Source organism: Novosphingobium sp. ST904 (assembly GCF_001298105.1).
Taxonomy (GTDB): domain Bacteria; phylum Pseudomonadota; class Alphaproteobacteria; order Sphingomonadales; family Sphingomonadaceae; genus Novosphingobium.
Map to the genome: position 1 here is coordinate 110,838 of NZ_LGJH01000166.1, position 113,924 is coordinate 224,761.

General features: G+C 65.0%; 103 protein-coding genes, 2 tRNA genes and 8 pseudogenes (2 of these 113 cut by a window edge). 62 read left to right on the plus strand and 51 right to left on the minus strand.

Going from position 1 to position 113,924, the window contains the following annotated elements:
- From ADT71_RS28530 to ADT71_RS28560, 7 genes and pseudogenes are all read left to right on the plus strand, one after another.
- On the plus strand, positions 1–338 hold the 3' portion of the coding sequence (locus ADT71_RS28530; protein ID WP_054442090.1) for a bifunctional sulfur carrier protein/thiazole synthase protein. Its footprint begins 460 nt before the window's first position; the window shows 338 of its 798 coding nt (coding positions 461–798); the start codon falls outside the window, past its left edge; it ends in the stop codon at positions 336–338.
- Positions 339–563: 225 nt separating this feature from the next.
- A complete protein-coding gene (locus tag ADT71_RS28535) occupies positions 564–1,091 on the plus strand; it encodes a hypothetical protein (RefSeq protein WP_054442265.1) in 528 nt (175 codons plus the stop codon).
- A gap of 99 nt (positions 1,092–1,190) precedes the next feature.
- Positions 1,191–2,438, plus strand: coding sequence for a murein hydrolase activator EnvC (locus tag ADT71_RS28540; RefSeq protein ID WP_231636290.1), 1,248 nt, complete (start codon positions 1,191–1,193; stop codon positions 2,436–2,438).
- A gap of 161 nt (positions 2,439–2,599) precedes the next feature.
- Complete coding sequence (locus ADT71_RS28545) at positions 2,600–3,994, plus strand: S41 family peptidase (RefSeq protein WP_054442091.1); 1,395 nt, start codon at positions 2,600–2,602, stop codon at positions 3,992–3,994.
- Positions 3,995–4,004: 10 nt separating this feature from the next.
- Entirely contained in the window at positions 4,005–4,493 is a 489-nt protein-coding gene (locus ADT71_RS28550) for a disulfide bond formation protein B (protein ID WP_054442092.1), read from the plus strand.
- Complete coding sequence (locus ADT71_RS28555; protein WP_054442093.1) at positions 4,490–5,005, plus strand: demethoxyubiquinone hydroxylase family protein; 516 nt, start codon at positions 4,490–4,492, stop codon at positions 5,003–5,005. The genes ADT71_RS28550 and ADT71_RS28555 overlap by 4 nt, the downstream gene beginning before the upstream one ends.
- Positions 5,006–5,121: 116 nt before the next feature.
- Positions 5,122–5,723, plus strand: a pseudogene (locus ADT71_RS28560) (hypothetical protein).
- 78 nt (positions 5,724–5,801) lie between these two features.
- Here the strand turns inward: ADT71_RS28560 and fabI are convergent.
- From fabI to ADT71_RS28575, 3 genes and pseudogenes are all read right to left on the minus strand, one after another.
- Positions 5,802–6,604: pseudogene (gene fabI / locus ADT71_RS28565) on the minus strand (enoyl-ACP reductase FabI).
- Positions 6,601–7,620 (minus strand): YihY/virulence factor BrkB family protein, encoded by a 1,020-nt coding sequence (locus tag ADT71_RS28570; protein ID WP_054442094.1) that lies wholly within the window; start codon positions 7,618–7,620, stop codon positions 6,601–6,603. Before ADT71_RS28570 ends, fabI begins: the two are co-directional and overlap by 4 nt.
- A gap of 111 nt (positions 7,621–7,731) precedes the next feature.
- A complete protein-coding gene (locus ADT71_RS28575) occupies positions 7,732–8,700 on the minus strand; it encodes a DnaJ C-terminal domain-containing protein (protein WP_054442095.1) in 969 nt (322 codons plus the stop codon).
- Positions 8,701–8,919: 219 nt separating this feature from the next.
- Between ADT71_RS28575 and pdxH the strand changes: the two genes are divergently transcribed.
- Together pdxH and ADT71_RS28585 are read left to right on the plus strand one after the other, a co-directional pair.
- A complete protein-coding gene (pdxH, locus tag ADT71_RS28580; RefSeq protein ID WP_054442267.1) occupies positions 8,920–9,531 on the plus strand; it encodes a pyridoxamine 5'-phosphate oxidase in 612 nt (203 codons plus the stop codon).
- A gap of 19 nt (positions 9,532–9,550) precedes the next feature.
- Positions 9,551–10,489 carry a cation diffusion facilitator family transporter gene (locus ADT71_RS28585; RefSeq protein WP_132468633.1) on the plus strand — a complete coding sequence of 313 codons (939 nt, stop codon included), beginning with the start codon at positions 9,551–9,553 and terminating at the stop codon, positions 10,487–10,489.
- Positions 10,490–10,505: 16 nt separating this feature from the next.
- Here ADT71_RS28585 and ADT71_RS28590 read toward each other — a convergent pair whose 3' ends face one another.
- Positions 10,506–11,687, minus strand: coding sequence for a serine hydrolase (locus tag ADT71_RS28590; RefSeq protein ID WP_054442097.1), 1,182 nt, complete (start codon positions 11,685–11,687; stop codon positions 10,506–10,508).
- A gap of 56 nt (positions 11,688–11,743) precedes the next feature.
- Between ADT71_RS28590 and ADT71_RS28595 the strand changes: the two genes are divergently transcribed.
- Positions 11,744–12,106 carry a hypothetical protein gene (locus ADT71_RS28595; RefSeq protein ID WP_132468634.1) on the plus strand — a complete coding sequence of 121 codons (363 nt, stop codon included), beginning with the start codon at positions 11,744–11,746 and terminating at the stop codon, positions 12,104–12,106.
- A gap of 1 nt (position 12,107) precedes the next feature.
- Here ADT71_RS28595 and mnmA read toward each other — a convergent pair.
- Positions 12,108–13,281, minus strand: a pseudogene (gene mnmA, locus ADT71_RS28600) (tRNA 2-thiouridine(34) synthase MnmA).
- A gap of 174 nt (positions 13,282–13,455) precedes the next feature.
- On the opposite strand from mnmA, the gene ADT71_RS31760 reads away from it, so the two are divergent.
- The 6 genes and pseudogenes from ADT71_RS31760 (at position 13,456) to ADT71_RS28625 (ending at position 20,993) form a co-directional block, all read left to right on the plus strand.
- Positions 13,456–13,800 carry a hypothetical protein gene (locus ADT71_RS31760; RefSeq protein WP_132468636.1) on the plus strand — a complete coding sequence of 115 codons (345 nt, stop codon included), beginning with the start codon at positions 13,456–13,458 and terminating at the stop codon, positions 13,798–13,800.
- Between the two features lie 2 nt (positions 13,801–13,802).
- Complete coding sequence (locus ADT71_RS28605) at positions 13,803–14,102, plus strand: DUF1153 domain-containing protein (protein ID WP_054442268.1); 300 nt, start codon at positions 13,803–13,805, stop codon at positions 14,100–14,102.
- Positions 14,103–14,467: 365 nt separating this feature from the next.
- Positions 14,468–15,668: pseudogene (locus tag ADT71_RS28610) on the plus strand (efflux RND transporter periplasmic adaptor subunit).
- A 14-nt stretch (positions 15,669–15,682) separates the two neighbouring features.
- Positions 15,683–19,125: pseudogene (locus tag ADT71_RS28615) on the plus strand (efflux RND transporter permease subunit).
- 101 nt (positions 19,126–19,226) lie between these two features.
- A pseudogene (locus tag ADT71_RS28620) lies at positions 19,227–20,445 on the plus strand (DUF445 domain-containing protein).
- On the plus strand, positions 20,442–20,993 hold the full coding sequence (locus ADT71_RS28625) for a GNAT family N-acetyltransferase (RefSeq protein WP_231636291.1): 552 nt from the start codon (positions 20,442–20,444) through the stop codon (positions 20,991–20,993). The pseudogene ADT71_RS28620 and the gene ADT71_RS28625 overlap by 4 nt, the downstream one beginning before the upstream one ends.
- A gap of 24 nt (positions 20,994–21,017) precedes the next feature.
- Here ADT71_RS28625 and ADT71_RS28630 read toward each other — a convergent pair whose 3' ends face one another.
- The 4 genes and pseudogenes from ADT71_RS28630 to sucC form a co-directional block, all read right to left on the minus strand.
- Positions 21,018–21,851, minus strand: a complete 834-nt coding sequence (locus ADT71_RS28630; RefSeq protein ID WP_132468639.1) for an energy transducer TonB — start codon at positions 21,849–21,851, stop codon at positions 21,018–21,020.
- 111 nt (positions 21,852–21,962) lie between these two features.
- A pseudogene (locus ADT71_RS28635) lies at positions 21,963–22,891 on the minus strand (electron transfer flavoprotein subunit alpha/FixB family protein).
- 28 nt (positions 22,892–22,919) lie between these two features.
- Entirely contained in the window at positions 22,920–23,666 is a 747-nt protein-coding gene (locus tag ADT71_RS28640; RefSeq protein WP_054442101.1) for an electron transfer flavoprotein subunit beta/FixA family protein, read from the minus strand.
- Between the two features lie 312 nt (positions 23,667–23,978).
- Positions 23,979–25,178, minus strand: coding sequence for an ADP-forming succinate--CoA ligase subunit beta (gene sucC / locus ADT71_RS28645; protein WP_054442102.1), 1,200 nt, complete (start codon positions 25,176–25,178; stop codon positions 23,979–23,981).
- 165 nt (positions 25,179–25,343) lie between these two features.
- On the opposite strand from sucC, the gene ADT71_RS28650 reads away from it, so the two are divergent.
- The 10 genes from ADT71_RS28650 to ADT71_RS28695 all read left to right on the plus strand — a co-directional run bounded on the left by ADT71_RS28650 (position 25,344) and on the right by ADT71_RS28695 (position 36,324).
- Positions 25,344–26,138: a 3'(2'),5'-bisphosphate nucleotidase CysQ gene (locus tag ADT71_RS28650; RefSeq protein WP_054442103.1), complete on the plus strand. Its 795-nt coding sequence runs from the start codon at positions 25,344–25,346 to the stop codon at positions 26,136–26,138.
- Positions 26,139–26,412: 274 nt separating this feature from the next.
- Positions 26,413–27,912, plus strand: a complete 1,500-nt coding sequence (locus tag ADT71_RS28655) for a DEAD/DEAH box helicase (protein ID WP_054442104.1) — start codon at positions 26,413–26,415, stop codon at positions 27,910–27,912.
- A gap of 121 nt (positions 27,913–28,033) precedes the next feature.
- Positions 28,034–28,768 carry a sterol desaturase family protein gene (locus ADT71_RS28660; protein ID WP_054442105.1) on the plus strand — a complete coding sequence of 245 codons (735 nt, stop codon included), beginning with the start codon at positions 28,034–28,036 and terminating at the stop codon, positions 28,766–28,768.
- Positions 28,735–29,184: a DUF2141 domain-containing protein gene (locus ADT71_RS28665; RefSeq protein WP_369818363.1), complete on the plus strand. Its 450-nt coding sequence runs from the start codon at positions 28,735–28,737 to the stop codon at positions 29,182–29,184. Before ADT71_RS28660 ends, ADT71_RS28665 begins: the two co-directional genes overlap by 34 nt.
- A gap of 81 nt (positions 29,185–29,265) precedes the next feature.
- Positions 29,266–30,555, plus strand: a complete 1,290-nt coding sequence (locus ADT71_RS28670) for an MFS transporter (protein ID WP_082370620.1) — start codon at positions 29,266–29,268, stop codon at positions 30,553–30,555.
- 86 nt (positions 30,556–30,641) lie between these two features.
- A complete protein-coding gene (locus ADT71_RS28675) occupies positions 30,642–32,045 on the plus strand; it encodes a hypothetical protein (RefSeq protein WP_054442106.1) in 1,404 nt (467 codons plus the stop codon).
- A 109-nt stretch (positions 32,046–32,154) separates the two neighbouring features.
- Entirely contained in the window at positions 32,155–33,516 is a 1,362-nt protein-coding gene (locus ADT71_RS28680; RefSeq protein ID WP_054442107.1) for a M48 family metalloprotease, read from the plus strand.
- A 37-nt stretch (positions 33,517–33,553) separates the two neighbouring features.
- Positions 33,554–34,252, plus strand: coding sequence for a DsbA family protein (locus tag ADT71_RS28685; RefSeq protein ID WP_054442108.1), 699 nt, complete (start codon positions 33,554–33,556; stop codon positions 34,250–34,252).
- 64 nt (positions 34,253–34,316) lie between these two features.
- Positions 34,317–35,480, plus strand: a complete 1,164-nt coding sequence (locus tag ADT71_RS28690; RefSeq protein WP_054442109.1) for a sensor histidine kinase — start codon at positions 34,317–34,319, stop codon at positions 35,478–35,480.
- Positions 35,481–35,526: 46 nt separating this feature from the next.
- Complete coding sequence (locus ADT71_RS28695) at positions 35,527–36,324, plus strand: LytTR family DNA-binding domain-containing protein (RefSeq protein ID WP_054442110.1); 798 nt, start codon at positions 35,527–35,529, stop codon at positions 36,322–36,324.
- Between the two features lie 55 nt (positions 36,325–36,379).
- Here the strand turns inward: ADT71_RS28695 and ADT71_RS28700 are convergent, their stop codons facing one another.
- Entirely contained in the window at positions 36,380–36,880 is a 501-nt protein-coding gene (locus ADT71_RS28700) for an MmcB family DNA repair protein (protein WP_054442111.1), read from the minus strand.
- Positions 36,881–37,038: 158 nt separating this feature from the next.
- Here ADT71_RS28700 and ADT71_RS28705 point away from each other — a divergent pair.
- Positions 37,039–37,115, plus strand: a tRNA-Arg gene (locus tag ADT71_RS28705).
- 466 nt (positions 37,116–37,581) lie between these two features.
- Positions 37,582–38,139: a hypothetical protein gene (locus ADT71_RS28710; RefSeq protein ID WP_054442112.1), complete on the plus strand. Its 558-nt coding sequence runs from the start codon at positions 37,582–37,584 to the stop codon at positions 38,137–38,139.
- A 131-nt stretch (positions 38,140–38,270) separates the two neighbouring features.
- Here the strand turns inward: ADT71_RS28710 and ADT71_RS28715 are convergent, their stop codons facing one another.
- The 9 genes from ADT71_RS28715 to ADT71_RS28755 all read right to left on the minus strand — a co-directional run bounded on the left by ADT71_RS28715 (position 38,271) and on the right by ADT71_RS28755 (position 47,176).
- Positions 38,271–38,786: a hypothetical protein gene (locus ADT71_RS28715; RefSeq protein WP_054442113.1), complete on the minus strand. Its 516-nt coding sequence runs from the start codon at positions 38,784–38,786 to the stop codon at positions 38,271–38,273.
- Between the two features lie 84 nt (positions 38,787–38,870).
- Positions 38,871–39,266 (minus strand): hypothetical protein, encoded by a 396-nt coding sequence (locus ADT71_RS28720; protein ID WP_082370621.1) that lies wholly within the window; start codon positions 39,264–39,266, stop codon positions 38,871–38,873.
- Complete coding sequence (locus ADT71_RS28725; protein ID WP_054442114.1) at positions 39,259–39,450, minus strand: helix-turn-helix domain-containing protein; 192 nt, start codon at positions 39,448–39,450, stop codon at positions 39,259–39,261. The genes ADT71_RS28720 and ADT71_RS28725 overlap by 8 nt, the downstream gene beginning before the upstream one ends.
- Positions 39,451–39,581: 131 nt before the next feature.
- Positions 39,582–40,172: a hypothetical protein gene (locus ADT71_RS31765; protein WP_132468641.1), complete on the minus strand. Its 591-nt coding sequence runs from the start codon at positions 40,170–40,172 to the stop codon at positions 39,582–39,584.
- A 271-nt stretch (positions 40,173–40,443) separates the two neighbouring features.
- On the minus strand, positions 40,444–41,604 hold the full coding sequence (locus ADT71_RS28735; RefSeq protein ID WP_054442116.1) for a tyrosine-type recombinase/integrase: 1,161 nt from the start codon (positions 41,602–41,604) through the stop codon (positions 40,444–40,446).
- A gap of 203 nt (positions 41,605–41,807) precedes the next feature.
- Positions 41,808–45,065, minus strand: a complete 3,258-nt coding sequence (locus tag ADT71_RS28740; protein WP_054442117.1) for an error-prone DNA polymerase — start codon at positions 45,063–45,065, stop codon at positions 41,808–41,810.
- Positions 45,062–46,066: a DUF6504 family protein gene (locus ADT71_RS31770; protein ID WP_369818364.1), complete on the minus strand. Its 1,005-nt coding sequence runs from the start codon at positions 46,064–46,066 to the stop codon at positions 45,062–45,064. The genes ADT71_RS28740 and ADT71_RS31770 overlap by 4 nt, the downstream gene beginning before the upstream one ends.
- Positions 46,063–46,563, minus strand: a complete 501-nt coding sequence (locus ADT71_RS36135) for a hypothetical protein (RefSeq protein WP_369818365.1) — start codon at positions 46,561–46,563, stop codon at positions 46,063–46,065. Before ADT71_RS36135 ends, ADT71_RS31770 begins: the two co-directional genes overlap by 4 nt.
- Complete coding sequence (locus ADT71_RS28755) at positions 46,481–47,176, minus strand: ImuA family protein (protein WP_054442120.1); 696 nt, start codon at positions 47,174–47,176, stop codon at positions 46,481–46,483. Before ADT71_RS28755 ends, ADT71_RS36135 begins: the two co-directional genes overlap by 83 nt.
- Before the next feature lie 236 nt (positions 47,177–47,412).
- On the opposite strand from ADT71_RS28755, the gene ADT71_RS28760 reads away from it, so the two are divergent.
- Positions 47,413–48,507 (plus strand): TauD/TfdA family dioxygenase, encoded by a 1,095-nt coding sequence (locus tag ADT71_RS28760; RefSeq protein WP_054442121.1) that lies wholly within the window; start codon positions 47,413–47,415, stop codon positions 48,505–48,507.
- Between the two features lie 40 nt (positions 48,508–48,547).
- Here the strand turns inward: ADT71_RS28760 and ADT71_RS28765 are convergent, their stop codons facing one another.
- Both ADT71_RS28765 and ADT71_RS28770 read right to left on the minus strand, forming a co-directional pair.
- Complete coding sequence (locus ADT71_RS28765) at positions 48,548–49,264, minus strand: cysteine hydrolase (protein WP_231636292.1); 717 nt, start codon at positions 49,262–49,264, stop codon at positions 48,548–48,550.
- Entirely contained in the window at positions 49,222–50,052 is an 831-nt protein-coding gene (locus ADT71_RS28770; protein WP_054442123.1) for an oxidoreductase, read from the minus strand. Before ADT71_RS28770 ends, ADT71_RS28765 begins: the two co-directional genes overlap by 43 nt.
- A 232-nt stretch (positions 50,053–50,284) precedes the next feature.
- On the opposite strand from ADT71_RS28770, the gene ADT71_RS28775 reads away from it, so the two are divergent.
- The 7 genes from ADT71_RS28775 (at position 50,285) to ADT71_RS34735 (ending at position 58,271) form a co-directional block, all read left to right on the plus strand.
- Positions 50,285–51,241 (plus strand): ribokinase, encoded by a 957-nt coding sequence (locus ADT71_RS28775; protein WP_231636293.1) that lies wholly within the window; start codon positions 50,285–50,287, stop codon positions 51,239–51,241.
- A 66-nt stretch (positions 51,242–51,307) separates the two neighbouring features.
- Complete coding sequence (locus ADT71_RS28780; RefSeq protein WP_054442125.1) at positions 51,308–52,432, plus strand: LLM class flavin-dependent oxidoreductase; 1,125 nt, start codon at positions 51,308–51,310, stop codon at positions 52,430–52,432.
- A 4-nt stretch (positions 52,433–52,436) separates the two neighbouring features.
- Entirely contained in the window at positions 52,437–53,105 is a 669-nt protein-coding gene (locus ADT71_RS28785; RefSeq protein WP_054442126.1) for a cysteine hydrolase family protein, read from the plus strand.
- Positions 53,106–53,143: 38 nt separating this feature from the next.
- Positions 53,144–54,385, plus strand: a complete 1,242-nt coding sequence (locus ADT71_RS28790) for an MFS transporter (protein WP_082370623.1) — start codon at positions 53,144–53,146, stop codon at positions 54,383–54,385.
- Positions 54,386–54,414: 29 nt separating this feature from the next.
- Positions 54,415–55,800 carry a peptidase M20 gene (locus ADT71_RS28795; RefSeq protein WP_054442273.1) on the plus strand — a complete coding sequence of 462 codons (1,386 nt, stop codon included), beginning with the start codon at positions 54,415–54,417 and terminating at the stop codon, positions 55,798–55,800.
- Between the two features lie 123 nt (positions 55,801–55,923).
- Positions 55,924–57,474, plus strand: coding sequence for a helix-turn-helix domain-containing protein (locus ADT71_RS28800; protein WP_231636294.1), 1,551 nt, complete (start codon positions 55,924–55,926; stop codon positions 57,472–57,474).
- Positions 57,475–57,485: 11 nt separating this feature from the next.
- Positions 57,486–58,271: an acetamidase/formamidase family protein gene (locus ADT71_RS34735; RefSeq protein ID WP_231636295.1), complete on the plus strand. Its 786-nt coding sequence runs from the start codon at positions 57,486–57,488 to the stop codon at positions 58,269–58,271.
- A 10-nt stretch (positions 58,272–58,281) separates the two neighbouring features.
- Here the strand turns inward: ADT71_RS34735 and ADT71_RS28805 are convergent, their stop codons facing one another.
- The 4 genes from ADT71_RS28805 to ADT71_RS28820 form a co-directional block, all read right to left on the minus strand.
- Entirely contained in the window at positions 58,282–58,707 is a 426-nt protein-coding gene (locus ADT71_RS28805) for a 23S rRNA (pseudouridine(1915)-N(3))-methyltransferase RlmH (protein ID WP_054442127.1), read from the minus strand.
- A 160-nt stretch (positions 58,708–58,867) separates the two neighbouring features.
- A complete protein-coding gene (gene rsfS / locus ADT71_RS28810) occupies positions 58,868–59,215 on the minus strand; it encodes a ribosome silencing factor (protein ID WP_054442128.1) in 348 nt (115 codons plus the stop codon).
- A gap of 165 nt (positions 59,216–59,380) precedes the next feature.
- A complete protein-coding gene (locus tag ADT71_RS28815) occupies positions 59,381–60,130 on the minus strand; it encodes a nicotinate-nucleotide adenylyltransferase (RefSeq protein ID WP_054442129.1) in 750 nt (249 codons plus the stop codon).
- Positions 60,094–61,395 carry a glutamate-5-semialdehyde dehydrogenase gene (locus ADT71_RS28820; RefSeq protein WP_054442130.1) on the minus strand — a complete coding sequence of 434 codons (1,302 nt, stop codon included), beginning with the start codon at positions 61,393–61,395 and terminating at the stop codon, positions 60,094–60,096. Before ADT71_RS28820 ends, ADT71_RS28815 begins: the two co-directional genes overlap by 37 nt.
- Before the next feature lie 359 nt (positions 61,396–61,754).
- Between ADT71_RS28820 and ADT71_RS28825 the strand changes: the two genes are divergently transcribed.
- On the plus strand, positions 61,755–62,828 hold the full coding sequence (locus ADT71_RS28825; protein WP_082370635.1) for a M23 family metallopeptidase: 1,074 nt from the start codon (positions 61,755–61,757) through the stop codon (positions 62,826–62,828).
- 4 nt (positions 62,829–62,832) lie between these two features.
- On the plus strand, positions 62,833–63,252 hold the full coding sequence (locus tag ADT71_RS28830; RefSeq protein WP_054442274.1) for a polymer-forming cytoskeletal protein: 420 nt from the start codon (positions 62,833–62,835) through the stop codon (positions 63,250–63,252).
- A gap of 100 nt (positions 63,253–63,352) precedes the next feature.
- Here ADT71_RS28830 and ADT71_RS28835 read toward each other — a convergent pair whose 3' ends face one another.
- The 9 genes from ADT71_RS28835 to ADT71_RS28875 are packed head-to-tail and all read right to left on the minus strand — an operon-like array spanning position 63,353 to position 69,916.
- Positions 63,353–63,739: an iron-sulfur cluster assembly accessory protein gene (locus ADT71_RS28835; RefSeq protein WP_054442132.1), complete on the minus strand. Its 387-nt coding sequence runs from the start codon at positions 63,737–63,739 to the stop codon at positions 63,353–63,355.
- Positions 63,736–64,236 (minus strand): GNAT family N-acetyltransferase, encoded by a 501-nt coding sequence (locus ADT71_RS28840; protein WP_054442133.1) that lies wholly within the window; start codon positions 64,234–64,236, stop codon positions 63,736–63,738. The genes ADT71_RS28835 and ADT71_RS28840 overlap by 4 nt, the downstream gene beginning before the upstream one ends.
- Positions 64,236–64,709 (minus strand): SUF system Fe-S cluster assembly protein, encoded by a 474-nt coding sequence (locus ADT71_RS28845; RefSeq protein WP_054442134.1) that lies wholly within the window; start codon positions 64,707–64,709, stop codon positions 64,236–64,238. The genes ADT71_RS28840 and ADT71_RS28845 overlap by 1 nt, the downstream gene beginning before the upstream one ends.
- On the minus strand, positions 64,706–65,905 hold the full coding sequence (locus ADT71_RS28850) for an aminotransferase class V-fold PLP-dependent enzyme (RefSeq protein WP_054442135.1): 1,200 nt from the start codon (positions 65,903–65,905) through the stop codon (positions 64,706–64,708). Before ADT71_RS28850 ends, ADT71_RS28845 begins: the two co-directional genes overlap by 4 nt.
- A complete protein-coding gene (locus tag ADT71_RS28855) occupies positions 65,902–66,639 on the minus strand; it encodes a SufD family Fe-S cluster assembly protein (RefSeq protein WP_054442136.1) in 738 nt (245 codons plus the stop codon). Before ADT71_RS28855 ends, ADT71_RS28850 begins: the two co-directional genes overlap by 4 nt.
- Positions 66,636–67,391, minus strand: coding sequence for a Fe-S cluster assembly ATPase SufC (gene sufC, locus ADT71_RS28860; protein ID WP_054442275.1), 756 nt, complete (start codon positions 67,389–67,391; stop codon positions 66,636–66,638). The genes ADT71_RS28855 and sufC overlap by 4 nt, the downstream gene beginning before the upstream one ends.
- Before the next feature lie 2 nt (positions 67,392–67,393).
- Entirely contained in the window at positions 67,394–67,888 is a 495-nt protein-coding gene (locus ADT71_RS28865; protein ID WP_054442137.1) for an endonuclease domain-containing protein, read from the minus strand.
- A gap of 52 nt (positions 67,889–67,940) precedes the next feature.
- On the minus strand, positions 67,941–69,443 hold the full coding sequence (sufB, locus tag ADT71_RS28870) for a Fe-S cluster assembly protein SufB (protein WP_054442138.1): 1,503 nt from the start codon (positions 69,441–69,443) through the stop codon (positions 67,941–67,943).
- Positions 69,444–69,478: 35 nt separating this feature from the next.
- A complete protein-coding gene (locus ADT71_RS28875) occupies positions 69,479–69,916 on the minus strand; it encodes an SUF system Fe-S cluster assembly regulator (protein ID WP_054442139.1) in 438 nt (145 codons plus the stop codon).
- 414 nt (positions 69,917–70,330) lie between these two features.
- On the opposite strand from ADT71_RS28875, the gene ADT71_RS28880 reads away from it, so the two are divergent.
- Both ADT71_RS28880 and ADT71_RS28885 read left to right on the plus strand, forming a co-directional pair.
- Positions 70,331–71,374 (plus strand): quinone-dependent dihydroorotate dehydrogenase, encoded by a 1,044-nt coding sequence (locus ADT71_RS28880; RefSeq protein WP_054442140.1) that lies wholly within the window; start codon positions 70,331–70,333, stop codon positions 71,372–71,374.
- 148 nt (positions 71,375–71,522) lie between these two features.
- A complete protein-coding gene (locus ADT71_RS28885) occupies positions 71,523–73,328 on the plus strand; it encodes a long-chain fatty acid--CoA ligase (RefSeq protein ID WP_054442141.1) in 1,806 nt (601 codons plus the stop codon).
- Positions 73,329–73,337: 9 nt separating this feature from the next.
- On the opposite strand, the gene ADT71_RS28890 is transcribed toward ADT71_RS28885, so the two are convergent.
- Positions 73,338–74,447, minus strand: a complete 1,110-nt coding sequence (locus tag ADT71_RS28890; protein WP_054442142.1) for a calcium:proton antiporter — start codon at positions 74,445–74,447, stop codon at positions 73,338–73,340.
- A 181-nt stretch (positions 74,448–74,628) separates the two neighbouring features.
- Entirely contained in the window at positions 74,629–75,387 is a 759-nt protein-coding gene (locus ADT71_RS28895) for a sugar phosphate nucleotidyltransferase (protein WP_054442143.1), read from the minus strand.
- 178 nt (positions 75,388–75,565) lie between these two features.
- Here ADT71_RS28895 and ADT71_RS28900 point away from each other — a divergent pair, with 178 nt between their 5' ends.
- The 5 genes from ADT71_RS28900 to ADT71_RS28920 all read left to right on the plus strand — a co-directional run bounded on the left by ADT71_RS28900 (position 75,566) and on the right by ADT71_RS28920 (position 83,583).
- The gene (locus tag ADT71_RS28900; protein ID WP_054442144.1) at positions 75,566–76,945 is read left to right on the plus strand and encodes a lipopolysaccharide biosynthesis protein; all 1,380 of its coding nucleotides are present in this window, start codon (positions 75,566–75,568) and stop codon (positions 76,943–76,945) included.
- 53 nt (positions 76,946–76,998) lie between these two features.
- The gene (locus ADT71_RS28905) at positions 76,999–78,216 is read left to right on the plus strand and encodes a M20 family metallopeptidase (protein ID WP_054442145.1); all 1,218 of its coding nucleotides are present in this window, start codon (positions 76,999–77,001) and stop codon (positions 78,214–78,216) included.
- Between the two features lie 94 nt (positions 78,217–78,310).
- Complete coding sequence (locus tag ADT71_RS28910; RefSeq protein WP_231636296.1) at positions 78,311–79,252, plus strand: hypothetical protein; 942 nt, start codon at positions 78,311–78,313, stop codon at positions 79,250–79,252.
- Positions 79,249–79,935, plus strand: a complete 687-nt coding sequence (locus ADT71_RS28915) for an AAA family ATPase (RefSeq protein ID WP_054442147.1) — start codon at positions 79,249–79,251, stop codon at positions 79,933–79,935. Before ADT71_RS28910 ends, ADT71_RS28915 begins: the two co-directional genes overlap by 4 nt.
- A 51-nt stretch (positions 79,936–79,986) precedes the next feature.
- Entirely contained in the window at positions 79,987–83,583 is a 3,597-nt protein-coding gene (locus tag ADT71_RS28920) for a hydantoinase B/oxoprolinase family protein (RefSeq protein WP_054442276.1), read from the plus strand.
- Positions 83,584–83,621: 38 nt separating this feature from the next.
- Here ADT71_RS28920 and ADT71_RS28925 read toward each other — a convergent pair whose 3' ends face one another.
- Positions 83,622–83,918 (minus strand): GNAT family N-acetyltransferase, encoded by a 297-nt coding sequence (locus ADT71_RS28925; RefSeq protein WP_369818366.1) that lies wholly within the window; start codon positions 83,916–83,918, stop codon positions 83,622–83,624.
- Between the two features lie 56 nt (positions 83,919–83,974).
- Here ADT71_RS28925 and ADT71_RS28930 point away from each other — a divergent pair, with 56 nt between their 5' ends.
- A complete protein-coding gene (locus tag ADT71_RS28930) occupies positions 83,975–84,970 on the plus strand; it encodes a low specificity L-threonine aldolase (RefSeq protein ID WP_054442278.1) in 996 nt (331 codons plus the stop codon).
- A complete protein-coding gene (locus ADT71_RS28935; RefSeq protein WP_347812922.1) occupies positions 84,967–85,887 on the plus strand; it encodes a DMT family transporter in 921 nt (306 codons plus the stop codon). Before ADT71_RS28930 ends, ADT71_RS28935 begins: the two co-directional genes overlap by 4 nt.
- Here the strand turns inward: ADT71_RS28935 and ADT71_RS28940 are convergent.
- Complete coding sequence (locus tag ADT71_RS28940) at positions 85,797–86,645, minus strand: epimerase (RefSeq protein ID WP_054442280.1); 849 nt, start codon at positions 86,643–86,645, stop codon at positions 85,797–85,799. The genes ADT71_RS28935 and ADT71_RS28940 overlap by 91 nt on opposite strands.
- A gap of 89 nt (positions 86,646–86,734) precedes the next feature.
- On the opposite strand from ADT71_RS28940, the gene pepN reads away from it, so the two are divergent.
- The 9 genes and pseudogenes from pepN (at position 86,735) to ADT71_RS28985 (ending at position 95,454) form a co-directional block, all read left to right on the plus strand.
- A complete protein-coding gene (gene pepN / locus ADT71_RS28945) occupies positions 86,735–89,389 on the plus strand; it encodes an aminopeptidase N (protein ID WP_054442148.1) in 2,655 nt (884 codons plus the stop codon).
- Positions 89,382–90,161, plus strand: coding sequence for a peptidoglycan editing factor PgeF (pgeF, locus tag ADT71_RS28950; RefSeq protein ID WP_054442149.1), 780 nt, complete (start codon positions 89,382–89,384; stop codon positions 90,159–90,161). The genes pepN and pgeF overlap by 8 nt, the downstream gene beginning before the upstream one ends.
- Positions 90,162–90,420: 259 nt before the next feature.
- On the plus strand, positions 90,421–90,954 hold the full coding sequence (petA, locus tag ADT71_RS28955) for a ubiquinol-cytochrome c reductase iron-sulfur subunit (RefSeq protein WP_054442150.1): 534 nt from the start codon (positions 90,421–90,423) through the stop codon (positions 90,952–90,954).
- A 23-nt stretch (positions 90,955–90,977) separates the two neighbouring features.
- A pseudogene (locus ADT71_RS28960) lies at positions 90,978–92,281 on the plus strand (cytochrome bc complex cytochrome b subunit).
- Between the two features lie 27 nt (positions 92,282–92,308).
- On the plus strand, positions 92,309–93,121 hold the full coding sequence (locus tag ADT71_RS28965) for a cytochrome c1 (protein WP_054442151.1): 813 nt from the start codon (positions 92,309–92,311) through the stop codon (positions 93,119–93,121).
- Positions 93,122–93,213: 92 nt separating this feature from the next.
- Positions 93,214–93,750 (plus strand): adenine phosphoribosyltransferase, encoded by a 537-nt coding sequence (locus ADT71_RS28970; RefSeq protein ID WP_054442152.1) that lies wholly within the window; start codon positions 93,214–93,216, stop codon positions 93,748–93,750.
- A 105-nt stretch (positions 93,751–93,855) separates the two neighbouring features.
- Positions 93,856–93,929, plus strand: a tRNA-Gly gene (locus ADT71_RS28975).
- Between the two features lie 510 nt (positions 93,930–94,439).
- The gene (locus ADT71_RS28980) at positions 94,440–95,081 is read left to right on the plus strand and encodes a peroxiredoxin (RefSeq protein WP_082370636.1); all 642 of its coding nucleotides are present in this window, start codon (positions 94,440–94,442) and stop codon (positions 95,079–95,081) included.
- Between the two features lies 1 nt (position 95,082).
- A complete protein-coding gene (locus tag ADT71_RS28985; RefSeq protein WP_054442154.1) occupies positions 95,083–95,454 on the plus strand; it encodes a helix-turn-helix transcriptional regulator in 372 nt (123 codons plus the stop codon).
- Positions 95,455–95,458: 4 nt separating this feature from the next.
- On the opposite strand, the gene ADT71_RS28990 is transcribed toward ADT71_RS28985, so the two are convergent.
- Both ADT71_RS28990 and ADT71_RS28995 read right to left on the minus strand, forming a co-directional pair.
- Entirely contained in the window at positions 95,459–97,063 is a 1,605-nt protein-coding gene (locus ADT71_RS28990) for an amino acid ABC transporter ATP-binding/permease protein (RefSeq protein WP_231636297.1), read from the minus strand.
- A complete protein-coding gene (locus ADT71_RS28995; RefSeq protein ID WP_231636298.1) occupies positions 97,060–98,607 on the minus strand; it encodes an ABC transporter ATP-binding protein/permease in 1,548 nt (515 codons plus the stop codon). The genes ADT71_RS28990 and ADT71_RS28995 overlap by 4 nt, the downstream gene beginning before the upstream one ends.
- A gap of 130 nt (positions 98,608–98,737) precedes the next feature.
- On the opposite strand from ADT71_RS28995, the gene ADT71_RS29000 reads away from it, so the two are divergent.
- From ADT71_RS29000 to cydX, 3 genes are read left to right on the plus strand one after another with little or no spacing between them, the layout of a single operon-like run.
- Entirely contained in the window at positions 98,738–100,321 is a 1,584-nt protein-coding gene (locus ADT71_RS29000; RefSeq protein ID WP_197283161.1) for a cytochrome ubiquinol oxidase subunit I, read from the plus strand.
- A gap of 13 nt (positions 100,322–100,334) precedes the next feature.
- Positions 100,335–101,483 (plus strand): cytochrome d ubiquinol oxidase subunit II, encoded by a 1,149-nt coding sequence (gene cydB, locus ADT71_RS29005; protein ID WP_054442156.1) that lies wholly within the window; start codon positions 100,335–100,337, stop codon positions 101,481–101,483.
- 10 nt (positions 101,484–101,493) lie between these two features.
- Positions 101,494–101,610: a cytochrome bd-I oxidase subunit CydX gene (gene cydX / locus ADT71_RS30845; protein WP_082370625.1), complete on the plus strand. Its 117-nt coding sequence runs from the start codon at positions 101,494–101,496 to the stop codon at positions 101,608–101,610.
- A 47-nt stretch (positions 101,611–101,657) separates the two neighbouring features.
- Here cydX and ADT71_RS29010 read toward each other — a convergent pair whose 3' ends face one another.
- From ADT71_RS29010 to panC, 9 genes are all read right to left on the minus strand, one after another.
- Complete coding sequence (locus ADT71_RS29010) at positions 101,658–103,037, minus strand: PepSY domain-containing protein (RefSeq protein WP_054442283.1); 1,380 nt, start codon at positions 103,035–103,037, stop codon at positions 101,658–101,660.
- Positions 103,034–105,325: a TonB-dependent receptor gene (locus ADT71_RS29015; protein WP_054442157.1), complete on the minus strand. Its 2,292-nt coding sequence runs from the start codon at positions 105,323–105,325 to the stop codon at positions 103,034–103,036. Before ADT71_RS29015 ends, ADT71_RS29010 begins: the two co-directional genes overlap by 4 nt.
- 133 nt (positions 105,326–105,458) lie before the next feature.
- Positions 105,459–105,830 carry a hypothetical protein gene (locus tag ADT71_RS29020; RefSeq protein WP_231636299.1) on the minus strand — a complete coding sequence of 124 codons (372 nt, stop codon included), beginning with the start codon at positions 105,828–105,830 and terminating at the stop codon, positions 105,459–105,461.
- 127 nt (positions 105,831–105,957) lie between these two features.
- Complete coding sequence (locus tag ADT71_RS29025) at positions 105,958–106,551, minus strand: hypothetical protein (protein ID WP_132468645.1); 594 nt, start codon at positions 106,549–106,551, stop codon at positions 105,958–105,960.
- Positions 106,552–106,561: 10 nt separating this feature from the next.
- The gene (locus ADT71_RS29030) at positions 106,562–107,557 is read right to left on the minus strand and encodes a sensor histidine kinase KdpD (RefSeq protein WP_231636300.1); all 996 of its coding nucleotides are present in this window, start codon (positions 107,555–107,557) and stop codon (positions 106,562–106,564) included.
- Between the two features lie 62 nt (positions 107,558–107,619).
- Positions 107,620–107,928: a hypothetical protein gene (locus ADT71_RS34740; RefSeq protein ID WP_231636301.1), complete on the minus strand. Its 309-nt coding sequence runs from the start codon at positions 107,926–107,928 to the stop codon at positions 107,620–107,622.
- Positions 107,929–107,935: 7 nt separating this feature from the next.
- Positions 107,936–108,622, minus strand: a complete 687-nt coding sequence (locus ADT71_RS29035) for a response regulator transcription factor (protein ID WP_054442285.1) — start codon at positions 108,620–108,622, stop codon at positions 107,936–107,938.
- An 80-nt stretch (positions 108,623–108,702) separates the two neighbouring features.
- On the minus strand, positions 108,703–109,473 hold the full coding sequence (locus tag ADT71_RS29040) for a CsgG/HfaB family protein (protein WP_054442159.1): 771 nt from the start codon (positions 109,471–109,473) through the stop codon (positions 108,703–108,705).
- 145 nt (positions 109,474–109,618) lie between these two features.
- Positions 109,619–110,500 carry a pantoate--beta-alanine ligase gene (gene panC / locus ADT71_RS29045; protein WP_054442160.1) on the minus strand — a complete coding sequence of 294 codons (882 nt, stop codon included), beginning with the start codon at positions 110,498–110,500 and terminating at the stop codon, positions 109,619–109,621.
- Positions 110,501–110,664: 164 nt separating this feature from the next.
- Between panC and ADT71_RS29050 the strand changes: the two genes are divergently transcribed.
- Genes ADT71_RS29050 through pgmG form a run of 3 tightly spaced genes read left to right on the plus strand, consistent with a single transcriptional unit; the run spans position 110,665 to position 113,170 of the window.
- The gene (locus ADT71_RS29050; protein ID WP_082370626.1) at positions 110,665–111,477 is read left to right on the plus strand and encodes a division plane positioning ATPase MipZ; all 813 of its coding nucleotides are present in this window, start codon (positions 110,665–110,667) and stop codon (positions 111,475–111,477) included.
- The gene (locus ADT71_RS29055) at positions 111,474–111,770 is read left to right on the plus strand and encodes a J domain-containing protein (protein ID WP_054442162.1); all 297 of its coding nucleotides are present in this window, start codon (positions 111,474–111,476) and stop codon (positions 111,768–111,770) included. Before ADT71_RS29050 ends, ADT71_RS29055 begins: the two co-directional genes overlap by 4 nt.
- A 2-nt stretch (positions 111,771–111,772) precedes the next feature.
- Complete coding sequence (pgmG, locus tag ADT71_RS29060) at positions 111,773–113,170, plus strand: phosphoglucomutase/phosphomannomutase PgmG (RefSeq protein ID WP_054442163.1); 1,398 nt, start codon at positions 111,773–111,775, stop codon at positions 113,168–113,170.
- On the opposite strand, the gene ADT71_RS34745 is transcribed toward pgmG, so the two are convergent.
- Together ADT71_RS34745 and ADT71_RS29065 are read right to left on the minus strand one after the other, a co-directional pair.
- Complete coding sequence (locus ADT71_RS34745) at positions 113,167–113,490, minus strand: DUF4010 domain-containing protein (RefSeq protein ID WP_231636302.1); 324 nt, start codon at positions 113,488–113,490, stop codon at positions 113,167–113,169. The two genes, pgmG and ADT71_RS34745, sit on opposite strands and share 4 nt — an antisense overlap.
- Positions 113,484–113,924: the 3' end of a DUF4010 domain-containing protein gene (locus ADT71_RS29065; protein ID WP_231636303.1), read on the minus strand. Its footprint extends 513 nt past the window's final position; the window shows 441 of its 954 coding nt (coding positions 514–954); the start codon falls outside the window, past its right edge — the gene reads right to left on this strand; the stop codon is at positions 113,484–113,486. The genes ADT71_RS34745 and ADT71_RS29065 overlap by 7 nt, the downstream gene beginning before the upstream one ends.

Here is a 113,924-nt window from a genome sequence, read left to right on the forward strand (position 1 = left end):
AGGACTGCGGCGCGGTGGCGGTGATGCCTCTCGGTGCGCCGATCGGATCGGGTCTGGGCATCCAGAACAAGGTCACGGTCCGCCTGATCGTGGAAGGGGCCAAAGTGCCGGTGCTCGTCGATGCGGGCGTGGGCACGGCCTCGGAAGCCGCCGTGGCGATGGAACTGGGCTGCGACGGCGTGCTGATGAACACCGCCATCGCCGAAGCGCGCGATCCGATCCGCATGGCCCGCGCGATGAAGCTGGCGGTCGAGGCGGGGCGTGATGCCTATCTCGCCGGCCGCATGGCGCAGCGCCGATATGCCGATCCGTCGAGCCCGCTCGCCGGGCTGATCTGAACGGCCTTTTCTCGTGTCCGGCAGTTCCGCGAAGGAAGGCCGGACACGAACTGAAAAATACCCGAGAGGGCATCTTTCAAACTGTCCCGAATTGAATCTTGCACGAATCTTACTGCAAATATCGTGTACAAACCTTTGCGCGGTTAAGGCTGTAGCAACCGAAGAGGCCGAAATTGGTTTTTGTGACAGGAAGGATTGTCCTTCCGTGGCACGAGGATCACGATCATGACTCACACGGGCAAGGCCACCATCACGATCGGCGAACTCCGGGAGTTTGCAAGCTTCACGTCCTGCGAGCAGCGCTACATCCGGCGCAGCCTCGACGTGGGCCTCGGTCGGCAGGATGCCCTCGGGCTCTGGGCGCGCGATGCCGCCGAAGCTTCCTCGATCCGCAAGCAGTATGAGGCTTATGCCGATCTCGCATCGTTGCGCGAAATGCGTCCGGACGAGTTCGGTTTCGACGATATCGAGACTTTCGTGGGCCGGATGGTGCGGATCGCCGCCTTCGACCTGGCGCAGGAACGCATCGAATCCTTCCCGGCCTTCCGCTTCCTCTATGAGCGGCTGCTGGGCGCCTGGGTTCGCCCCTGGCTTCCGGGCGCGTTCTGCGGGGCCGCCGCGCTTCCCCAGATCAGGCCGGATCGCCGCCGCACGCTGCTCCATTCGATCAGCGAAGCCGCTGCAACCGCGCACGGGTGGTCGGAACGCGAACCCAGCTTCTATCCCGAATGGATCGAGAAGGAAGCCGCCTGAGCCGAACCACCGCACGAAACTCCAGTGGGGCGTCTCCGTTGCGGGACGCCCGCTTTTCTCCTCTTCCCGCCGGACTCGTGCTGCCCTAATCACGGCGGCGTGAAGCTCTTCCCACGCCCCCTGCCCGTCGTCACCGTCATTGCGCTGGGACTTGGCGTCGCTGTCGTCGCAGGGAATGGCCTTACCCAGACGGGTGCGCTCGCGGTGCTGGACCCGGCGGCAGACGCGACCCAGGCACAGCAGGAAATGCTCGCGGCGCGCCGTGAAAGCGATGCCGCCCGCAAGCGCGCCGAAAAGCTTGAGGGCAAGGCCCGCGAAGTCACCGAACAGGCCGAGAAGACCGCGAGAGAGACTGCGGCCGTTGCCGCGCGCATCCAGGAAACGGAGGCCGGGATCGCCGCACAGCAGGCCAAGGTCCGGCTGATCGCCTTGCAGCGCGTAGGGCTGCGGGAGCGGTTGGCGGAGCGGCAGGCCCCCCTCTCGCGCCTGACCGGATCGTTGCAGCGCCTGTCGCGAAGACCGCCGCTTCTCGCGCTCCTGCGGCCGGGATCGGTGCGGGATGCGGTCTATCTCCGGGCGATGCTGGACACGATGCTTCCCCAGGTCGAGCGGCGCACCGCAGGCCTGCGGGCGGAAATCGAGCGCGGCCGCGCGCTGGAACAGCAGGCGCTCGCCGCCGGACATGAACTCACCGAAATGGAAGGCGAGATGCGGCAGCGGCGCAAGGCGCTCGCCGTGCTGGAATCGAATCAGCGCCTTGCCGGCAGGCAGGCAAGCGGCATCGCGGCCCGGGAAGGCGAGCGGGCACTGGCGCTCGCCGAAAAGGCGCGGGATCTTGGCGATCTTGTTGACCGGATGGGCGAACAGGGCGTTCTGCGCGAACAGCTCGCAGCCCTGCCCGGACCGATCATGCGCCCGCCCCGTCCCGAAGAGTCACGCGTGATCGAGGCATCGCAGTTCGTGGCCACGCCCGAGGGTCTGGCCAGCTACATGCTGCCGGTCACGGGACGGCTGGTCACGGGATATGGCGAGGTCCTGCCGGGGCAGGCCCCTTCGCGCGGGCTTTCGCTGGCTCCGCGCGCGAATGCGCAAGTCGTCGCCCCCGCAGCCGGGCGCGTCGCTTTCGCCGGACCCTATCCCGGCTACGGACGCATCGTCATCATCGAACATGCCGGCGGCTGGACCTCGCTGGTGACGGGTCTGGCCCGGCTCGACGCACAAGTCGGCAGGCAGGTCGTGGCAGGGGCGCCGATCGGCATGACCGGGCCGCGCGATCCACGCGTGATGGTTGAACTGAGGCGGGGCGGAGAGACCGTGAATCCCCTGCAATATATTCGTTCGCTCTGAGAGGCGCTCACCCGTTTGCGCTCCGTTCATCTTCGAAACCCTAAATCCTTCGGAACATGTGCCGCACTGCTGGCAATTGTGCCCGCGCCCCGGTAGGATTACAGTCAGAAATCCCCGCCGGTCCCGGCCGGACGTGACGTACGAAAAGGCATTCCAGCCAGATGAAATTCGCTCCCCTGATGCGCGCTGCCCTGCTGGTGTCGGCCGTGGCCGTCCTTCCCGTGGCGACGTCCGGTCTTGCCGCGGTGGACAGCCGCGTGAATCCCGAATTCAGCAAGCTCTTCACCATCTACGAACTGGTGAAGGCGAACTATGTCGACCAGGTGGACGACGACAAGCTGATCAAGGGCGCGATCGACGGGATGCTGGCCAGCCTCGATCCGCATTCCAACTATCTCGACGGCCCCTCGCTCCAGCGGCTGGAGACCATGATCGACGGCAATTACACCGGCCTCGGTCTCTCGGTGGTCGAGGATGACGGCGCCGTGAAGGTCGTTTCTCCGTTCAAGGGCAGCCCCGCGGAAAAGGCGGGCATCAAGGCGGGCGACTACATCACGCATCTCGACGGCGTGCTCTATTACGAGCGCGACCTGGACGAGGCGGTCTCCAAGATGCGCGGCCAGGCCGGCACCTCGATCCGCCTGACGATCTATCGCCCCGGCCGTGACGAGCCTTTCGACGTGACGGTAACGCGCGGCGTGATCGAACTGGAACCGGTGACCTGGGAACTGAAGAACGACGTGGGCGTGATCTCGGTGAACGAGTTTTCGCGCGATGTCGGCAACTTCGTGAACAAGGGCATCGCCGACCTGAAGAAACAGGCCGCCACCAAGGGCGTGAAGCTGGACGGGCTCGTGCTTGACCTGCGCTCCAACCCGGGCGGTTCGCTTGACGAGGCGGTGGCGCTGTCCGACCTGTTCCTCGACAAGGGCGTGATCGTTTCCCAGCGCGGCCGCATCGCCAGCGAGAACCAGTATTACCGCGCAGAATCGATGTTCAAGGGCGATACCGTGAAAGGCATGCCGATCGTCGTGCTGGTCGATGCCGGTTCGGCTTCGGCTTCCGAAATCGTGGCGGGCGCGCTTCAGGACCAGCACCGCGCCGTCATCATGGGCGAACGCACTTTCGGCAAGGGCTCGGTCCAGTCGTTCATCCAGCTCGACAAGAACAGCGCGGTGAAGCTCACCACGGCCCGTTACTTCACGCCTTCGGGTCACTCGGTGCAGGAGGGCGGCATCGTCCCCGACATCAAGGTGCCGCAGCTTTCCGATCCCGACGCGCGGGTTCGTGCCGAACGCGCGGTGCGCGAATCCGATCTGCGCGGCCACCTCATCAACGAGGCGGCGATGGGCGACAAGGATCTGGAAACCGACAAGATGGACGATCCGCGTTTCAAGATCTCCGCCGATGAGCTGAAGAAGCAGGGAATCGACGATTTCCAGCTCACGTATGCGATCGACACGCTGCGTCGCACCGCCGGAAAGCCTGCGCTGGCACGCTATACGGCGCCCGCCGCAAGCGGGCAGGTCGCGCCCAAGACCGCGCAGAAGGACTGAGGCCGTCGCGATGACCGTTGCCGTTGCCGCACCCTTGCGCGCCGCCCGCGCGCTGGCTTTCGCCATTCCCGTGGCCCTGCTCGGCGGGGCCTATGTCAGCCAGTATGCCTTCGGCCTGCATCCTTGCGAAATGTGCTGGTGGCAGCGCTATCCGCACATGTTCGCGATCGTCTTTGCCGCGCTCGCCTTTTTCTGGCGTCCGGTCCGCCCGCTGGTGGCGGTGGCGGCGCTGGGCGTGCTGGTTTCGGGCCTCATCGGCGGTTTCCATGCTGGAGTCGAATACGGCTGGTGGGAAGGCATGACCGCCTGCACGTCCAGCCCGTTCGCGGCGGGTGTCGACCCGATGGATGCGATCATGAACGCGCCGGTGATCCGGTGCGACGTTGCGCCCTGGACGCTCGGGGGCATTTCGCTTGCCGGATTCAACTTCCTCATCTCCACCCTGGGCGCGCTGGCCGTGTTCGGCCTCGTCGCCCGCAGTCTGAAGGTCCAGCCATGACGTCACCCAAGGCCGCGCGGATGCTGCGCGTCGACCAGGCCGGCGAATATGGGGCGACGCGGATCTATGCGGGCCAGCTTGCGGTGATGGGCGCGCGCGCGCCGCACTCCACCGAGATCGCCGGTATGGCCGAGCAGGAGGCCGAGCATAAGGCGCGCTTCGATGCGATGATCGCGGAACGCGGCGTGCGCCCGACATTGCTTCAGCCGGTATGGTCGGTGGCGGGCTATGCGCTCGGCGCGGCAACGGCGCTGATCGGCCCGAAAGCGGCAATGGCGTGCACCGCCGCGATCGAGACCGAGATCGACCGCCACTACACCGAGCAGCTTGAGGACCTTGGCGACGAGGATCCGGAACTGGGCGAGGCCATCCTCAAGTTCCGGGACGAGGAGCGCGAACACCGCGACGCTGCCCTGGCGGCCGGGGCCGAAGAGGCGCCTGCCTATCCGCTCCTGTTCAATGCGATCCGACTCGGATGCCGCGTAGCGATCAAGCTCTCGGAAAGAATCTGAAATCCGGGCGTTATATTGGCGCCCAAGAGGGGTGCCATGTTACCTTAAGGTACCGTTCAAGGCCGTCAGACCCTATATCGGATCACGCGACGTTCTCGACCAAGCTGGAGTTTCCCATGACGCGCCTCCTGACCACAGCAGCAGCCATCGCCACGTTCGGGCTTGGGCTGACCCTCGGCGCGCTTCCGGCTGCGGCGCAGGAAGACAGCCTCGGGGCCGGTGACGAGAAGGTCAACCAGCTCATCATCTATGGCGACGATCCTTGCCCGGCCTCGGCCAGCGGCGAAATCACCGTCTGCGCCCGCAAGGCGGAAGCCGAGCGCTACCGTATTCCCGAACGCTGCGCGGTATCGATTCGCCCAAGTCCGATGCCTGGACCAACAAGGTCCAGGCTTATGAAACAGTGGGTGCTTTCGGCAACATGAGCTGTTCGCCGGTCGGTGCGGGCGGTGCTTCAGGGTGCACCCAGAAGCTGATCGACCGTGCCTATGCCGAAAAGAAGAACGGTTCGGACGTTAAGTTCAGCGAACTGATCCAGGCCGAACGCGAGAAGCGCCTGTCCACCATCGATGCGGATGCCGCCGAGCAGCAGAAGCGGGTCGAGGAAGCCGAGAAAGCCTATTTCGACCAGCGCCAGCGCCAGGAAGCGGAAGAGGATGCCAAGGCCGCCGCCGCCGCTGGGCAGCCCGCTGCTCCGCTGCCCAAGCCCAAGCCGTAAGTTCTTGCCGATACCTCGCGAAAAGGGGCCGGGAATCGCTTCCCGGCCCCTTTTTCGTTTGCCTGGCAAAAGCGCCGATCAGCTCAGCGCGATATCCGGTGCGTCTTCCTGCTTCATGCCCACCACGTGGTAGCCCGCGTCGCGTGATGCGTTTCGCCGGTCACGCCCGAGGACAGGTCGGAAAGGAAGTAGAGGCCCGAACCGCCTACATCGTCGATGGTGACGTTGCGGCGCAGCGGCGAGTTCAGTTCGTTCCACTTGAGGATGTAGCGGAAATCGCCGATGCCGCTGGCGGCCAGGGTCTTGATCGGACCGGCCGAGATCGCGTTCACGCGGATGTTCTGCGGGCCGAGATCGTTGGCAAGGTACATGACCGAGGCTTCGAGCGCCGCCTTGGCCACGCCCATCACGTTGTAGTGCGGCACGACCTTTTCGGCGCCGTAATAAGTCAGCGTGAGGATCGAACCGCCTTCGGGCATCATCGGCGCTGCGCGCTTGGTGACGGCGACGAGGCTGTAGGCCGAGATGTTCATCGTCATCAGGAAGTTGTCGAGGCTGGTGTCGACGTACTTGCCGCGCAGCTCGTTCTTGTCCGAGAAGCCGATGGCGTGGACGATGAAGTCGATCGTGGGCCAGCGTTCGGCCAGCGTTTCGAAGGCGGTATCGAGGGCTGCCATGTCCGAAACGTCGCAATCGATGAGGAAATCGCTGCCCAGGCTTTCCGCCAGCGGCTTCACGCGCTTGGCCAGCGCTTCGCCCTGATAGGAGAAGGCCAGTTCCGCGCCCTGTTCGTGCAGCTTCTTCGCGATGCCCCAGGCCAGGGACTTGTCGTTGGCAAGGCCCATGATCAGGCCGCGTTTACCCTGCATCAGACCGGTCATTCGTGTTCTTCCTGTACTTCGTTGTTCTGTGCAGTCGTGCTGCTTCTCCCGCCTGCGCCGCCGGCGAGCATCTCCTGCTCCTCGGGACTGACGGTGAGGGCGGCATTGAGTTCCGCGCCTGCGACCATCCCTAGTCCGACAAGCCAGAAAAAGAAAAGCGCGATCATCACTCCGGCGAGACTTCCGTAAGTCAAATCGTAAGCGATGAAATTGCGCAACACTCTGGGAAGGAGCCAGGCCGTGCCGAACCACCAGCTGGCGACGAGCAGGGCACCGGGCCATTTCGGGTAACGCCGGGCTTGATATCGCGTGGGAGTCAGCAGGAAAAACAGGACGTAGAGCGATCCGAACAGCGTGATCGCAGTGATCCCGCGCGAAATCGTGATCTGGTAATCGAAGCGTCCGAGCCCCGGAAACAGCGTCAGCAGTACTTCCTCGATCACGGAAATCATCACTTGCGAGGACAGCGAAAGCAGCAGCATCAGCACCGAGCCGAAGATCAGCCCGCTCGACGCCAGGCGGTTTCTCCAGAATTTCAGCCCCTTGGTCATGCCGTAGGCACGGTGGAGGATATCGCGGATAGTCTCGATCAGGCTGGTCGTGGTCCACAGGCCCAGCGCGCCGCCGATCCACAGCAGCCAGCCGTGGCGTGCGGTTGCGGCATCGCGTGCGACCGGCGCCAGCGCTTCCTCCACGCGCGGGGGAAGGGCGGCGAGCACGGCATTGATCGAACTTTCGAGTTGTCCCTGCTCCCCCAGCGCCGCGTAGATTGCCGCCAGCGCGATGAAGAAGGGGAACAGCGCGACGATCGACATGTACGCGAAATTGCCCGCGTGAATGAAGCCATCTTCCCAGGTGCCGGCGACAACGCGCGAAATGACGGTGTAGGGCCGGTTGTTAGGCCGGGGGCGCGAAATCCGCTCCTGCATTTCCCGCCAGCGCAAGGCGGCGCGGCGACGCGCCTCGGGCGAGATCGCGGCCGTAGTCGCCAGTTCTGTCGACGGATCGCCTTTCACCCTGCCGACATAGGCGGTCGGGGCCGGATATTCAAATCCGGCAGGGGCTTGGCCAAGGGCGGGGCGGCACAGGGGTGCTCAACCGTCCCGCGCCGCGCCGCCGATGCCGGGTCAGATTCCGAGTTTAGCCCGGACGTCGCGGTTGTCCTTCCAGCCTTCCAGACGCTTGGCCAAGTCGGCGTCGTGTTCGGGAAGGACGATCTGGAGGGTGATGAGCAGATCGCCTCGGCTGCTGTCCTTGCGGGTCATGCCGCGTCCCTTGAGGCGAAGCACCTTGCCGGAACTTGCACCGACCGGAACCGAAAGCATCACCGCGCCGGAGGCAGTGGGCGCCTTGACCTTGCCGCCATTCAGCGCCTCGTCGAGGGTGATCGGCAGATCCACCCGCAAATCGTCGCCATCCTGGCGGAAGAAGGCATGCGGCTGGATGTTCAGGGTGACGATGGCGTCGCCCATGCCCCCGGGGCCGGCTTCGCCCTTCCCGGCAAGGCGCATCTGGGTGCCGTCCTCAAGTCCGGCAGGGAGCTTGAGATCGATGGTCTTGCCATCCGACAGGGTGATGCGCTGCGGTTTCAGCTCTGCTGCGTCGGGCAAAGGCACGGAAAGGCGGTAATTCACGTTGGCGCCGCGCGGTGCCGCACGGCCGCGTCCTCCGCCTCCGCCCATTCCGGCTCCCCCGAAGCCGCCGGGTCCGCGCTGGCCGGAGCCGCCGAAGATGCCGCCGAACAGGTCTTCAAGGTCGATCCCGTCATTGCCGCCGAATCCGCCGCCGAATCCGCGCTGCCCGCCCGGCCCGCCGCCAAACCCGCCGCCGCCGAATCCGCCGCCGCCGCCCATGCCGCCGAAGCCCATCGGGTTGCCGTCCGCGTCGATCTCGCCGCGATCGAACCTGGCCCGCTTGTCCTTGTCGGAAAGCAGGTCGTAAGCCGATGTCACCTCGGAGAAGCGTTCCGAAGCCTTTGGATTGTCCTTGTTGGTATCGGGATGAAGTTCTTTCGCCAGCTTGCGATAGGCGGACTTGATGTCCTTCTCGCTGGCTGTGCGCGATACGCCAAGGGTCGAATAAGGGTCTGCTGCCATGGCATCCTAGCTAGGTGGGGACGAGCCGCACGGCAAGCGGTGCTTTCCTAGATCCGGCCGTGCGTCTATTGCACCGGCCATGTTCTTGCCCATGTCCCTCTGGGCCATCAGGAATTGCCGCAATCGCCGTGCTTTTGTTAAGCCCGGGGTTCGGGCCGGAGCCGGAGGGTTATCTTGCCCGCCGGCAAAGACCGCACATAATTTCGTCAGGAAGTGAAGATGGAAGTTGAACAGGCCCGCGAAGTCATTCCCCACGGCGATCCGTTCGCCCTGTTCAAGGCCTGGTACGACGAGGCCCGCGAAGCGGAGCCGAATGATTCAAACGCCATGGCACTGGCCACGGCAACGCCGGACGGGCTGCCTTCGGTCAGGATGGTCCTGCTCAAGGGCTACGGCCCGGACGGCTTCGTGTTCTATACCAATGGACACAGCCGCAAAGGCCAGGAAATAGCCGCCAATCCGCACGTGGCGCTGCTGTTCCACTGGAAGAGCCTGCGCCGCCAGATTCGTATCGAGGGCCGGCTCGAGCCGGTCAGCACGGAAGAGGCCGATGCCTATTTCCACTCGCGCGCCCGCGATTCGCAGCTTGGCGCGGTCGCGTCGGACCAGTCGGCTTCGCTCGATAGCCGCGAAACGTTCCTGGCCCGCTACGAGGAAGTTCGCGCCCGCTTCGGCGATGGCGAGATCGAGCGCCCCGCGCATTGGGGCGGATTCCGCGTGATTCCCGCTGCGATAGAGTTCTGGCACGACCGTCCCTACCGGCTTCACGAACGCCGCCGTTTCGTGCGGAACGCCGAAGGCGGCTGGGCCAGCACGCTGCTTTATCCCTGAGCCCTGCCGGAGCGCTTCCTTGCATCAACATGCCTCCCTGAACCGCAGCGCCGCCATCGCCAGCATAGGCACGGCGGTGTTCCTGCTCGCGCTCAAGGGCTGGGCGGCATGGTCGACCGGCTCGACGGCGATGCTGGGCAGCCTGGCCGACACCGCGCTGGACCTTGTGGCCAGTATCGCCACCTTGCTCGGCGTCTGGATCGCCTCGCAACCGGCGGACGACAAGCACCGTTTCGGCCATGGCAAGGCGGAGGCGATCGCGGCGATGTTCCAGATCGTGCTGATTTCGATCTCCGCGCTCGCCATCGCCAGCCGCGCCGTCGAGGAGTTTCTGGCAGGGAGCACGGTCGAAAAGGCGGAAGGCGGCATTGCCGTATCCGCGGCCGCCATCGTGTTGACGCTGATGCTGGTGGCCTGGCAGCGCCATGTCATCAGAAAGACCGGCAGCATCGCCATCCAGACCGACAGCGTCCACTATCAGTCGGACCTGATGCTCAACCTTGCTGTGATCGTGGCGCTCGTGCTCGACCATTATGCGGGGCTGAGGGGGGCGGACCCGCTGTTCGGGATCGGCATTGCCGCATGGCTGGGCTGGGGCGCCTGGAGGGCCTCGCAGGACGTGCTGGACCAGTTGATGGACCATGAGTGGCCCGAGGAGAAGAAGGACCGTTTCCTCCAGGTACTTGCCCGCCATCCCGACATCACCGGCGTTCACGACCTGCGCACGCGCACTTCGGGAAACAAGGATTTCGTGCAGTTTCATGTCTGGGTAGACCCGAACATGACCGTTCGCGAGGCGCACCGTGTGATGGACGAACTGGAGCACCGGCTCGCCGTCGAGTTCCCCGGCACGGAAATCCTCATCCATCCCGATCCGGAAGGCCTGGTGGACGAAGCAGGGCAGGCGGGGCTGGACGTATTGCCGCCAATCCGCGTGAACCTCGATCAGTCCTCTTGAGCGCCAAAAAGGGCTTTCAGATGCCGCCGGGGAACATCGCCATCAGCTTGCCCAGCCGGTCGTGCAGGAGGCGTTCCTGCTGCGGGTCGCTCTCGCCCAGGCGGACGATGGTGAGAAGCTGGTCGGGTGATCCGATCACGTATTGGCCATGCTCGCCGACGCAGGCGAAGACATTGGCGGGGGCCATGCCGGGAAACAACACGGCCTCGTCACCGCCGCCGTTCTTGCCGCGCCCCCGGTTGAGCCAGACTCCCGCGCCGTAGCCGGGATTGCGGGGCGAAGGCTCCAGCATGAACTGCACCCAGCGTCGGGGCAGGATCTGGGCGCCCTGGATCGATCCGGTGTGGCGCAGAAATTCGCCGAGCTTGGCCCAGTCGCGGGCATCGGCGTGGATCATGGCCGAACCGATCATCGTTCCGGCGCGGTCGAACCCCGCCATGCCGGAATCCATGCCGAGCGGAAGCAGGACGCGGTTGCGCAAATAGTCGCCCACGGCTCTGCGGCGGCGGTCGGGATTGCGGTCGGGCGAAAGGACGCGCGCCGCAAGGTCGGAAAGAATCACCGGCGTCGCCGCGCTGTTCACGAAGCGCGCACCCGCAGGGGCCTCCAGCGGCTGGGCCTCGGCGTAGGCGGCCATGTCGTCGCGCCCGTCGAGATAGAGCATCCGCATACGGTCGGATTGCCGGGCGAGCCCGGCTTCCGGGTTGCCGTTGGCGGCGGGCGGGCCCGATTCCGAATGGCGCAGGCCCGAGCGCATCTGCAGGAGCTGCTTCAGCGTGATTTCGCCGCGCGGGTCGCCCGGGCGCTGCCAGGCGGGAATTGGCGCCGATTCGTTCAGGCGCAGGCGGCCGTCGCTGACGAGCTGCCCGATCATCAGCGCGGTCACGCATTGGCCCATGCCCCAGCCGTGCAGCCGGGTTTCGGGCTTGATCCCAGCACCGTAGCGTTCGGCGATGACCGAGCCGCGCTTCATCACCACCAGCGCATCGGTGCGGCCCACGTCTTCATCGCCGAACAGGCCGTCGATGGCGCGGCCGAGCGATTCGCGGGGGGCACCGCCGTCATCCTTGATCGCGGCTTGCGATTCCGCGCTGGGCGGCGGCGGGCCCTGCTGCGCGTCCTGTCCACAGCCGCTCAGGAGGCCGAGGGCTGGCAGGACGGAGAGGGCAAGGATAAGGGAAGGGCGGCGCACCGGCATGACGCGGGGTGTGATGTGCGAGGCGCGGGAAGATGGCAACAGTGGGGACACACGGGATGGGGGACAGCCGCCGCGGCGAACGACAACCGTCCCGCTGGCTCAGGAACGGCGTGCTGCTTGCCGTGGTTGTACTGGCGATCGTGCTGGGCTTCTCGTGGAACGGCCTGCGCGAACAGGCGCTGGTCAGCACCGCCTATGGCGCGCGGGTGGCCTGTGCCTGCCGCTTTGTTTCCGAACGCGAACTCAAGACCTGCAAGGGCGATATCGCGGTTGCCGGCCTTGGCCGTACCGCCGGCCTGGTGATGCTGTCCGAGGATACGGAGGCGCACGCCGTAAAGGCCAGCGTTCCGCTGCTGGCCAGCCAGACCGCGACTTTCGCGCCCGATCGCGGCTGCCAGCTCGAACCCTGGGCGAACTGACTCAGCCGTCCAGCGGAATGGCGGCTTCGGTGCCGTCGATCCAGCCGCCGCCGACGACGCGATCTCCCGCGTAGATCACTGCCGCCTGGCCCGGGGCGACGCCGTATTCGGGATTCTCGAAGCGGATTCTCGCCGTCGTCCCGTCGCCAAGCGGCCCTTCGAGCGTGATCGGCACCGGCTTTGCCAGCGAGCGCACCTTGGCGGTCAGCGGCGCGTCCGGGAGCGGGCCGATTCGGTTGGATTCGGTGATCGTGGCAGCGGCGACGCCCAGCAGGCTGCGCGGGCCGACGAGCACGCGGCGCCCCTCCGCCTCGATCCGCACGACGTAAAGCGGTTCCGGCTGGCCGCCGATCTCGAGGCCGCGGCGCTGGCCGACGGTGTAATGAATGATGCCCCGATGGGTGCCGAGCACGTCGCCGGTAAGGGCGTGAACGATATCGCCCGGCGCCTCGCCCTCGGGGCGGACGGCACGGACGATCTTCGCATAGTCGCCGTCGGGCACGAAGCAGATGTCCTGGCTGTCGGGCTTGTCGGCAACGCGCAGTCCGGCGGCTTCGGCAAGGCGGCGGGTCTCGCTCTTGGGCAGGCCGCCGAGCGGGAAGCGCAGGAAATCGAGCTGCGCTTCAGTGGTACCGTAAAGGAAGTAGCTCTGGTCGCGCGCGGGATCGAAAGCGCGGTGCAGTTCCGAACCGGCCGGGCCTTCGACGCGGCGCACGTAATGGCCGGTGGCAAGGCAATCCGCGCCAAGATCCCGCGCCATCGTCAGCAGGTCGGTGAACTTGGGCCCCATGTTGCAGCGGATGCAGGGAATGGGGGTCCGGCCTGCCATGTAATCGTCCGCGAAGCGCTCGACCACTCCTCGCGGAAGGCGCTCTCATGATCGAAGACATAATGGGCGATGCCGAGGCGATCGGCCACGGCGCGGGCATCGCGAATGTCGTCGCCGGCGCAGCAGGCGCCCTTGCGGCCGGTCGCGCGCCGTAATCGTAAAGCTGGAGCGTGACGCCGATGGTCTCGGCTCCGGTCGCGGCGGCAAGCGCGGCGACGACCGAACTGTCGACGCCGCCGGACATGGCAACGACGATACGGCGCGCGGAAAGCGGCGCGGGCAACTGGAACAGCGCGGCGGGATCGAGGCCGGCCACCAGTCCTTCAAGGTCGGAAAGGGCGGTCATGCGCCGCCCCATACAGGCGAACGCACGGAATTCCTACCTTTGTCGATAGGAGGGGGCCGTATCTAACCGCAAAGGGCGGCCAAGGCGTGCTTCGCAAGCGCGTTAACAATCGTTAAAAAAGTGTAAACATCGCCTTTACCGTCCCTTGACCAAGCGGCGCTAAAAGCCTTGTCCATGAACATCGCTTTTGATCATGAAACCTGCAAAGCAGGGCATGCGTCTGGTCGCGACAGCGAAGAGTTCATCTCGGACCCATCGCCGATCGACTGGTTTTCCCTGCGTTCCCGACTGTTTGCGGCGCACGATCTGCGTGCCGCGTGGGCAGAGCCTGATTCCATCAGGCCCGAATCCGTCAGGCTTCACCGCTTTGGCAGTTTCGCCGGCTCGGCCGCATTCGTTATTCATACGTATGAGCCAGTCTCAATACCTGTTAACCCAAATGCTTCAGCCAATCGCAAGCCAGCGGAGGCCAATGTCGCTTCTGTCGCCGGCAATCGAAGCACCGGCGTACGAGGGTGATGATGATCGAGAACCAGAAAATCCGTCCTGCCCAGGTGATCGGGCCGCTCGGCGAGCCGTTGACGCTTGATTCGTTGCCGCCGCCGAACACCACGCGCTGGGTCGTGCGCCGCAAGGCGGAAGTCGTTGCGGCCGTGAACGGCGGCCTGCTGACGATCGACGAAGTCTGCGATCGCTATCAGCTCACGCTGGAAGAATTCGCGGGATGGCAGCGCGCGGTGGACCGTTCTGGAATGCAGGGCCTGCGCGTCACGCGAATCCAGCATTACCGCGATCTTTACGAGCGCCAGCAGAAGTACTGAGCCTCGAATTTGTTGAGGGTCGAAAGACCCGGAAGACGGCGGCGAACCTCGGTTCGGCGCGTTTCCGTATTTGGCCGGCGAATCCTTGAGGACCCAAGGATTACGCCCCGCCGATTACCTGCGCTCGACGCTTGTCGATCCCCGTCGGCTACAGGCCGACTGCTGATTGCCACTCGCTTGTCGCAGGTATATGTCCGTTCGCAGGAAATTTTGCCGTTGCAGCGGCGCGGACCCGTGTGCCCGCGCCCCGACGGCAGATCGTGCTCCCCGGTGCCGGGCGGGCCCGCGGGTGGTGACGCCTCCGGGATCAGGCAATCGGTTCGGGCATCGGGATTGGGGGCAATCGCAGTTTTTGCGGTGACAAGATGAATTACGACAGCAGGATCGATGTGAGCGAGAACGAAGGTTTCACCGCGCCGGGCAACCCGCTTGAAGGGGATGTCGAACGGGATCGTGCATCCCGCCGATGGCTGTGGATCGCCATAGTGGGCGCCGTCGTGCTCGCGATCGGCATCTGGTTCGCCACGCGCGGCGGAGGTGAAGCCAGCGCCGCCGGCGAAAAACGACGTTCAGACCCCCGCCGTAACCGTGGTCGTGCCTGGCCGCGCCTCCGTTGTCGGCGAAATCAGCGCAACCGGTTCGCTGGCGGCACGCCGCCCGATGCCGGTCGGTTCGGTGGGCGAGGGCGGGCAGGTCCGCTCCGTGCTCGTCGAAGCGGGAGACTGGGTGTCGCAGGGCCAGGTGCTGGCCGTGATCGACCGCTCGGTGCAGGCCCAGCAGCAGGCAGGCCAGTCCGCGCAGATCTCCGTCGCAGAAGCAGACGCGCGCCTTGCGCAGGCCAATCTCGACCGTGCGCTCAAACTGGTGGACCGCGGCTTCATCTCCGCTGCCGACGTCGACCGGCTGAAGGCGACGCGTGACGCTGCCGTCGCCCAGGTCAGGGTGGCGCGCGCCACGCTCGGCCAGCTTCAGGCACAGACCGCCCGCCTCAACATCGTTGCTCCGGCGGCCGGCCTCGTGCTCGAACGCAATGTCGAGCTTGGCCAGGTCGTGGGCGGCGGCAGTGCCGTGCTGTTCCGCCTCGCCAAGGGCGGCGAGATGGAACTGCTCGCCCAGCTCAGCGAGGACGATCTCGCCCGGCTGAGCGTCGGCGTGGAAGCCACCGTGACGCCGACCGGCTCGAACCAGAGCTTCACCGGCCAGGTCTGGCAGATCGCCCCGATCATCGATTCCACCAACCGCCAGGGCATCGCCCGTATCGCGCTCGCCTATAATGACGCCCTGCGTCCGGGCGGGTTTGCCAGCGTGGTGATCAACAGCGGCCAGACGGTTGCTCCGGTGCTGCCGGAATCGGCCATCCAGAACGACGACAAGGGCTCGTTCGTCTACGTCGTGGACGCCAAGAACGTGGTGCATCGCCGCGCCGTCCAGACCGGTCTGGTGACGGGCAAGGGCATCGTCGTGAAGTCCGGCATCGACGGTAACGAGAAGATCGTGCTGCGTGCCGGCGGGTTCCTCAACGACGGCGACAAGGTCAAGCCCCAGCTTGCCGCCAAGGCCGATTGATCGGACATAGCGCGATGAGCCTACGCAACATCTCGGCCTGGTCGATCCGCAATCCGATCATTCCGATCGTCTTCTTCATCGGCGTGATGATCGCCGGCGTGGTCTCGTTCATGCGCATGGACGTGAACAACATGCCGGACGTGGAATTCCCGGGCGTTCACGTCATGATCTCGCAGCCGGGCGCCGCCCCGACCGAGATCGAGACGCAGATCACCCAGATCATTGAGGGCGCGGTCCGGTCCGTTCCCGGGATCGAGGAAATCCAGTCTACCGCCTCGGAAGGCACGTCGACCACGCTGGTGTTCTTCACGGTCGGCACCAATCCGGACGTTGCCACGAACCAGGTCAAGAACGCCGTCGATCAGGTGCGCGGGCAGCTGCCGGACGGCATTCTCGAACCGATGGTCACCAAGATCGAGGCCAACGGCGACAATCTGGCCTATTACGCCGTCAGTGCCGACGACATGACGATGGAGCAGCTCAGCTGGTTCGTCGACGATACGATCTCGAAGACCCTGCTCTCGATCGAAGGCCTCGCCTCGGTGGAGCGCAACGGCGGCGTGGACCGTGAAATCCGCGTCGTCGTCGATCCGCAGCGGATGATCGCGCTGGGCCTTACCGCGAACGACATCAACGGCGTGCTGCGGCAGGTCAACACCGACGCTGCCGGCGGCCAAGCGGAAATCGCCGGATCGCGCCAGTCGGTCCGCGTTCTGGGCAATGCGCAGGATGCGTATCAGCTTTCGCAGACCCGCATCAACCTTGGCGGCGGCAGGCAGGTCAAGCTTTCGGATATCGCCAAGGTCTACGACGGCTATTCCGAGCAGACCCGCATCGCCAAGCTGCGCGGCCGCGAGGTCGTGACTTTCGGCTTCACGCGGGCTCTCGGGGCTTCGGACGTGGCCGTCTATGACGGCGCCGCCAAGGCGTTGGACAAGATCCGCAAGGAAAACCCCAACATCCACATCACGCGCCTGTTCTCCGACGTGGACTACACGAAGGGACAGTACACCAGCTCGATGGAAGCGCTGGTCGAGGGTGCGGTGCTGGCCATCGTCATCGTCTACCTGTTCCTGCGTGACTGGCGCGCGACGATGATCTCGGCGATCGCGATCCCGCTTTCGGCGATCCCGACGTTCTGGTTCATGGACATGCTCGGCTTCACGCTGAACTTCCTCTCGCTGCTGGCGCTCAGCCTCGTGGCGGGGGTCCTGGTCGATGACGCCATCGTCGAGATCGAGAATATCGTGCGCCACATGCGCATGGGCAAATCGGCCTATCAGGCATCGATCGACGCGGCAGACGAAATCGGCCTCGCGGTCGTCGCCACTACGTTCTCGATCGTCGCGGTGTTCCTGCCGGTCGGGCTCATGCCGGGCATTCCGGGGCAATTCTTCAAGGCCTTCGGCCTGACGGTCGTTGCGGCGGTGCTGATGAGCCTTGCCGTGGCGCGCCTTATCACGCCGATGGTCGCGGCCTACTTCCTCAAGGCTCACGGCCATGCCGAACACGGCGGCGGCAAGGGCATGGACCTTTATCTCAAGGTTCTGGCCTGGACGCTGGATTCGCGTGAGGCGCTTCGTCTCAAGTCCCGGCTGGTCAAGGCGCCGTCGCGCTGGTGGTACTATCTCATCGCGATGGTGGCGATCCTGCTCATGCTGGGCGGGGGCATCGGTGCGGCCTACATGATCTTCCAGGGCGCGAACTTCGTGCTCGGCAAGATGGGGCTGGGCAAGGCGGCCTTCGTGCTGGCCTCGGCGATCGCACCTCTCGGCATTCCCGTGGCGATCTATGTGCTCGGCAAGGCGCTGCGGTGGCTGGCTCACTTCGCCGGACGCATGGGCACCTGGTACCGTTATTTCTCGGCGCGGATCAGCGCGCGGATGCACGACCACCGGTTCTACGCATTCTGTGCGGGCATATACGCGCTGGTCGTGACGTTCGCGTTGCTGGCGGGGCTGCCCTCGCAGTTCCAGCCCAACACCAACAACGACACCAGCACCGTCAACATCGAGATGGTGCCCGGCACCACCATCGAGCAGACCGTGGTGGTGGCCGACAAGGTCACGCACCTGCTCGAACGGCAGCCTGAAGTGCAGCACATCCTCGAGGCTTCGCGCGAGGGCAGGGGGTCGCTCTACATCGCGCTCAAGCCGGCCGACCAGCGCAAGGCCACGAGCATCGAGTTCGAACGCCGCATGGCGCCCGAACTGCAGAACATCGCTGATGCCCGCGTGACATTTGCCACGCAGTCGGGCGGATTCGGCAGTGGCCGCGATATTTCGGTGATGCTCTCGGGCAGCGATTCGGAACTGCTCAACAAGACGGCGCAGACCCTGGCTGAACAGATGCGTACGATTCCGGGCGTGATTGCACCTCGTATCGCCGCCGACCTGCAGCGACCGGAACTGGTGATCGTGCCGCGCCTCGACCTCGCGGCGCAGCTCGGCGTGACGACGGCGGCGCTCAGCCAGACCATCCGCATCGCCACGCTTGGCGAGATCGACCAGAACGCTGCCAAGTTCTCGCTGAGCGACCGGCAGGTCCCGATCCGGGTCATTCTCGCCCGCGCCTCGCGCCGGGACTATTCCACGATCGAGAATCTTCCCGTGACCACCGCAACCGGCGGCTCCGTGCCGCTCAAGCGCGTGGCCGAGATTCGCTTCGGTGCCGGTCCGACCCAGATCCAGCGCTACAACCAGTCGCGCCGCATCTTCGTCGCGCCGACCTTGGCGAAGGGCAGGTAAAGGGTCCGATCATGGAGCAGATCCAGAACCTGCCGATCATGAAGAACCTGCCGACCGGCGTGTCGAACGCCCCCGTCGGCGAGGACAAGTGGCAGGCCGAGATGGTCAACAGCTTCGTGATCGCGGTGATCAGCGGTATCTTCCTGGTCTTCGCGGTGCTGGTGCTGCTCTACAAGCGCTTCGTCTCGCCGCTGGTGAACATGGCCTCGCTGCTGCTGGCCCCGCTGGGCGGGCTCCTGGCGCTGGTGATCGTTGGCCAGCCGATCTCGATGCCGGTCTACATCGGCATCCTGATGCTGCTGGGCATCGTTGCCAAGAACTCCATCCTGCTGATCGACTTCGCGATCGAGGAAATGGAGAAGGGTGTCGACAAGCTCACGGCCATCATGGACGCCGGGCACAAGCGCGCGCAGCCGATCATCATGACCACCGTGGCCATGACGGCGGGCATGGTGCCGACCGCGATCTCGCTTTCGGGCGATGCGGCATGGCGCGCGCCAATGGGCATCACCGTGATCGGCGGCCTGCTGGTGTCCACCATGCTGACTCTGGTGATCGTGCCGGCTGCCTTCAGCCTGGCTGATGGCTTCGAAAAGCGGGTGGGTCCGTGGCTGCGCCGCAAGCTGCTCACGTTCGAGCCGCACCACGCCCATGAGGATGCCGCCACCCAGGGTGGAATCGCACTTCCCCAGCCGATCGCGGCCGAATAGCAAGAGCAGGAGGAACATTGCCGGCCCCCAAGCGTAGCATCTCCGTGGCACGGCAAGACTTTTTCCGGCTCGGCCCGGTCGTGAACGACCGGGCCCGGCACATGCGCCTGTTCGCGACGGGGCTGCTGCTGTTCATGGCGGCGGCCTTCATCGTTCTCAAACGGCTGGCGGTGCTGCACCCGGAATGGAGCGGGCCGCTCGGATACGCGATCTCCTTTACCGAAGCGGCCATGGTCGGCGGTCTGGCAGACTGGTTCGCTGTGACCGCGCTGTTCCGCCATCCGCTGGGCCTGCCGATCCCGCACACCGCGATCATTCCCGACAACAAGGACCGTATAGCCGATTCGATGGCGATGTTCCTGAGGGACAATTTCCTCACGCCACAAGTCGTCGCCCGGCGTCTGAAGGGCTTCAACCTTGCGGCCGCCACCGGGGCGTTCCTTTCCGATCCCGCGCGTGACGAGCAATCCCGCATTCGTGCCGGCGCGGCCAACCTGCTGGCCGACGTGCTCGAATCGCTGGATCCCGAGCAGATGGGCGGCATGGTCAAGACCGGCCTGCGCCGTCAGCTCGAGAAGATCGATGCGGCGCCCCTGCTCGGCCAGATGCTGACCAGTGCGATTGCCGACCGCAGGCACCTGCCGGTGCTCGAAAGCGTGCTGCGCAAGATCGGCGAGGCTATCGAGAGCAACGAGCCGCTGATCCGCGAGATGATCCATCAGCGCGCCAACAGCATCATGCGCTGGACCGGGCTGGACGAGCGGCTGGCAAACGGCGTGCTCGACGGCGCCTACCGGCTGCTGGCCGAAGTGATCGTCCAGCGACCATCCCCTGCGCGCCAGGATCGACGAGGCGCTCGCCAAGCTTGCAGAGGACTTGCGAAGCAAGCCCGAGACGCAGGCGAAGGTGGAGCGCATCAAGAACGAACTGATCGAAAACCCCGCAGTCGCCGCCTGGCTCGACGGCATGTGGGAACGCACTCGCGCGGCCTTGCTCAAGGCCGTGCGCAATCCCGACAAGGCGTTGTCCGGTGCGCTGGGGGAAAGCCTTGCGCAACTGGGTCAGGCACTGGGCGACGACGCGCGGTTGCAGTACATGGTCAATCGTTTCGCGCGCCGCACGCTCGTCGGGATCGTGTCGCGCTATGGGGGGGAAATCGTGAGGCTGGTATCCGAAACCGTCAAGCGCTGGGATGCGCGCACCGTGACGGACCGCATAGAGGGCGCCGTGGGCCGCGACCTTCAGTTCATCCGCATCAACGGCACGCTGGTCGGCGGCCTGTTCGGCGTATGCATCCACGTTGCGGACCAGTTGCTGTGAGCCTTGCCGTGCTGGATGGCCCGCTGCTCGTTACCGAGCGTTTCGAACTCTGGAAGCCGCAGGCAAGCGATCTCGACGATATGGTCCGCCTGCTGGCCGATGAGGAGACGCGGCGGTTCCTCGGCCTTACGCAAGCCGAGAAGAAGGGCGTTTTCGAGCGCCTCCAGCGCAACGGCGGGTCCTGGGCGCTGCACGGCTATGGGACCTTCCCGGTGCGCAGGCGTGGCGGGAATGGCGAGATCGTTGCCAACTGCGGTGTGTTCCATAGCTGGCGGGGCTTTGGGAAAGGCATGGACGACGTACCCGAGGCGGGCTGGATCGTCCGGTACGATCACTGGGGAATCGGCCTGGCAAAGGAGGTCATGCGCGCCGTACTGGATTGGTTCGACGTGACTCACGGACCACGCCGCATTGCCTGCATGATCGAGGAGGGCAATACAGCCTCCGAGCGGGTGGCCGGAGCACTGGGCTTCATTCCTTGCGGAAATCACGACCTCGGCGAAAACGGGGAGACGGTTATCGTTAATCTGTTCGAGCGGGTTTCCTGACCGGGCGGCGCGCTTCCCGGACCTTCAGAACAGGGCTGCTCCGGCGAAGTAAGACGCGACCGGAGCGCCCCTGGCATCGTGAGCGGGCATGAAACGACCCCGCAGGACGAACTGCCGGCAGACCTGCTCGCCGAAGCTGCCAGGTCCGATCGCGCGTTGAATATGGCAATCCGTGACGTGGCCCTCGGCATCCACACCGAGACGGAACCGCAGGAAGCCGCCGATACCTTCAGGCACCGTGAATTCCGGATGGTCGCCCTTGCGCATCCAGGCCTTGAAACCGGGCGTGGGCTCGGGGCGGGAGCGCGTACGCTGTTCCCACGGCTTGAAGCCCCATTGGAGTTCAAGATTTACCGTGCATTGCCGCATAACGCGCATCGCATCGTGAAACCCGCTGACTCCCAGCCTGTACGATATGCGCGAAGGTACAGTGAAGGTCAGAGTGGAATTCGTGCTGTTTCCACCTTCGGAGATCCACGGTTCCAGTTCGGCTTCGGTAACGAGCAGCATGGATGCCTGATGGGCGCCCGATGCGCTCAGAACTGTAACGCGCCGCGGTTGCGCGCCATTGCCAAGATCGATCCAGCCCTCGGCTTCGGGAAGGTGCCAATCCATTCCCTCACCGGCCAGCGTGATCTGGAAAGGCTTGTCCGGAGCGAATCCCGAGAAGGTGATGACGAGAGAGCGGTTGTCGGCCCCGAAAACGGCGGCCATGTCGCAGGAATCGGCGTCGTAGCGGAAAGTCCATGGACTGCTCCGCGGGAGGTCGATTGCGTGAGCGGCCTGCGCTGGCGAAACCGGCGACAACAACGCGGCGGCAGCAAGCCAGCTTGCCCGCCGTTTCGGTACCCATCTCATGCAGAATCCCCCGATGCCCGACCAGGGCGATATAGGGAAACTGTTGCACTTAAACGAAAACCCCGGCCATTATCTGGCCGGGGTTCCGTTGCTTCAGTCCTTCAGCGCCGCTCAGAGCTTGCCGGTAAGCTCCGGCACGGCGGTGAACAGGTCGGCCACCAAGCCGACATCCGCGACCTGGAAGATCGGGGCGTCCTCGTCCTTGTTGATGGCGATGATGGTCTTCGAATCCTTCATGCCCGCAAGGTGCTGGATCGCGCCCGAGATGCCGACCGCGATGTAGACTTCGGGAGCCACGATCTTGCCGGTCTGGCCGACCTGGTAGTCGTTGGGCACATAGCCCGCATCGACCGCCGCGCGCGAGGCGCCGACGGCGCGCCGAGCTTGTCGGCGAGCGGCAGGATGACCTGTTCGAAGGTTTCCGAATCCTTCAGCGCGCGGCCGCCGGAGACGATCACCTTGGCGCTGGTCAGTTCCGGGCGTTCCGACTTGGCGAGTTCGGCGCCCACGAAGCTGGAAAGACCGGCGTCACCGGCACCTGCCACGTCTTCGATGGCGGCCGAGCCGCCCTCGGCAGCAGCCTTCTCGAAGGCGGTGCCGCGCACCGTGATGACCAGCTTGGCGTCGCTCGATTCGACGGTGGCGATGGCGTTGCCGGCGTAGATCGGACGGGTGAAGGTCTTTTCGCCTTCGACCGAGAGGATGTCCGAAAGCTGCATCACGTCGAGCAGCGCGGCAACGCGCGGGGCGACGTTCTTGCCGGTGGTCGTGGCGGGCACCAGGAACGCATCGTGGTGGCCCATGAGTTCGACGATCAGCGGCGCGAGGTTTTCGGCCAGGGCGTGCTCATAGGCGGCGTTGTCGGCCAGGTGGACCTTGGCGACACCGGCGATCTTCGCGGCCTGTTCGGCAACGGCGCGGCAGCCGGAGCCGGCGACCAGCAGATGGACTTCACCGAGCTTGGCGGCAGCGGTGACGGTGTGGAGCGTCGCGTCCTTGACCGACGCGTTGTCGTGTTCGACCCAAACGAGCGTCTTCATCGTTTCAAATCCTTCCCGGGCTGTGCCCTCAGGCGACGCCCAGTTCCTTGAGCTTCGCGACCAGCGCATCGACGTCGGCGACCTTCACGCCCGCCGAGCGGACGGGCGGCTCGGAGACCTTGAGGGTCTTGAGGCGCGGGGTGATGTCGACGCCGTAATCGGCGGCGGTCTTCACATCGAGCTGCTTCTTCTTTGCCTTCATGATGTTGGGCAGCGAAGCATAGCGCGGCTCGTTCAGGCGAAGGTCGGTGGTGACGATCGCGGGAAGCGCGAGCTTGACGGTTTCAAGGCCGCCATCGACTTCGCGGGTCACGGCAACGTGATCGCCCTCGATCTCGACCTTGCTGGCGAAGGTGCCCTGCGGGCGACCCAGCAGCGCGGCGAGCATCTGGCCGGTCTGGTTCGAATCGTCGTCGATCGCCTGCTTGCCGAGGATCACGAGGCCCGGATTCTCTTCGGCGACGATCGCCTTGAGGATCTTGGCGACGGCCAGCGGTTCCACTTCGGCATCGGTTTCGATCAGGATCGCGCGGTCGGCACCCATGGCGAGTGCGGTGCGCAGCGTGTCCTGTGCCTTGGCCGGGCCGACCGAGACAGCGACGATCTCTTCAGCCTTGCCCGCTTCCTTGAGGCGGATGGCTTCCTCGACCGCGATCTCGTCGAACGGGTTCATGCTCATCTTGACGTTGGCAAGGTCAACGCCGGTGCCGTCAGCTTTCACGCGCGGCTTCACGTTATAGTCGATCACCCGCTTTACGGGCACGAGGATCTTCATCTGATCGGGTCCTCTCATTTCAGGCACGGCACTATTTAGCCGCTCGATTAAATCCACTCAAGGCACGCCTAATAGGCAATTGACGTATACGTCAAGTCCTGCCGGCGGCGAGATGAGCCCTTCGAGGGATCACAATGGGCGCCATATCGCAAATCCGCGAAAAGTGGCATCGCCCCGGCAGAAACGGCGGGCCCAGAATAACTTTGAGTTCGAAAAGGCAGGCTTGGACCCCGGCTTCAAACGCAAAACGGCGGGGGCTCGTAAACCCCCGCCGCTGCATTATCCGATATGGGATCGCGTGTGATCCAAGGATCAGGCTGCGTTCTTGACCTCGGCCACGATCTTCTTGGCGGCATCGCCCAGGTCGTTGGCGGGGACGATCGGCAGGCCGGAATTGGCCAGGATGTCCTTGCCCTGCTGGACGTTGGTGCCTTCGAGGCGAACGACGAGCGGAACCGAGAGGTTCACTTCCTTCGCCGCGGCAACGATGCCCTCGGCGATGACGTCGCACTTCATGATGCCGCCGAAGATGTTGACGAGGATGCCCTTCACGTTCGGATCACGCAGGATGATCTTGAACGCCGCGGTCACCTTTTCCTTGTTGGCGCCGCCGCCAACGTCAAGGAAGTTGGCCGGGAACGAACCGTTGAGCTTGATGATGTCCATCGTCGCCATGGCGAGGCCGGCGCCGTTGACCATGCAGCCGATGTCGCCGTCGAGCTTGATGTAGGCCAGGTCGTACTTCGAGGCTTCGACTTCCGCCGGATCTTCCTCGGTCTCGTCGCGCAGGGCCTGCACGTCGGGGTGACGGTAGAGCGCGTTCGAATCGAAGCTCATCTTGGTGTCGAGGACGAGCAGGTTGCCGTCCTTGGTTTCGACGAGCGGGTTGATCTCAAGCATGTCGCAGTCGAGCGCGACGAAGGCTTCGTAAAGCTGCTTGGCGATCTTCTGCGCCTGCTTGTTGAGGTCGCCGGTCAGCTTCAGGGCGAAGGCAACGGCGCGGCCGTGGTGCGGCTGGAAGCCGGCGGCGGTGTCGATGGTGACGGTGGTGATCTTCTCGGGGGTGTTGTGGGCAACATCCTCGATGTCCATGCCGCCTTCGGTCGACACGATCATGGCGACGCGGCTGGTGGCGCGGTCGACGACCATCGACAGGTAGTATTCGCTGGCGATGTCTACGCCGTCGGTCACGTAGAGGCGGTTCACCTGCTTGCCGGCTTCACCGGTCTGCACGGTGACGAGCGTGTTGCCGAGCATTTCCTTGGCGAAAGCTTCGACTTCCTCGACCGACTTGGCAAGGCGCACGCCGCCCTTGGCATCGGCGCCGAGTTCCTTGAACTTGCCCTTGCCGCGTCCGCCGGCGTGGATCTGGGCCTTCACGACATAGAGCGGTCCGGGGAGCTGCTTGGCAGCGGCAACCGCTTCCTCGACGGTGAGGGCGGCGATGCCGGCGGGAATGCCGACGCCGTACTTGGCAAGCAGTTCCTTCGCCTGGTATTCGTGAATGTTCATTGCTGAAATCGCTTTCTGCTGGAGTGTCAGAGGAAAGGCGCGGGAGGGCCCCGATTTTTACCGCGCCGCATAAGCACATCCCTGCGCGCTTGAAAAGTCCCGTTCCCTGCGCAATGGGATCACCTGACCCCTCCAGATCGTCCGGATAGCCAGAACGACTCGCGCATGATCGATCGCGACAGACTTGAAGCCATTGTCCGTGAAGCCGGACGTATCGCCATGGCCGGATGGCCGGGGGACGGCCATGTCCTTGAGCACTGGGAAAAAACGCCCGGAAGCCCCGTGAGCGCGGCGGATATCGAGGTCGATTCCTTTCTCAAGCGCGAACTTTCCAGCCTGCTGCCTTCGGCGGGCTGGCTTTCCGAGGAAACTGCCGATTCTCCCGCGCGGCAGGGGCACGAACTGGTCTGGCTGGTCGATCCGATCGACGGAACCCGCGATTTCATCGCCGGCAGGGATGGCTGGGCCATCTCGGTAGCGCTGGTGAACACCCGCCGCCCGTTGCTGGGCCTGCTGTATGCTCCGGCGCGTTGCCGCGATGCGGGCGGCGAATTCTGGTACGGCGAGGCGGGCAAGGGCAGCAGCCGCAACGGCGTGCCGCTGCGCGCCAGCCACCGCGAGACGCTGGCCGGTGCACGCGTTCCGGCGAAGAAGCTGGCGAGCGAGGATGCCGATCTCACGCTCGTGAGCCAGCCGAACTCGATCGCGCTGCGCATGGCGTTGATCGCGGCGAACGAGGCCGACCTGCTGGCGACCCTGCGCTGGGGTTACGAGTGGGACATCGCCGCTGCCGGATTGATCGCACGCGAGGCAGGCGCCGCCGTGACCGATGCTTTCGGCAAGCCTCTCAATTACAACAAGCACGACCCCCGCGCCTTTGGCGTTCTGGTCAGCTCGCCCGCGATTCACGAGGCCGCGGTGGAACGCCTGGCAGACCGCGCCCGCCGATTCTCGGCCTGAGCCGGCGGGGCTTGCCGGCAACGTCTCTGCCGACTTACGCAATTATCTTGCGTTTTATCGAAGCGCACACTAAATGGCCCCCGACGACCGGCGCGTAGGGTACTTCCCTGCCGCAATCCGAGAGCAGCGTGACGTCCCGATGCGGACCGGCCCGGACGAGCGGTTGTCCTTTTGAACAAGCTTCCTTCTTCACGCAGGGTCGCCCGTAACGACACCTTGCTGTGTGCGCGGGCCAAGAACCTTCCGCGTGCCCCGCACCTTGTGAAAGTGACACATGTCCTATTTCTCCGAACTTGGTCTGGCCGAGCCGATTCTCCGTGCGCTCGCGGCCAAGGGCTACACTGATCCCTCGCCGATCCAGCGCCAGTCGATTCCCGCGCTGCTCGAGGGCCGTGACATTCTCGGCATCGCGCAGACCGGTACCGGCAAGACCGCCGCGTTCTCGCTGCCTTCGCTGCACCGCCTCGCCAGCGACCCCAAGCCGCGCCAGAACGCCGGCTGCCGCATGCTGGTGCTTTCGCCGACCCGCGAACTGGCGGCGCAGATCGCCGACAACATGCGCGGCTATGCCAAGTTCCTGAACCTTTCGGTCCAGTGCATCTTCGGCGGCGTGCCGGCCGGCAAGCAGGCCCGTGCGCTTGAGCGCGGCACCGACATCCTCGTTGCCACGCCCGGCCGCCTGCTCGACCTGATCGACAGCCGCGCGCTGACCCTGCGCCATGTCGAGATCTTCGTGCTCGACGAAGCCGACCAGATGATGGACCTCGGCTTCATCGTCCCGCTCAAGCGCGTTGCCGCGCTCCTGCCCAAGCAGCGCCAGAGCCTGTTCTTCTCGGCCACCATGCCGCAGGCGATTGCCGAACTGGGCAAGCAGTTCATCAACAACCCGGTCAAGGTCGAAGTCGCCCCGCAGTCGACCACGGCCGAGCGCGTCGAACAGTACGCCACCTTCATCAACCAGGCCGAGAAGCAGGCGCTGCTTACCCTCAGCCTGCGTGACGGCCTGGCCGAAGACGCCGCCGAAAAGGCCGAGCATGGCGCGATCGACCGTGCGCTGGTCTTCACCCGCACCAAGCACGGCGCCGACCGCGTGGTCCGCCACCTTGTCGCCGCCGGCATCCCGGCTGCCGCGATCCATGGCAACAAGAGCCAGGCCCAGCGCACCGCAGCGCTCGGCGGCTTCCGCCAGGGTACGGTGCGCGTCCTCGTCGCCACCGACATCGCCGCACGCGGCATCGATGTCAGCGGCGTCAGCCACGTCTACAACTTCGAAATCCCGAACGTTGCCGAACAGTACGTCCACCGCATCGGCCGCACCGCGCGTGCCGGCGCCGATGGCGTTGCGATCAGCTACGTCGCGCCGGACGAGAAGCCCTATATCCGCGACATCGAGAAGCTGACCCGCGTCAAGCTGGCTGCCCTTGGCCTGCCCGAGGATTTCCAGAAGCAGGCGGCCCGCCTGCCCGCGCCGTCGCGCCAGGCTCCCGCCGCCCCGCAGGGTGCCGGTCGCGGTGGCAACCGCAACGAACGCGGCGGCGATCGCAACCGCAGCCAGCAGCCGCGCCGCGATCGCAGCGATCGTCCGCAGGGCGAGCGTACCGGCGAGCGCCGTGGCGACGACCGTCGCCGGGACGACCGTCCGCGCAGCGATGCCCCGCGCGGCGAACGCCGTGAGCATGGCACCGAGGATCAGGGCGAGCGCAAGCGTCGTTTCCGTCCGCGCGGCGCCAAGACCGTCGGCACGCACAAGGGCGCCGTCCGCCGCGCGAGCTGATCGCCGGCCCGGATCGCACCGGATCGTAAGGGAAGGGATGCAGGGGCTCGGGCCTTTCTGCATCCTTTTCTTTTGGGGCTGCCCTAGCCACGGGCCGGGCGCGGGCGCATAAGCCCCGGCCATGCCATCGATTTCCGGTCCCGGCCTCTGGGCGCTCTGCGTTTCAGCCGTCACGATGACGGCGATCGTGGGATTGCGCTATCTCGGGACCTCGGGTCTCTTCGCATGGATTACCGCGCGGGTGCGCCCGGGCCTCTACCGGGGCATGGACCGCCAGATCAGGGCCGAGATCGGCTGGTCTCTGGCCTCCTCGGCGATTTACGGCATTCCGGCAGGCGTGGTCGCTTGGGGCTGGCAGGCCCATGGCTGGACCCTGATCTACACCGATCCGCTGGCCCGCCCCTTGTGGTGGATGCCGCTTTCGCTGCTGCTCTATCTCTTCCTTCACGACACCTGGTTCTACTGGACCCATCGCTGGATGCACCGGCCGAAGGTGTTCCGGGCGATGCATGCCGTCCATCACGCCAGCAAGCCGCCCACCGCCTGGGCAGCGATGAGCTTCCACCCGCTGGAGGCCGTGACCGGCGCCGTGGTGGTTCCCGCGCTCGTGTTCGTCGTGCCGATCCACGTCGGCATGCTCGCCCTGGTGCTGACGATCATGACGGTGATGGGAATCGCCAATCACATGGGTTGGGAGATGTTCCCCCGCGCCCTCGTCCATTCGCGCATCGGCCACTGGCTGATAACGGCGAGCCATCATCACCGCCATCATGAGCTATACCGATGCAATTACGGCCTCTATTTTCGCTTCTGGGATCATCTGTGCGGAACCGACCGGGGCGTTTCGGCGCCCTGATCCTGCTGCTTTGCGCGCCGCTGGCCGGTGGGGCCGCAGCACCGGGAGTGGATGTGAGCGTGGCGGTCACCGCGCTGCGCTCGCAGAAGGGGCAGGTACTGGCCTGTCTCACCACCAATCCCAAGGCTTTCCCCAATTGCGAGAAGGATCCCGCCGCGCGCAAGCTTACCGTTGCCGTGACGGGGCCGGTCACGCTGGATTTCGGCAGGGTTCCCGAGGGGCGCTATGCCATCTCGCTGATTCATGACGAGAACGGCAACGGCAAGCTCGACACCGCGCTGATGATGCCGCGCGAGGGATTCGGGTTTTCCCGGGATGCGCCGGTGCGGATGGGGCCGCCCAGCTTCGAGAAGGCCGCGTTCGACGTGGGCGGGGCCGACGTCCGCCTCGCGATCAGGATGCGCTATCTCCTGTAGTCTGCATGGATAATTCGCGGCAGCCACAGCGCAGTATTTAAAGCGCTTGCCGCTCCCGATCCTGCCGCTTACCCCGGAGCGGTGAGCAGGGAAGAGGATATCGTCGAGGAGGTGGTTGAAACGGCCACCGCGGACCTGGTTCCGCCGCCCGTACACGGCACGTTCTCGCCGTTCCGGTATCCGGTGTTCCGCGCGATCTGGATCGCCAACCTGTTCTCCAACCTCGGTTCCACCCTGCAAGGCGTGGGCGCGGCCTGGCTGATGACGGAACTGACCCCTTCGCACCAGCTCGTGGCACTGGTGCAGGCCTCCGCCACGGTGCCGATCATGCTGTTCGGCGTCTTTGCCGGGGCCATCGCCGACAACTTCGATCGCCGCATCGTCATGCTGGCAGCGCAGATCGGCATGCTGGTGGTTTCGGCGGCACTGGCCATCATGGCCTATGCGGGCTGGTTGACCCCGTTCCTGCTGCTTGCCTTCACGCTCAGCGTGGGAACGGGAACCGCGCTCAATTCACCGGCCTGGCAGGCTTCGGTGCGCCAGCAGGTGGATCATGACAAGCTGCCGCAGGCGATCGCGCTGAATTCGATATCGTTCAACATTGCGCGCTCGATCGGCCCTGCGGTGGGCGGCTTGCTGATCTCCCTGTGGAACGTGTCTTTCGCCTTTGCGATCAATGCGGTCAGCTATGTCGGCCTGATCTGCGTGCTGCTCTGGTGGAAGCCGGAAGCCCGCCAGATAAACCGCCGCCCGATCCTGCCCGCAGTGGCCACCGGCCTGCGGTTCTGTTTCGGCAACCGGCCGCTGCGCCGCCTGCTCATTCGCGGCTTTGCGCTGGGCTTCAGCCTTGCCGCCTACCAGGGGCTGCTGCCCGCCGTCATCAACGATTCGATGCAGGGCACCGAGATCGACTTCGGGATCATGCTCGGCCTGTTCGGCATAGGCTCGATCGTAACCGCGCCGTTCATCGGCAAGATTCGCCGGATGCTGGGGCTGGAGGGAATTCTGGCCCTGGGATCGGCGATGTTCGTCTTCTCGTTCTCGCTCGTCGCGGTCGCGCATGAACTGATCTACGCGCTCCCGGCCGCTTTCGTGGCGGGCATGGCATGGGTGCTGATCCTGACCACGCTCAACACGGCGGTCCAGCTGCGTTCTCCCGACGATATCCTCGGCCGCTGCCTGTCGATCTACCAGGCGGTGACGTTCGGCGGCATGGCGCTCGGCGCATGGACCTGGGGCGCGCTGGCGGACTGGCGCGACCTTGCCTTCGCACTGCACGCCGCCTCGATCTTCCTCATCGTTTCTTTCGTGGTGCTGCGATTCCTGGCCCCGCTTCCCCGGCTCGGCGAAGGCGTCCTGCGTCCGACCTGATCGCGTAGGGCAACGCGGCCGGGCCTAAACCTTTAATTCACCATGTTGCGCGACAAGCGATGCCGTTGAATGTGCGGGGGCTTTCGATGGATACGTTGCGCGGCCAGTTTTCCGATCCGGACGGGGCGACGACGGGATTCTCCGGCGACGACGACGACGCGCGCGACCGGATCGTTGCGCCGGTCGGCCAGGACGAGCGCCGCATGCAGGTGCGGGCCTACAATTTCTGGGCCAGCCTGCTCGAAGACCGGCCGTTCCCCGATATCGCCCAGCTTCATCCCGAAACGCTTCCCGATTTCGGCCCCAACAGCGTCCTGCTCGATTTCTCGGCGGGGATCGAGAATCCGGCGGTGGCCTGGCTCGGCGCCGAACTCGCCGGGGAATGCGGTGCCCTGGGCGCGATCCACCGGCTGGACGACGTGCCGAGTCGGTCGCTGCTGTCGCGCATTACCGATCACTACATGCAGATCCTCGCGAATCAGGCGCCGATCGGGTTCGAGGCCGAATTCGTCAACCAGCGCGGGGCGACGATCCTCTATCGCGGCATCCTGCTGCCCTTTTCGCGCGGGCATGACGCCATCGACTGCATCTACGGCGTCATCAACTGGAAGCAGCTCGCCGACCAGTCGAGCACGGACATGCTGATGCGCGCGGTGGACGAGACGCTGGGCGAACCCGGTGCCGAACTCGGGCCGCTCGACCTGCCGCCGCGCCGGGAAGCGTTGCTGGGGGAATGGGCCGACGGGCCGGTGGAGCAGGTGCTGTCGCTGACGGATCGGCTGCCTCCGGTGGCGTTCGGCGGCGAAGGAATCCTGGAATCGCCGATCACGCTCGGCAGCGGTGTGCTCGATCTGGACCGGTTAGATGCCGATGTGCTCGAACTCACGGCGGATATGGAACTGGCGGACTGGCTGGCTTCCGCGCGCGAACTGGCGCGGGCTGCCATGGGCAGTGAGGACCGTTCGCGGCAGGCGCTTTATGCGGCGCTGGGCAGGGCCTACGATTTTGCGCTGGCCGCTGCCGATGCACCGCAGGACCTTGCCGCGCTTGTCGAGGATGCCGGTCTCAAGGTGCAGGATCGCGCGCCGCTGGTTCCGCTGGTCAAGCTCGTCTTCGGGACGGACTACGACAAGACCCGCCTGACCGAATTTGCCGCCGTGATCGCCCACGGCATGCGGCTCGGCCTCGAATGCGGCAGGCTTGCTGCGCATATCGCCGGGACGGAAGGTGGCATCAAGGCGCTGGTGCGCGACGAGCGCCGCCTTCGCCGCGCGGAGGGGGAGAAGGAGTCTCCGAGCCTTTCCCGGCACGAGCGGCTTGTTCGCGGCCTTCGCGGGCTTTCGCCGCGCGCAGAGGAGGAAATCGGCCGGTCCGGTGAATTCACCGTATTGGTCGCGCGCCGGGACGAGCATGGCGAACTGCGCTTCCTTGGCGAAGTGAGCGATGACGAGGCCCTGCTTCGCCGGGCCGCCCGCCACCTGCTCGGTTGAACGGCGCGCGATCGCGCCTTGCAACGGCGAGGCGCGCCGCTAGGCTGCGGCCAAGCGCGAGACGCGCCGCTTCAGCACCGGTTCAGGCCGCAAAGCCCCAAGAGAGAGCATGCCCTTCGCGCGAATTGCCGCACTCGTTCTGAGTTCCCTGGCGCTGCTCGGCTGGTCCGCCGCGCCGGCAAGCGCACAGTCGATCCTGCGCGACGCGGAAACAGAAGCCCTGCTCAAGGACATGTCGCGACCGCTCATCACGGCGGCGGGGCTCGACCCCAGCCATGTCGATATCGTCCTCGTCAACGATTCCTCGGTGAACGCCTTCGTGGCGGGCGGGCAGGCGGTCTACGTCAACAGCGGGCTCATCAACCAGGCCGATACCGCCGCCGAAGTGCAGGGCGTGATCGCGCACGAACTGGGCCATGTCACCGGCGGCCATGCCGTGCTGAACCAGGGCGCGCAGCCGGCCACCAATATCTCGATTCTCTCGCTCCTGCTGGGCGCGGCGGCCGCGGCCGTGGGCGGCGGCGAAGCGGCGATGGGCGTCATCATGGCGGGCCAGCAGGCGGCCATGGGCAAGTACCTCGCCTATAGCCGCTCGCAGGAAGCCTCGGCGGATGCGGCGGGCGCGCAGTACCTGTCCACGGCGGGAATCAGCGGGCGCGGTTCGGTGGAATTCTTCAAGAAGCTTCAGAACCTCGAGTTCCGCTACGGCTACCGGGCGCAGGACGGTGACGAGTTCTACTCCACGCACCCCCTCACCGGCGACCGCATCCAGACCTTGCAGGACGTCTACGAAAAGGACCCGGCCTGGTCCAAGCCGGACGATGCCAAGCTGCAACAGCGCTTCGTGCGAATGAAGGCCAAGCTGTTCGGCTATCTGGCCGAGCCGCGCGACGTGCTGCGCGTCTATCCTGAGACGGACAATTCGGTGCCCGCGCATTACGCCCGCGCCTATGCCTATCACCGCCAGTCGCAGCTCGATCGCGCCCGTGCCGAAACCGATGCCTTGCTGATGGTCGATCCCGACGATCCCTATTTCCTGGAACTGAAGGGGCAGGTGCTGCTCGAATCGGGCCAGGCGGCGGAGGCGCTGGTGCCGCTGCGCAAGGCGACCGAACTGACCGGCTACCAGCCGCTGATCGCCACGCTGTTCGGCCACGCCCTCATCGCCACCGAAGACCCGGCCCATTTCGCCGAGGCGCAGTCGGTGCTGAAGAACGCGGTGGCCCGCGACCGGGAGAATCCGTTCACATGGTACCAGCTCGGCACCATCTATGCCGCCAACGGCGATATGCCGCGCGCCCGGCTCGCCAGCGCCGAACAGCAATCGCTGACGGGCCAGATGGATGCCGCGCTGATGAATGCGCAGGCGGCCGAAACCGGCCTGCCTACAGGCTCGCCGGACTGGCTGCGCGCGCAGGATATCGAGATGCAGGCGCGCGCCGAACTGGAACGTTCCAGGAAGCGCCGCTAGGGCGGCTGGACACATTACGGGATTCTGGAAAAGACAAATGGGTAGTGGCACGAAATTCGCAGTGATCGCAGGATGCGTCGCTCTGGTCGGCGTGGGCGGTTGGTTCGGCGGCCGCCCGGCGATCGAGAAGATCGTTCACGACTATATCCTCGAACATCCCGAAATCCTGCCGCAGGCGATGGAGAACCTGCAGCGCAAGCAGGCCAGCCAGCAACTTGCCGGCGTGCGCCAGAACGTGGAGACGCCGTTCCCCGGCGCGGTGCTGGGGAATCCGCAAGGCAAGGTTACGCTGGTCGAATTCACGGACTATGCCTGCGGTTACTGCCGCCGCAGCCTGCCCGACGTGGCCCAGCTCCTGAAGAAGAACCCGGACCTGCGCATCGTCGTGCGCGAACTGCCGATCATCGGGCCGGAAAGTCCGGCCGCTGCGAAGATGGCGCTCGCCGCCGCCGAGCAAGGCAAGTATTCGCAGTTCCACGATGCCATGTTCGCCATGGGGCAGGTCGATGCGCAGAGCATCGAGGCCGCCGCCCGGCAGGCCGGACTCGACCTGGAACGCGCCCGCAAGGTCGCGGCCGGCCCGGCGGTGGAGCAGGAGCTTTCGCGCAACCTCGAAATCGCCAGCCGGCTGGGCTTCAGCGGCACGCCGAGCTGGGTCGCGGGTGAGCGGCTGATTTCCGGCGCGGTCGGCGTGGACCAGCTATCGGATGCGGTGTCCGAAGCACGTGGCGGTTGAGGAAGGAGCCTTTCCGCATTTTCGGCAGTTTCCGCCCGGCACCGATTTCGGCTAGGAAGCGTGCATGAGCGTGCTGCCGATCCAACCGATCCCCTTCTTCGCCAACAAGGACAAGGCCTTCTGGCGTCTCCAGTTCGTCGGGTGGGGTGGCGCCATGCTGCTCCGCACGATGTCCACGATCGCCAATTCCCAGCCTTTGACCTCGCTGGTGCTGGTGCTGATCGCGACGATCACCGGCTTCTCGATCTCGCTGGTGCTGTCGGTGGTCTATCGCACGCTGATAACGCGGCGCGCGCTGGTGACCTGGGGGCTGACCGCGCTGATCCTGCCGTTTGCGGTGGGCCTGCACGCCTTCATCGATGCCTGGGTGATCTCGCTCTACCGAACGGACAGCGATGCGAGCTTCACCCAGTTGTTCCTCGGGGTGTTCTACCTCGACGCGACGCTGCTGGGGGCATGGTCGGCGCTTTACTACGCGATCAATTTCTACCTTCAGGTGGAAGAGCAGAACGACCAGATGATCCGGCTGGAGAACCAGGCAACGCAGGCCCAGCTTGCGATGCTGCGTTACCAGCTCAATCCGCACTTCCTGTTCAACACGCTGAACTCGATTTCCACGCTGGTCCTGCTCAAGCAGACCGAGCCGGCCAATGCCATGCTCAGCCGCCTTTCGTCGTTCCTGCGCTATACCCTGGTGAACAAGCCCTCGGCACGTGTTACCGTGGCAACCGAGGTGGAGACGCTTGAACTCTACCTCGACATCGAACTCATGCGATTCGAGGAACGGCTGCGCACCACCTTCCATATCGATCCGGAAACCGAAACCTGCCTGCTGCCTTCGCTGCTGCTTCAGCCGTTGGTGGAAAATTCGATCAAATATGCCGTGACTCCGCAGGAATCCGGGGCTGAGATCACCATCACCACGCAACTCGTCGGGCCGATGCTTCGCATCACCGTCTCGGACACCGGGCCGGGCTTGCAAAGTCCGACGACGGACAACAGGTTGTCGGGCATGACTTACGATGGAGGGGAGCCGGTCTCCACCGGCGTTGGCCTGGCGAACATTCGCGACCGCCTTTCGCAAGCCTATGGTGAACACCACCGTTTTGAGACGATCGAACCGATCGAGGGCGGCTTCGCGGTGCTCATCGAACTTCCCGCCGAGCGCCAACCCACCCCGGAAGACATGATCGAGCAGCCGCGGCAGCCTGTTTTCGCCGCGCGATGAAACATATTTGGCCCACGTGCGTTAGCCGGGCCGGAGAAAGTAACTGATGACCATTCGCACGATCCTCGTCGACGACGAGAAACTCGCCATCCAGGGCCTTCAGCTTCGTCTGGAGAAGTATCCTGATGTCGAGATCATCGACACCTGCTCGAACGGCCGCGAGGCCATCCGCAAGATCAAGACCGAAAAGCCCGACCTCGTCTTCCTCGACATCCAGATGCCCGGTTTCGACGGTTTCTCGGTGGTGAAGGGGGTCATGGAGATCGAACCGCCGCTGTTCGTCTTCGTAACCGCCTATCAGGAACATGCCGTCCGCGCCTTCGAGGCGAACGCGGTGAACTACCTGATGAAGCCGGTGGACGAGACCAAGCTCGACGATACCCTCGCCCGCGTGCGCCAGCGCCTTGCCGAGAAGCGTTCGTCGGACGAGGCGGAAAAGCTCAAGACGGTGCTGGCCGAAGTGGCGCCCGATGCGATCGATCACATCCCCGAGGAAGCCGATCCCAACGCGGACCGCTACGAGAAGCTCATCAACATCAAGGATCGCGGCCAGATCTTCCGCATCGATGTCGATTCGATCGAGCATATCGAGGCCGCCGGCGATTACATGTGCATCCGCACCGCCGACAATTCGCTGATCCTGCGCGAAACGATGAAGGATCTCGAACGCCGCCTGGACCCGCGCGTGTTCCAGCGCGTTCACCGCTCGACCATCGTCAACCTCAACCAGGTTCGCCAGGTCAAGCCGCACACCAACGGCGAATGCTTCCTCGTGCTCGATTCGGGCGCGCAGGTGAAAGTCAGCCGTTCCTATCGCGACGTCATCGCGCGCTTCGTTCACTGAGCCGGTAGCGCCGCTTTCGAATTCGGGAAATGCGGGGCCGTGAGGCCCTGCATTTTCACGCCGTCTCGTTGCCCCATTTGAGCGTCTGCGGATCACCGAGCGTGACGAGTCGCCGGAGCGATGCGCGCGCGAGCCTTTCCGTCTCCACCTTGCGACGGGCGGCGGCAAGCTGGCGCAGCGGGGCAGGGCGCAGGATTTCCGCGTCATAACCGTCGGCCACGATCACCCCGCATTGCTCCGGCAGAAAAGCCTCGGTTTCCAGCGGCGCACGGTCGATCGAGGGCGGCAGGCCCCAGTAGAAACGGTCGCAATAGTCGAGATAGTCGGTCCACTTCCCGTCGCCGAGCAGGTCGGCGCGGGATACCTTTATCTCGACGATGATGACATGGCCCTTGGCGTCGATCCCCATGAGATCCGCCCGGCGCCCGCAGCGCAGCGGCATTTCCGACAGGCACCAGATATCGTTGCGGGCGAAAAGTCGCCCGATTCCGCGTGCGACGTCGTTGGCAACGAACGAGGTCAGCGGCGGTGCGAGGGGGGAATCAGCGTCGGCCATGCCTTCATCATAAGAACATAGAGGGAACTTTCAAGCGATCCCTGCGGGTATGCGCGGGGCGGAGGGATATCCGTCCCCATGTTTTCCCAAGCCCATGACGATATGGATTGATTTGGCGCTGGTAGTCCTCCGCAGGCTCTGCTAGTCGCCCCAGCACTGCACCCGTAGCTCAGCTGGATAGAGCGCTGCCCTCCGAAGGCAGAGGCCACAGGTTCGAATCCTGTCGGGTGCACCAGTTTTTCAATGACTTAGATCATCGTCAGTCATTCTGTATGGAATGAGTATGGAAAACGAGGGGGGACAATACCCTCACCAACCCGGTGCGACCTACCGGTTGAAGTAGCATTGCCAGATACGCGCTCCACTCGATTACCTTGGCGGAAACGGCAGGGTTTTTGACGACGCTAGGCTCTCAATCGATCCCGAATCGACTGCCTTTGAGAATCACGGTTGCCCGCCTTTGTTCGGGCGCCATTGGCGTTATCGCGTCGAGGCTCGAAGGCGGCTGGCTTTCGCAATGGGAGCGAGCCACAAAATCAAGGGTCCTACCTAGTTGGGTTCGTCGCAGACAAGCGAGTTGAGACCGCTCTTTCTCGCCGTGATGCTAGTCGGCATTATGCTGACAGTTACAAGTTCCAGTCTAGCGATGGCGGACGCGCCGAGCATTTGGAACGGATGCCAGCAGATGAGGGGGCTCGCCTGTGAAGAATGCATTGAATGTCGTTATGGCCGCCACCGTGGTTTGCATGGCTCAGCCCGTGCAGGCTGCCATTCCCGTAGGTCAACGCTGGTCGATCGGTGAGGAGCGAGAAGTAGACGAAGGGATCTACTTCAAACTTCTAAGGGTCGAAAACGGGTGGCGGCTCTGGCGGATCGAAACAAGATCAAGCGTGGAGTGCCGGGCCGTCAAGTCTGCTCGCGGAAAGGTGCACCCGTTCCCGATAGGCGCCGGGACCATGTTTGGATTTGGCGAACCCTATATCACGATTTGGAAGCATCAAGGCGGGGTGCTCTACTACTGGAAGGGCGCCGACTTCGAAAATTCTATGGTCCAAATTCGGCGTGAGGGAGCGAAATTTTGGGACATCGACAAGGGGGACGAGGCATTCAGCGACAGTGACCTTGTGGAGGTGAATGTCAGCAGTTGGGAATATCCAGCCGTCCGGTTCGGATACCACGAAACAAGGGGCGTGCTAGACTTCACGGGCTGGGCCGCCATGCGCCAAGCGGTTGATGACTGCGACGGTGCTCGGCCATAGTGCAGCCCTACCCATGGTAGCAGCTATATGTGAGTTGGAATCCGACACAATGCCAATTGGCTGATTTCCGGCGTTTTTGCTTGTCAGCATATCGGTATCCAATACCGCGATGAACGACAATTCTTTCAGTCTCAGTCCAACGTATCGGAATCCAGTACCGGCATTCTGCCTGAATCTCGGTCCTTCCGATACGCCTTCAGTGCACGCATTCCGCGTTCCATCCGCTTGTGTGCTTTGGTGCCCGGCTGCGGCTGATGTTCCATAAATGCCATCGAGGGACCCTTGCGACCAGGACCGGCCAGCCAGGTCAATCTCCAGCATCGAGCACGGGACTTCTCAGCGGCTTTGATGTGGAAAGAGGCGTCTTCGGTCATCTCGACAAAGCCGAGTTCCTGCAACTCATCAAATGCGCTGCGGACGGCAGTTAGATCGGCCATACCAAGACGTCCCGCTGCATCACGAATGCTGAGATAGAGGCTCCCGTTGTTCTCGCCGTTGTCGAGCATTGTCAGTTCGACGAGGAGGGCGCGGGCGGCAACGCTGAGCGCGCGATAGGCTGGCGAGTTCAACAGGCGGTGATCCAGCCGCGCAAAGCGCGAGGTGGGGTTGCGGCCAGTCTGGTTTGGTTTGTTCCGTCGCTTGCGCACGGCAAGTTACTCCCGGCAGCGGGGTTGATCCGGTGAAAGGAAACGGGGCGACAGTTGCCAGCCGCCCCGCCTCGTTCCCGTCTGTCAGTCTGAAATGATTGTCAGGAGCGTTACGGCTGAGCACAGGACGTATCGCCCATGCTTGCCGCCTTCGTGGGCCTCCCAGAGCATCGGGATTGCCAGCCGGTGCTTGTGGCGCAGGACCATGATGTAGTGAGACAGACGGAAGGCCCAGGAAGCGATTTCCAGTGCTGTCACGCCAGCAGCCCCGGCCTTGACCAGTGCGAGGAGCGTTCGGGCGGTCTGGCCCGTCACGGTGATTGGCTGATCCTCCGGCCCGGTGGCCTTCACGACAAGCCGCTTGAAGGGCGGCTGGGGCGCATGATAGGGCAAACCCGGTTCATTGGCTCCCGAGCCGTTGTCACTTGCCCCCAGAGCCGTTGCTGCGGCGCTGGGGGCATCTTCAAACAAGTCATCCATTGGATAACTCCCCGCCGTGCGTCGGTAGGCTGGCTGCCCACACTTCGGCATCGGCAACCGAGATGCGCGTTGCTCGGCCAATTTTCCTGATCGGGATGCGATGGGCGGCCACCTCGCGATAAAAGGAGCTGTGGCTGATTTTGTAGCGGTCCTTGAATTCCGCCACCGTCAACAGTTGGGTCATTGCTGGTTCCCATGCCGCTGTAAGGACGTCGCGGAATTGCGCAGTGCCTCAGGGCATGTCCGTTCATTCCACCGAACCGGTCGGAAATTGGATCAATGAGGGACCGAAAATTTGCGCGCTCGTTGCGGCAATCAGGGATAGCGCAGTATTCGTCCGACCTTGCCGCACAGATTTTTCACCCGCATTGCAACGTTTTCGGGATCGATTGCCACCTTTGCATCATCGGAAAATGCCGTCGCAAACTCGGCAATCGCTTTCCACGGAAGGATGGGAGACAACATCGGTGCTCTTGGGAAGTGGATTCCGCCGGCTCGATGTTCGTCCTTGCGAAATCCTGTAGCGAAGTCTGCAAGCACCAGCGCGACGGCAATCTCACGTTCGGGAAGGCGCGCAGGGAATGCATCGTAAAGTAGCGGGCCGAATCGCACCGGGAAGCGGTCAGGGCGCAATGACTGCTTTTCAAAATCTCGGAGTGCGTTCGCGACGGCGTTGCAACCGTCTTCGTACGTCATTTCGATTTGGGCCTCTGGGCACAACGCAGCCGCAATGGAGATTCCCAAGTTACGCTCTGCCTTTCTGCCCTCTGATCTGCTTATCGCCTGCCGAAATGCTCGCGTAGCCTTTGCCAGCGCTTCTCGGTGCTTCACGCCTCGCTTTCGGCTGGCAATCAGATCCACATCAGCTTGCCAGTCGTAGGCCTTCCAGCGCTTGGAAGCATCCATGAGATAGTCCCTCAGCGGAAAATAGCCCGATAAGTCATTGTCGGGCCAATTAGGGCCAGCCCAATCAGCCAGCGAAAACGACGCGGGATGAAAGTGCTCTGGGATTGGTGCTCTACCTGGGGCAACCCATAGTGGGGTTACATTCTGAAAGTAGGCCGTATTCACGGTGTCGGGGCGATTGCGAGGCTTTGCCATGGCTAAAGTAAGGCAGCGGCTCTGCCGCCTTCCGTTTCTTCCGCAGGGTCATTTTTTTGATGAGGAGGAGTGTTGCTCATAGAGCAAGTTCCCCGAGAGCCTTGACCGCTGCATCGCTGGCAAGGTGCCCATAATGCCGTTCGATCATTTCGGCGCTGGTGCCCGAAATCTGCGCGATGGTGAGCAATGGCAAGCCCGCGCTCACAAGGTCGGTGATGGTGCTGTGCCGCAAGGTGTAGGCAGTCGCATCGGCTGGCAATTCGGCAGCGGTCACGGCGGCGGCGATGGGCCTTTTCCAGCTATCCTTGTCCCATGCCTTGCCATTTGCTCGCATGAACAGCGGAGCGGCAGGCAGCTTGCCCTTGGCCTGATTGGCGAGCAGTTGGGCAGCCTCTTGCGGCAACTGGATGCGCCTCGCCTTGCCGGTCTTGTCTTTGCCGATTGTCAGTTCCGCCGTGCGCTTGTCGAAGTCGCCAGCCGTCAACGCCGCCATCGCGCCGGGGCGAAGCGGCAGGAGGCAAAGGGCACGCACGAACGGCGCCGCCTCGGCATCGGTGTTGTCGATCAGCTTCCGGCGCTGCTTGCGGTCCAGATATAGGGTGCGCCGTCCGTTGGCGTTGGGAATGGCCTTCAAGGCCTCCTGCCATGCCGCCTCGCTGTTCGGAGCGCCGGGAGAGAGAACCTTCCTCAAGGCGGCTCGCAGCACGGCCATATCCCGGTTAACGGTGGATGGTGCCCGATCCCGCTCGACTGGATCCCCCTTCCTTCGCCGGCTCACCAATGCGGGTTGCGCTTCCAGCCGGTCGCGCCATTCCCGCACATGACGACGGCGCAACTTGTCCAGCTTCACTTTGGAGATGGCGTCGCCATAGATATAGCGGTGAAACCGCCTTTCTGCCTCCGGTCTATCCTTGGCATATTCGCGGCAGGCATCGGCAACGGTTTCCATCTTGGCGCGAATTTTCCCACCCGATTCCACCAACTCCGCCAGCTTCTCGGCCTCGCGCTTCGCTGCGGCGAACATCTCGTTTCCCGGTAGCGTGCCGAAGTCGCCCAGCGACTTGACCTGATACTTGCCTGCATCCTCGTCATAGGCGCGGGCAATCCATGTGCCTTTGCCGCCGCGCTTGGATGGACGGAAGCCAAGGAAACAGCCGGCGCGGAGACGTTGCCAATGCGGTTCACGTTGCGCTTTCAGCCGGTCGCGATTGCCCACTTTGCTCAGGTCCAACGCCATCGCCTGCTACCTCACTCAATCTCGTATGGAACGAGTATGGAATACATATGGGGATGTATGGAAACAAGCGGGGATGCGAAACAGCGCTATTCCAGTGCTTTCATTGTTCCACGCGATCCGCGAATGTCCAGATTCTCTGCACTCCGAAGGCAGAGGCCACAGGTTCGAATCCTGTCGGGTGCACCATTTCCTCCATCGACGGTTCAGTGAAAGTCGCGTGATCGCGGCAGGATTCGCACATTGCGCGGATGCTGCGGGCGCACCACCTCATCGGCGCGCGAGAGTGGCGGGTCGGTTTCGTGAACTTCGGACAGCCGGGCCAGTTCCGCGGAGCGATCGTGGATGCGCTGGGCCATGAGGTGGACGACGCCTTCGGGGCTGACCTGGACGATACCCTCCACTACCATGAGCCGCGCGGCCATGACTTCGCGGCGATAGGTTTCGAACAGCCGGGCCCAGATCACCACGTTGGCGATCCCTTCTTCATCCTCCAGCGTGACGAAGATCGCATTGCCCTCTCCAGGACGCTGACGAACCAGCACGACTCCGGCGACTTTGACGTGCTTGCCCTTCTTCTGTGCCAGTTCAGTGCATCTCAGTACGCCTTCTGCCGCGAAGAACGGGCGCAGGAAGCTCATCGGATGGGCCTTCAGCGAGAGGCGCGTCGTCTGGTAGTCGGCCGCGACCTGTTCGGAAAGCGGCATGGCGGGCAGGGCCGCAGGCGGCTCCTCACCCAGTTCGCGGGCGCGGGCGGCGGCGAAAAGCGGCAACTCTCCGATAGGTGTGCGGCGCGCTTCCCACAGGCCTTCACGCCGGTCCAGACCGATCGATCGCAAGGCATCGGCATCGGCCAGAAGGTTGAGCGCACGCTGGGGCAGGCCGGCACGCCGGGCGAGGTCTTCGAGGTTGGTGTAAGGGCGGTGCGCCTTGATACCGTCGGCCCAATCCTCGCGAAATCCGCTGATCTGGCGCAGGCCCAGCCGCAGCGCGAGTTTGCCTTTCGCATTCCGCTCCAGCGTGCAATCCCATTCGCTTTGGTTCGCATCGACGGGGCGGACTTCCACGCCGTGCTCCTGTGCGCAGCGCACGATCTGGGCCGGGGCGTAGAAGCCCATGGGCTGCGAATTGAGCAAGGCTGCGGCGAAAACGGCCGGGTAGTGGTGTTTGATATAGGCCGAGACCCACACCAGCCGCGCGAAGGCGAGGGCATGGCTTTCCGGGAAGCCATAACTGCCGAAACCCTCGATCTGCCTGAAGCAGCGCTCGGCGAAGTCCTGCTGGTATCCGCGTGCGATCATCCCGCCGACCATTTTGCCGCGCAGGGAGTCGATGGTGCCGAGATTGCGGAAGGTCGCCATGGCGCGGCGGAGCTGGTTGGCTTCGGCATCGGAAAAGTTCGCGGCGGTGATGGCCAGCCTCATCGCCTGTTCCTGGAACAGGGGAACGCCCAGTGTCTTGCCTAGCACCTCGTGGAGTTCCCTGGGGTCATGCGGCGGGGCGGGAGAAGGAAATTCCACCTTCTCGATCCCTTGCCTGCGGCGCAGATAGGGATGGACCATGTCCCCCTGAATCGGGCCGGGCCGAACGATGGCGACCTGAATGACCAGATCATAGAAATTCTCCGGTTTCAGCCGGGGCAACATGTTCATCTGCGCGCGGCTCTCGACCTGGAAGACGCCGATGCTGTCGCCGCGCTGGAGCATCTCGTAGACGGCGCGGACATGGGGTGGGTTGTTCCTGTGGTCTTCCTCGTCACCCGGCACCGAGTTCAGCTGATACTGGCGGCCGATGTGAGTCTCGATCATCGCGAAAGCCTTGCCGATGCAGGTCAGCATGCCGAGCGCCAGGATATCGACCTTCATCAGGCCGAGCGTGTCGATGTCGTCCTTGTCCCATTCTATGAAGGTGCGGTCTTCCATGGCGGCGTTGTGGATCGGCACGGTCTCGTCGAGCCGGTCCTGAGTCAGGACGAAGCCGCCGACATGCTGGGAAAGGTGGCGGGGGAACTCCAGAATCGCTTCGGTGAAGCGATTGACCCGCGCGATCGTCGGGTTGTCGGGGTCGAGTCCGGCTTCGAGGCAGCGGTTCCGATCGTATTTGGCGGCGTAGCTGCCCCAGACAGTGCTGGCGAGACGGGCGGTTACGTCCTCGCTCAGGCCCAGCGCCTTGCCGGTGTCGCGGGCGGCGCTGCGCGAGCGGTAGTGGATCACCGTGGCGGCGATCCCGGCGCGGTCCCGGCCGTAGCGCTTGTAGATGTACTGCATCACCTCTTCACGTCGCTCGTGCTCGAAATCGACGTCGATATCCGGCGGTTCCTTGCGCTCGGTGGAGATGAAGCGGGAGAACAGGAGGCTGTGTTTCACGGGATCGACGGCCGTGACCCCGAGGATGAAGCAGACAGCGGAATTGGCCGCCGAGCCGCGCCCCTGGCAGAGGATGCCCTGCCCTTGCGCCCATTGGACGATATCGTGGACGGTGAGGAAGTAGGCGGCGTACTGCTGCTTCCCGATGATCTCCAGTTCCCCGGCGAGCAGCCCGGTCAGCTTGTCGGGAATGCCTTGCGGATAGAGGTCGCTTGCCCGGCTCCAGACAAGTTCGGTCAGCCAGCCTTGCGCGGTATAGCCATAGGGCACCGGCTCGTGCGGGTATTGGTAACGCAAGTCGTCGAGCTTGAACGCGATGCCGTTCATGAAGTCCTGGGTGGCGGCGATCGCTTCGGGGGCGGCGGCGAAGAGGCGTGCCATTTCGGCAGCGGGTTTCAGGTGCCGTTCGGCATTGGCGGCGAGACGGCGGCCGGCGGCCTGCACCGTGGTTTTCTCGCGGATCGCGGTCATGACGTCGTGGAGGGGGCGGTTCTCTGGCTTGTCGTATTGCGCGTCGTTGATGGCGATCAGCGGCACGCCGGTCATGGCGGCCTGTTCGCGCAGGGCCATTAAGCGGCGGGCGTCGCGGCCCTGACGCAGCATCGTCGCACCCAGCCACACCTTGCCGGGGGCTGCATCCCAGAGTCGGCGCAAGAGGTCGTCTGAGGCGGGCGTGGCGACGATCAGTTGCATGTCCTCCAGGAAGGCGAGCAGGTCGTCGAGGTGCAGTACGCAGTTGCCCTTGGTCGTGCGCAAGTTGCCGGTGGTGAGCAGGCGAGTCAGGCGGCCCCAGCCGTAGCGGGTGGTCGGATAAGCCAGGATTTCGGGCGTGTCGTCGGCAAAGACCAGCCTTGCGCCGACCATGAGGCGGAAATCGGGCAGGGTCTCGCCCTCCGCCTCGGCCTTTTCCGCGAACTTGCGCAGCGCGGCGAGGGCGCGGGCGACGCCGGACACGGTATTACGATCGGCGATGCCGATACCGGGGTGGCCGAGGGCCATGGCCCAGAGCGTCATCTCACCCGGTGTGCTGGCGCCGCGCAGGAACGAATAGGCCGTCGTCGTGGCGAATTCGACATAAGGCGGCGTGTCCGCACTCATGCGAAGACGCCGTGCAGATACCAGCGGGGATCGGTCTTCTCGCTGCCGTAAAGGCCGTGGCGGAACAGCCAGAAGCGGCGGCCGTCCTCGTCCTCTATCCGATAGTAGTCGCGGGTGGGGCCTGTGGCCTCGACCGTCTTCCACCAGGGATAGGCGAGGCGCTCCGGTCCTTCCTGCCGTACGACCCGATGTTGCCGGCCCTGCCAGCCGAACCGGCGCGGGGGGCCGTCGGGCACTTCGGCCAGGACGGTGACAGGCTGGGGCGGGTCGAACAGGAACAGCGGGCGCAGGGGCGGTTCGCCCACTTCCGGCTGGGGCCAGGATTGTGGGGCCGAGGCGGCGGGTACGAGGCGGTCTGCATATTCCGGCAAATGTTCATCGCGCGGGGCGAAGCGGTGAAGGCATTCGGCCCCGAAGCGTACCTGCAAGCGGTCCAGCAGGGGGGCGAGGTCCGGCTTGCCGGAGGTTTCTTCATCCAGCCGTACCTGTCCCTCCGATACGTCTTCATGCAGCGGAACGGAAAGGCGTAGCAGGTCGTAGCCGAATCCCGGATCGAGCGGATCGGCCAGCGATTCGATGCGTTCGCGGAACAGCCGCACGACATCGGCGGGTTCGCGCAGGGGCAAGCCGCTGTCTACCGCCAGCCGGGCGATATGACCGTCGGTGCGAAACAGGGAGACTTCGTAGCGCCGCCCCCCGCGTCCGCGCGCGACGAGCAGATCCCGCGCCTGTCCGGCCAGCCATTCGATCACGCCGAGCAGGGGTTTGACCGTTGCCATCGGTTCGGCGAAACGCTGCTCCACCCAGATCGGGGGCAGGGTGCGGTGCGGGGTGATGCGCCGATCCTGCTCCTCCAGCAGGCGGGCGAGGGCTATCGACATGGCTTTGCCGAACCGGGCGGCGAGAGGCGCGCGGGGGCGGTCCGCGAGTTGTCCGACAGTGCGCAGCCCCGCCCGTCGCAGGGCGAGGTGGGCGTCTTCTCCCAGGGCGAGCGCGCTCACCGGCAGTTCGCGCAAGCTGGTCTTGCCGAAGCGGGCGAGCGCGAGCGCGCATCCGGGGTTGCGGCTGAGGCGGCCAGTGCGCGCAGACCCAGCCGGGAGAGGCGGGTTACGAGATCGTTCCGCACGCCGGTTTCGTCCATTTCCAGACTGTCGAAGCAGCCGGTGAGGTCTAGCACCATTGCGTCCTCGCCATCGGGGGCGACCATCGGCGTGTAACGCTCGCAGGCCTCGACCACGCGCAGCAGCAGGGCATTGTCCGCTTCGGGGCGATGCTCCAGCGCGACAAGGTCGGGTTCCTGCGCGCGGGCGTCGGCCAGCATCATCCCCGCCGAAAGGCCGAGCGAGAGCGCGGCGGGGGACAGTGCCATGATGCGCTGCGCCCCGCGTTGCTTCGCGATGAGGGCGAAAGCCGCGTCAGGCGGCGCTGCGCCTTCCCGCATCGCCCGTTCGGACGGCAGGAAGGGCAGATAGATCGCCAGATAGCGGCGCTCGGCCAAGTATCGGCGCTCGGCCAGGTATCGGTGCTCGGAAGGTGCCTCGCTCACGATCCCATTCCAGTTGCAGGTTGAGTCCCTCTCGCCCGCCGCGCCGGCGCAGCAGGGTAATGTCGAACACCGGACCTCCCGGTGCATCGGCGGGCAGGGGGACCGAGGGCGCGCTGGCCACTTGCCAGCGGGTATGGGCGGCGCTGGGCGTCGGTTCGGCGCCGCTGCGCACGATCATCACCATGGTGCCGCTCTGTTCCGCCGCCAGCGCGAGACGGCGGGAAGCGGTAAGATCGAAGGTGGGCGCGCGCCCGTCCATCTCCATCACCACCGCTGCCGCGCCGCCGTGCCGCACGCAGTCCACACCCGCGCGCAGCAGGCTCTGGATATCGGGCAGGCGCATCAGCACTATCGCGGCGGGATCGATGCCGAGTTCGACAAGGCCGGGCGCATAAGGGCGCTGCCGGGATTGCTTGCCCTTTGCCAGACGCAGCCAGATCAGCGGTCCGCTTGGCCTGCATCCCTGGACCGTGCCCTGAACCACGCAAAGCAGGGCCAGGGCGAGTGCGGCGCTGCCGTCCTGAGCGCCGGCGGCGTAGAATTCGTGAACGCCGTCCTGCTGCAAAGGCGCTCGGGCCAGCCCTCAAGAGAGGGCTGCACGAGGCTCGCGGCACGTTTGAGGCGACTCGAATCGAACATATGTTCATATTATGTTCTATTTCTGTCCTGCGCAATCGAAGTCCGTTCGATCATGGGATGCGCATGGGGAAAAGGTTTCGGGCATCGCTCGCCAAGTCACATTGTGGCATTCCGCCTAGGGTCTCCGGCATAGCTACCGACCCAGAGAAGGACTCACGAAGCATGGCCAGTTCCGCTCCCGCGCCGCTGGAGGCCGTCCCGCCCGTCACCACTGCTGCCGCATGGCGCGGAGACCGACTGGCCGCTACCGACGAGTGGATCTACATGCTCTCGGACGATCAGGTTGCCGAACTGGAGCAGCTGGGTACCCGCTTCCTGGCCGAGAACCCGGACCTGCGCACCGTCACTGCCGAGGAATATCCGCTGGTCGCCTGTGCCGATGCCGTCGAATCATGGGGCGCGGACGTGGACTATGGGCGCGGTTTCGTGCTGGTCCGGGGCCTGCGCACCCAGCTCTATTCGGATGCCCTGTCTAACGCGATCTACTACGTGCTCGGCCTGCATATGGGCGATCCGATCCGCCAGAACGAGATGGGCGACCTGATCGACCACGTCTACGCCACCAGCGACAAGACCATGGACGATCCCACCGCGCTGTCCTCCAAGGTACGCGACAAGCTGGTCTATCATTCGGACAGCTCGGATATCGTCGCGCTCATGTGCCTGCGTCCGGCCAAGGAGGGCGGGCTTTCCTGCCTCGTTTCCGGTGCCGAAATCTACAACGAGATCCTGCGCCGCCGCCCCGATCTGGCGCCGCTGCTGCTCGAACCCTTCCACTGGGACTGGCGCCGTCAGGACCACAATGCCCCGGCGGATACCTATACCTCGCCGATCGTCAGCCTCGTGGACGGGGTGTTCTCGATGTATGCGGGTTCGCTCTATATCCTCACCGCGCAGGAATACGAAGGCGTGCCCAAGCTGACGCCCGAGCAGATCGAGGTGCTCGAACTCTTCGATACGATCACTTACGAAGAGGGCATGGCGATCGAGATGGATTTCCGCCCCGGCGACATCCAGTGGCTTTCCAACTACGCCGCGCTCCATGCCCGCACCACGTTCTGGGACTGGCCCGAGCCGCAGCGCAAGCGCCATCTCCTGCGCCTTTGGCTGAGCCGCGATGCCGGGCGTCCGGTGGTGGACGGTTTCGGCAAGAACGGTGTCGTCCAGCACCGCGCCGCGCCGCGTGACGGGAAGGAAGAGCATCCCGATGGGCACTTCGACGTGTTCTCCGTCTCGGTGCCGCGCCTGATGAGCTGATGAAGGGAATGCAGGGGGGCAGGCTCCCCCCCTGCACCGCTCAAGAGGGCCGGGGGGCCAGCATTTCCAGCACTTCGTCCGTCGTCTTCACATCGGCGAAGTTCAGCCGCAGATTGAGAAGTGCGGCGTTGTGTTCCTCGTCGCTCACGGCTGCGCAGGCGTCCGCAACGACGATCACTTTCCAGCCCCGCATGTTGGCCTCCCGCGCCGTCGATTCCACGCAGACGTTAGTGAGCGTGCCTGCCAGCACGACGAGTTCCACGTCGCTTACCCGAAGCACCTTCTCCAGCGCGCCCGCCGGGCAGGACATGGCGCCGTAGCGGTACTTGTCGAGCACGAGGTCGTCCTCTCGGCATTCCATGGCCTGATGGATGGCGTGCGACCGCGTGCCTGCGCGCAAGGCTTCCACCGCACGGGCGACCATGGGGTCCGACATGTCGTACTGCCATGCGGGAACCGCGAGGTGCGGTTCGTCGCTGACCGTCTGGCGGGTCCAGATGGCCTGTCCTCCCGCCCGGCGCATGGCTGCTGCCAGCCGATTGATCGGCTCGATCGCCGCGCGGGCGTAGGCGTTGCCGAAGACCTCGCCCTCGGCAACGAAGGCAGCCTGCATGTCGATCACGACCAGCGCACTGCGGGCGGGGAGGATCGTATCGAAGCTGTTGTATCCCGCCCCGCGCGCAACGGCCCATTCGGGAAGCCGCGCCCGGTGCATCAGGCGGGTTCGAACGCAGTGGAAAGCGAAAGCGATTCCCATTCGTCCATCTGCGCGCCCACGAAGGCGATCTGGTCGCGGGCGTAGTGCAGGGCGTCTTCACCAAGGAACAGGTGCAGCGGGGGTTCCGGCGCATCGAGCGCCGCGAGAATCGCTTCGGCTCCGCGCGTGGGATCGCCTTTTTCGCTGCCGGCACCCTCCGTCAGGCTGCGGCGGGCAAAGTGCGCGCCTTCCTCATAGTCCGCGATGTCCTTCGCGGCGACCTTGAGACCCGAGGCGGCGAATCCGGTACGGAAGCCGCCCGGCGCGACATTGGTGACCCGGATGCCCATCGGTGCCACTTCCTGCGCAAGGGTTTGCCCCACGCATTCGAGGGCATATTTGCTGGCGCCGTAGATGGCCGTGCCCGCCCAGGGGGCATGTCCAGAAACCGAAGTGATGTTGACTACGTGACCGGCGCGTCTCGCCCGCATGGCGGGAAGCACCGCCTGGATCATGCGGATCGCGCCGAACAGGTTGATCTCGAACAGCGCCTTGGCTTCTTCGATGGAGACTTCCTCGATCGCGCCGACCAGACCGTAACCGGCATTGTTGAGCAGGCGGTCGATTCCGCCGGTCAGTTCCTCGGCCCTGGCAACGGCGGACCGGACCGAGGCCTCGTCGGTCAGGTCTACGGTGAGGACATGCGCGCGGCCCGGTGCCAGCGCCTCGAATTCCGGGTCTCCCGCACTTCGGGTCGTGCCGACGACCACGTCCCCGCGTGCGAGCGCGGCACGCGCCACCGCGCGGCCGAGGCCGCCGCCGATGCCCGTGATGAGCCATTTCGTCATCTTCGTTTCCCTTCAGGATTGGCGTAGAACTATCGAAGCAGAAATACCGGCGCCGGTGCGGGCTCGGTCAAGGAGAGAGTAGGAGGAGGGCCGAGCCGCGCTCTTTGCGCTGGAGACCGCAATTGTTGCGGCAGCGCGCACGGCGGCGCCTCGCGCTTGACCTGCCTGTGGGGGCCATGCAGCTCATGACAAAAGCAGGGGCGCGAAACAGGTTGGGCGCCAGACAAGTTAGGTGACAGCTTTGGCAGTTCACATCTTCGGTTCGATCAATCTCGATATCATCACTTCGCTGGAGCATCTTCCCCGGCCCGGCGAGACGGTCATGGCCACGGCCACGGCCAGGCTACCGGGCGGAAAAGGCGCAAACCAGGCCGTTGCGGCGGCAAGGATGGGGGCGGAAACCTACATGGTGGGTGCGGTGGGCGAAGGCGATTCGGGAAGCTGGATGCTCTCGCGCCTCAAGGCGGACGGCATCGACGTCGGCGGCGTTGCCATGTTGCCCGGCGTGGACACCGGCACAGCTTATATCGCCGTGGATTCGGTGGGCGAGAATCAGATCATCGTCGTGCCCGGCGCCAATGCGCGGCTGAGGGACGCCAGGCCGGTGAGCGAGGGCGTGTTGCTTGCCCAGCTCGAAGTGCCGGTTTCCGCCCTGCTGCCCGTTTTCGCGAAGTCGAAGGCGGTCCGCATCCTCAACGGCGCCCCCGCCGTGCTGGAAGGACGGGCGCTGTTCGAACATGTCGATATCCTGATCGTGAACCAGCACGAGATGGCCGCTTTCCTCGGCCTCGAAAGTGCGCCTGACAATGACGACATGGCCGTGATCGCAGAAACCGCGCGCGGGCTCCTGCGGCGGGAGGATCAGACCGTCATCGTCACTCTGGGGGCGGCGGGCGCGCTGGCGGTGCGGACCGGCTGGCAGCTTCACGTTCCCGCCCTGCCGGTGATCCCGGTGGACACGATCGGCGCAGGGGACTGTTTCTGCGGAGCGCTGGCAGCGCTGCTTGACGAGGGCGTCTCCCTTGAGGAGGCGCTGCCCTATGCCACTGTCGCTGCCGCACTCTGCACGCTGGGGCAGGGAGCCGCACCGGCGATGCCGATGCGGGAGGCGGTGGAGGACCTCATCGGCAGGCCGGCAACAGAACATGCGCTGCCAATCAAGAACCGGTCGGCCGCTTCCCTAAGCTGATCGGCGCACAAGCGAGGCAGGCTTCAATGCCCGTCTGGCGGAGACACAGGCCAACAAGAGGATACGATGAACCAGTTTCCCATGACGCCCTTCGGACTTCCTTCGGACAACGGCGGCAAGGACCTCGGCCTGTTCCTGCCGGTCGCCAATGGCGGCTGGATCCTGTCGAAGAACAAGCCCGAACTTGACGGCTCCTATGCCTACAACCGCCAGTGCGCCGTGCTGGCCGAGGCGGCGGGCATGGACTTCATCATGTCGATGTCGAAGTTCCGCGGCTACGGCGGCGAAACCCATCACTGGGATTCCTCGCTCGATCCGATCGTGCTCATGGCCGCGCTCAGCGAAGTGACGAGCAAGACCCGCATCGTCACCACGCTGCATACCCTGCTCCAGAACCCGGCGGTTGCCGCCAAGATGATGGCGACGCTCCAGCAGGTGAGCGGGGGCCGTGCCGGTCTCAATGTCGTCACCGGCTCCTACAAGGGTGAGTTCGCGCAGATGGGCGCCTGGCCCGAGGACGTGAATCACGACCAGCGCTACGATCTCGCCTACGAATGGGTCCGCGCGGTCAAGGCCCTGTGGAGCGAGGATTCGGTCACCATGAAGGGCGACTATTTCACGCTGGAGGACTGCGAATCCTGGCCCAAGCCCGAACAGCGGCCGTTCCTTGTTTGCGCCGGCTCCTCGGAGATCGGCATGCGGCTTACGTCGGAGGAGATGGATGCGATCTTCCTCTCCGGCGGCACCGCGCCGGAACTTGCCAGGAACAGCGACCGGGCCAAGACCATCGCCGCTGAATATGGCCGCAACATCCGCACCTATTCGATGATGACCCTGGTGATTGACGAGAGCGATGCAGCCGCCAAGGCGCGGGCACAGCACTATGCCGATGGTCTCGACGAAGGGGCACTGGCCGGCATGATGCGGGCCTACGGCTTCCTCGATGCCGAGATCGGCAAGGAGAACGACTTCACCCGCAAGGCGCGCAGTTCGTTCATGTCGGCCCAGATCGTCGGCAGCGCCGCGAGCGTGACCGAGCAGCTCGGCGAGCTGCTGGACACTTCGGGCACCGACGGCCTGATGCTGATCTTCGACGATTATCTGAAGGGCCTGCCGGTGTTCGGTGCCGAGATCCTGCCGGTCCTGCGCGAACGTTTCCCCGGCAAGGTCGCCGCATCGGTGGCGTGCTGATCCGATGCCGCTGCGCACCCAGGACCTTCCCCATGTCGAGCCCGCCGGTCTGGCGGCGATGATCGACCCGAAGACGACCGCGCTGGTGGTCGTCGACATCCAGGTCGATTTCGCCGCGCCGCATGGCCTGCTCGGACGATATGGCGTCGATCTCTCGCCGGCCGAGGCGGCGATCGACAACTGCGAGAAGCTGGTGGCGGCGGCGCGGGCGTCCGGGGCCACAGTGGCGCTGATGCGCGTCGTCACCAGCCCCGAGACCGATTCGCGCGCGCTCAAGACGCTGATGGCGCGGCGCGGCCAGCCGGGCGGCGAGGCGATCTGCCGCGTCGAGGATGGCGGTGCCGACTATTACCGCATCTTCCCGGAGCCGGGCGACATCGAGATCGCCAAGCTGCTCTATGACAGTTTCCACGGCACCGACTTCGACGCCCGGCTTCGCGCACGGGGCATCGAGACGCTGGTGATCTGCGGCCTTTCAACCGATTGCTGCGTGGATCAGACCGCGCGCTCGGCCTTCCATCATGATTACGACGTGTTCCTCGTTTCCGATGCCAGCGCCGCTTACGAGCCGGGCCTCCATGAAAGCTCGCTTTCGGCGATGGAGAAGAACTGCGTCCTGCTGACCACCACCGAGGCGGTCGAGCAGGCCTGGCCAAAGGGCGATAACGCCTGAGCCTTCGCGCTCACCATCCCTTTCAGGAGTTGCCGCCGATGACCGTGACCACTCCCCAACGCGGATCGAAGGGCGGCGTGCTGTTCGCCTGCACTCTGGGCAATTCGGTGAGCGTGACGCCGGCGGTCCACGCCGTCTTCGGGCTGTTCCTCGTGCCGCTTTCCGACACGTTCGGCTGGAGCCGGGCGAGCATCTCCGGCGTGCTCGGCATCCTCGCGCTGGTCGGCGCGGTGACCTATCCACTGATCGGCCGATACGTGGACAAGGGCGGTGCGCGCCAGACCCTGCTGGTGGGGATATTCGGCCTTGCGCTGTCGATCACGGCGCTGGCGCTCAACAACGGCAGTCTCGTGCAGTTCTACGCTACGTTCACGGTCCTGGCCGCCTTCGGGGCCATGGCTGGAACGCCGATCTTCCAGAAAGTCATCGCGGACTGGTTCAACGAGAATCGCGGCACCGCGCTGGGCATCAGCGCGGGCGGCGGCTGTGGGATCGGCTCGGTAGTGCTGCCGGTCATGGCGGCCGTGCTGGTGCAGACCTGGGGCTGGCGTGCGGGCTATCTCGGTATCAGCGGTTTCATGCTGGTGATCGCGCTGCCGCTGCTGTTCCTGTTGCTGCGCGATCGTGCTGCGGCAAGCGGCGCCGAAGCGGAATCCGCGCGAGAGGGCATGACTCTTGGCGAGGCCGCGCAGACCCCGATGTTCTGGCTGGTCCTCATCGCGCTGGCGGCGGGCGCCGGGGGCACAACGGCGGTATTCAGCCATGTGGTTCCGATCCTTTCCGACCGGGGCTTCTCGGTGGCCACCGGAACGGCAGTGGTCAGCGTCTTCGCACTTGTCACCTCAGGCTGGCAGATCGCCACGGGCCGTATCATGGACAAGATCCAGACGCCGCGCGTGGCCGTGCCGATGTACCTCATGGCAGTGGCCGGACTCGTCCTGCTCGAAACCGCACAGGGCATGCCGCTGCTGATGGTCGGCGGTGCGCTGCTCGGCATCGGGCTCGGCGGCCAGTTCGGAGCCCTGCCCTATTTCATCGCCCGCTATTTCGGCACCAGGCACTTCGGCTCGGTTATCGGCGCCATGTATTCGGCGGTGATCGCCGCGCAGGGGACAACACCGATCCTGCTCGACCTCGTGTTCGATGCGCGCCATTCCTATCGCCCTGCGCTGGTCTGCGTGGGCGGCGCACTGCTGGCCGGCGCGCTGCTGCTTATGCTGCTGCCGCGTTACGGCCGAGAGGCTGAAGTGGCGGAGAACCTCTTCGCCGCCGGTCACTGATTTTTCACGGAGCCCATCCCTTGGCCGACATGCCCGATCCCGTTTCCACCTTCGCCGACCCCGCCAAGGCGCCTTATGCCGTATCGGAGGAAGAGCGCGCCGCCATCGCCGCAGCCATCGACACCGACGAACTGGTGGAGCTCGCCCTGACCCTGGGTAACATTCCCAGCCGCTCGCGCGAGGAACTGGCGGCGGCCGAGTTCGTCCATGGCTGGATGGCGAAGGAGGGCTTCAACCCCCGCAAGGTCGGCGCAACGCCGGAGCGGCCCAATGTGATCGGCGAATACGGCGGGACGGGTCGGGGGGCGAACCTGCTGTTCACCGCACATCTCGATACCGAGAGCCCGAGCGGCATGAGCGAGCACGACAAGTTCCGCTATCGCGATTCCACATTGGCCGATCCCGAATGGACCCAGTGCTGGCTGGACGAGGAAGGCCGTCTGCGCGGCTACCCGATCAGCAACGACCGCGGCCCGATGTCCTGCTTCCTGATCGCCGCCAAGGCGCTGAAGAAGGCAGGCATAGGCCTGTCAGGCAAGACCTGGCTTACCGCATGTCCCGGAGAGATCGGTCCCGAACCGATCGAGGAATTCGCCGGCATCGGCTGGAACGGCAAGGACATCGGCGCGCATTACCTGTTCCACCACGGCGGTGTCGCGCCGGACTATGCCATCGCGGCGGAGGGCACCGACTTCGGGCTGACCTGGCAGGGCTGCGGCTATGCGCTCTACCGGGTGCGGATTTTCGGGCGGGGCGTGTTCTCGCCGATCCTGGATGCACCCGCCGATCCGCGCCGCCATCCCAATCCGATCTACCGGCTGGGCCCGGTGATAGAGGCCCTGCACGCCTGGGGCCTGAAATTCGAGGCCGATTCTGTCATGGAAACCGCCAGCGGTGCGATCCATCCCAAGGTGCAGATCGCCTCGGTACGCGGGGGCATGCCGATAGACTTCGGCGCCGGAACCGAAGTCTGCGCGCTTTACATCGACGTTTCGCTGAACCCGCGCCAGAAGGCGGCCGATGCCTACCACGGCATCATGGAGGCCATGCGCGGCGTGGACGTGGAAGGCTTCGATGTGAAGCCGATGGTGGTTCGCCATGGTTTCGAGGCGCGTCCTTCAGAAGTCGCCCCGTTGGCGGGCGCTGTCGATGCGGCCACGCGGCTGGCGCGGGGGACGGCGGTGGAGCCTGCCCATCCGGTGTTCTCCAGCATGTGGCGCGATCACAATGTCTTCAACATGCACCGCGTTCCGGCCGTTACCACCGGCATGCCGCGTTGGCGCCCGACGCCGGAAGACATGGCTTCGAGCGCGCTTGTCTACGCATTGACGATGCTTGCCGTCTGCGGCCGGGGCGAGGCGCCGCAGACATGCGCGGGGACCAGCGTGTACGGCAATGAGACGCCTTTCGAATAGGTCGTTCGCACCCTTGCCGACAGTCAATCGGGCCGATAGACCTTCGTCATAAAGGTCGCCAAAGTTAGTTAAACTGGTCGCCCGATCCGGGAAGGGTGCCACCCGCTTCAAGGTGGTTTCCGCTTGCGCATTACGACGAATGTCTACCCCAAGGAGCAGCGGCGCGACGCCTGGCGTTTTGCGCTCAAGCGGCTGTCGATCACGCTCGACGATGCGGATGACGCCACGCTTTACGGCGAGCTTATCCAGTTTCGCGCCAGCACCGGTATCGACTTCATCCGCGTTACCGGCACGCCCCAGTCCTGGACCATCGACTTCCGCGACCAGCCCGCCACGTACTGGCTGGCGATGGTGCTGGATGGCAGCGCGATCGTGCGCGATTCCAGCCAGGAACTGCGGCTTTCCGATGGGGAGATGATCTGCGGACGCGGTGACAGCCCGGTCAACCTGACGTTCTCGGGCGATAACCGCAGCCTGATCGTGCAGGTTCCCCACAGCGAACTCAGCGCTCGCCTCAAGACCCCGATCAGCGGCCCGCCCCGCAAGATCGCCACGGAAAGCGGAACCGCGCGCGTGTTCTCCGGCATGTTGCGCTCGCTGGCGGATACGATCTCGGACATCACCACCGATCAGGCCCGCCCGGTCGAACTGGCCTTTCCCGAATTCCTCGTCACCAGCCTGCTGGACAACGCGCCGGCCAAGGCGATGGGCGGCGCGGCGGGCATGCGCGCCGCCTTGCTGGAACGCATCTTCCAGACCATCGAGATTCGCCTGTCCGATCCCGATCTCAGCTATCAGCAGGTCGCCGCCGAGCATGGCATATCGCCGCGCTACCTTCAGAAGCTGTTCGAATCGATCAACGACAGTTTCGGCCATTACGTGAAAGTGCGCCGGCTCGAACGCTGCCGTCTCGACTTGCGCAGCCCGCTGCATGTCCAGAAGTCAATCTCCGACATCCTGTTCGAATGGGGCTTCAACGACAGCGCCTCGTTCAGCCGCGCTTTTCGCGAGCAGTACGGCATATCCCCGCGCGAATATCGCAAGGCGCCGCCGCAGGAACAGGAGGCGGTCGAGCTGCTGCGCCGCGGCCGTCCGGGGCGCAAGGAGCGCGCCAAGCCCGAAGCGGTAGAGGCAGAGGCCGAATCTGAGCTATCGCCTGAAGGAGAGGAGCAGGCCGACCGGCTGGAAGCGCCGATGGGCCCGGCGTTGCTGGGCGATACCGGCATCTCGCGCCACCACCACCTGCCTGCCACGCCCGAAACGATCCACTGGGGCTACCTCAGCAAGGACCTGAAGCCCGCGCTTCACGTCCGTTCGGGGGATTTCGTGACGATCGAGGCCCTGACTCATCACGCCAACGACGATCACGAACGCATGGTCGAAGGCGATACGGGCGTGGAAAGTGTCTACCGCTGGGATGAGACGGGCAAGGCCGTGGAGCGGCGCGGAGCGGGGCCGATGGATGCCAGCGCCTTCGGCCGGGGGCCGGGCGAAGGCTTCGGCGTGCATATCTGCACAGGCCCGATCCACATCGAAGGCGCGATGCCGGGCGATCTCGTCGAAGTGCGGATCCTCGATCTCAAGCCCAGGCCCAGCGGCAATCCGCGTTTGCCGGCAAATGCTTCGGCTCCAATGCGGCTACTTACTGGGGCTTCCACTATAATGACCTGCTGACAGAGCCCAAGATGCGCGAGGTCGTGACGATCTACGAGGTCGAAGCAGCAGGCGGGCGCCTGCCCACGGCGCACGCGGTCTATTCCTATCGCTGGACACCGCAGGTCGATCCCTCGGGCGTCACTCATGCACGCTACGACTATCCGGGCGTGCCGGTCGACCCCGACACCATCGAGCGCAATTACGACATCCTGCGCAACGTGGAGATTCCGATCCGTCCGCATTTCGGCGTGATCGCGGTGGCACCGGCCTACAATGGCCTCGTCGATTCGGTTCCGCCTGCCAGTTTCGGCGGCAATCTGGACAATTGGCGCACTGGGCCTGGCGCGCGCGTATTCCTGCCGGTGCAGGTGCCCGGTGCTTTGCTCTCGCTCGGCGATCCCCATGCCTCGCAGGGGGACAGCGAGCTATGCGGCACGGCCATCGAATGCTCGATGACCGGCCTTGTCCAGATCGTCCACCACAAGGCGGCCGGGCTGATGGAGCAGCTCAAGGATGTCGATTATCCGCTGATCGAGACCGAGACCGAATGGGTCATCATGGGCTTCAGTCATCCCAACTACCTGAAGGAGCTGGGCGAGGACGCGCAGAGCGAGGTCTACAAGCAGTCATCGATCGATGCCGCCATGCGCGATGCATTCCGCAAGGCGCGCCGCTTCCTGATGACGGCCAAGCAGTTGACCGAAGACGAGGCGATCTCGCTGCTTTCGGTGGGCGTGGATTTCGGCGTTTCGCAGATCGTGAACGGCAATTACGGCGTCCATGCGGTGATCCGCAAGGCGCTGTTCACCAGCTGACGAAAGCGGCTCAGCCCGAGCGGTGGTAGGGGTGGCCTGAAAGGATCGCGGTAGCGCGCCAGAGCTGTTCGGCCAGCATGGCACGGGCCAGCATATGCGGCCAGGTCATCTTGCCGAAGCAGAGAAGATGGTCGGCCTGGGCGCGTGCCGCGTCGCCATGGCCGTCAGCGGCGCCGATGAGAAAACGGCATTCCCGCACGCCCTCGTCGCGCCAGCGGCCGAGCAGGGCTGCGAATTCCTCGGAACTCATGGCCTTGCCGCGTTCGTCGAGCAGCACTTCCCGAAATGGGGTGTGGACCGGAGGCGGCACTTTTCCGCCCGTGTCCGGCAGTTCGCTATGCTTGAAGGGCCAGGTGAGGCGCTTGGCATAGCGATCGAGCAGCTCTGCCTCGGGCGAGCGGGCGATCTTGCCGCGGGCGATGATGTGGAGAAGCATGGACGCCCTCTGCAGCCGCCCTGTCAGGGATGGCCAGGTTCTTGGGACCGAAGAGCCGGCACAGGGAAGCCGGCGATGCGTCCAGCGCATCCCGGTTCCTGTCAGGGCCCGGCCACGTCCGCGGCCGGGTCATCCTCTCAACCGTGTGCCGGTCGCGGTATCAGGCCGCGCCGGACGGCCCGTCGAAGCCCCACATCCGTTCCAGGTTGTAGAAGCTGCGCACTTCCGGACGGAAGAGGTGGACGATCACGCCGCCTGCATCGACCAGTACCCAGTCTGCCGCCGGCAGGCCTTCGATACGGGAAAGACCGAAGCCGCCATGTTTGAGGCGCTCGGCAAGCTTCTGCGCCATGGCTGCGACCTGGCGGGTCGAACGGCCGGACGCGATCACCATGAATTCGGCGATCGTCGACTTGCCGGCAAGGTCGATGGTCACGATGTCCTGCGCCTGGTCGTCATCCAGGGACTGCAGGACGAGGGCCAATTGCGGATCGTCTGATTCGACCATGGCCGGGGGCGTTGCGCCGGTTGAAGCCGGCTGTATCTGTGCCTGTGGCATCTTAAGTAGGGTCTGCTCCTTTCAGCGACCGACCGGGCAGGGCGAATGTCGTCCTGCCACGTTCGATCTGATCTTTGGAATTCCGGGCATGCGTAGGAGAGGCCTGACGCCTGCTCACGCTGCATCTCCGGGTATCGGGCGGTGCGTTACGTTGTCCCTGCGCGATAGGGTTTCTCTGCACGATCCGGCTCGACTGGCACCGGCCTGCGAAAGCTCCCTTGAAAGCTTGCGGGCCCAGTCCGGATCAGCCTGGCGAATAGCCGTGGCCGACCGCGTATCAGGGTCGAATCGCAATGTCACCAGCGCGGGGGCGCTCCACCTTTCCGGACCACGAAGACTGGACTGGGACCTCCGGAATCTTCCCAACCAGGCCATCGCGGGGCTCGCGAAAGCGTCGGCATCATACCCCGGACGGGCGATAACCGCAATCGGCATGAGTCTGGCGATGCCGCGCCAGTCCTTCCACTGGTGGAACTGGGCCAGATTGTCGGCCCCCATCAGCCACACGAACCGCCGTTTCGGGTAGCGGCGGACCAGCTTTCTAAGCGTATCCACGGTGTAGCGCGTGCCGAGTTCCCGCTCGATCGCGGTCACGCGGATGCGTGAGCGGCGGGCCTGCCGCCGGGCCGATTCGACCCTGGCGGCAAGCGGCGCCATCCCCGCCCGGGGCTTGAGCGGATTGCCGGGCGAGACCATCCACCACACCTCGTCGAGTCCCAGCGCCTCTGCCGCGAAGAGACTGATGCGCCGGTGCCCGCCGTGAGCCGGGTTGAAGCTGCCGCCGAGCAGCCCGGTAACAGGACCGCTACGGATCGTGGTTCTCGCTGTCAGGGTCGTTCCTGCCCGGTGCCGCGCACCAGCCATTTGTAGGTGGTCAACCCTTCCAGCGCGACAGGGCCGCGAGCGTGCAGGCGGCCGGTGGCGATCCCGATTTCCGCGCCAAGGCCGAATTCGCCGCCATCGGCGAACTGGCTGGAGGCGTTGACCATGACGATGGCGCTGTCGACTTCGGCAAGGAAGCGCTCGGCGGCGGCGGGGTCGGCAGCGACGATCGCATCGGTGTGGTGCGATGAATGGATGGCGATATGCTCCATCGCGGCATCGAGTCCGTCGACCACCGCAACCGAGAGCACGGCGTCGAGATATTCGGTGTCCCAATCCTCGTCGCTGGCGGGCAGAACGCGAGAGTCCAGAGCCTGCGCCCGTGCATCTCCGCGCAGTTCGCAACCGGCATCGGCCAGTGCCTTGACCACCTCGGCGGAGGCCGGGAACTGGGTGTCGAGCAGGAGAGTCTCCATCGAACCGCAGATGCCGGTGCGGCGCAGCTTCGCGTTGACCGCGATTCCACGCGCCATTTCGGGATCGGCGGAAGCATGGACATAAGTGTGGCAGATGCCATCGAGGTGCGCGAGCACAGGAACGCGCGCATCGGCCTGGACGCGCGCCACGAGGCTCTTGCCGCCGCGCGGCACGATCATGTCGATCAGCCCGGCAGCCGTCAGCATGGCGCCGACCACGGCGCGATCCTGCGACGGCACGAGCTGGACGGCAGCGGCGGGAACGCCCGCGTCTTCCAGCCCCGAAGTCATTGCCGCAAGGATCGCACGGTTGGAATGGAGCGCCTCGCTGCCGCCGCGAAGCAGTACCGCATTGCCGGAACGCAGGCAGAGCGCGGCGGCATCCGCGGTGACGTTGGGACGGCTTTCGTAGATGATGCCGATCAGACCGATGGGGATGCGCACGCGCGAGAGCTTGAGGCCGTTGGGCCGCTCGCTTTCGGAAATCACTTCGCCCACGGGATCGGGCAGGCTCGCCACTTGTTCCACGGCATCGGCAATCCCGGCGAGGCGTGCTGGATCCAGTTTCAGCCGGTCGAGCATGGCGCCTGTCAGGCCCTTCGCCTCACCGGCTGCGACATCCCGCGCATTGGCGGCGAGGATTGCCGGTTCGGCGGCCCGCAGGGCATTGGCGGCGGCGCGCAGCGCCCCGGCTTTCTGCGCATCCGACAGCTGTGCAAGAACGCGCTGTGCGGCGCGGCCGGCGGCGGCGATACGGGCAACGAGGGCCTCGGGCGTTTCGTCGCCGTTCTCAGGCCGAACGTCGTCGGCAAGGGTCGTCTGCAGGTTCATGGCAAGGGGAACTAGCACGATGCGTCGACGAGTCACCGATCGGGGCAAGCTGAAAAAGAATGCGGCAAAAACGGGCGCAAGTGCTTTTCAAACCGACGTTTTTCGGCGAATCACCCTTTCATCGCGATGAACCGCTCGTCCTGTTCCTGAAACGGTTCCCTCGATTCATCGCACATAGAATCCGCTTCAGCCGGATTCCGCAAGGGATTACGATCAGTCGATTCGCCTTAGTTCCCCGCTCCTGCTAGCCCGCCGCCGGGGCGAAAAGCCAGAATTTAAGCGGGGTCGTTTTGAAATTCACATCTGCCGGGGCGCTTCGCACGCGCTTCAGGGCGGCATTCCCGGATCGCGAACTCATCATGCGATCGCAGGGGCAGGTCCGCTTCATTCGCATCTCTTCCGGCATGCAGAAGGCCGCCGTCGGCGTTGCCGTCTCGCTGCTCGGTGCGTGGTGCGTTTCGATGGGCGCGGTCGCCTTCTCGCAGTTTTCGGCGACCAGCGAACATGCAGCCCTGGTAAACCGCGAAGCCAAGGTGGCCACCGCCGAAAGCCGCGTCCAGCAGTATCGTGACGATCTGAACGGCACCGTCGCCGATCTCGCACGCCGCCAGCAGTTCATCGAGAAGATGTTCGATGCCCATATCGGCGAACTGCCGGAAGACCGGCAGGCCGGCGAAACCGTGACCGACAGTTCGGCAGAGGCCGCCGAGACGGTGCGTAAAGTCAGCGCCGCGCTTCCCGAAGCAGGCAGGCTCGCCGGCATCGAGGCGGAACAGCTCGCCTTCGTCGAACGCCTGACCCGCTACGCAGACCGCCGCGCGACCGCTGCTTCGGATGCCATCCGCAAGCTTGGCCTGAATCCCCGCACGATGATTGCCGGCGTCCGCTCCAAGGTTGCCGAAGGCGGCCCGCTCGAACGCCTCGCCACTTCGGCGAACGGCTCGCTCGATCCCCGCTTCCAGCGCCTCGGCCTCAGCCTTGCGCGCATGGATGCGCTGGAAAACGGCCTCGCCTCGATCCCGCAGGTCAGCCCGGCCCACGTCGCCTATGTGTCGTCGAGCTATGGCTACCGTTCAGATCCCTTCACCGGCGGCGCCGCATTCCATGCCGGGCTCGATTTCCCCGGCCCGATGGGCTCCCCGATTTATGCAGCCGCCAAGGGCAAGGTCACCTTCGTGGGCCAGCGCCAGGGCTACGGCAACTGCATCGAAATCAGCCATGGGAATGGCCTGATGACCCGCTACGGCCACCTTTCCGGTTTCGGCGTTCGCGCCGGGCAGGAAGTGGAAGGCGGCGCACGTATCGCCGCAATGGGCAGCACCGGCCGTTCGACCGGCCCGCATCTTCACTTCGAAGTGCGCGTCAACGAGCGTCCGGTCAATCCACGCCCCTTCCTCGAGGCCGCCCGCAATGTTCAGCAAGAAGCCCGATAACATCATGGCCAAGACTTTCACCAGCACCCGCAACGGCTCGGCATCGGGCTTCTCGATGCTCGGGAACGACATCACCCTCACCGGCAATATCGAGGCTTCCGCCGACCTCCACGTCGACGGCCGCGTGATCGGCGACATCTCCTGCAAAGCCCTCATCCAGGGCGAGGATAGCGAGATCGCCGGCGGCATCAGCGCCGAAACGGTCCGCATCGCCGGAACCGTGCGCGGAACCATCGCCGCCCGCGAAGTGGTGATCCTCAAAAGCGCGCAGATCATCGGCGATGTCGCCTATGATGCCCTGACCATCGAACAGGGCGCGCGGCTCGAAGGGCGCCTCAGCCCCAACGGCGGGCAGATGCCGCCTGCCATCGCGCAGCTGCCTAACCGGATCAGCGACGCGGAAGTGATCGTCGCGGCCGAGTAAGTCCGCCGATCTCCGACACGATAACGAAAAAGGCGTGATCTGGCGGATAATCCGCGAGATCACGCCTTTTTTTATGCCTGCTCGAGCAAGCGGGAGCTAGTCAGACGGTAAAGCTTTCCCCGCAGCCGCACGAGCCCTTGGCATTCGGGTTCTCGAATACGAAGCCGGCGGTGAAGTCGTCTTCCTTCCAGTCCATTACGCTGCCGATCAGGTAGAGGACCGAGGCGCCGTCGATGTAGAAGATGCCGCCGGGAGTTTCGATCTTCTCGTCGAAGGGCTTTTCCTCGGCAACGTAGTCAACCGAATAGGCAAGGCCCGAGCAGCCCCGACGCGGCGTCGAAAGGCGTACGCCGATCGTCCCTTCGGGGGCATCGGCCATCAGCTTCGCGATCCGCGCCTCGGCATTGGGCGTGAGGATCACGGCGGCAGGGCGCTGCCGCACTGTCGCCACAGGCTTCACTGAACTGCTTTCGGTGGTTGTGGTCATAGCTTCTTTTCCCAGAACAGCGCCGTGCCCGCCTGCGGGTCCAGTGCGTAATCGCCGTAGCCGAGCGAGGCATAGAGGCCCTTGGCCGTGCCATTGCCGCTCAACACTTCGAGCGTGATCTTGCAGGCGCCGCGCGCGCGGGCCTCTGCTTCTACCGCCAGCATCAAGGCCCGGCCCACACCCTTGCCGCGAACCTGCGGGCGCACGGCCATATCGTGGATATTCACCAGGGGCCGCGCGGCGAAAGTCGAAAAGCCAGTGATGCAGTTGGCGAGGCCTACGGCTTCCTCGCCAGCGAAGGCCAGCAGAGAGAAGGCGCCGCCATGAGCGGCAAGGCCGGGGACCAGCCGTTCGCGGACCTCATCGGACAGCGCCTTGCCTCCCCCCATCGGATCGCGCGCATAGCTGTCGAGCAGCGCGACCACGCGCGCGGCATCGGCCGCGTCGGCATAATCGGCAAGACGCACGGTCAAGGCAGGAGGGGCAAGCGTCGCCATCAGAGCATGCCGAGTTCGAGCTTTGCCTCGTCGGACATCTTGGCCATGTCCCACGGCGGATCCCAGACGAGATTGACCTCGGCGTCACGCACGCCGGGCACCGCCGCGACGCGCATCTCGACTTCGCCGGGCATCGATTCCGCCACCGGACAGTGCGGCGTGGTCAGCGTCATCGTGACCGCGACCGAAGCCTCGGGCGAGACTTCGACGCCGTAGATCAGGCCGAGGTCGTAGATATTCACCGGGATTTCCGGGTCGAAGATTTCCTTCAGGGCATCGATCACGCCGTCGTAGATCGAGCCGCCGGGCTGGCCGGGGTCGATACCCTGCGGCTTTTCGGCAAGGAAACCGTCCAGATAGTCGCGCCTGCGCTCGACAGGCGCATCGTCCACCCGCGCACGCGGCGCAGGGGCCACCGAATCGACTTCCTCGACGGTGAAGGTGGGGCCAGAGACGGGAGTGTCGTCGTTCATCCGAAAATTCTCCTCGTGCGCTCGATTCCTTTGAGGAGCGCCTCGATATCGCTGTCGTCGCTATAGAGCCCGAAGCTTGCGCGGGCGGTGGCGGGGACGCCGAGCTGATCCATCAGCGGCTGCGCGCAGTGGTGGCCCGCCCGAATTGCTACGTTCTCTTCGTCCAATATGGTGCCGAGATCGTGTGGATGCACCCCGTCGAGCGCGAAACTGACGATTCCCACGGAATCGGCCGGACCGAACAGGGTCACGTCGTTGCGCTTGCCCAGTTCCTCGCGCAGCTTGCCGGCAAGGTGGCGCTCGTGTGCCTCGGCACGGTCGAGCCCGTAAGCCTGGAGCCAGTCGATGGCGGCCGCCAGTCCGATGGCCTCTACGATCATCGGCGTGCCGGCCTCGAATCGCTGCGGGGCAGGAGCATAAGTGGTCTTCTCGAAGGTGACGCGGTCGATCATCGCGCCGCCGCCCTGCCAGGGCGGCATCGAATCGAGGATTTCCTTGCGAGCCCACAGCGCTCCGATCCCGGTCGGGCCGTAGAGCTTGTGTGCGGAAAACACATAGAAGTCCGCCTGCATGGCCTTCATGTCGAGCGCGATGCGGGGAGCGGCCTGGCAGCCGTCCACCAGCAACTTCGCGCCGACCGCATGCGCCAGTCTGGCGGCCTCGGCCACATCCAGCACCGAACCGAGCACGTTGGAGACATGCGCGAAGGCAACCAGCTTATGGGCCGGGGTGAGAATGCGCGCGGCGGCTTCGAGATCGATCCGGCCATCGGCGGTCAAGGGGCAGACGTCGATCTCGACGCCGGTACGATCGCGCAGCATCTGCCACGGGACGATGTTCGAATGGTGCTCCAACGTGGAAAGCAGGATGCGATCGCCGGCCTTGAGGTTCGCCGATCCCCATGTCTGGGCGACGAGGTTGATCGCCTCGGTCGCGCCGCGCGTGAAGACGATCTCATCCTCGTGCCCGCCCAGGAACGCGGCGACCTTTCGGCGTGCCGCCTCGAAAGCCAGCGTCATCTCCGCCGAACGGGCATAGACTCCGCGGTGGACGGTCGCATAGTCGCGGCCCAGCGCATTCACGGTGGCGTCGATCACCGCCTGCGGCTTCTGTGCGGTCGCCGCAGTGTCGAGATAGTGCCAGTCTCCGGCAAGACCCGGGAACTGGTCCTTGAGGACGAGCACGTCAGCGGTCACAGGATCTGCTCCAGACGGGCGATGGCGGCTTCGCTCAGTTCCGCCTCGCCGGGCGCACCGGTGAAGGCCTCGGCAATGAAGGCCTGGAGCATCAGGCGCTTGGCTTCGGGCGGAGTGAGGCCGCGGCTCATCAGGTAGAACAGGCCGTTGGCGTCGAGTTCGCCGACCGCGCAGCCATGTGCCGCCTTGACGTCGTCGGCGTAGATTTCGAGTTCCGGTCGGGCATTGGCGGTAGCCGTGCGGTCCAGCAGCATGGCGCGCACGGATTGTTCGGCATCAGTGCCGTCTGCCCCGCGTTCGACGGCGATACGGCCGAGATAGGTGCCGACCGAATGACCTGCGAGCGCAGTGCGCACGATCTGGCTGGATGTTGCGTTCAGCCCTGCGTGAGTGACTTCGGTGACGAGCTCCAGCGTCTCGTTGCCGGTGGCGAGCTGCGCCGCGCCCAGCGTGAAGTCCGCACCTTCGGCCAGCCGCACATCTACGGCGATCCGGCCGTAAACGGGACCCGCCGAAAGCACGCGAAGGTCGAATTTCGCGCCTTTGCCCAGCGTGATGACGAGGTGGCGGGCCACCGCTGCTGCGCCGTCCTCGACGATCTGGAGCGAATCTTCGGCATCGTCGGCCACGACGATGTTCTCGCGCGCGATCGGCCAGACATCGGCCAGTGCCGCGATGTCGGAATAGCGGAAGTCTTCGCTCTTCCGCGTGGGGAGAGGCGCCAGTTCGCTCATGCCGCCGTCTCTTGGACCACCGCCTCGTAGCCCTCTTCCTCAAGCCGCAGCGCAAGGTCGGGGCCCCCGGTCTTGACGATCCGGCCGGCTGCAAGGACGTGGACGAAGTCCGGCTTCACATAGTCGAGCAGGCGCTGGTAGTGCGTGATCAGCAGCACGGCCTTGTCGGGCGCGCGCATGATCGAATTGATGCCCTCGCCGCAGATGCGCAGCGCGTCGATGTCGAGGCCGGAGTCGGTCTCGTCCAGGATCGCCAGCTTGGGATCGAGGATGCCCATCTGCACCATCTCGGCGCGCTTCTTCTCGCCGCCGGAAAAGCCGACGTTCACCGGGCGCTTCAGCATGTCCATGTCCATGCGCAGCAGGCCCGCCTTCTCTCGTGCGAGCTTCAGGAACTCGCCGCCCGAAAGCGGGGTCTCGTCCCGGCCCTTGCGCTGGGCATTGGCCGCCTCGCGCAGGAACTGGACGAAGGAGACGCCGGGAATCTCGACCGGATACTGGAAGCCCAGGAACAGGCCGGCAGCGGCGCGCTCGTGCGGTTCCAGTTCCAGCAGGTCCTGGCCCAGGAAATCGACCGAACCGCCGGTCACTTCATAGCCGGGGCGACCGCCCAGGGTGTAGCCCAGCGTCGACTTGCCCGCGCCGTTGGGCCCCATGATCGCGTGAATCTCGCCGGGGTTGATCGTCAGCGAGAGACCCTTGAGGATCGGCTTGTCGGCGACATTGGCCTGGAGATTTTCGATCTTGAGCATGGTCATCCTTCGGCGCCCTCGTCAAAACGGGGGGAAGCGGTGGTGCCGGCCTTCCTGCGGGCCGAGCGCTTGTCGAAGGGCACGTTGAGTTCGGTATTGATCTCACGCACCACGGTATCGACGTTGCCGAGCACTTCCTCTTCGGAGAAGCGCAGCACGCGAATGCCGACTTCGGTAAGCTTGCGGTCCTGCAACTCGTTGACGTCCGGGTTGGAATCCTCGGCGCTCAACTGGATCACGATCCAGCGCGAGGGGCAGGCGAAATCGACGATGGCCGAGCCGACCACCGACTGGCGAATGAACTTCACGCCGCCCAGCTTCGAGCCCGAAAGCTCTGCCCACAGCGCCTTCTGCGCTTCGCTGGGGTTGCGGCGCTGGTCCTTGGCGCGTTCCTTCAGCGTTTCGAGGCGGGCGCCGGTAACGTTGAAGCTGGCCTTGGCGTCTGCTTTCGGCGTGGCGGCCGTGCTGATGCCCAGAGTCTTGCGGGCGGTGGTCATGGGAGAGTTCCTTCGAAATTCTTGCGAGAGAGGGATGCGCCGCGGTCGAAAATCAACCCACGCTCCCTTCAAGACTGATGCCCAGCAGCTTCTGCGCTTCGACGGCGAACTCCATCGGCAATTGCTGAAGCACATCCTTGGCGAAACCGTTGACGATCAGCGCCACCGCCTGCTCGGTATCGAGCCCGCGCTGCATGGCGTAGAACAGCTGGTCGTCGCTGATCTTGCTGGTGGTCGCCTCGTGCTCGATCTGGGCGCTGGGGTTGCGCACTTCGATATAGGGCACCGTGTGGGCGCCGCATTCCTTGCCGAGCAGCAGCGAATCGCACTGGGTGAAATTGCGCACGCCGTCCGCATTGGCGGCCACGCGGACAAGGCCGCGATAGGTGTTGTTCGACTTGCCGGCCGAGATGCCCTTGGAAATGATCGTCGAGCGGCTGCCCTTGCCGTTGTGGATCATCTTGGTGCCGGTGTCGGCCTGCTGGTAATTGTTGGTGACGGCCACCGAGTAGAACTCGCCCACCGAATCCTCGCCGTTGAGGACGCAGCTGGGATACTTCCAGGTGATCGCCGATCCGGTTTCAACCTGCGTCCACGAGATCTTCGAACGCGCGCCCTGGCACAGGCCGCGCTTGGTCACGAAGTTGTAGATGCCGCCCTTGCCGTTGGCATCGCCGGGGTACCAGTTCTGCACGGTCGAGTACTTGATCTCGGCGTCTTCCATGGCGACCAGTTCGACCACGGCAGCGTGAAGCTGGTTCTCATCGCGCATCGGCGCGGTGCAGCCTTCGAGGTAGGATACGTAGCTACCCTTTTCGGCGACGATCAGGGTGCGTTCGAACTGGCCGGTATTCTCCGCGTTGATGCGGAAATAGGTCGAAAGCTCCATCGGGCAGCGCACGCCCTCCGGGATGTAGACGAAAGTGCCGTCCGAGAAGACCGCGCAATTCAGCGCCGCGAAGTAGTTGTCCTGCACGGGCACGACCTTGCCGAGCCACTTCTTCACCAGTTCCGGGTATTCGCGGATCGCCTCGGAGATCGAGCGGAAGATCACGCCCGCCTGCTCCAGTTCCTTGCGGAAGGTCGTTGCGACCGACACCGAATCGAACACGGCGTCCACGGCCACCTTGCGCGCGCCTTCGACGCCGGCGAGCACTTTCTGCTCCTCCAGCGGAATGCCCAGCTTCTCGTAGACCTTGAGAATTTCGGGATCGACCTCGTCGAGGCTCGACAGCGAAGGCTTCTTCTTGGGCGCGGCCCAGTAATAGGCTTCCTGGTAGTCGATCGGCGGTACGTTTAGCTTGGCCCAGTCCGGCGGAGTCATCTCAAGCCACCTGGCATAGGCCTTGAGACGCCATTCCAGCATCCACTCCGGCTCGTCCTTCTTGGCCGAGATGAAGCGGACGGTATCCTCGGACAGGCCCTTGGGGCCGTATTCCTGCTCGATGTCGGCTACCCAGCCGTGTTCGTAATCGGCCACGCGTGCGGCGGCTTCGCGCGCAGCCTGATCGCGCACGTCCGCTTCCCGCACTTCGTCCCCATGGACTTCGCGCACCTCGATGGTGCCTCGGGGGAGGTTTCGTCAGTCATTTACACTTCCTCGACGAGCTGGGTCAGGACCACTTGCGCCAATGCACCGCGCAATGCCGCATTTACCTGCGGCCAGTGCGGGCGCACGCTGCAGCCGCTTTCCAGCGTACATTCGTGCTTGCCTTGTTCGAGACAGGCGGTGAGCGCGATGGGCCCTTCTACTGCCTCGACGATATCCGCAATCGAAATCGTCCCGGGTGCGCGGGCGAGCTTCAGCCCGCCGCCCACGCCGCGGGTCGATTGCAGCAATCCTGCGGCAGTCAGTTTGCTCACCAGCTTCTGCACCGTCGGAGCGGGCAGGCCGGTGTCTTCCGCAAGCTGCGCGGCCGAGATGCGGCTCATCCGCGAATCTTCCGGGTGATGCGCGCAGGCGCCCGAATGCCGAGTCGCGGCGGACATGATGACGACAGCGTAATCGGCCATGCTGGACAGGCGCATATATGGCGGCTTTCGGGACTCAGCGGTTAAAGTGGATCAATTCTTTCCGATTTGCCACCTAGTGCAGGACCCCTCCCGTTTCAATGGAGTTTCGCACAGGTTTTGTGCGACAAAATCGCCCGCGCTGTTGCAAATCCTTCGCTTTTGGACAGAATCCGCTGCGACGAAGGGGAATACCGAGAAAAAAGGCGGTCCCCGGTCAGGACCGGGAACCGCCGTCAAGGTAATAAAGAACTCGTGCGCATCCCGCTACGAGCCCTTCGGGTCGCGACTCTCCTGTATGCCGCCACCCCGGCGATTTATTGTATAAACGCGACACGCGCGGCCGGAGCGGCGGGGTTCGGGTCGAATTTGCGCGCACGAGTGTGATAAGAAGCGTTTGAGCAACAGGCGCGACGTGTTTATGCGCAAGCCGTGCTCTATTCCCTGATCCGACCCGCCCTGTTCCGGCTCGAAGCCGAATCAGCCCATGGCCTCGCCCTCAAGGCGCTCAAGCTCACGCGGCCGAAGCGCGCGCCCGTGTTTCCGGCCTCGCTGGCCACCGAAGTGGCGGGACTCGCTTTCCCGAACCCCGTCGGCATGGCGGCCGGGTTCGACAAGGACGGCGAAGTGCCTGACGCGCTGCTGGGCCTGGGCTTCGGCTATGCCGAAGTCGGCTCGATCACGCCGCTGCCGCAAGTGGGCAACCCGAAGCCGCGCCTGTTCCGCCTGGTGGAGGATGGCGCCGTCATCAACCGGATGGGTTTCAACAACCACGGCAGCGCGGCGGCACAGGCGCATCTGGGCGCCCGTCTCGGCCGTCCGGGCGTGGTGGGAATCAATATCGGGGCCAACAAGGATTCCAGCGACCGCGTAGCCGATTACGCCAGGATGGCGACGATCATGGCACCGCTCGCGGGCTATCTGGCGGTCAACATTTCCAGCCCGAATACGCCGGGCCTTCGCGCGCTTCAGGACGAATCGGCGCTGACCGGGCTGCTGGACGCGGTGATCGAAGCCCGTGACGAGGTTTGCGGCGAAACCAGGCCGCCCATATTCCTGAAGGTCGCACCCGATCTTGAACCGGCGGACATCGACGCGATTGCGCGGATTGCGATCGACAAGCGACTGGGCGCTCTGATCGTGTCCAACACCACGATTTCACGGCCGGCGCTGCGTTCGGTCCATCGCGGCGAATCCGGCGGTCTTTCCGGGGCGCCCGTGCGGGATCTGGCGCATCAGCGCCTGCGCGACTTCCGCAAGGCGACCGGCGGGGCGGTCCCGCTGGTCGGGGTCGGCGGTATCGCCACGGCCGAACATGCCTGGGATCGCATCCGTGCCGGGGCCAGCCTCGTGCAGCTCTACAGCGCCATGGTCTATGAGGGACCGGGAATCGCCAAGACCGTCTGCAAGGGGCTGGAACGGCTGATGAAGCGCGACGGATTCGCCTCCATCGCCGAAGCAGTGGGCACCGAATAGCGCGGCGCCTGGCACGACAGGCGCACGACAAGGTCAAGTCCCGCGCTTGTCGCAACCATCGCGCGCGCCTAGACGTTGGCCAGAACGGATATCCACGCGGACGATCTGCAGGGAAATTTCCGCATGATGAGAGAGGAAAAGGGTCAGCATGGATCTTGGTGACTTCGACAAGTGCACCAACCTGGTATCGCTGTTCCTGAAGCGGGCGGATCGGCTTGGCGATGCGCCGATGCTCTGGGCGAAGCGGGATGGCGCCTGGCATTCCACCAGTTGGGCCGAGGCTGCGCGCAAGGTCTCGCTGATTGCCGCTTCGCTGCGCCGGATGGGCCTGCAGGCGGGAGACCGCGTGCTGATAGTCTCCGAGAACCGGCCGGAATGGTGCCTTGCCGATCTTGCGATCATGGCGGCGGGTTGCGTGACAGTGCCCGCCTACACCACCAACACGACCCGCGATCACATCCATATCCTCGAAAACTCGGGTGCCAGGGCTGCGATCGTTTCCAGTGGAAAGCTGGCAAAGGCCCTGCTGCCGGCGATCGTGCAGACGGACTTGTGCCGCCATGTCATCGGTATGGAGCCGCTGCCGCCGATGCAGGGCGGCGCGTATGACGTGCACGACTGGTCGGAGTTGCTCGAAGGCGATGCCGCGAAGGCACGGTCCGAGGTGGACGAGCGGGTCGCCAGCGTTCGCCGCCGCGATCTTGCCTGCATCATCTACACCAGCGGCACGGGCGGCGCCCCGCGCGGCGTGCGGCAGCATCACGGCATGCTCCTCATGAACGTGGCGGGCGCGGCGCAGATCGTCATTGACGATTTCGGCCTCGATCATAGCGAGACCTTCCTCTCTTTCCTCCCGCTCAGCCATGCTTACGAGCATACCGGAGGCCAGTTCCTGCCGATCGCGGTCGGCGGGCAAATCTATTATTCCGAAGGGCTCGACAAGCTCGCGTCCAATATCGAGGAAGTGCGGCCGACGATCATGGTCGTCGTCCCGCGCCTGTTCGAGGTGCTGCGCACGCGAATCATGAAGCAGATCGAAAAGCAGGGCGCGATTCCCGCCCGGCTCATGGAAATGGCGCTCGGCATCGCCGGACGCGAGCAGGCCGGTCGACGCCGCCTTCTGGACTATCCGCTGGACATGCTGATCGAACGGACGCTGCGGCCCAAGGTGCGCGCCAAGTTCGGCGGGCGGATGAAGGCGCTGGTTTCAGGCGGGGCGCCGCTCAACCCCGAAATCGGGGCCTTTTTCGACGCCATGGGCCTGACCCTGCTGCAAGGCTACGGCCAGACCGAAGCCGGACCGATCATCAGCTGCAACCGTCCGGCCGCCGGCATCAAGCACGATACGGTCGGTCCGCCGCTGCGCGGGGTGGAAGTGAAGATCGCCGAAGACGGGGAGATTCTCGTACGCGGCGAGCTGGTCATGCAGGGCTATTGGCAGAATGCCGCCGCAACCGAGGCGGTACTGCACGACACCTGGCTGCACACCGGCGACGTCGGCCATATCGACGAGCGCGGGCGCATCATGATTACCGACCGCAAGAAGGACATGATCGTCAACGACAAGGGCGACAATGTCTCGCCCCAGAAGGTCGAATCGATGCTGACGCTCCAGCCCGAGATCGCGCAGGCCATGGTCCATGGCGACCGCCGGCCCTATATCGTCGGGCTCGTCGTGCCGGATGCCGACTGGGCTCTGGAGTGGGCCAAGGAAAACGGCGAGAAATTCGATTTCAAGGCGCTCCAGGGGCTGCCCGCTTTCCGTGCGGTCATTCGCGGCGCGATCGACCGCGTGAATGCCGATCTCTCCGTCATCGAGAAGGTTCGTCAGTTCACTTTCGCGGACGAACCCTTCTCGATCGAGAACGAGGAAATGACCCCCAGCCTCAAGATTCGGCGCCACAAGCTCAAGGAGCGTTACGGCGAGCGACTGGATGCGCTCTACCGGAGTTGAACCTCGGTTCTACGGAACCAGGGTCGTGAAAAGGTAGGTCGCGAAGATCACGAGATGGACCATACCCTGCACCAGGGTGGTCCGTCCGGTGCTGAGCGTCAACGTGGCGACCAGCAGGGTGAGCGCCAGCAGGACCGTCGACTTGATCGACAGGCCGAGCTCGAGATCCAGCCCCATCCACATCGAGGCGACCGCAACGGCCGGGATGGTGAGACCGATCGTCGCCAGTGCCGAACCGATCGCGAGATTGAGGCTGGTCTGCACCCGGTTGGCACGGGCCGCGCCAAGCGCGGCCAGGCTTTCGGGTGCCAGAACCAGTGCGGCGATGATGATGCCGACCGTGGCATGGGGGGCGCCCATGGCGGCCACTCCGGCCTCGATCGACGGCGAAAGCGCCTTGGCCAGCATGACCACCGCGACAAGCGCAACAAGGAGCATGACGCCCGCAGCCAGGGCCTTGTTCACCGGGACTTTTTCGTGCCCATCGTCGCTTTCCTCGGGATAGAGGAAGTGGTCGCGGTGACGGATCGTCTGGGCGACGACGAAGGTGCCGTAGAGCATCAACGAGACGACGCCGACAAAGATCAGCTGCTTCTCGTTGTAGAACGGGCCGACCTGGCTGGTGGTATAGTTGGGCATCACCAGGGTCAGCACCGAAAGCGTCGCGAGGATGGCGAGGCCGTGGTTCACGCCGGACTGGGTATAGCCCTGTTCATGGTGCCGGCCGCCGCCCAGCAGGAGGCAGACACCGACTATCCCGTTGATCGTTATCATGACGGCGGCGATCACCGTATCGCGTGCCAATGCCTGTGCCCCGTTTCCTTCGCTGAGCATGATCGAGACGATCAGAGAGGTTTCGATCACCGTTACGGCAAAGGCCAGGATCAGCGTGCCGAACGGCTCGCCCACACGGTGCGCGATGGCTTCGGCATGATAGACCGCCGACATGATGGCACCGCCCAGCACGACCGCCAGCGATGCCGCCATCAGCACATTCGAGGGCTTGCCCAGCGCGATGGCCGCAACCGCGAGAAACGGTACCGCGATCGCCCAGGGAGCCAGCCCAAAACAAGGAAAAGTTGCGGACTTGTTTCCGGCGGCGGGGGAAGGGACATTCATATCGGGCACTATAGGGTAAAAGCGCCGGAGGGCCAGTTACGCTGTCTTGCTGAGGGCTTTTCGGCTCGCCCGTCCCGATCGTCCTGAAGGGCGGGCGCCATGACGCGTGGCAGTGGGCGACGCTAGCCCGCCTATCAGTCGGAGTTGGCGGACAAAGCATGGCTTTGCCCGCCTTTTTGGGTCATTTCCAGGTATCGGTGAGGCCGGTCGCGATCTCGATGTCGTTGAGGAAATCGACTTCGGCCCAATCCAGGCCCTCGATCGAGACGGTCCCGACCTTTCCGGTGGGGGCAATCGAATCGATGACCTTGAGATACCAGTGCTGGACGCCTTCGGGCGTCCGCATGGCCTGGCGGACGGTTTCGCGGAATAGGTCCGCCCCTTCGCCCCGGAAGGCCAGGAACCCGATCGATTCGGAGTTGGACTGCTGCGCGGTGAGCGTCTTGCCGATGTGGACCAGCCGGCCGTCGGTCTCGCGCTCCACCTTCATGTCGTCGCTGTCGTAGCCTTCGGCCTTGATGTCCACGGTAACGGTAATGGGCCAGGGATTGCCGTCGGCATCGGCGGCGCCCTGCTGCACCTTTCTGACGATTTCCTCCGACACCAGCGTATCGCCGTTGAGGATCAGGAAGTCTCCACGCATCGCCTCGCGCGCGATCCAGCAGGAGCCGAGATTGTCCGCCACCTTGAAGAAAGGGTTGAAGCGGATGTTGATCTCGACTCGCGGGTCGCTGATCGCATTCAGGTGCTCTTCCAGCATGTCGGTCATGAAGCCGGTGACAACGTCGATCCGCTTCACGCCGCCGCGCGCCAGCATCTCGATCTGCCATTCGATCAGCGACTTGCCCGAGAAGTCGATCATGCATTTCGGCCGTTCGGCGGTAAGCGGAAGCAGCCGCGAGCCCTGGCCGGCGCTGAGAAGAATGGCGTGTTCGATCATAGGTTCTACGTTTCGTGCTGGGGGAGGAACCCGGCATCTAGGCATTGCAAGGCAAAAGGAAAAGGTGCGGCGCGAACGGGCCGGGACGATCCCCGTGCGGGCCTATTCGTTCAGGCTGGTGACATCCCGGGTCGCGATAGCTTGCAAGTCTCTTCCCCCTCGTTCACATGCTGGCCCAATGTCCGCCAAATTTCACCGCCGCGAGAGCAAATCTCCGCTAGGGCGGATACTCCAGAACACGGCCTGGCTGCTGGGCGGCAAGGGTTTCGGTGCCGTTTGCGGCATCGCCTATCTGGCCATCCAGACACGGTCGCTCGGCCTCAAGGATTTCGGCCACTTTTCGCTGATCTTCGGGACCGCGCAGGCTCTCATCGCGCTTGCCAGTTTCCAGACCTGGCGCGTGGTCGTCCGTTACGGCAGCGAGCATGTCCACCAGAAGGACTGGGGCAAGCTTGGCCGCCTCGGGATGCTTTGCGGCATACTCGATGCGGTCGGCGCGATCATCGGCTGCGGGCTCGCGGCGATCCTGATCTACGGCTTCGCCCATATGCTGGACCTCAACCCGCATTTCATCGACGTGGCTTTCTGGTTCTGCGTGGGGTCGCTCTGGGCGCTGGTTTCGGCGCCCACCGGCATCGTGCGCGCGCTCAACCGGTTCGACATGGCCGTCTATGTGGAGGCCGTGGTTCCCAGCGGACGACTGGCCGCTTCGCTGGTCATCTGGCTGACCGGGCCGAGTGTCGGGCGTTTCCTGTTCGCATGGGCTGCGATCGATATCCTGGAGGCCGCGCTCTACTGGGTCATGGCGCGTCGGCTTTGCCCGGAAGCGGTGAACCTGCGGAACCTTCGCAATTGGCGCCAGTCGATTGACGAGAATCCCGGCGTCACGCGGTTCTTCATGCAGACTTACGTGGCCTCCACGCTCGATGCGGCGATGAAGAACGGCCCGCTGCTGATCGTCGGGGCCTGGGTGGGCACCAAGGCGGCAGGCCTTTACCGCCTCGCCTCCCAGCTTTCGCAGGCGCTCAGCAAGCTTTCCTCGCTGCTCACACGGTCGGTCTATGCCGAAGTGGCGCGTGCCCGCGTTTCCTCCGAGGCGGCGGAATTCCGCAAGCTGGCGCTCCAGACCAGCAAGATCGCCGGTCTTGCCGGCATCGTCGTCGTCACTGTGGCGGTGCTGCTGGGCAAGCAGATGCTGGAAGTGATCGGCGGCAACGATTTCGAACAGGGTGCGGCGATCCTCGTGCCGCTGACCCTTGCGGCGAGCTTCGACCTTGCCAGCGTGGCCTTCGAGCCCGTGCTTCACGCCACCGGCCGGGCGCGGCATTCGCTGATCGCACGGCTTATCGCCCTGGTGGCGATGGCGATCGGGCTGGTCATCCTGCTGCCTACCGGTTCCAGCGGCGCGGCATGGGCGGTGGCGCTGGGCGGCGCGGTTTCCTACGTCGCCATGGGGCTTATGGCGTGGCGAACGCTCCAGCAGATCGAGCGTAACGAAATCCGGATCATGCCCGATCCCGAAGGCGATCTTCCGGTCGCGGATTCCAGCGCAGGCTGAGTCTCGAGCAGGCTGAGTCTCGACAGGTGAGGGGGGAGAGCTATCATGCCGCCATGCTCTCCCTCTCCCTGACCCAGCAGGCCGAAGGCCTTGCCGATCGCATCGTTGCGCTGCGCCGCGCCGTTCATGCCGAACCCGAGATCGGCCTTCACAATCCAAAGACCCGGGACAAGATCAGGGCGGCCTTGTCCCACCTGCCGCTGGAATGGCGCGAAGGGCCATCGACGACCGGCTTGGTCGCAACGCTCAGGGGCGGTGCGGGAGAAGGCGGCTGCGTGTTGCTGCGCGGCGATACCGATGCGCTGCCGATGCCGGAGGAAACCGGCCTGGACTTCGCGTCCACCATTCCCGGGGTGATGCATGCCTGCGGGCATGACACCCACGTCGCCATGCTGGCCGGAGCGGCCGAACTCCTCGCCGCCCGCGCGGAACGGCTGAAAGGCGAGGTCCGCTTCATGTTCCAGCCCGGAGAGGAGGGCTATCATGGTGCCCGCTTCATGCTGGAGGACGGGCTACTGGGCGGCGATGGTTTCGACCGCCCCCTGCCCGATGCCGCCTTTGCGCTGCACATCATGCCCAATGCTCCTCACGGCGTGATCGGCGGCCGCGCGGGGCCGCTCATGGCTGCGGCGGACGAACTGCGCATTGCGGTGACGGGGCGCGGCGGCCACGCCTCGATGCCGCACGATACGCTCGATCCGGTTCCGGTCGCCTGCGAGGTGGTCATGGCGATCCAGACCATGGTCGCGCGCCGTTTCAGCGTGTTCGACCCTGTCGTCGTCACCATCGCCAAGGTGGAGGCGGGCAGCGCCCATAACGTCATACCCGACACGGCGCGGCTCACCGGCACGATGCGCACGCTTTCCGCCGCCAACCGCGCCCGCCTGAAGGAGGAACTGCCGCTGCTCGTCGCCGGGATCGCGGGCGCGCATGGTTTCAAGGGTGAGGTGGCGATCCACGAGGGCTTTCCGGTCACGGTCTGCGATGCCCGCGCGGTGGACTTTGGCGAGCGCGTGGCCCGCGACCTTCACGGCGAGGCGGCATTCCAGCGCCTCAAGGACCCGATCATGGGCGCGGAGGACTTCGCCTACGTTCTCGAAAAGGTGCCGGGGGCGATGTTCTTCCTCGGCGTGGCGCAGGAAGGCGCGGATTGGAAGCACTGCTGCGGCATCCATTCCACGAAGATGATGGTCGACGAAAAGGCCTTGCCGCGCGGTGCCGCGTTCCTCGCCGGGCTGGCCGAGGACTGGCTTTCGCGCGGCTTCGGGTAGGCGCGCGCGCGGCTTGGGGTAGGCGCGATTGCCGCTGCGGTCATTGCCTTGAAGTGTCCTCCTTGCTGCCATGGCCGGCAAGGAGAAGGGCTTCATGACCGACCTTGCGTTTGCCGATTTCTTTGCCGCCGAGCGTGACGAAAATCCCTACTGGAATGAAAGCGCCTGGTTCTCGGTCACGCTTCCCGAGCGGCGGATTCACGGGCTGATCCAGCACTATTTCCGGCCCAACATGGGCATGCTGAACGGCGGGCCGGTGTTGTGGGACCCCAGCGGGCGGTATCAGTGGAACTGCCTCCATTACGACTGGGCCCATCTCCAGGCGATGCCCGCCACTGCCGCCAAGTTCGACATGGAGGCGCGCAATTCGCTGTCGTGCCGGATGATCGAGCCGCTTTCGCGGTACAAACTGGACTATGACCGGGATGGCCTGTTCTTCGATCTGACATGGACCGCGATCGGCCCGGTCCATCAACTCAGGACCGGCGAGGCAGGACAGGCGGCAACAGCGAAGTTCCATCTGGAACAGCCTGGCCGCATGACCGGCACCCTGCGCTGCAAGGGAGAGGAATTCGCGGTAGACTGCCTGTCCCTGAGGGATTGTTCCTACGGCGCGCGCGATTATGAATCGCTGGCCTGCGGGGGCTATTTCTGGGGCATCGCGCAGGATCGCGCCTACCATGCCATCGTCATGGGTGAGGGCCGCGAGGCGCGTTGCATCGGCGGTTTCATCTGGAAGGACGGGGTCTTGTCCAGCCTCGTGTCCGGTCGCCGTGAAGCGCTGGAATGGGGAGAGGACGGCCCGTCCCGCATTCGTTTCGAGGCGAGCGACGCGCTCGGGCGGGAATTGCTGGCCGTGGCGCAAATCGATCCCGGCCTGATATTTACCGGCTATACGGACCATACGGTGGTCTGGTCGCTCATGCGGTCGGATTGGGACGATGTGGAGCTTTGGGGCGACAATCAGGAGTTCTGCCCCGCCGACCGGTTCCGGCGCATCGCCCGCGGCGAAATCGCACCGGGGGCGCCGGCATGAGCCTGGGACAGATCGTCGTGGTCAACGGCACTTCGGGTTCCGGCAAGTCCACGGCCTGCGAGCTTTTCCAGAAGCGGCAGCAGGACTACTGGTTGCTTTACGGCATCGATCATTTCCTCGCGCAGACGCTTCCCGCGCGGTTCGGGCACCACGGGCCGCTCGCCGCCGAGGGGATCGAGGCGATCCCGCTGGATCCCGCGCGGCCGGAGGGGCCGCTGCGCTGGCGCTTTGCGCCGCGTGCCATGGCCGCCTTCGGCGCTTTTCACGAGTGGATGGCGGCGAGTTCCCGGCAAGGACTGAACGTCATTTTCGACCATTTGCTCATGACCGATCCACCGGTGCTTCAGGATCTCCTGCGGCGGACCGAGGGGCTTCCGGTCCTGCTCGTCACGCTCAAGCCACCGTTCGAAGTGCTGGAACGGCGGGTGGCGGAGCGGGCCATGACCAAGCGGATGCCTACGGACCTGCTGGGCGAGGATGCGGTTGCAAGGATCGTGGACCGTCTCTCCCGCCTGCGGCCATGGTTCTTCGAGGAAGTCTACCGCAACAGCGAATCCGATCTGGTGATCGATACTTCGGTCCATTCGCCGGATCAGGTTTGCGCCCTTGTCGAGGCGCGGCTTGCCGAAGGGCCGGGCACCGCATTCGACCGGTTGCGCAAGGGGCTGGCCGGGGCGGGATAGTTTCCACCTTTTCCCTTTCCTCCCCGCGTCGTCGCCGTCATGAAGCCCGGCATGACGAACATGTGGCAATTCTGGGTCGATCGCGGCGGCACCTTTACCGACATCGTGGCGCGCGCGCCCGATGGGCGGTTCGAGCGGCTGAAACTGCTTTCCGAAGACCCCGGCCGTTACGACGATGCCGCCGTAGAGGCGATGCGGCGGCTGACCGGAACCGCCGAAGGTGAATTGCCCGAAGCCGAACTGCGCCTTGGCACTACCGTTGCCACTAATGCCCTGCTGGAAGGCAAGGGCGAGCCGGTGCTGCTGGCGATCACGCGGGGCTTCGGCGATGCATTGAAGATCGGGACCCAGGAAAGGCCCGACATCTTCGCTCGCCATATCGTCCTGCCGCAGCCGCTGAATGCCGCGGTGCTGGAGATTGACGAGCGTGTCGGCGCCGACGGCACCGTCCACCGCCCGCTCGACCTCGATGCCGCGCGCAAGGGGCTGCAACGCCATTTCGACAAGGGTTTTCGCGCCGTCGCGGTAGTGCTGATGCACGGCTATCGTCACAGTGCGCATGAAGCGGCGCTGGCCGGGCTGGCGCGCGAGATCGGTTTCAGTCAGGTTTCGGTCAGCCACGAGGTAGCCCCGCTCATCAAGCTGATCGCGCGCGGTGATACGACGGTGGTGGACGCCAATCTCTCGCCGGTGCTGGCACGTTATGTGGCCGGGCTGGAAGCAGGTCTCGGCCCGAAGGTCACGGCGCTTTACATGCAGTCGAGCGGCGGGCTCACCACCGGAGACGCCTTTGCGGGCAAGGACGCGATCCTCTCGGGCCCGGCGGGCGGCATCGTCGGCATGGCTGCCATCGCCAGGGAGGCGGGTTTCGATCATGTCCTGGGCTTCGACATGGGCGGAACCTCCACCGACGTTTCGCACTATGCCGGTGCCTATGAGCGCGACAGCGAGACGCGCGTCGCGGGCGTGCGTGTGCGCGTGCCGATGATGCGGATTGAAACGGTGGCGGCCGGCGGAGGCTCGATCTGCCGCTTCGACGGTGCACGCTTCCTGGTCGGGCCGGAGAGTGCGGGCGCTGTGCCCGGCCCCGCCTGCTACCGGCGCGGCGGCCCGCTGGCGGTAACCGACTGCAACCTGCTGCTCGGCAAGCTGAGGCCCGGGCATTTCCCGCATGTCTTCGGCCCCGAAGGCAACGAGCCGCTCGATCTGGCTGCGGCGCAAGCGCGCATGGACGAAGTGCTGACATCCGTTCGCATCGCGACCGGCCGTGAAATGACGCGCGAACAGGCGGCGGAAGGCTTCCTGGAGATCGCCGTTGCCAACATGGCCAATGCGATCAAGACCGTCTCGCTGCGGCGCGGCCACGACATGACGCGTGCGGCGCTGGTGACGTTCGGCGGCGCGGGCGGTCAGCACGCCTGCAAGGTGGCCGATGCGCTGGGCGTGACCAGCGTGTTGTGTCACCCGCTCGCCTCGGTGCTGTCGGCTTACGGCATGGGCCTTGCCGACCGGCGGATGCTGCGCCAGCGGACCTTGGCGCTCCCGCTGGACGGCAATGCCATGACGTCGCTCGATGCAACCGTTGCCGCCTTGGGGGACGAAGCTCGCGCGGCGCTGGCCGCGCAGGGCATCGCCGCGGACGACATCGCGATCGAGGCTGCGCTGGCGGTGCGACCAAAGGGCAGCGACAATGCCATCGAAGTGCCGGTTGGACCGCTTGACGCCATGCGGGAGGCATTCCGGGACGGCTGGCTCCAGCGCTTCGGCTTCGGTGCGGGCGAGCAGCTTATCGGCGAGACGCTGCGGGTGGAGGCTGTCCATGCCGGCCATTCCGGCGGCGGTGCGACGCTTGTTCTTCCCGTGAAGTCCTCGCCCGCGGCCGAGCAGGTCGATCTCTGGACGCAGGGCGCGCATCACCGCGTGCCGCTCTATCTGCGCGAGGGGCTGGCAGAAGGCTTTACGGCCGATGGCCCGCTGCTGGTGGTGGATGACGTTTCCACCACTGTCGTCGAACCCGGCTGGCGTGTGCGGGTCGATCATGTCGGCAACCTGATCCTCAACCGGGATGCCACGCAGCAGGTTCAGGCAGACAGCTCCACCGAATGCGATCCGGTGCGGCTGGAGATCATGGGCGCGCTGTTCATGGCCATTGCCGAGGAAATGGGAGCCGCGCTCCAGCAATCGGCCAGTTCGGTGAATATCCGGGAGCGGCTGGACTTCTCCTGCGCGCTGTTCGACCGGCAGGGAAACCTTGTCGCCAATGCGCCGCACATGCCGGTCCACCTCGGCTCGATGGGGGAGAGCGTGCGCACGATCCTCCAGCGGCGCGGTAACGGGCAGGACGGGCGGGGCATGCTGCCCGGCGATGCCTACGTCCTCAATGCGCCCTATGACGGCGGCACGCATTTGCCCGATATCACCGTGGTCATGCCGGTGTTCATCGAGGGCGAGACGGTCCCCGCCTGGTTCGTTGCCGCGCGCGGGCACCATGCCGATATTGGCGGGATCAGCCCCGGTTCGATGCCGCCGGGCTCGCGCTCGCTGGATGAGGAAGGCGTGCTGATCGATAATGTGCTGCTGGTCGATCGCGGCGCGCTTCAGGAAGCGCCGCTGCGCGATCTGCTCGGCTCCGGCCCACATCCCTCGCGCGCCATCGAGCAGAACATTGGCGATTTGCGCGCCCAGCTTGCCGCCTGCCAGCGCGGTGCTTCGGAGCTGCGCCGGGTGGCGGACGAACAGGGCCGCGAGGTGGTGGACGCCTATATGGCCCATGCGCAGGCCCATGCCGAGCAGGCCGTTCGCACGCTGATCGACCGGCTTCAGGACGGTGAGTTCCGCGTGCCGATGGACAATGGCGCCGAGATAGCGGTTTCGATCTCGATCGACCGTGAAGCGCGCGGCGCGGTCATCGATTTCGCCGGTTCCAGTGCCCAGCTTCCCGATAACTTCAATGCCCCTCTCCCGGTCGTGCGTGCCGCCGTACTCTATGTCGTTCGCACACTGATCGACGATGCCGTGCCGATGAACGAGGGGTGCCTGCGGCCGATCACCTTGCGCGTGCCGGAAGGCTCGATGCTATACCCCAAGGCGCCCGCCGCCGTCGTCGCGGGCAATGTGGAGACCAGCCAGGCGATCACCGACGCCCTGTTCGGCGCGCTTGGCGCGATGGCTGCATCACAGGGGACGATGAACAATTTCACCTTCGGCGATGCGACGAGGCAGTATTACGAAACGATCGCCGGGGGCTCGGGGGCCGGGCCTGATTTCGACGGTACGCCGGTGGTCCAGACTCACATGACCAACAGCCGCCTGACCGATCCCGAGGTGCTGGAAACCAGTTATCCGGTGCTGCTGGAGGAATTCTCGATCCGTCGCGGTTCGGGCGGGAAGGGCGCGCACAAGGGCGGCGACGGCGCTACCCGGCGGGTGCGCTTCCTCGAACCGATGCAGGCCGGCATCCTTTCGCAGCGGCGCGGCACCGCGCCATTCGGATTGTTCGGAGGAATGGACGGAGAGCCGGGCCGTAACCGGATCGAGCGAGCGGACGGTTCGGTGGCGGAACTGGGAGCCACTGCCACGGCCCGGCTGGGGGCGGGGGACGTTTTCGTGATCGAAACGCCCGGCGGTGGCGGTTTCGGGGAGCAGTAAGCGCGTTTGCCTGACCCTCTCTCCGCCGGGCCGGCGCATCAGGCTTTTATGTCTTCCCACTCGGGATGGCGCCGAAATGCCGCCACGACGTAGCTGCACAAGGGCGCGATCTTGAACTGATTCTCCCGCGCGTCCGCCACCATCGCCTCGACGAGCCGCGCCGCCACGCCGCGATTGCCGATCTCGGAGGGGACCAGGGTGTGGTCGGCATAATGAATGCCGTCCCGGGTCTGCCATGTCAGGTGCCCGGTGATGTCGCTATCGGCGAGGTGGGCCTTGTATTCGCCGCCGGTCGGGGTCTCGTGCTTGGTGATCGTCACGCCTACCACGGGCATATCTCCTGAAGAGGGGTGCTTGACGGCGCTTGCGTCCGCTTACAGGGCATATGGCCATGAAGTTCCTTTCCGACAACGCCGCGCGGGTCCACCCGAAGATATGGGATGCCATGAAGGCTGCCGATGCGCCGGATTCTCCTTATGACGGCGATGGCTTGAGCCGCGCGCTGGATGAGCGTTTTTCCGCGCTGTTCGGACGCGAATGCGCCGCCCTCTGGGTGGCTACGGGGACGGCGGCGAATTGCCTCGCGCTTTCGGCGATGGTGGAGCCGCATGGCGCGGTGATCTGCCACCGAGAAGCGCATATCGAGATGGACGAGGGCGGCGCTCCGGGCTTTTTCCTGCACGGTGCAAAGCTGCTGCTGGCGGATGGGGAAGGCGCGAAGATCACGCCGGAAGCTGCCGCGAAAGTCATGGATCCGATTCGTGACGGCGTGCATCAGGTGCAGCCTCATGCGATCTCGATCACGCAGGCGAGCGAATATGGCCGGGTCTACCGGCCTGATGAACTGGCGGCGCTTTCGGATTTCGCGAAAGTCCGGGGGCTCGGGTTGCATATGGACGGCGCGCGTTTCGGCAATGCCGCCGCGTTTCTGGGCGGGAGCGCGGCGCAGGCGGCCGGCAATGTCGATGCGTTGAGCTTCGGCATGGTCAAGAACGGCGGGATGAGCGCCGAGGCCATCGTGTTCTTCGACCCGGCTCTGGCGGAAAAGGTGCGCTTCCGCCGCAAGCGTGCGGGGCATCTGCAATCGAAGGGGCGCTATCTGGCGGCGCAGATTCTCGCGATGCTGGAGGATGATCTCTGGCTGGACAATGCGCGCGCCGCGAACCGGGCGGCAGCCGAGATCGCCGCAGCGGCGAAGGACCGCCTGCTGCACGCGGTAGAGGCGAACGAGGTATTCCTGGTTTCCACCCCCGACGAACGGAAAGCCCTACGCGGACAAGGGTTCGAGTTCTACGATTGGGGCGACGATGCCGCCCGGCTGGTGACGGCGTGGGATTCGCAGGAGGAACACGTTTCCGCCCTTGCCCGCGCGATTGCCGCGCTGTGAGCGAGGGCACCGAGGCGGCACCGGAATTCATGAAGCCCGCGATCGCGCTGCCGTTCCTGCTGGTGGCACTCATATGGGGATCGACGTGGTTCGTGATCACCGGCCAGATCGGCGAAGTGCCGGCAAGCTGGTCCGTCGCCTGGCGTTTCGTCCTGGCGACACCGGCGATGTTCCTCGTCGCCGTGGTGACGAGGAAGGGCCTGAAGCTGGGCAAGGCCGGACAGATCCTCGCATTCGCGGTGGGCGCGGCGCAATTCTGCGGCAATTACAATTTTGTTTACCGGGCCGAGATGCATCTTACGTCCGGGATCGTCGCGGTGATGATCGGACTGCTTCTGGTGCCCAATGCGATTCTCGCAAGGGTGCTGCTGAAGCAGCCCGTCACATGGCGTTTCGCCATCGGCAGCCTGATCGCCATCGGCGGACTGGCGCTGTTGCTCCTTCATGAGGCGCACGAGGCGCCGCTGGGCGGCAAGGTCCTGCTGGGTACCGTCTTTGCATCGATCGCGATGATGTGCGCCTCGGTCTCGAACGTGATCCAGGCCAACGAGACCGGCAAGGCATTGCCCATGGCAAGCCTGCTGGCATGGGCAATGCTCTATGGCACGATCTGCGATCTCGTGGTGGCATACGTTCTTGCCGGACCGCCGGTGATCCCAACGGAGCCCGCCTACTGGCTGGGCACCGCTTATCTGGCGATACTGGGCTCGGTGGTGACCTTCCCCCTCTATTACACCCTGATCCGCCAGCTTGGGGCGGGCAAGGCGGCCTATAATGGTGTCGCGGTCATCATCATCGCCATGTTCATCTCGACTTTGTTCGAGGGCTATCGCTGGTCGCCGCTGGCGATCTCGGGGGCGGTTCTGGCGACGGTGGGGCTGGTGGTGGCGCTGAGGGCGCGCAGCCCCTCGCGATAAGTCGGGAAGCGCGGGGTCCAGCCGAGCACGCGCTTTGCCTTGCCGTTCGCCACGCGGCGGTTTTCCGCATAGAAGCCCCGCGCCATGGCGGAGAGCTGCGCCTCCTCCACCGACTGCAGCGGCGGCAGCGGAAGGCCCAGCAGGCGGCAGGCTTCCTCGACCAGCGTATTCTGGCTGCAAGGCAGGTCATCCGCGAGATTGTAGGCACCCGGCGACCGCTCCAGCCCGGCGATAACGCCGGAGGCGATGTCCTCGACGTGGACGCGGCTGAACACTTGCCCCGGCAGGTCGATGCGATGCGCGCGTCCGTTGCGCACACGTTCCAGCACCGAGCGGCCAGGGCCGTATATTCCCGGCAGGCGATAGACACGCGCGCCGAGGGACAGCCATTCGCCGTCCGCCTCGGCCCGCGCCGTACGCCGACCTGTGCCCACGGGCGCGCTTTCGTCCACCCACGCGCCCCCCGCATCGCCGTAGACCCCGGTGGACGAGAGATAGGACAGCGCCTTCCCCTTCATTGCATCGCCGTAACGCTCCAGCACCGGATCGAGCGGTTCACCGCGTCCCTCGCTGCCGGGCGGAACGGAGGAAAGCACATGATCGGCGTCGGCCAGCGCGAGGCGGACATTGCCTGCATCCTCGAACGAAAGCGTTCCTTCGCGGCCGGTGGAGATCACTTCCCAACCCTGTGCGGAGAGGCGACTTGCGATCACCCGCGCGGTATAGCCCAGCCCGAAAATGAACAGGCGCTTCGGCATCCGGGGCGTCATGAGGCATTCCTCTCGTTTCGGCGGTGAATTCGTGCGCCATGGCTGGCATTCGAAGCGCAAGGCTCTAATTTAGCGGCATGGACATTGCCAGCACCCCCTCCTCGCCCGATGCCAACGTGCAGATCGCCGATGCCGCTCCCGCGCCTCAGGCGCCGCCGGTCATTCATCGCGAGGACTATCTGCCGCCGGCGTGGCTGGTGCCGCAGATCGCCCTCGATTTCCAGCTCGGTATCGATGGAACGCGGGTTCTGGCCAGGCTCTCGGTCCGCCGCAACCCGGAAGGGAACGGCACGTCGACCCTGCGCCTGAACGGCGACCAGATCGCCCCGCTCTCTGTCCACGTCGATGGCGAAGCCGTGAACGACTGGCGCCTCGATGGCCCCGACCTCCTCGTCGAACTGCCCGGGGAGGCACACGAAGTCGCGGTCGAGACTGCGGTGAACCCGGCGGCGAACAGCCAGCTCATGGGGCTCTACGCCTCCAACGGAATGCTTTGCACCCAGTGCGAGGCCGAGGGTTTCCGTCGCATCACGTTCTTCCCCGATCGTCCGGACGTGCTCTCCACCTATTCGGTCCGCATGGCGGGCGACAAGGCGCAGTTCCCGATCCTGCTCGCCAATGGCAACTGCATCGCCACGGGTGAGGGAGAGGACGGTACGCACTGGGCGGAATGGCACGATCCCTGGCCCAAGCCGAGCTACCTTTTCGCGCTGGTCGCGGGTGATCTCGTGGCCAATCATGCCGATTTCACGACCCGCTCCGGCCGCAAGGTCGAACTCAACATCTGGGTCCGTCCCGGCGACGAACAGCGCACCGATCACGCGATGGATTCGCTGATCCGCTCGATGAAGTGGGATGAGGAGGTCTTCGGGCGGGAATACGATCTGGACCTGTTCAACGTCGTTGCCGTTTCCGACTTCAACATGGGCGCGATGGAGAACAAGGGCCTCAACGTCTTCAACACGCGCTATGTCCTGGCGGAGCCGGAAACCGCGACCGATGCCGACTATGACGGCATCGAGAGCGTGATCGGGCACGAGTATTTCCACAACTGGTCGGGCAACCGCGTGACCTGCCGGGACTGGTTCCAGCTTTCGCTCAAGGAAGGCTTCACCGTCCTTCGCGATCAGTTGTTCAGCGCCGACATGGGCAGCGAGGCGGTCAAGCGGATCGAGGACGTGCGGGTTCTGCGCGCTGCCCAGTTCCCCGAGGATTCGGGGCCGCTGGCACACCCTATCCGGCCTGATTCCTATCAGGAAATCAGCAACTTCTACACCGCTACCGTCTACAACAAGGGCGCCGAGGTGATCCGCATGATGCGAACCATGGCGGGCACCGACAAGTTCCGTGAGGGCACCGATCTCTACTTTGGCCGCCATGACGGCGAGGCGGCAACCTGCGAGGACTTCGTCAAGGCAATCGAGGACGGCACCGGGCTGGACCTTGCTCAGTTCCGTCTGTGGTATTCCCAGGCCGGCACGCCGCAGGTCGCCGCCGAACTGTCGCACGAGGCGGAAACGGCAACCCTCACGCTGACTCAGACCGTTCCGGCAACGCCGGGCCAGCCCGAGAAGCAGGCCGTGCCGATTCCGCTGCGTATCGCCCTTTATGACCGTGACAGCGGCACGCACTCGGGCGAGCAATTGATCGTGCTCGACAAGGACAGCGCCAGCTTTTCGTTCGAGGGTTTCACCCGCCCGCCGGTGGTTTCCATCAATCGCGGCTTCTCGGCCCCCGTTGCCATCGAGATCGAGCGGAGTAACGAGGATCTCGTGTTCCTGGCGGCTCACGATGACGATCCCTTCGCCCGTTACGAGGCGATGCAGAGCCTCGTGGTCCAGCACCTCGTCGCGGCTGTCGGCGGCGGTCTTTCGGACGCGGAGCGCGCCGAGGGGCGCGAGGCGATCGGGCAGGCCTTTGCCTCGATTCTGGTCGACGAGGCGCTCGATGACCTGATGCGCGGCGAGCTGATGGTACTTCCCGGCGTCGCCTATCTCGCCGAACAGGTGCTGGTGGCAGATCCGGCTGCGATTCACGAGGAACGTGAGGCGCTCAAGTCCTGGCTCGGCGCCGAACTCGCCGACGAATTGCGGATGCTGCATGACCGCGTTTCCGCCGTACCCTACTCTCGCGAGGCGCAGGCGCGCGGGGCGAGAAAGACCAAGGGACAGGCGTTGGTCCTGATTGCTTCGGGCGATGCGGCCGAAGGGGCCCGCCGTGCCATCGCGCAGTACCGGGCGGCCGACAACATGACTGACCGCCAGTCGGCGCTGACCGTGCTTTGCAATATCGACGGCCCCGAGCGCGAGGAAGCGCTGGCGGATTTCCTGCGCCGGTACGAAGGCAATGCGCTCGTGATCGACAAGTGGTTCGCGCTTCAGGCGGGCTCGTTCCACCCACAGGTGCTCGAGCATGTCGAGGCCCTGTCGCGGCATCCCGACTTCACGATGAACAACCCCAACCGGGTCCGGGCGCTCTTCATGACGGCGGCGGTCAACCCCAAGGCGTTCCACGATGCGAGCGGCGCCGGATACAGGATGATCGGCGAAGTGATCCGCAAGCTGGACCCGATCAATCCGCAGACGACAGCGCGCTTCGTGCCGCAACTCGGCCGCTGGCGGCGGATCGAGCCTGTCCGCGCCGCGATGATGCGCGCCGAACTGGAAAAGATCGCCGCGGAGCCGAACCTTTCGCGCGACGTGCGCGAGCAGGTGAGCAAGAGCCTTGGCTGACGCGGGGGAGGCGGTCGAAGTCAACCGGGCGGGCCTGCTCGAAGGATTGCCGCACGGCTTCCTCGGCCGCCGGGGCGGTGTGAGCACCGGCGAGGTCGAAGGCCTGAACGTCGGCCTGGGTTCGGGCGACGAGCCCGAAGCCGTCGCCGAGAACCGCCGCCGCGCCGCTGCCGCAGTTCTGCCGGGGGCATCGTTGCTATCGGTGTATCAGGTTCATTCGCCCGACTGCGTAATTCTGGGGGCTGACGGGTGGAGCGACGAGCAACGCCCTCATGCCGATGCACTTGTCACCCGTCAGGCGGGCGTGCTGATCGGCGTCGTTACGGCGGATTGCGCGCCGGTCCTGCTTGCAGATCGGGAGGCGGGCGTCATCGGCGCGGCGCATGCAGGATGGAAAGGCGCGATCGGCGGGGTTACGGACAGCACCATCGCTCAGATGATATCGCTCGGGGCTCAGCGTTCGCGCATCGTCGCGGCGGTCGGCCCGTGCATTTCCCAGGCATCCTATGAAGTGGACGATGCCTTCCGGAACGGCTTCCTCGGCAAGGGGGTGGACAACTCCCGTTTCTTCTCCGCGGGGCGGGATGGGCACTGGCAGTTCGATCTCGAACTCTATGTCGCCTCCCGCCTGGAATCGGCGGGAATCGGCGGTGTGGAGCGTCTTGGCCTTGATACTTATTCGGCGCCCCGGCGTTTCTATTCCTATCGCCGCGCCACGCACCGCGGCGAGGCGGCCTACGGGCGCCAGATTTCGGTGATAGGGCTGGGCTGAACCGACCCATCCGGGATGACCGCCGAACGGTTATGCCTTGAATTTGTTGGCGGTCGCTGGCCCCCTTGCGTCCAAAAAGGCGGTTGGCAGGGCTGGCTTCCGTGTATATCAGGTCCGCAAAGTCGGTATTCGTTTCGGGTCGCTCCCGGATCATTAAACCGTCACGGGGGATACCAGGCTAAAATAGAATTGGTCAGGATCTGGGCTTGCTTTCCGGATTTCCGGGGGTGGGTTGTCGAAAAACAAGGCAAGGGCAAACATGGCAGAAGCAGATGGCGTGCGGCGGCGCGATTTCATCAATATCGCCGCGGTAAGCGCGGCGGGTGTCGCCGGCGTGGGTATCGTCGTCCCGCTGGTCAGCCAGATGTCCGCATCGGCGGATGTTCTCGCGGCTTCTTCCACCGAGATCGACATTTCCTCGATCCAGCCCGGACAGGCCATCAAGGCGATCTTCCGCAAGCAGCCGGTCTTCGTGCGCAACCTGACGCCGCATGAGATTTCGGAAGCCAACAAGGTGGACGTCTCCTCCCTGCGCGATCCGCAGACGCTTGAGGAGCGCACCAAGGAAGGCAAGGAAAACTGGCTGATCACCATGGGCGTCTGCACGCACCTTGGCTGCGTTCCGCTCGGTGCCGGAGAAGGCGAGCCGAAAGGCGAATTCGGCGGATACTTCTGCCCCTGCCACGGCTCTTCCTACGATACTGCCGCCCGTATCCGTAAGGGCCCGGCGCCCAAGAACCTCGAGGTTCCGGACTACGCGTTCACCACTGACACGGTCGTAAAGATCGGTTGAGGCCAAGAGAGAGGATCAAGAACATGAGCTTTCCCTGGGCCAAGGAATATACCCCGACCAATCCCTTCATGAAGTGGATGGACGAAAGGCTGCCCCTGCCGCGCCTCGTCTACAATTCGGTCGGTGGCGGCTATCCGGTTCCGCGCAACCTGAACTATTTCTGGAACTTCGGTTTCCTCGCCGCGCTCTGCCTCGGCCTGCAGATCGTCACCGGCATCGTGATGGCCATGCACTATGCAGCCAACACGCAAGTCGCGTTCGATACGGTCGAGCAGACCGTGCGCGACGTGAACTGGGGCTGGATGATGCGCTATGCGCACGCCAACGGCGCCTCGGCGTTCTTCGTCGTCATCTACATCCACATCTTCCGCGGCTTCTTCTACGGTTCGTACAAGGCCCCGCGCGAAATGGTGTGGCTGCTTGGCGTGGTGATCTTCCTGCTGATGATGGCCACCGCCTTCATGGGCTACGTGTTGCCCTGGGGTCAGATGAGCTTCTGGGGGGCCAAGGTCATTACCGGCCTGTTCGGCGCGATTCCCTTCGTGGGCGAACCGCTCCAGCAGTGGCTGCTCGGCGGTTTCGCACCGGATAACGCCGCGCTCAACCGCTTCTTCTCGCTGCACTATCTGCTGCCCTTCGTCATCGTGGGCGTGGTGATCCTGCACATCTGGGCGCTGCATATCCCGGGTTCGTCGAACCCCACCGGCGTCGAAGTGAAGAGCGAGAGCGACACCGTTCCGTTCTATCCCTACTACGTCGCCAAGGACGGCTGGGCGATCGGCGTCTTCGCGATCCTGTTCTGCACCGCGCTGTTCTTCTTCCCGAACGCGCTCGGTCACCCGGACAACTACATCCCGGCCAACCCGATGAGCACTCCGGCGCACATCGTGCCTGAATGGTACTTCTGGCCGTTCTACGCGATCCTGCGCGCCTTCACGCAGGACTTCTTCTTCATTCCGGCCAAGCTCATGGGCGTGCTGGCAATGTTCGGCGCGATCCTCGTGTGGTTCTTCCTGCCCTGGCTGGACCGTTCGCCGGTCCGCTCGGGTTCGTACCGTCCGCTTTACCGCAAGTTCTTCTTCTTCGGCCTGATCCCGGCGATGGCGGTACTGTTCTACTGCGGCGGTGCACCGGCGGCAGAGCCCTACGTGATGCTGAGCCAGATCGCGCGCTCTATTACTTCGCGCACTTCCTGATCGTGATCCCGATCGTCTCGGCCATCGAGAAGCCGGATCCGCTGCCGTTTTCCATCACCGAGTCCGTTCTCGGCGAGGATGAAGCCGCCAAGCTGACCCCGGCGCAGCCCGCGCCGACGGCAGCCGCCTGACCACAGCTGGAACGAAAGACGAAAGACATGGCACGCATTCTCTCGATCCTCGTCGGGCTGTTCTTCACGGTGGCCCTGGCATGGTCCTTCGGCAAGGGCGCCTATCAACAGATAACCGAACCGCCTGCGGCAACCGCCGAGCACGAGTTCCATCTCACGCCCAAGGAAGTCAGCTTCGCCAGCGACGGCGCCTTCGGCAAGTTCGATCGCCAGCAGCTTCAGCGCGGTTTCCAAGTCTACAAGGAAGTCTGCGCCGCCTGTCACGCGATTCGCCACGTCGCCTTCCGTGACCTTGCCGCGCTTGGCTATAACGACGCCGAAGTGAAGGCGATCGCCAAGGGCTTCCAGGTTCCGGTCTACAACAACGCGACCGGCGAAGTGGAAACCCGCGAAGGCATGGCGACCGACTACTTCCCGCCGGTCATGTATGGTGGCCAGGGTACTCCGCCGGACCTGTCGCTGATCACCAAGGCGCGTCACGAAGGCCCCGCCTACGTCTACTCGCTGCTGACCGGGTATCAGGACCAGCCCGCGGAACTCCTGAAGAAGTTCCCGGATTCCAAGACTCCTGAAGGTCTGCATTACAACCCGTACTTCGCGAACCTCAACCTCGCGATGCCGCCGCCGCTGACCGGTGAGGGCCAGGTGACTTACGGAGACGGCACCAAGGCGACCGTGGACCAGATGTCGAAGGACGTTGCCGCCTTCCTGATCTGGACTGCCGAGCCCAAGCTGGAAAAGCGCAAGCAGACCGGCTGGCCGGTCCTCGGATTCCTGCTTTTTGCCACGATCCTGGGCTATATGTCCTACCGCAACATCTGGGCCGGCAAGAAGCACTGAGCTTTCCGATCCTGACCTGACCGAAGGGCCTCCGCCATTCCCATGGCGGGGGCCCTTTCGTTTACAGGCTCCAGCCCCTAAGGACGGCGACCATGACCATCGACGAGATCAAGGCGCTGGTGCGCACCGTGCCGGACTTTCCCAAGCCCGGCATCCTGTTCCGTGACGTCACGACGCTGGTCGGCAACGGGCCCGGCTTCGCGGCAGCGGTCGAACTGATGGCGGCAAAGGCCGAGGCGGCGGGTGCGCAAGCAATCGCCGGTGTGGAAGCCCGCGGCTTCATTTTCGGTGCGGCCATCGCGGCGCGTCTGGGGCTGGGGTTCATTTCGATCCGCAAGCCGGGCAAGCTGCCGGTTCCGGTGATCGCCATCGACTATGCCCTGGAATACGGTACGGACACGCTGGAAGTCGATCCGGAAGCGATTGGCGAAGGAAGCCTTGTCGTCCTGGTTGACGATCTGCTGGCTACCGGCGGCACCGCGCTGGCCGCTGCTGAATTGCTGCGCCGCGTCGGGGCGAGGGTCGATCATGCGCTGTTCGCAATCGACCTGCCGGATCTGGGCGGCGGAGATCGCCTGCGTGAAGCGGGAATCGTCCCTTACGCCCTGCTCGACTATCCGGGGCACTGAGCCGCCAGTTCATCTATTGGGCACAATATGAAAGAGAGCCGTTGACGGCGGCGCCCCTCTCGTGGCAAGCGGCTGCCACGACGGCTGGATACGGTCCCTGAATGGGCGGGTATAGCTTAGTGGTAAAGCTCCAGCCTTCCAAGCTGGCTATGCGGGTTCGATTCCCGCTACCCGCTCCAAGCCGTCTTTTCCCTCTTACCTGTATTATTTCGCGGGCAGCGCGGTTGCCGAAACCGTCATGCGGCCGAGAAACACCGGATGTTCGGAACCGATCATGGCGGGTCTGTCTGCAGTTGCGTTCGGCGACGGGGCGCTGACGCCTGTGAGGAAGCAGGAAGAAGCGGCAAGTGCGCCGACGGCGTGAAAGAGGCGAATCATCGGTGCGGTCCGTGTCCTGACTGTCGATGACGCCTTCCTGAGCCCCACATGTCGCAGGTTTTTGCCGCATCTGCATCATATTGTCCGAAAGTGTACGGCGCTGTGACGGAGATGAAACCACCTCGCAATCGCATGACCCGGCACGGACTTCACTTACGACAATTCCTTCTTCGATAATCCATCAGAATAGATAATGACCGCTTTTGGCGGGCTGACTTGCAGATCCACGCCTGATTTTGCCCGTGACGCTTTACGGTAGAAAATAAACATGTAATTGTTTTTCGATGACAATGACATCGGGCGGGGAAATCGTGGAAGGCTGGGACGTTGCAATGCAGCCTTTGCGAATCGGCGACGTGGTGCCGCGCTTCGTGGCGCGCAGTACGCAGGGGCCGTTTGATCTCGATAGCTGCCGGGGGGAATGGCTGATCCTGTTTTCCCATCCGGCTGACTTCACCCCGGTCTGCACCAGCGAAGTCGTGGCCCTCGCCCGCGCCGCTCCGGAGTTCGGGGCGCTTGGTTGCAGGCTGGTGGGACTGTCGGTCGACAGCCTTTATTCGCATCTCGCGTGGATTCGCCTGATTCGCGATACTACCGGCGTCACCATCGATTTCCCGATCATCGAGGATCCGACGATGGAGATCGCCCGTGGCTACGGTATGGTTTCGAGCAATGCCCATGACAGCGGCACCGTGCGGATGACCTATTTCATAGACCCGGACGGGGTGATTCAGGCGATGAACAGCTATCCGCTGACAGTGGGCCGCTCGATCCCGGAAATGTTGCGCATTCTGACGGCGCTGCAGCGCGTGCGTGGCGGCTCCGGGCTGGCACCGGCCGATTGGCAGCCGGGCGCGGATCTCTTGCGAATTCCAGGCGAAACGGCGCAGGCGGCGTTCGCGTCCGAAGATCCGGCCGGCTGGTTTCACGCGCCGTTGAGCGACGGGGGCTGACATGGCCGATTCCTCCGTTTCCGAAGAACTGGACGCCCTGGCCGAAGTCCTGCGCGCCCTCGCCCACCCGGTGCGCCTCCAGATTCTCCACGCAATTTGCGAAAGGGAGCTTTCGGTGGGAGAGATCGAGGATGCTACCGGCATCGGCCAGCCCGGCCTGTCGCAGCAGCTCTCGATCCTGCGAAAGGCCGATCTGGTGCTGTCGCAGCGTAGCGGCAAGCAGGTATTCTATCAGGTCGATCCTGAACGCATGAGCGGCATAGGGCATGCGCTCGCGGTTATGGGGGGCAAGGCCGAGGTCCCCCCGCCGCAAGACGCGCCCGTGCTTGCGCCTGACAGCGGCGCGGCACGGTTCGCCCGCGTCTTTCGCTGAACCTTCAGGCGAGCGTCTCTACCGCGACATGCACGTCGCACAGGTCCAGCGGGGCGTTGCGGTGCGACACGAGAACGAGGCCGGTTCCGGTGCGGTCCAGCCAGTTGCGCAGGCTGCCGACGAGTGCCTGTTCGGTCGCCGCGTCCAGTCCTTCGCTGGGTTCGTCCAGCAGAAGCCAGGGGCGGCCAGCCAGGAGGGCACGGGCCAGCGACAGCCGCTTGCGTTCGCCGCCGGACAGAATGCCGCCGCCTTCCGAAACGGGCGTGTCGAGCCCGCACTCGCTGCGGGAGATACGCTTTTTCAACTGGGCGGTTTCGAGGGCTTTCCACATCTCCGCTTCGCCAAGGCCCGGTCGGGCAATGCGCAAGTTGTCGGCCACGCTGCCGATCAGCATCGGGGCGTCTTGAGGCGAAAGGGCAAACGCCGCACGCAGTTGGGGTGACGGGCAGCTTGCAATATCCTGCCCATCAAGCCGCAGCGAAACGGTGGGCATCCCCATGCCGGCAAGGGCGAGCAGAACGCGGGTCTTGCCCGAGCCGGACGGTCCGGTAATCGCGATTCGCGCGCCGGGCTCGAAAGTGCGGCCACCCAGCGTCAGTGACTGCGGCACCGATTCCGCTGTGGGACGCAGCGCGGGGTCGAGCGCGTTCAGTGCCGCTATCCTGCGAAGGCCCGCCGCCAGCGAGGCGCGGCGAAGCAGGCTGCGCGAAAGGCCGCCCATGGCCTCGACCGAGGACGTCGTCGCCAGCATCGCAAGCGCGACCAGCGGCGCCGAGGCTTTGGCCAGCAACAGCACTCCGGCCACGCCGAGCGCTCCGTAAATCGAAAGCAGCGCGCCTTGCAGCGCCTCGGCGCGAAACAGTTTCGCGCGCGCCAGATCGAGCCTGCGGGCGAGCGGCGCTAGCTCGGCGATAGCCTGCCCTGCAAGGCCATAGGCGGCGATCTCTGCCCGCGATGCCGCCAGTTCCACGTAGCGTTCGCGCAAGTCGCCCAGCGCGGCGGCAGCGGCTTCGGCGGGCAGGTGAGTGAGCCGCCGGGATATACGCGCGAACAGGAAGGGGAGGGCGGCCATCATCGCGGTCAGGAAGATCGTCGCCGCGAGCCCGGTGAAGGCGACCAGCGCAAGGCTGGTGGCGGCAGCGACAAGGGCAGCGTGGCGAGCGGGCTGGCGGATCACCAGGTCTTCCAGCGCCTCGACATCGTCGATCAGCCGGGTGCTGGCCTCTCCCGGCGCCGTATCGGGGGCTTTGCGGCTGTCCTGTGCGGCAAGTTTTTCGAACAGCGAGCCGCGCAATTCGGCCATGCCCTCCAGCGCGACCTTGTGGGAAAGGAGGCGCTCGCCGTAGCGGGACAAGGTGCGCACGATGGCCAGCAGGCGAATCGCGGCGCTGGGGATCAGGTAGTTGAACGCCATGGCGGTGGCCACGCCAGCCGACCCTGCGAGCGCTGCGGCAGTCAGGAACCAGCCTGAGACTGCCAGCAATCCGATGGCGGAGATGGCGGCGAGGGCTGCACAGAAGCTGGCTAGGAACAGCCGCCTGCGGGCCAGTCCGGCCGTGGCGAGGAGGCCGTTGCCGGGACGATCGATGCTTGAATGAGAGGTGCTCACAAGGCGATCTCCCGTCGGGCGGTGCTGGTGACGAGAGTGTCATGGGTGGCGACAAGCACGCAGCGGCTCCGTGAAAGTTCGACCAGCAGGGTGACGATCGCGGCGGCCGAAACGGGATCGAGGTCGGCAGTGGGTTCGTCGCAGAGGATCAGCGGGCGGCCGGAGAGAATGGCGCGGGCAAGGCCGATGCGGCGCCGCTCTCCGCCGGATAGGCCTGATCCGGCATGATCGACGGGCATGTCCAGTCCTCCCCGTTGCTCCAGAAGCGTGGAAAGGCCGACGCGGTGAGCCACGGCAAGGATTTCCTCCGCCCCTGTTCCGGGAGAGGCGAAGGCGAGATTGCGGCCGAGTGTGCCGGTCACCAGCAGGGGGCGCTGGGCGGCCCAGGCGATATTGTCGGCGTTCAGCGGGTTGCCGTTCGCCCCCGCGACGCGGCCGGCGGCCGGAGCCAGTTGGCCGGCGATGGCGGCAAGCGTGCTGGTCTTGCCGCTGCCGGTCGGGCCGGTCAGGGCGACCAGATCGTTTTCGGCCATCGCGAAATCGAGCGGCCCCACGGCGATGCCTGGAAAGGCGAGCGCGAGTCCTTCCACGCTGAGGCCCGCGAAGGGGGCGGGGGGCGATGCGGGCGCTTCGATCGGCTCGGCAGCGAGGGCGTCCAGCGCCTTTTCCGCGGCTTCGCCAAGCTGCTTCTCGTGATAGGCGGCGGCGAGGCGGCGCATCGGAAGGTAGAATTCCGGCGCCATGGCCAGCACGAAGAAGGCTGGCACCAGCGTGAGCTTTTCGGGGGCGGGGAAGGGCAGCAGTCCCAGCAGCGAGAATCCGCAGTATACCGCGACGAGCGCTATGGAGAGGGCCGAGAAGAATTCCAGCACGGCGTTCGAAAGGAAGGCGGTGCGCAGGACGGTGACGGTGCGCCGGGCGACGTCACCCGTGGCGGCGCGCACCTGCTTTCCGATGCGGGCCTCGGCGCCGAAGTGGCGGATCAGCGGAAGGTGCGCGACGCGATCGACGAACAGACCGGAGAGAGCGCCCAGTGCGGCAAGCTGGCGTTCGGCGGCGCGGCGCGAGGCGGTGCCGGCAAGGATCATGCCCAGCGTGAACGGCAACAGCGTGGCCAGCATGATCGCGCCGGCCACCCAACTGAACGGCGCAACGACGGCGGCCACCACCATGGGTCCGATTACGGCGTTGAATCGTATGGGCGTGAACCGGATATCGCGATTCTCGATCGCCGTGTTATGGTCCAGCGCAAGCGTGGCGCTTTCGCCGGTGGACAAAGGGCTGGCCAGCCTTCCGCCGAGGAGCTTTCGCCACAGTCCGGCACGCCGTTCCTCGCCCGAAGTCTGGGCGGCGGACACGGCCTGGCGGTCAACCGCGCAAGTGGCCAGCGCGCGCAGAAGTACCCCGCACAGGATAAGTGCGGCGGGAAGCAGCACGGGGCTACCTTCGGCGATACGGCCTACCCCACTCGCAATGCCCCACGAAAAGAGCGCTGCCCCGGCAATATCGAGAAGCCAGAAACTGGCAAATTTGACATAGATCAAATTAAAGAAACCATGTAAGTAAAGTTTGACAGCTTTCACATGCAAGCCTAACGCGACCCTACGAAACCAACCTGCCCAAGGCAACCATTTCTCAATGCCTTGGGCCGCTAAAACGGCGGGATTCGACATGATCGACATGGCAGTGGTTGAACTATCCCGGCTGCAGTTCGCCTTGACGGCGCTGTACCACTTTCTCTTCGTTCCCTTGACATTGGGCCTTTCCTTCATTCTCGTAATTACGGAAAGTGTATATGTCATAACCGATCGTCCCATCTGGCGGGACGTCACCCGGTTCTGGGGCAAGCTTTTCGGCATCAATTTCGTGCTCGGCGTGGCTACCGGCCTCACCATGGAATTCGAGTTCGGCACCAACTGGGCCTACTACTCGCATTACGTGGGAGACATCTTCGGTGCGCCGCTGGCGATCGAGGGCCTCATGGCCTTCTTCCTGGAAGCGACCTTCGTAGGCCTGATGTTCTTCGGCTGGGACCGGCTTTCCAAGCGCGGCCACCTGCTGACGACGATCATGGTCGCCGTCGGCTCTAACCTCTCGGCGCTGTGGATCCTCATCGCCAACGGCTGGATGCAGCACCCGACGGGCGCCGTGTTCAATCCCGAGACGATGCGCATGGAAGTGTCCAACTTCAAGGACGTCCTCTTCAACCCGGTTGCGCAGGCCAAGTTCGTCCACACCGTCAGCGCGGGCTACGTCTGCGCCAGCGTCTTCGTGCTGGGCGTGTCCTGCTACTACCTCCTGCGCGGGCGCCATATCGAGCTGGCCAAGCGCAGCTTCACCGTGGCTGCGGCGTTCGGCCTTGCCTCCTCGCTCTCGGTCGTCGTGCTGGGTGACGAGAGCGGCTATGCCCTGACCGACAACCAGCAGATGAAGCTGGCGGCCATGGAAGCCATGTGGGAGACCGACAAGGCCCCCGCCGGCCTGGCCCTGTTCGGCATTCCGTCCAACTCGGCCCACGAGACACGCTACGAGATCAAGATTCCCTATGTTCTGGGCCTGATCGCAACGCGCAGTCTTTCGGGTGAAGTCACCGGTATCATCCCGCTGGTGGAACGCGCCGACCAGCGTATCCGCAGCGGTATCCTGGCTTACGACGCGGTGGAGAAGCTCAAGGTCGATCGCAACGACATGGCCGCGCGCGAAGCCTGGGAGCGTAACAAGAACGACCTCGGCTATGCCCTGCTGCTCAAGCGCTTCGTCGCCGACCCGCGCAAGGCCGATGCCGCGACGATCGAAAAGGCCGCATGGAGCACCGTGCCCAACGTACCGGCGCTGTTCTTCATGTTCCGCATCATGGCGGGGCTGGGCTTCTTCTTCATCGTCTTCTTCGCCACCGCATTCGCGTTCTCCGTGCGCCGCCGGTTCGACCGCAAGTGGTTCCTGCGCACGGCCCTGATCGCGATGCCGCTGCCGTGGATCGCGATCGAAGTGGGCTGGCTCGTTGCCGAACTGGGCCGTCAGCCCTGGGCGGTGGACGGTGTGCTGCCGACCTTCCTCGGCGCATCGAGCCTGACGACGACCCAGATCTGGGCGACGATCTTCGGCTTCACCGCGCTCTACGGAATCATGGCGGTGATCGAGGTCAGGCTGATGCTGTCGACGATCCGCCACGGTCCCGAACCTTACGAGCCCTACGAGGGTGAGCCTGTTCGCGAGCGTGCCCCCGCCAGCACTTTCACTGCCATTCCGGCCGAGTAAGACGGAGGCGAGAATGTCCATACCTTTCGACTATGAAACGATGCGGCTGATCTGGTGGGCGCTGATGGGCATCCTGCTCATCGGTTTCGCCCTGACCGATGGCTTCGACCTGGGCTCGGCTTCGCTCCTGCCCTTCGTGGGCCGCACCGACGCAGAGCGCCGCATGGTGATCAACGCCATCGGCCCCACCTGGGAAGGCAACCAGGTGTGGTTCATCCTCGGCGGCGGCGCGATCTTTGCGGCCTGGCCTTACGTGTATGCCGTAAGTTTCTCGGGCTTCTACATTGCGATGTTCCTCGTGCTTTCGGCCTTCATCCTGCGTCCGGTGGGCTTCAAGTACCGTTCGAAGAAGGCCGATCCGGCCTGGCGCTCGCGCTGGGACTGGGCGCTCTTCGTCGGCGGCTTCGTTCCCGCGCTGGTGTTCGGCGTGGCGGTCGGCAATGTCCTGCAGGGCGTGCCCTTCCGGCTCGATAGCGACATGCGCAGTTTCTACGAAGGCAGCCTGCTCGGCCTGTTCAGCCCCTTCGCCCTGCTGGGCGGCCTTGTCTCCGTGGCGATGCTGGTCCTGCATGGTGCGGGCTGGTTGACGCTCAAGCTGGAGGACGGTCCGGTCCGCGACCGGGCGCAGCGTTACGGCCAGGTCGCCGCGCTCGTGGCCTTCGTGCTTTATGCAGCGGGCGGCGTGTGGCTGGCGATGGGCGACATCGGCTACCGGATCGTCGGTACCGTCGATCCGCTCGGCCCCTCGAACCCGCGCATGGCGCAGGCGGCTCATGCGGCCGGGGCATGGCTCGCCAACTACGGCGCGCATCCGTGGATGGTGCTGGCCCCGCTTCTTGGTCTGGCCGGGCCGCTGGTCGCCCTGATCGGCATTCGTGGGCGCAAGGACACGGTGGTCTTCGCGGGCTCATCGATGGCGAACCTAGGCATCATCGCCTCTGTCGGCCTCTCGATGTTCCCCTTCATCCTGCCCAGTTCGATCGATCCGCGCTCCAGCCTGCTGGTGTGGAACGCATCGTCCAGCCATACGACGCTGTTCATCATGCTGCTGGTGACGCTGATCCTCCTGCCGATCGTGCTGGCCTACACGGCCTGGGCCTACAAGGTCATGTTCGGCCGGGTGACCGAGCGCGAAGTCGGCCTCAATCCCGATTTCTACTGAGGAAACGACGATGTGGTACTTCTCATGGATTCTCGGCGTCGGCCTCGCTGTCGGCTTCGGCATCATCAACGGCGTGTGGCACGAATTCCATACCGACCCCGCCGATGAGCAGACGGTTCTCGACTGACCGGAGGCATGACGGCGGCGTTCGGATGAACGCGCCGTTTCCTCGTTTCAGGCCTTCCGCCAGCCCATCCACGAGGCAAGGGGCGGAAGAAGCCGCTTGAAACTCCCTTCCACCACAACCGCCAGCGCCAGCGAGAGCCCGAACAGCGGCATCACCAGCGCCAGCACCACCACCAGCAAGACCAGCGCCCAACTGTGCCGCAGAGGCGCGAAGCTTGCCGGGGCGCCCAGCATCCTGCCGGGACGGCGACGCCACCACAGCACGATGCTAGAAATGCAGAGCATCATGAGGCCGAGCAGCACCGCGAGGTTGGCAAGCTGATTGGCGAGCCCCCACCAGGCGCCCTCGTGAATCGCGACCCCGTATCCCACCGTGCGGTCGATCCAGTGGCGGTCCGCAAAGCGCTGAATGCCGATCAGCCTGCCGCTTTCGGCCACTTCCGCGCTGTCGCGCCGGGGACGGTTCTCGGCCTGGCTGCGCACTTGCCAGGGCATGCCGGGAGCGGTGGGCGGGCTGACCTCCACCGGTGCCGCGAAGCGGAGCGTCTCCGCGCGCCAGACCACCGCATCGAGCGCTGCGGGGGCGGGGGCCATGTGCATCATCGACATGCCCCCGTGTTCGGCATGTTCGGACATCATCGCCCGCATCCCGGCATCCGCCCGAACGCGCTCGCGGGTTTCCGCGCCGGAACCGGCCGACCAGTCCTGCTTCCCGTCAAGCGTACCGGTAATCGCCCGGACCTGCCGGAAGTAATCTCCCCAGGCGTTGGCCCAGGGCAGGCCGGAGGCGATGAGGAACAGCGCGCCAATGGTGATCCACAGGCCGGTGACGGCGTGGATATCCCGCCAGAACAGCGCGCGGCCGCGGCGCAGGCGAGGATAGAGCACACCGGCCAGCCGTCCCCCGCTCTGGCGCGGCCACCACAGGAACAGGCCGGTCAGCAGCATGACGATCGTCCAGCAGGCTGCGGTCTCGACAAGGGCCGATCCCCGGTCGCCCGCCAGAAGCTCGCCGTGGAGGCGGAACACCACGCGCATGAAGCGGCTTTCTTCGGCGGCCCGGTGCAGCACCTCGCCGGTCCGGGGATGGACCCAGACCCGCACGTCCTCCCCGTTCCGGCCGACCAGCACTTCCACCGCATCTCCGGGCGCTTTCGGCAGGACGTACTTGTGCAGGATCGAACCGGGCACCGCCGAGACGGCGCTGGCGGCAATGGCTTCGGGGACGAGGCGCGGTCCGGCCGGGTTGGCGAGATTGCGATAGGGGGCGTAGAGCAGCCCTTCGATCTGCGGCTTGAACAAATAGATCCCGCCCGTCACCGATAGCCACAGCACCAGCGGCACGCAGAGCAGCCCCGCGTAGAAATGCCAGCGCCAGACCGCGCGATACCACCGCTCCCTGCGCGGCGTCGGGAGAACCTCGGTCACAGCTTCCACCCCGCTTCGACGAGGAAGCTGCGCTGGGGATAGGGATGGTAGACCCAGGCCCGGTCATTGGTGATGTTGTCCACGCCCGCGCTCAGCCGAAGCTGCTCGGTCACGTCCCAGTTCACTTTCGCATCGAGGGCGAAGAGTTCGGAGGTGTAGCCGTAAGTGTCCCCTCGCTGGAGGCCGAACAGGTCGGTGTTGGGGCGGCTGGCATAGCGCACGCCGATCGCGATCATAACCGGCGGGATCACCCGGTACCGCACGTTGCCGTTGAGCCGCCAGCGAGGGATGCGCGGGAACTGCACGCCTTCGGCGGCGGGGGCGCTGTCGTTCCGCAGGGTGACGGAATCGATCCATGCCGCGTTCGCATCGAGGTCCAGCCCCGGCAGCAGCACATCGCGGGCTTCGGCGATCAGTTCGAAGCCATACTGGCGCGTCAGGTCGATGTTCTTGAAGCTGGAGGTCGTCACCCCGTTCTGGTTGAATCCGGTGAACGAGAAGATCGTGTTCCTGACCTTTTGCCAGAACGCCGATCCGGTGAGCTTCACTTTGCCGAAATCGTGGGCAAGCAGGAGGTTGGCATCGGTCGAGCGTTCGGGCTTCAGATTCGGGTCGAAGCTGTTGCCGTCGAAATTGCCGTTACCATCGAGGCTGCCCTGGAACAGTTCGCCCACGGTGGGAAAACGCGTGGCCCTGGCGAGGCTCAGTTGCAGGCGGGTAGCGGCGTCGATGGCCCATTCGGCCGAGGCCTTGGGCTGAAAGCCCCGGGCATGGCGGCTGGCATAGCGGTTGGTGACCGGCTGGCCGCTGGTGCCGATCCGGCCAAGCCCGCCATCGAAAGCGCGCCAGTCCTCGAAGCGGGCTCCCAAGGTCAGCGTCACCGCGTCAACCGGCATGCGCAATTCGGCCCATGCGGCGAGGTTGCGGGTCTTGCCGAAGGTCCGGCTGGCGAAAGTGCCCCCGGCATCGCTGCGCCAGTTGGTCAGCGTGTAAGTCGCAAGGTCGGTGCGGTAGAGGTTGGCGCTGCCGCCGCCAGCCAGTTCCAGTTCGCCGAGCCTTGCCGTCAGCGCGGCCTCGCCGGTGTACCAGTCGGTTGGCCCCTGACGCGCCAGCGTGCCGGCACCGTTGGCCTCGCCCGCCGCATAGCCCTTGGATGTAAATGCGTCGGACCGCAGGATCTGGTAGGTAGAGGCGCTCGCCTGCACCGTCACCGCATCGGACAGCGGGATGGAGAACCTGAGCCCCGCCAACAGTTCGTCGCGGATGGTGCGGGACCGGTTGGCGCCGCTGGCGGTGTAGGTCTTCCCGTCGATGGAGACGAGACCGTCGCAGACGGCATGGCCTGAACTGTCTTGCAGATAGCAGTCCGGCGCGGTCTGGCTGTCCAGATTGTGCCAGTAGGCGAGCAGCAGTTCGCCGGTGGCGCCGGACGTGCCGTCATAGCCCAGCCGCAGTTTGGCCTGGTCCTGCGTGATCGCCGCCGGGCTTTGCGCCGCGAAAATGGGGTTGCTGGCGGTGCCGGGTGCGTTCGCCATGTGCTGGCCGGGGTCGACGATCGCGCCGGTGACGGGCGTGCCGCCGGTCGCCACCGATGGCGTGAGCCCGTAGAACATCTGCGGGTGGCCGTCGTTGCGGAAGTGGCGGCCCGAGAGCCGCACGGACCACGGCCCGTTTTCCTGCCGGAACCCCATGCCGGCTTCGGCGGAATAGCCTCGGTAGGTCTCGTGGGTGCCATATTGGTCATAAGCCTGGCTAAGGCCCTGAACCGTTGCGAAAGCCTCGGTTTTTTCAGGCGAGCGGGTGGTGATGTTCACCACGCCGCCCATCGAATTGCCGGCATAGCGGGCGGAATAGGGGCCGTAGACGACGTCGAACTGGCTCACTTCGCCCGGGCCGACAACACCCCACTTGGGCGAATAGGCGAACGAATTGCCGAGGAAGTTGGACACCGTGAAACCGTCCACCATCACCAATGTGCGGGCGCTTTGGGTCGAATGGGTGCCGCGAAAGCCGGGAACGCCGTTGGAATCGCCCGCGTAGCGTTTGCGAACGAAAAAGTCGGGGGCATATTTCATCAGGTCTTCGACGTTCTGGGCGTTGACGCCCGCGAACTGTTCGTCGCCAAGGCTGACCGAGAGGCCGCGCGCGTCGAGGCTGATCGGTACATTGCGCTGGCCGACGACGAGGATGGAATCTCCGGGGGCTTCCCCGGCGGCTTCTCCCGCCAATGCGGGGACAGAACAGAAGGCAAGCGGAGCCGCGCCGAGCGCGAGCAGGAATCGGGACATCGTGGATATTCACCTGATCGGGAAGCGCTGCCTTGCGGCGGCAAGCGCGTCCATGTGCGAGGTGTCCCCGGGAAAGCGGGCGGCACCTGCATGAAATGCCGCGGGCACAAGGGCTTGCGGCATGGCAACGGGATCAGGCGAGCGCGGGCGGTCCTCGCAAGGGTGGGCGAATTCGGGGGGCGGCAGCGCGCAGCACCAGCGGATCGCGCAGGATGGCGGCCACGAAAACGTGGAGCAGCGCCGCGACCAGCAGCAAGGCTATCGGCCCGCCGAGCGCGGCGGCCGAATGCGACGAGAAGGCGCAGGGATGGTCCATCGTCTTGCCGGCGGCGTCGTGTCCGCCGCTTCCGGCCTTGAGCTCGATCTGGATGACCACCTTCGAGCCTGCCGGAGCGGAGCCGGAGCACAATTCCACCACCAGCGCGCCGCCCTGGGAGGAGGGCATGTAGCCGGCCGGCACGAAGACCTTCAGGCACAGCGCGGCCGCCAGCAGCAGCGCTGCCAAGCCGGGACGAGCCCGGAAGAAATGCCGAAGAGTGCCCACGAACAGCCGTCTAACCCCAATCCTGCCGCTCGTCATCAGGCGAAAATGTCCCACCCTGCAGGTGGGCGGGGCATTGCCGCCGGGACGATCAGTCCACGACGAGGAAGTAGCTGGCCTGGCTTTCGCCGCTGTTGCGCACTTCGATCACATATCGCTGCGTGAAGATCGGAACCCACCGGCAGGCCTGCCTTGCGGTTTCGGACACGCAGACCTGCTTGCGATCGGCATCGACGACCCGCAGGCTCAGCGGTGCGCCGCCCGGAGAGGAAAGGGCGATGCTGGCCTTGCGGCCGGAAAGGAAGACCTGCTGGAAGCTTTCGCTCTTGCCGGGCCGAACCTGGCCGGAGCGATAGCCCGGACCGAGCGGGCTGCCGCGCAGTGGAACCACCGCCCGATCGGGAAGGAGCGCGCGCCATGCCGGAACGGGGTCCGGCCCGTTCCAGTCTTCGAGCGGGCGGGCACCGGACCTGTCGATGATGCGCAGGGCATCGGAAAGCGCATTTTGGTCCGCCCAGCCCTGGGCGTCCTGCGCAGCGGCGAGGGCGGTGGCCACGCGCTCTCCCCGTCCTTCTGCGGGCGCTGCCATGCTTGCCTGCGCGGAAGCCGGTCCGGGAAGGAGCACGGCAAGGAGGAACGCGATGAGCGCGGCGCCCTTCGGGGCTTTATGGGTGAGGGCGATCATCGTCTCTGTTCTATTTCTTCGACTCGGGGGCAATCAGGAAGCAGGCACCCTTTTCCGAAGGTATGAGCGCGATTTCAAGATGATGCCGCTCGGCGATGGCACGGCACAGGGCAAGGCCCAGGCCGGCTCCTTCCGCACCGCCCCCGGCAGCCCCATGGTTGCCGGCCCGGCTGAACTTGTCGAAGATCCGCTCCCGGTCGCCTTCGGGCACGCCGGGGCCATCGTCGCAGACGGTCAGTCTTGGCCCCATTGCCAGTTCGAGGCGCACGGTTCCCCCCAGCGGCACGAACTTGAACGCGTTGTCGAGCAAATTGGTGATGAGGCGGGTGAGCTGCATCTCCTCCCCCTCGATGATGACCCCGGGCGTGATCGCCAGCTCCAGCCGATGGCCGGAATCTTCGGCACTGTCGGCATAGAGTTCGCCCAGCCGCTCGGCGAGCAGACTCAGGTCGACGGGAGCAAGACCGTGGCGGTCGCCGCGCCGGGCCTGGCTGGCGGCGATGTCCAGCAGCGACTCCAGCATGCGGATGATGCCTCGGATTTCCAGCCGGGCATCGACGATGCGCGAGGCGATCTCCCCATCGGGCGTGGCGGCCAGCGCCTTCACCAGCCGGTTGTCGAGATGCATCAGCGGAGTGCGCATCTCGTGTGCCACCTGATCCGTGGTTTCGCGCTGGGCGCTGGCAAGGCGGCGCAGGCGGGCAAGGGCTTCGCCGGAATGGCGGGTAAGCTCGTCGATCTCGTCGCGATCCTTGGAATCCCTGGCAAGCTGGGTCAGCGCATCGTCGTCGGGATGGCGGAAGGCGGCGTTGATGCGCCCGATCCGTCCCGCCAGCCGCTGTGCCGCGAGCCAGCCGACGAGCGCTACGGCGCCGACCGCCAGCAGGCCCCCGGTCAGGAAGGCAAAGGCCACCTGCCGGAGCAGCAGCCCAAGATCGCGGTATTCATGCGCGACCAACAGGCGCAGGTCGGGGCCGAGCTGGGTCGCGCGGGCAAAGGCGCGCACGCCATCGGGCAGCTCGACGTCGCCGGTTTCCGAAAGGCTGGCGTGAAGACCGGGCCAGCTTCTCAGATCCCCCGCCAGTGGGCGGCCCTTGGCATCGGCAAGCAGATAGTGGGCCGGATTGGCATCGCGCGGCTGAAGCGCGAGGCGATCGTTGATGCGGTCGGATAGCTCGACCGTGCCGCCGCTGCGTAGATGTCCACCATGCCGGCCAGATCGACATCGACCGCGCGTTCGAGAGCCAGCGCATTGGTCCGCTGGATCGTGGCGTTCGTCAGCAGCCAGAGCCCGAAGGTAATGAGCGCGGCAATCAGGATCGCCCAGGCCACGATCTGCGCGAAGATGGACCTGCGGATATCGACGACGGCGGCCATGCCCGCCCTACCGGCCGTCCAGCAGGCGGTAGCCGGAGCCCCAGATCGTTTCCAGCGCAGGGAGATCGAAGCCGTCCTCCAGCTTGCGGCGAAGGCGGCCGATGTTGACGTCCACCACATTGGTCTGCGGATCGAAATTCATTTTCCACACGTCTCGCAGCAGCATTTCGCGGGTGAGGATTTCGCCGGCGTTTTCCATGAAGTAGCGGAAAAGCTCGAACTCCTTGGGGCTGAGCGCGAGGTGGCGGTTGTAGCGAAAGGCGGTGCGGGCCTTCACATGGCACTCGAACGCGCCGTAGAGGATGACCGCGCTGTGTTCGCGTCCGGAAGCGCGGCGATGGAGGGCGCGCAGCCGGGCGAGCAGTTCCTCTGCCTCGAACGGCTTGGCCAGATAGTCGTCAGCGCCGCCGTCCAGTCCTTCCGCGCGGTCCGTGGTGCGCCCCAGCGCCGAAAGCATGAGCACCGGCGTGCCGATCCCGCTTTCACGCAGGCGCGACAGGATGGTCAGCCCGTCGAGATCGGGCAACATGCGATCAAGGATGATGACGTCGAAACGCTCGACACCGGCCAGCTTGAGCCCTTCCTGGCCGCTGGCCGCCCAGACCAGCGCGATGCCCGACTGGTCGGCCAGTTCGCGCACTTGCTGGGCGGCGCGGGCGTCGTCTTCGATGTAGAGGGTTTTCAGGCCGCTCATGGGCAATGGTTCGCCTTCGCGCATGCCAATCGGGAGGTTTCCCGGCCGGCATGGTTTTCGATCTTGCGACGGATAGAGGATCAGCGCGCCGGCGGGGCTGCGGCCGAGGCATTCTCGGGCAGGCCGCCAAGCTGCGTGACCAGCTTGGTATAGGCATCGAGATAGGCCAGCACGATGATCTGGCCGATCTGGGTGTTCTGGTAGCCGCCGCCGCCGGCTGCGCCGAACGTGCCGCCGAAGAAGCCGCCGCCACCGCCGCCGAAGCTGATGTCGGACTTGCGGGCATAACCCTCGGTCAGCGCTTCCTCGACCGTGGTGCGCGAATTGACGATGGAGAGCGTGACGTTCGCCTCGCCTTTCTTGACGTTGAGGCCGCCGGCGATCGAGCCGAAGCCGCGCCCGAACAGGCCGCCTACGCCGCCAAGGGCCGCGCCAAGACCGCCGCCGCCGGAATTGTTGTTGGTGGAGACGATGTCCGGCTGGAGGAAGTAATCCGCTGCCTTGATCTGGCCCTTGCCGATGTTGGAGCCCTTTTGCAGCTCACCCTGATCGGCAAGCGCGCGTTCCATTGCGCTGCTCTGGAGCGAGCGGCCGCGATTGACCAGCGTGAAGCAGCCGGACCTCTGCACGAATACGCGCAGGATCGCCTCGGGACTGCCGAGGCTGAATTCGCGCCACCACTGGTTATCCGGCTCGACGATGGAAACGGTGCCGAGATTCTTGCGGCACACCGGGATTTCCTGAGTGCCCTTGTCCTGAATCTTGCGGGCGGAGGACTTGTCTTCGGCAAATGCCGAGGGTGAGCCCGTCATGACGGCAAGCGCGGCCAGCGCGCAGGCGATCTTCTTCATGGTGACGTCCCTCTGTTGCGCCGCGCAGCGACCGTCGCGGCTTTCACAACCCCCGCAGACTTTAGGCCCGAAATCCCTCGGGGCAAATGACTATTCCTGTGAGAATTGCCGCTGGGGAACCCGCGTTCTCCCTGGAATTGCAGGGTTATCGGGGGGAGACGGCCATATTGTCGATCAGGCGGGTGGAACCGATCCGCGCCGCGACGAGCAGGCGCATCGGGGCATCGGAACGGCTGTCCAGAAGGGCAAGACCATCGGCGTCGCGCAGTTCAGCGTAGTCGACCGAGGAGAACCCGCCCGCGAGCAGCGCATCCTTCAGCCGGGCCGTGGCGGCGGCAACATCTTCCCCCGCCTCGATACCCGCGATCGCGACTTTCATCGCCATGGGCAGTGTTACCGCCTGCTCGCGCTGTTCGGGCGTGAGGTAGGCATTGCGCGAGGACATGGCGAGCCCGTCCACTTCGCGCACGGTCGGCACGCCCAGCACGGCGTCGGCATGGGGCCGCGTAAGGTCGAGGTCGCGCGCCATGCGGCGGATCACGGCGAGCTGCTGCCAGTCCTTTTCACCGAACAGGGCGACGTCCGGCAGGACCTGGTGGAACAGCTTGCACACGACCGTGGCGACGCCGTCGAAATGGCCGGGGCGCGAGGCGCCGCACAGGCCGTCGCTGACGCCCGAGACCGAGATGTTGGAGGCAAACCCTTGCGGATACATCGCCTCGACCGTGGGGGCCCAGACCGCGGCCACGCCCTCGGCCTCCAGCAATGCGCAGTCGCGTTCGAGCTGGCGCGGATACTTGTCGAGATCCTCGCCCGCGCCGAACTGGAGCGGGTTCACGAAGATCGAGACGACGACGTGATCCGCCTTTTCCCGCGCCGCGCGCACGAGTGTCAGATGGCCTTCATGCAAGGCCCCCATGGTGGGCACGAGGGCTATGGTTGCTTGCGGAGTTCCGGAAGCCGTTCCCGCCTGGCGCAGCTCGGTAACGGCACGGCGCAGTGGATCAAGGCTGTGAAGGATTTGCATTGGGTGTCACTGCTCCGATAGGATGCACTTGACCGGGGGTCGCGCCTGCCTTTAGCCGCACCGCGCCTCGGGCGGCAATGGGTTTGACCCGCTTCGGCGGTTAAGGATTTGATTTCGCTTGCCGGGCTATGGCTCGGGGGCAACAGGGAAAGCGAACAGGGTCCGTGACAGCGCATCGCATCGTCTTCGCCAACGAAAAGGGCGGCACCGGCAAGTCAACGACGGCCGTTCACGTGGCCATCGCGCTGGCCTATCAGGGCGCCAGGGTCGCCGCGATCGACCTCGATCCGCGCCAGCGCACGCTCTATCGCTACCTTGAAAATCGCGTGGAAACCGAGCGCCGCCGCGAGATCGCGCTGCCGGGCGCCCGCTTCTCCGTCTACGATGGCGACGATATCGACGAGCTGGACGAGCTCTCCGAAGCCATTGCCGAAGGTTACGACTTCCTGATCTTCGACACGCCGGGCCGTGACGACCAGTTCGCCCGCCATGTCGCGGCGACGGCGGACACGCTCGTCACGCCGCTGAACGACAGTTTCATCGACTTCGACCTGATCGGCCAGGTGGAGAGCGAATCCTTCAAGGTGAAGAAGCTCTCCTTCTATGCGGAGCTCATGTGGGAAACCCGCAAGAAGCGCGGCCTGAAGACCATCAACGAGGGCCGCCGGGAGCTGGACTGGGTGGTGGTGCGCAACCGTGTCCAGCACGTCGAGGCGAAGAACATGCGCCGTCTCGAAGGCGCGCTGCTGGAACTGTCCAAGCGCGTGGGCTTCCGTATTTCCAACGGGCTGTCCGAGCGCGTCATCTTCCGCGAGCTGTTCCCTTCGGGCCTGACCCTGCTCGACAAGGGGCACCTTGGCGAACTCGGCACCAGTCATCTGGTCGCCCGGCAGGAACTGCGCCAGCTCGTGGCCGGCCTGAACCTGCCGATGCCGGCGAACCGCGAGCCGGACCTCGAACTCGCCGCCGACGAATGAAACTTCTCTGGCTCATCGCGCTTGGCTGCATCGCCTGGCGGCTCATCAAGGGGCGCTGGCCCTGGCAGGGCAAGTCGCTGCCCGGCCCGTCTTTCGCCGATGTCCACGCCAATGCACAGGCACGCGCCCTGCTGGGCGTGGCAGAAGGGGCGGGGCGCCGCGAGATTCTCGATGCGCATCGCCGCGTCGTCACCCAGGTCCATCCCGACAAGGGCGGATCGAACGAGAAGGTCCATGAGGCGAACGCGGCCCGCGATCTCCTTCTGGCAAGGCTGGGCGACGCGCAGGGCTGAGCATGAGCCACAGGTTCGATCCCACGATCCTGCGTGAATACGACATTCGCGGTGTGGTCGGCCGTTACCTTGGACCGGCGGACGCCCGCGCGATCGGGCGCGGCTTTGCAACGATCCTGCGCCGCGGCGGAGGCCGAAAGGTTGCCGTAGGTTATGACGGGCGGCTCAGTTCGCCGATGCTGGAAGCGGCTCTTGTCGAAGGGTTGACGGCCAGCGGCGTGGACGTGGTGCGCATCGGCCTGGGGCCGACGCCGATGCTCTATTACGCGGAGGCCTCAGCCGAAGATGTACAGGGCGGCATTCAGATAACTGGCAGCCACAATCCCGCCGATCACAATGGCTTCAAGATGGTAATGGGAGGAAGCCCGTTCTTCGGCGCGGATATCCTCCGCCTTGGGGCCATGGCGGCGGCCGGTGAGTGGGACGAAGGCGCCGGGCGCGTTGAAGTCCGCGATGTGTTCGAACCCTATGTCAGCCGGATCGTCGAGGGGATCGCCGGAATCGCGACCACCGACTTGCGGGGTTTGCGGATCGGCTGGGATGCCGGAAACGGGGCCGCCGGGCCCGCGCTGGAAATGCTGACTTCGCGTTTGCCTGGCGAGCACCATCTGCTTTTCACCCAAGTCGATGGGAATTTTCCCAACCATCACCCGGATCCGACCGAGGAAAGCAACCTCGCAGATCTGAAGGCGCTCGTCGCTGCCAAGAACCTCGATTTCGGAGTGGCTTTTGATGGCGACGCGGACCGGATCGGCGTTGTCGACGGGCTGGGCCGGGTGATCTGGGGAGACCAGTTGCTTGGCATATTTGCCGAGGATCTGCTTCAGCGGATGCCGGGTGCCACCGTGATCGCCGACGTCAAGGCCTCGGGCGCGCTGTTCGGCGCCATTGCGCGCCACGGAGGAAAGCCGCTCATGTGGAAGAGCGGGCATTCCCACATGAAGTCCAAAATGAAGGAAATCGGCGCGCCGCTCGCGGGGGAGACGAGTGCCCATGTCTTCTTCGCCGACGACTTCTACGGCTTCGACGATGCGCTTTATGCCGCCGTGCGGCTGATGGCGGCCACGGTTCGTCTGGGGCGGTCTGTCACCGCGCTCAGGGGCGCAATGCCGGAAATGCTCAACACGCCTGAACTGCGGTTCCAGGTGGACGAGAGCCGCAAGTTCGCCGCGATCGCGGAAGTGCGCGAGCGTCTGGCCGGGGCCGGTGCGCAGTTCGTGGATATCGACGGTGTGCGCGTTACCACGCCGGACGGCTGGTGGCTGCTCAGGGCATCCAATACGCAGGACGTGCTGGTCGCCCGGGCCGAGAGCGATACGGCGGCCGGACTGACCCGCCTGATCGCCGAAGTGGATGCCCAGCTTGCGGCTTCGGGGCTGCGGCGCGGGTTTACAGGCTAGCGCAGGAGCAGCCAGGCCAGGCCGACCGCGATGGCGCTGGCGATCAGGGGAATGATGCCTTGCCGGCCTTTCTCCCAACCCGCGACGCTGGCGACCACGCCGCCCTTGAACAGCGTGTTCAGCGCCACCGGCACGGCCAGGACGAGACCGGCGGTTCGCGCATCCAGCGTCCTTCCGGCGAGGCCGCCCATGGTGATGATCGCGGAATCGACGTCCACCGTGCCGGAGATCGCAAGGACCAGCGCAAGGCCCCGGTCTCCGAAGTTCTGGAGCACCCAGAGCGAGGCCACGGTCAGCACCATGACAAGTCCCGTCAGCATGAGTGCGGGACCGATGTCAAACGGATTGCGGATCTCATTTCATGACTGGTGTCGCCTGCTTCCACGAAGCGGGTGCGATGCAGGTGGAATGCCGCGCAGCCGAGGCTGACGACGAGGCCCGGGGCTATGAGTTTGGCGAGCATCGGCAGGGCGGCCGGTGCCAGCAATCCCGCCAGCACCATGACGCGCAGGAACATCACGACCGAGGAAACCGAAATCGCGGCGGCCAGGACCGGCGCCGGGATCGTGTCTTCCTTCAGGCGATTGGCGATCGAGGCGGTGACGGCCGTGGAGGAAACCAGTGCGCCTGCCGCCGCGGTGGCGATGATGCCGCGCGCCGCGCCGACGATCCGCGTGGCGAAGTAGCCCGCGAAGGAGAAGCCGGACACGAACACGACGATCAGCCAGAGCTTGCGGGGGTTCCAGGCATCGAA

What these genes read in the sequence shown, in the direction of transcription:
- ADT71_RS28535 (WP_054442265.1), top strand. Translation starts at nt 564, where the DNA reads ATGACTCACACGGGCAAGGCCACCATCACGATCGGCGAACTCCGGGAG.
- ADT71_RS28545 (WP_054442091.1), top strand. Translation starts at nt 2,600, where the DNA reads ATGAAATTCGCTCCCCTGATGCGCGCTGCCCTGCTGGTGTCGGCCGTG.
- ADT71_RS28550 (WP_054442092.1), top strand. Translation starts at nt 4,005, where the DNA reads ATGACCGTTGCCGTTGCCGCACCCTTGCGCGCCGCCCGCGCGCTGGCT.
- ADT71_RS28555 (WP_054442093.1), top strand. Translation starts at nt 4,490, where the DNA reads ATGACGTCACCCAAGGCCGCGCGGATGCTGCGCGTCGACCAGGCCGGC.
- ADT71_RS28575 (WP_054442095.1), bottom strand. Translation starts at nt 8,700, where the DNA reads ATGGCAGCAGACCCTTATTCGACCCTTGGCGTATCGCGCACAGCCAGC.
- pdxH (WP_054442267.1), top strand. Translation starts at nt 8,920, where the DNA reads ATGGAAGTTGAACAGGCCCGCGAAGTCATTCCCCACGGCGATCCGTTC.
- ADT71_RS28590 (WP_054442097.1), bottom strand. Translation starts at nt 11,687, where the DNA reads ATGCCGGTGCGCCGCCCTTCCCTTATCCTTGCCCTCTCCGTCCTGCCA.
- ADT71_RS28595 (WP_132468634.1), top strand. Translation starts at nt 11,744, where the DNA reads ATGGGGGACAGCCGCCGCGGCGAACGACAACCGTCCCGCTGGCTCAGG.
- ADT71_RS31760 (WP_132468636.1), top strand. Translation starts at nt 13,456, where the DNA reads ATGAACATCGCTTTTGATCATGAAACCTGCAAAGCAGGGCATGCGTCT.
- ADT71_RS28605 (WP_054442268.1), top strand. Translation starts at nt 13,803, where the DNA reads ATGATCGAGAACCAGAAAATCCGTCCTGCCCAGGTGATCGGGCCGCTC.
- ADT71_RS28630 (WP_132468639.1), bottom strand. Translation starts at nt 21,851, where the DNA reads ATGAGATGGGTACCGAAACGGCGGGCAAGCTGGCTTGCTGCCGCCGCG.
- ADT71_RS28640 (WP_054442101.1), bottom strand. Translation starts at nt 23,666, where the DNA reads ATGAAGATCCTCGTGCCCGTAAAGCGGGTGATCGACTATAACGTGAAG.
- sucC (WP_054442102.1), bottom strand. Translation starts at nt 25,178, where the DNA reads ATGAACATTCACGAATACCAGGCGAAGGAACTGCTTGCCAAGTACGGC.
- ADT71_RS28650 (WP_054442103.1), top strand. Translation starts at nt 25,344, where the DNA reads ATGATCGATCGCGACAGACTTGAAGCCATTGTCCGTGAAGCCGGACGT.
- ADT71_RS28655 (WP_054442104.1), top strand. Translation starts at nt 26,413, where the DNA reads ATGTCCTATTTCTCCGAACTTGGTCTGGCCGAGCCGATTCTCCGTGCG.
- ADT71_RS28660 (WP_054442105.1), top strand. Translation starts at nt 28,034, where the DNA reads ATGCCATCGATTTCCGGTCCCGGCCTCTGGGCGCTCTGCGTTTCAGCC.
- ADT71_RS28675 (WP_054442106.1), top strand. Translation starts at nt 30,642, where the DNA reads ATGGATACGTTGCGCGGCCAGTTTTCCGATCCGGACGGGGCGACGACG.
- ADT71_RS28680 (WP_054442107.1), top strand. Translation starts at nt 32,155, where the DNA reads ATGCCCTTCGCGCGAATTGCCGCACTCGTTCTGAGTTCCCTGGCGCTG.
- ADT71_RS28685 (WP_054442108.1), top strand. Translation starts at nt 33,554, where the DNA reads ATGGGTAGTGGCACGAAATTCGCAGTGATCGCAGGATGCGTCGCTCTG.
- ADT71_RS28690 (WP_054442109.1), top strand. Translation starts at nt 34,317, where the DNA reads ATGAGCGTGCTGCCGATCCAACCGATCCCCTTCTTCGCCAACAAGGAC.
- ADT71_RS28695 (WP_054442110.1), top strand. Translation starts at nt 35,527, where the DNA reads ATGACCATTCGCACGATCCTCGTCGACGACGAGAAACTCGCCATCCAG.
- ADT71_RS28700 (WP_054442111.1), bottom strand. Translation starts at nt 36,880, where the DNA reads ATGGCCGACGCTGATTCCCCCCTCGCACCGCCGCTGACCTCGTTCGTT.
- ADT71_RS28720 (WP_082370621.1), bottom strand. Translation starts at nt 39,266, where the DNA reads ATGGATGACTTGTTTGAAGATGCCCCCAGCGCCGCAGCAACGGCTCTG.
- ADT71_RS28725 (WP_054442114.1), bottom strand. Translation starts at nt 39,450, where the DNA reads ATGACCCAACTGTTGACGGTGGCGGAATTCAAGGACCGCTACAAAATC.
- ADT71_RS31765 (WP_132468641.1), bottom strand. Translation starts at nt 40,172, where the DNA reads ATGGATGCTTCCAAGCGCTGGAAGGCCTACGACTGGCAAGCTGATGTG.
- ADT71_RS28735 (WP_054442116.1), bottom strand. Translation starts at nt 41,604, where the DNA reads ATGGCGTTGGACCTGAGCAAAGTGGGCAATCGCGACCGGCTGAAAGCG.
- ADT71_RS28740 (WP_054442117.1), bottom strand. Translation starts at nt 45,065, where the DNA reads ATGAGTGCGGACACGCCGCCTTATGTCGAATTCGCCACGACGACGGCC.
- ADT71_RS28760 (WP_054442121.1), top strand. Translation starts at nt 47,413, where the DNA reads ATGGCCAGTTCCGCTCCCGCGCCGCTGGAGGCCGTCCCGCCCGTCACC.
- ADT71_RS28765 (WP_231636292.1), bottom strand. Translation starts at nt 49,264, where the DNA reads ATGGGAATCGCTTTCGCTTTCCACTGCGTTCGAACCCGCCTGATGCAC.
- ADT71_RS28770 (WP_054442123.1), bottom strand. Translation starts at nt 50,052, where the DNA reads ATGACGAAATGGCTCATCACGGGCATCGGCGGCGGCCTCGGCCGCGCG.
- ADT71_RS28780 (WP_054442125.1), top strand. Translation starts at nt 51,308, where the DNA reads ATGAACCAGTTTCCCATGACGCCCTTCGGACTTCCTTCGGACAACGGC.
- ADT71_RS28785 (WP_054442126.1), top strand. Translation starts at nt 52,437, where the DNA reads ATGCCGCTGCGCACCCAGGACCTTCCCCATGTCGAGCCCGCCGGTCTG.
- ADT71_RS28790 (WP_082370623.1), top strand. Translation starts at nt 53,144, where the DNA reads ATGACCGTGACCACTCCCCAACGCGGATCGAAGGGCGGCGTGCTGTTC.
- ADT71_RS28795 (WP_054442273.1), top strand. Translation starts at nt 54,415, where the DNA reads ATGCCCGATCCCGTTTCCACCTTCGCCGACCCCGCCAAGGCGCCTTAT.
- ADT71_RS34735 (WP_231636295.1), top strand. Translation starts at nt 57,486, where the DNA reads ATGCGCGAGGTCGTGACGATCTACGAGGTCGAAGCAGCAGGCGGGCGC.
- ADT71_RS28805 (WP_054442127.1), bottom strand. Translation starts at nt 58,707, where the DNA reads ATGCTTCTCCACATCATCGCCCGCGGCAAGATCGCCCGCTCGCCCGAG.
- rsfS (WP_054442128.1), bottom strand. Translation starts at nt 59,215, where the DNA reads ATGGTCGAATCAGACGATCCGCAATTGGCCCTCGTCCTGCAGTCCCTG.
- ADT71_RS28815 (WP_054442129.1), bottom strand. Translation starts at nt 60,130, where the DNA reads ATGGCTGGTGCGCGGCACCGGGCAGGAACGACCCTGACAGCGAGAACC.
- ADT71_RS28820 (WP_054442130.1), bottom strand. Translation starts at nt 61,395, where the DNA reads ATGAACCTGCAGACGACCCTTGCCGACGACGTTCGGCCTGAGAACGGC.
- ADT71_RS28825 (WP_082370635.1), top strand. Translation starts at nt 61,755, where the DNA reads ATGCGATCGCAGGGGCAGGTCCGCTTCATTCGCATCTCTTCCGGCATG.
- ADT71_RS28830 (WP_054442274.1), top strand. Translation starts at nt 62,833, where the DNA reads ATGGCCAAGACTTTCACCAGCACCCGCAACGGCTCGGCATCGGGCTTC.
- ADT71_RS28835 (WP_054442132.1), bottom strand. Translation starts at nt 63,739, where the DNA reads ATGACCACAACCACCGAAAGCAGTTCAGTGAAGCCTGTGGCGACAGTG.
- ADT71_RS28840 (WP_054442133.1), bottom strand. Translation starts at nt 64,236, where the DNA reads ATGGCGACGCTTGCCCCTCCTGCCTTGACCGTGCGTCTTGCCGATTAT.
- ADT71_RS28845 (WP_054442134.1), bottom strand. Translation starts at nt 64,709, where the DNA reads ATGAACGACGACACTCCCGTCTCTGGCCCCACCTTCACCGTCGAGGAA.
- ADT71_RS28855 (WP_054442136.1), bottom strand. Translation starts at nt 66,639, where the DNA reads ATGAGCGAACTGGCGCCTCTCCCCACGCGGAAGAGCGAAGACTTCCGC.
- sufC (WP_054442275.1), bottom strand. Translation starts at nt 67,391, where the DNA reads ATGCTCAAGATCGAAAATCTCCAGGCCAATGTCGCCGACAAGCCGATC.
- ADT71_RS28865 (WP_054442137.1), bottom strand. Translation starts at nt 67,888, where the DNA reads ATGACCACCGCCCGCAAGACTCTGGGCATCAGCACGGCCGCCACGCCG.
- ADT71_RS28875 (WP_054442139.1), bottom strand. Translation starts at nt 69,916, where the DNA reads ATGCGCCTGTCCAGCATGGCCGATTACGCTGTCGTCATCATGTCCGCC.
- ADT71_RS28885 (WP_054442141.1), top strand. Translation starts at nt 71,523, where the DNA reads ATGGATCTTGGTGACTTCGACAAGTGCACCAACCTGGTATCGCTGTTC.
- ADT71_RS28890 (WP_054442142.1), bottom strand. Translation starts at nt 74,447, where the DNA reads ATGAATGTCCCTTCCCCCGCCGCCGGAAACAAGTCCGCAACTTTTCCT.
- ADT71_RS28895 (WP_054442143.1), bottom strand. Translation starts at nt 75,387, where the DNA reads ATGATCGAACACGCCATTCTTCTCAGCGCCGGCCAGGGCTCGCGGCTG.
- ADT71_RS28900 (WP_054442144.1), top strand. Translation starts at nt 75,566, where the DNA reads ATGTCCGCCAAATTTCACCGCCGCGAGAGCAAATCTCCGCTAGGGCGG.
- ADT71_RS28905 (WP_054442145.1), top strand. Translation starts at nt 76,999, where the DNA reads ATGCTCTCCCTCTCCCTGACCCAGCAGGCCGAAGGCCTTGCCGATCGC.
- ADT71_RS28910 (WP_231636296.1), top strand. Translation starts at nt 78,311, where the DNA reads ATGACCGACCTTGCGTTTGCCGATTTCTTTGCCGCCGAGCGTGACGAA.
- ADT71_RS28915 (WP_054442147.1), top strand. Translation starts at nt 79,249, where the DNA reads ATGAGCCTGGGACAGATCGTCGTGGTCAACGGCACTTCGGGTTCCGGC.
- ADT71_RS28920 (WP_054442276.1), top strand. Translation starts at nt 79,987, where the DNA reads ATGACGAACATGTGGCAATTCTGGGTCGATCGCGGCGGCACCTTTACC.
- ADT71_RS28925 (WP_369818366.1), bottom strand. Translation starts at nt 83,918, where the DNA reads ATGCCCGTGGTAGGCGTGACGATCACCAAGCACGAGACCCCGACCGGC.
- ADT71_RS28930 (WP_054442278.1), top strand. Translation starts at nt 83,975, where the DNA reads ATGAAGTTCCTTTCCGACAACGCCGCGCGGGTCCACCCGAAGATATGG.
- ADT71_RS28940 (WP_054442280.1), bottom strand. Translation starts at nt 86,645, where the DNA reads ATGCCGAAGCGCCTGTTCATTTTCGGGCTGGGCTATACCGCGCGGGTG.
- pepN (WP_054442148.1), top strand. Translation starts at nt 86,735, where the DNA reads ATGGACATTGCCAGCACCCCCTCCTCGCCCGATGCCAACGTGCAGATC.
- petA (WP_054442150.1), top strand. Translation starts at nt 90,421, where the DNA reads ATGGCAGAAGCAGATGGCGTGCGGCGGCGCGATTTCATCAATATCGCC.
- ADT71_RS28965 (WP_054442151.1), top strand. Translation starts at nt 92,309, where the DNA reads ATGGCACGCATTCTCTCGATCCTCGTCGGGCTGTTCTTCACGGTGGCC.
- ADT71_RS28970 (WP_054442152.1), top strand. Translation starts at nt 93,214, where the DNA reads ATGACCATCGACGAGATCAAGGCGCTGGTGCGCACCGTGCCGGACTTT.
- ADT71_RS28985 (WP_054442154.1), top strand. Translation starts at nt 95,083, where the DNA reads ATGGCCGATTCCTCCGTTTCCGAAGAACTGGACGCCCTGGCCGAAGTC.
- cydB (WP_054442156.1), top strand. Translation starts at nt 100,335, where the DNA reads ATGTCCATACCTTTCGACTATGAAACGATGCGGCTGATCTGGTGGGCG.
- cydX (WP_082370625.1), top strand. Translation starts at nt 101,494, where the DNA reads ATGTGGTACTTCTCATGGATTCTCGGCGTCGGCCTCGCTGTCGGCTTC.
- ADT71_RS29015 (WP_054442157.1), bottom strand. Translation starts at nt 105,325, where the DNA reads ATGTCCCGATTCCTGCTCGCGCTCGGCGCGGCTCCGCTTGCCTTCTGT.
- ADT71_RS29025 (WP_132468645.1), bottom strand. Translation starts at nt 106,551, where the DNA reads ATGATCGCCCTCACCCATAAAGCCCCGAAGGGCGCCGCGCTCATCGCG.
- ADT71_RS34740 (WP_231636301.1), bottom strand. Translation starts at nt 107,928, where the DNA reads ATGGCCGCCGTCGTCGATATCCGCAGGTCCATCTTCGCGCAGATCGTG.
- ADT71_RS29035 (WP_054442285.1), bottom strand. Translation starts at nt 108,622, where the DNA reads ATGAGCGGCCTGAAAACCCTCTACATCGAAGACGACGCCCGCGCCGCC.
- ADT71_RS29040 (WP_054442159.1), bottom strand. Translation starts at nt 109,473, where the DNA reads ATGAAGAAGATCGCCTGCGCGCTGGCCGCGCTTGCCGTCATGACGGGC.
- panC (WP_054442160.1), bottom strand. Translation starts at nt 110,500, where the DNA reads ATGCAAATCCTTCACAGCCTTGATCCACTGCGCCGTGCCGTTACCGAG.
- ADT71_RS29055 (WP_054442162.1), top strand. Translation starts at nt 111,474, where the DNA reads ATGAAACTTCTCTGGCTCATCGCGCTTGGCTGCATCGCCTGGCGGCTC.
- pgmG (WP_054442163.1), top strand. Translation starts at nt 111,773, where the DNA reads ATGAGCCACAGGTTCGATCCCACGATCCTGCGTGAATACGACATTCGC.
- ADT71_RS34745 (WP_231636302.1), bottom strand. Translation starts at nt 113,490, where the DNA reads ATGCTGACGGGACTTGTCATGGTGCTGACCGTGGCCTCGCTCTGGGTG.